General features: G+C 61.5%; 105 protein-coding genes, 1 tRNA gene and 5 pseudogenes (1 of these 111 only partly in view). 57 read left to right on the top strand and 54 right to left on the bottom strand.

All coding sequences use genetic code 11. The features are described from left to right. Both WDN46_11740 and WDN46_11735 read right to left on the bottom strand, forming a co-directional pair. On the bottom strand, positions 1–1,236 hold the 5' portion of the coding sequence (locus WDN46_11740) for a hypothetical protein (GenBank protein ID MEJ0094076.1). The gene continues 24 nt to the left of window position 1, outside the view; the window shows 1,236 of its 1,260 coding nt (coding positions 1–1,236); the start codon lies at positions 1,234–1,236; the stop codon falls past the left edge of the window. Then, positions 1,233–1,988 carry a hypothetical protein gene (locus WDN46_11735; GenBank protein ID MEJ0094075.1) on the bottom strand — a complete coding sequence of 252 codons (756 nt, stop codon included), beginning with the start codon at positions 1,986–1,988 and terminating at the stop codon, positions 1,233–1,235. The genes WDN46_11740 and WDN46_11735 overlap by 4 nt, the downstream gene beginning before the upstream one ends. A 527-nt stretch (positions 1,989–2,515) precedes the next feature. Between WDN46_11735 and WDN46_11730 the strand changes: the two genes are divergently transcribed. From WDN46_11730 to WDN46_11720, 3 genes are all read left to right on the top strand, one after another. Further along, complete coding sequence (locus tag WDN46_11730) at positions 2,516–2,689, top strand: hypothetical protein (GenBank protein MEJ0094074.1); 174 nt, start codon at positions 2,516–2,518, stop codon at positions 2,687–2,689. A 92-nt stretch (positions 2,690–2,781) separates the two neighbouring features. Then, positions 2,782–3,312, top strand: a complete 531-nt coding sequence (locus WDN46_11725) for a hypothetical protein (GenBank protein ID MEJ0094073.1) — start codon at positions 2,782–2,784, stop codon at positions 3,310–3,312. A 543-nt stretch (positions 3,313–3,855) separates the two neighbouring features. Beyond that, positions 3,856–4,179, top strand: coding sequence for a DUF736 domain-containing protein (locus tag WDN46_11720; protein ID MEJ0094072.1), 324 nt, complete (start codon positions 3,856–3,858; stop codon positions 4,177–4,179). Positions 4,180–4,238: 59 nt separating this feature from the next. Here WDN46_11720 and WDN46_11715 read toward each other — a convergent pair whose 3' ends face one another. Next, a complete protein-coding gene (locus tag WDN46_11715) occupies positions 4,239–4,496 on the bottom strand; it encodes a helix-turn-helix transcriptional regulator (protein MEJ0094071.1) in 258 nt (85 codons plus the stop codon). 145 nt (positions 4,497–4,641) lie between these two features. Between WDN46_11715 and WDN46_11710 the strand changes: the two genes are divergently transcribed. The 12 genes from WDN46_11710 (at position 4,642) to WDN46_11655 (ending at position 12,084) form a co-directional block, all read left to right on the top strand. Continuing rightward, positions 4,642–4,911 carry a DUF2285 domain-containing protein gene (locus tag WDN46_11710; protein MEJ0094070.1) on the top strand — a complete coding sequence of 90 codons (270 nt, stop codon included), beginning with the start codon at positions 4,642–4,644 and terminating at the stop codon, positions 4,909–4,911. Positions 4,912–5,011: 100 nt separating this feature from the next. Next, entirely contained in the window at positions 5,012–5,296 is a 285-nt protein-coding gene (locus WDN46_11705; GenBank protein ID MEJ0094069.1) for a DUF6499 domain-containing protein, read from the top strand. After that, on the top strand, positions 5,256–5,864 hold the full coding sequence (locus tag WDN46_11700; protein MEJ0094068.1) for a DUF2285 domain-containing protein: 609 nt from the start codon (positions 5,256–5,258) through the stop codon (positions 5,862–5,864). Before WDN46_11705 ends, WDN46_11700 begins: the two co-directional genes overlap by 41 nt. 152 nt (positions 5,865–6,016) lie before the next feature. Beyond that, on the top strand, positions 6,017–6,301 hold the full coding sequence (locus tag WDN46_11695) for a helix-turn-helix domain-containing protein (protein ID MEJ0094067.1): 285 nt from the start codon (positions 6,017–6,019) through the stop codon (positions 6,299–6,301). A gap of 12 nt (positions 6,302–6,313) precedes the next feature. Then, on the top strand, positions 6,314–7,369 hold the full coding sequence (locus tag WDN46_11690; protein MEJ0094066.1) for a replication initiator protein A: 1,056 nt from the start codon (positions 6,314–6,316) through the stop codon (positions 7,367–7,369). After that, positions 7,366–8,004, top strand: coding sequence for a ParA family partition ATPase (parA, locus tag WDN46_11685; protein MEJ0094065.1), 639 nt, complete (start codon positions 7,366–7,368; stop codon positions 8,002–8,004). Before WDN46_11690 ends, parA begins: the two co-directional genes overlap by 4 nt. Next, the gene (locus tag WDN46_11680) at positions 8,001–8,255 is read left to right on the top strand and encodes a hypothetical protein (protein ID MEJ0094064.1); all 255 of its coding nucleotides are present in this window, start codon (positions 8,001–8,003) and stop codon (positions 8,253–8,255) included. Before parA ends, WDN46_11680 begins: the two co-directional genes overlap by 4 nt. Continuing rightward, complete coding sequence (locus tag WDN46_11675) at positions 8,252–8,728, top strand: DUF2840 domain-containing protein (protein MEJ0094063.1); 477 nt, start codon at positions 8,252–8,254, stop codon at positions 8,726–8,728. Before WDN46_11680 ends, WDN46_11675 begins: the two co-directional genes overlap by 4 nt. Further along, positions 8,725–9,237 (top strand): S26 family signal peptidase, encoded by a 513-nt coding sequence (locus WDN46_11670; protein ID MEJ0094062.1) that lies wholly within the window; start codon positions 8,725–8,727, stop codon positions 9,235–9,237. The genes WDN46_11675 and WDN46_11670 overlap by 4 nt, the downstream gene beginning before the upstream one ends. Next, positions 9,234–10,082, top strand: coding sequence for a lytic transglycosylase domain-containing protein (locus WDN46_11665; GenBank protein ID MEJ0094061.1), 849 nt, complete (start codon positions 9,234–9,236; stop codon positions 10,080–10,082). Before WDN46_11670 ends, WDN46_11665 begins: the two co-directional genes overlap by 4 nt. Continuing rightward, positions 10,079–10,333, top strand: a complete 255-nt coding sequence (locus WDN46_11660; GenBank protein MEJ0094060.1) for a hypothetical protein — start codon at positions 10,079–10,081, stop codon at positions 10,331–10,333. Before WDN46_11665 ends, WDN46_11660 begins: the two co-directional genes overlap by 4 nt. Then, the gene (locus tag WDN46_11655) at positions 10,330–12,084 is read left to right on the top strand and encodes a DUF3363 domain-containing protein (protein ID MEJ0094059.1); all 1,755 of its coding nucleotides are present in this window, start codon (positions 10,330–10,332) and stop codon (positions 12,082–12,084) included. The genes WDN46_11660 and WDN46_11655 overlap by 4 nt, the downstream gene beginning before the upstream one ends. Positions 12,085–12,129: 45 nt before the next feature. On the opposite strand, the gene WDN46_11650 is transcribed toward WDN46_11655, so the two are convergent. Then, entirely contained in the window at positions 12,130–16,215 is a 4,086-nt protein-coding gene (locus WDN46_11650) for a hypothetical protein (GenBank protein ID MEJ0094058.1), read from the bottom strand. A 285-nt stretch (positions 16,216–16,500) separates the two neighbouring features. Between WDN46_11650 and WDN46_11645 the strand changes: the two genes are divergently transcribed. Together WDN46_11645 and WDN46_11640 are read left to right on the top strand one after the other, a co-directional pair. Beyond that, positions 16,501–18,486, top strand: coding sequence for a conjugal transfer protein TraG (locus WDN46_11645; GenBank protein MEJ0094057.1), 1,986 nt, complete (start codon positions 16,501–16,503; stop codon positions 18,484–18,486). A 3-nt stretch (positions 18,487–18,489) separates the two neighbouring features. Continuing rightward, complete coding sequence (locus WDN46_11640; GenBank protein ID MEJ0094056.1) at positions 18,490–18,918, top strand: CopG family transcriptional regulator; 429 nt, start codon at positions 18,490–18,492, stop codon at positions 18,916–18,918. On the opposite strand, the gene WDN46_11635 is transcribed toward WDN46_11640, so the two are convergent. Beyond that, positions 18,915–20,906, bottom strand: a complete 1,992-nt coding sequence (locus WDN46_11635) for a hypothetical protein (GenBank protein ID MEJ0094055.1) — start codon at positions 20,904–20,906, stop codon at positions 18,915–18,917. The genes WDN46_11640 and WDN46_11635 overlap by 4 nt on opposite strands. Further along, on the bottom strand, positions 20,890–22,635 hold the full coding sequence (locus WDN46_11630) for a VPA1262 family N-terminal domain-containing protein (GenBank protein MEJ0094054.1): 1,746 nt from the start codon (positions 22,633–22,635) through the stop codon (positions 20,890–20,892). The genes WDN46_11635 and WDN46_11630 overlap by 17 nt, the downstream gene beginning before the upstream one ends. 272 nt (positions 22,636–22,907) lie before the next feature. Between WDN46_11630 and trbB the strand changes: the two genes are divergently transcribed. From trbB to WDN46_11575, 11 genes are read left to right on the top strand one after another with little or no spacing between them, the layout of a single operon-like run. After that, positions 22,908–23,825 (top strand): P-type conjugative transfer ATPase TrbB, encoded by a 918-nt coding sequence (gene trbB, locus WDN46_11625; protein MEJ0094053.1) that lies wholly within the window; start codon positions 22,908–22,910, stop codon positions 23,823–23,825. Then, positions 23,825–24,148, top strand: coding sequence for a TrbC/VirB2 family protein (locus tag WDN46_11620; protein MEJ0094052.1), 324 nt, complete (start codon positions 23,825–23,827; stop codon positions 24,146–24,148). Before trbB ends, WDN46_11620 begins: the two co-directional genes overlap by 1 nt. Beyond that, on the top strand, positions 24,148–24,417 hold the full coding sequence (locus WDN46_11615; protein MEJ0094051.1) for a VirB3 family type IV secretion system protein: 270 nt from the start codon (positions 24,148–24,150) through the stop codon (positions 24,415–24,417). The genes WDN46_11620 and WDN46_11615 overlap by 1 nt, the downstream gene beginning before the upstream one ends. 9 nt (positions 24,418–24,426) lie before the next feature. Continuing rightward, entirely contained in the window at positions 24,427–26,862 is a 2,436-nt protein-coding gene (gene trbE / locus WDN46_11610) for a conjugal transfer protein TrbE (protein MEJ0094050.1), read from the top strand. Beyond that, entirely contained in the window at positions 26,859–27,602 is a 744-nt protein-coding gene (trbJ, locus tag WDN46_11605; protein ID MEJ0094049.1) for a P-type conjugative transfer protein TrbJ, read from the top strand. Before trbE ends, trbJ begins: the two co-directional genes overlap by 4 nt. Further along, positions 27,602–27,931 carry a putative entry exclusion protein TrbK-alt gene (gene trbK-alt / locus WDN46_11600; protein MEJ0094048.1) on the top strand — a complete coding sequence of 110 codons (330 nt, stop codon included), beginning with the start codon at positions 27,602–27,604 and terminating at the stop codon, positions 27,929–27,931. Before trbJ ends, trbK-alt begins: the two co-directional genes overlap by 1 nt. A 3-nt stretch (positions 27,932–27,934) precedes the next feature. Next, positions 27,935–29,197, top strand: a complete 1,263-nt coding sequence (trbL, locus tag WDN46_11595; protein MEJ0094047.1) for a P-type conjugative transfer protein TrbL — start codon at positions 27,935–27,937, stop codon at positions 29,195–29,197. A 3-nt stretch (positions 29,198–29,200) separates the two neighbouring features. After that, positions 29,201–29,881 (top strand): conjugal transfer protein TrbF, encoded by a 681-nt coding sequence (trbF, locus tag WDN46_11590; protein ID MEJ0094046.1) that lies wholly within the window; start codon positions 29,201–29,203, stop codon positions 29,879–29,881. Then, positions 29,881–30,870, top strand: coding sequence for a P-type conjugative transfer protein TrbG (gene trbG, locus WDN46_11585; protein MEJ0094045.1), 990 nt, complete (start codon positions 29,881–29,883; stop codon positions 30,868–30,870). The genes trbF and trbG overlap by 1 nt, the downstream gene beginning before the upstream one ends. Continuing rightward, complete coding sequence (locus tag WDN46_11580; GenBank protein MEJ0094044.1) at positions 30,867–32,057, top strand: TrbI/VirB10 family protein; 1,191 nt, start codon at positions 30,867–30,869, stop codon at positions 32,055–32,057. The genes trbG and WDN46_11580 overlap by 4 nt, the downstream gene beginning before the upstream one ends. A 10-nt stretch (positions 32,058–32,067) precedes the next feature. After that, a complete protein-coding gene (locus tag WDN46_11575) occupies positions 32,068–32,343 on the top strand; it encodes a DUF2274 domain-containing protein (GenBank protein MEJ0094043.1) in 276 nt (91 codons plus the stop codon). Here the strand turns inward: WDN46_11575 and WDN46_11570 are convergent. From WDN46_11570 to WDN46_11520, 11 genes are all read right to left on the bottom strand, one after another. Then, a complete protein-coding gene (locus WDN46_11570) occupies positions 32,279–33,199 on the bottom strand; it encodes a LysR family transcriptional regulator (GenBank protein ID MEJ0094042.1) in 921 nt (306 codons plus the stop codon). The genes WDN46_11575 and WDN46_11570 overlap by 65 nt on opposite strands. A 170-nt stretch (positions 33,200–33,369) precedes the next feature. Beyond that, the gene (gene brxL / locus WDN46_11565) at positions 33,370–35,412 is read right to left on the bottom strand and encodes a protease Lon-related BREX system protein BrxL (GenBank protein ID MEJ0094041.1); all 2,043 of its coding nucleotides are present in this window, start codon (positions 35,410–35,412) and stop codon (positions 33,370–33,372) included. Positions 35,413–35,414: 2 nt separating this feature from the next. Continuing rightward, positions 35,415–37,967 (bottom strand): PglZ domain-containing protein, encoded by a 2,553-nt coding sequence (locus tag WDN46_11560; protein ID MEJ0094040.1) that lies wholly within the window; start codon positions 37,965–37,967, stop codon positions 35,415–35,417. Continuing rightward, positions 37,967–39,040 (bottom strand): hypothetical protein, encoded by a 1,074-nt coding sequence (locus tag WDN46_11555; GenBank protein ID MEJ0094039.1) that lies wholly within the window; start codon positions 39,038–39,040, stop codon positions 37,967–37,969. Before WDN46_11555 ends, WDN46_11560 begins: the two co-directional genes overlap by 1 nt. Further along, positions 39,037–41,217 carry a hypothetical protein gene (locus WDN46_11550; GenBank protein ID MEJ0094038.1) on the bottom strand — a complete coding sequence of 727 codons (2,181 nt, stop codon included), beginning with the start codon at positions 41,215–41,217 and terminating at the stop codon, positions 39,037–39,039. Before WDN46_11550 ends, WDN46_11555 begins: the two co-directional genes overlap by 4 nt. Then, positions 41,214–43,148, bottom strand: coding sequence for a DNA methyltransferase (locus WDN46_11545; protein ID MEJ0094037.1), 1,935 nt, complete (start codon positions 43,146–43,148; stop codon positions 41,214–41,216). Before WDN46_11545 ends, WDN46_11550 begins: the two co-directional genes overlap by 4 nt. Before the next feature lie 12 nt (positions 43,149–43,160). Next, positions 43,161–46,703, bottom strand: a complete 3,543-nt coding sequence (brxC, locus tag WDN46_11540) for a BREX system P-loop protein BrxC (protein MEJ0094036.1) — start codon at positions 46,701–46,703, stop codon at positions 43,161–43,163. A gap of 13 nt (positions 46,704–46,716) precedes the next feature. Continuing rightward, a complete protein-coding gene (locus tag WDN46_11535; protein ID MEJ0094035.1) occupies positions 46,717–47,292 on the bottom strand; it encodes a BREX protein BrxB domain-containing protein in 576 nt (191 codons plus the stop codon). Continuing rightward, positions 47,289–48,017: a BrxA family protein gene (locus tag WDN46_11530; protein MEJ0094034.1), complete on the bottom strand. Its 729-nt coding sequence runs from the start codon at positions 48,015–48,017 to the stop codon at positions 47,289–47,291. Before WDN46_11530 ends, WDN46_11535 begins: the two co-directional genes overlap by 4 nt. 53 nt (positions 48,018–48,070) lie before the next feature. Continuing rightward, positions 48,071–48,637 carry a BrxE family protein gene (locus WDN46_11525; protein MEJ0094033.1) on the bottom strand — a complete coding sequence of 189 codons (567 nt, stop codon included), beginning with the start codon at positions 48,635–48,637 and terminating at the stop codon, positions 48,071–48,073. A 93-nt stretch (positions 48,638–48,730) separates the two neighbouring features. Beyond that, positions 48,731–48,925: a helix-turn-helix domain-containing protein gene (locus tag WDN46_11520; GenBank protein MEJ0094032.1), complete on the bottom strand. Its 195-nt coding sequence runs from the start codon at positions 48,923–48,925 to the stop codon at positions 48,731–48,733. A 417-nt stretch (positions 48,926–49,342) separates the two neighbouring features. Between WDN46_11520 and WDN46_11515 the strand changes: the two genes are divergently transcribed. After that, entirely contained in the window at positions 49,343–49,729 is a 387-nt protein-coding gene (locus WDN46_11515; protein ID MEJ0094031.1) for an AlpA family phage regulatory protein, read from the top strand. On the opposite strand, the gene WDN46_11510 is transcribed toward WDN46_11515, so the two are convergent. The 6 genes from WDN46_11510 to WDN46_11485 all read right to left on the bottom strand — a co-directional run bounded on the left by WDN46_11510 (position 49,719) and on the right by WDN46_11485 (position 56,684). After that, positions 49,719–50,975, bottom strand: coding sequence for a tyrosine-type recombinase/integrase (locus WDN46_11510; GenBank protein ID MEJ0094030.1), 1,257 nt, complete (start codon positions 50,973–50,975; stop codon positions 49,719–49,721). The two genes, WDN46_11515 and WDN46_11510, sit on opposite strands and share 11 nt — an antisense overlap. 317 nt (positions 50,976–51,292) lie before the next feature. Beyond that, on the bottom strand, positions 51,293–52,891 hold the full coding sequence (guaA, locus tag WDN46_11505) for a glutamine-hydrolyzing GMP synthase (GenBank protein ID MEJ0094029.1): 1,599 nt from the start codon (positions 52,889–52,891) through the stop codon (positions 51,293–51,295). 175 nt (positions 52,892–53,066) lie between these two features. Further along, positions 53,067–54,161: a D-alanyl-D-alanine-carboxypeptidase/endopeptidase AmpH gene (gene ampH, locus WDN46_11500; GenBank protein MEJ0094028.1), complete on the bottom strand. Its 1,095-nt coding sequence runs from the start codon at positions 54,159–54,161 to the stop codon at positions 53,067–53,069. 220 nt (positions 54,162–54,381) lie between these two features. Next, a complete protein-coding gene (locus tag WDN46_11495) occupies positions 54,382–54,798 on the bottom strand; it encodes a heme-binding protein (protein ID MEJ0094027.1) in 417 nt (138 codons plus the stop codon). Positions 54,799–55,014: 216 nt separating this feature from the next. Continuing rightward, entirely contained in the window at positions 55,015–55,812 is a 798-nt protein-coding gene (locus WDN46_11490; protein ID MEJ0094026.1) for an SDR family NAD(P)-dependent oxidoreductase, read from the bottom strand. Continuing rightward, the gene (locus tag WDN46_11485; GenBank protein MEJ0094025.1) at positions 55,809–56,684 is read right to left on the bottom strand and encodes a ChbG/HpnK family deacetylase; all 876 of its coding nucleotides are present in this window, start codon (positions 56,682–56,684) and stop codon (positions 55,809–55,811) included. The genes WDN46_11490 and WDN46_11485 overlap by 4 nt, the downstream gene beginning before the upstream one ends. Before the next feature lie 300 nt (positions 56,685–56,984). On the opposite strand from WDN46_11485, the gene WDN46_11480 reads away from it, so the two are divergent. Together WDN46_11480 and murJ are read left to right on the top strand one after the other, a co-directional pair. Then, positions 56,985–57,986 (top strand): glycosyltransferase family 2 protein, encoded by a 1,002-nt coding sequence (locus WDN46_11480; protein ID MEJ0094024.1) that lies wholly within the window; start codon positions 56,985–56,987, stop codon positions 57,984–57,986. 7 nt (positions 57,987–57,993) lie between these two features. Next, entirely contained in the window at positions 57,994–59,529 is a 1,536-nt protein-coding gene (gene murJ, locus WDN46_11475) for a murein biosynthesis integral membrane protein MurJ (GenBank protein MEJ0094023.1), read from the top strand. A gap of 92 nt (positions 59,530–59,621) precedes the next feature. On the opposite strand, the gene WDN46_11470 is transcribed toward murJ, so the two are convergent. After that, a complete protein-coding gene (locus tag WDN46_11470; protein ID MEJ0094022.1) occupies positions 59,622–61,004 on the bottom strand; it encodes a M20/M25/M40 family metallo-hydrolase in 1,383 nt (460 codons plus the stop codon). A 131-nt stretch (positions 61,005–61,135) separates the two neighbouring features. On the opposite strand from WDN46_11470, the gene WDN46_11465 reads away from it, so the two are divergent. From WDN46_11465 to WDN46_11445, 5 genes are all read left to right on the top strand, one after another. Continuing rightward, entirely contained in the window at positions 61,136–61,474 is a 339-nt protein-coding gene (locus tag WDN46_11465) for a DUF1491 family protein (protein MEJ0094021.1), read from the top strand. 59 nt (positions 61,475–61,533) lie between these two features. Beyond that, positions 61,534–61,953, top strand: coding sequence for a lysozyme inhibitor LprI family protein (locus tag WDN46_11460; GenBank protein MEJ0094020.1), 420 nt, complete (start codon positions 61,534–61,536; stop codon positions 61,951–61,953). After that, positions 61,935–63,791, top strand: coding sequence for a methylmalonyl-CoA mutase family protein (locus WDN46_11455; GenBank protein MEJ0094019.1), 1,857 nt, complete (start codon positions 61,935–61,937; stop codon positions 63,789–63,791). The genes WDN46_11460 and WDN46_11455 overlap by 19 nt, the downstream gene beginning before the upstream one ends. A gap of 121 nt (positions 63,792–63,912) precedes the next feature. Next, positions 63,913–64,314 carry a hypothetical protein gene (locus WDN46_11450; protein MEJ0094018.1) on the top strand — a complete coding sequence of 134 codons (402 nt, stop codon included), beginning with the start codon at positions 63,913–63,915 and terminating at the stop codon, positions 64,312–64,314. Positions 64,315–64,425: 111 nt separating this feature from the next. Beyond that, positions 64,426–64,893: a cupin domain-containing protein gene (locus WDN46_11445; GenBank protein ID MEJ0094017.1), complete on the top strand. Its 468-nt coding sequence runs from the start codon at positions 64,426–64,428 to the stop codon at positions 64,891–64,893. A 75-nt stretch (positions 64,894–64,968) separates the two neighbouring features. On the opposite strand, the gene WDN46_11440 is transcribed toward WDN46_11445, so the two are convergent. The 11 genes from WDN46_11440 to WDN46_11390 all read right to left on the bottom strand — a co-directional run bounded on the left by WDN46_11440 (position 64,969) and on the right by WDN46_11390 (position 79,301). Continuing rightward, on the bottom strand, positions 64,969–65,472 hold the full coding sequence (locus WDN46_11440) for a DUF302 domain-containing protein (GenBank protein ID MEJ0094016.1): 504 nt from the start codon (positions 65,470–65,472) through the stop codon (positions 64,969–64,971). 48 nt (positions 65,473–65,520) lie between these two features. Further along, complete coding sequence (locus WDN46_11435) at positions 65,521–66,711, bottom strand: acetyl-CoA C-acyltransferase (protein MEJ0094015.1); 1,191 nt, start codon at positions 66,709–66,711, stop codon at positions 65,521–65,523. Between the two features lie 180 nt (positions 66,712–66,891). Next, on the bottom strand, positions 66,892–68,538 hold the full coding sequence (locus tag WDN46_11430) for an acyl-CoA dehydrogenase family protein (protein MEJ0094014.1): 1,647 nt from the start codon (positions 68,536–68,538) through the stop codon (positions 66,892–66,894). Between the two features lie 201 nt (positions 68,539–68,739). Next, positions 68,740–69,708: an Hsp33 family molecular chaperone gene (locus tag WDN46_11425; protein MEJ0094013.1), complete on the bottom strand. Its 969-nt coding sequence runs from the start codon at positions 69,706–69,708 to the stop codon at positions 68,740–68,742. A 5-nt stretch (positions 69,709–69,713) separates the two neighbouring features. After that, complete coding sequence (argF, locus tag WDN46_11420; protein ID MEJ0094012.1) at positions 69,714–70,670, bottom strand: ornithine carbamoyltransferase; 957 nt, start codon at positions 70,668–70,670, stop codon at positions 69,714–69,716. Beyond that, entirely contained in the window at positions 70,667–71,872 is a 1,206-nt protein-coding gene (locus tag WDN46_11415) for an aspartate aminotransferase family protein (GenBank protein ID MEJ0094011.1), read from the bottom strand. Before WDN46_11415 ends, argF begins: the two co-directional genes overlap by 4 nt. A gap of 574 nt (positions 71,873–72,446) precedes the next feature. Continuing rightward, entirely contained in the window at positions 72,447–73,349 is a 903-nt protein-coding gene (locus WDN46_11410; protein MEJ0094010.1) for a DUF1289 domain-containing protein, read from the bottom strand. Positions 73,350–73,493: 144 nt separating this feature from the next. After that, positions 73,494–76,607 carry an efflux RND transporter permease subunit gene (locus WDN46_11405; GenBank protein ID MEJ0094009.1) on the bottom strand — a complete coding sequence of 1,038 codons (3,114 nt, stop codon included), beginning with the start codon at positions 76,605–76,607 and terminating at the stop codon, positions 73,494–73,496. Beyond that, positions 76,604–77,773, bottom strand: coding sequence for an efflux RND transporter periplasmic adaptor subunit (locus WDN46_11400; GenBank protein MEJ0094008.1), 1,170 nt, complete (start codon positions 77,771–77,773; stop codon positions 76,604–76,606). The genes WDN46_11405 and WDN46_11400 overlap by 4 nt, the downstream gene beginning before the upstream one ends. 45 nt (positions 77,774–77,818) lie before the next feature. Next, complete coding sequence (locus WDN46_11395) at positions 77,819–78,346, bottom strand: hypothetical protein (GenBank protein ID MEJ0094007.1); 528 nt, start codon at positions 78,344–78,346, stop codon at positions 77,819–77,821. 197 nt (positions 78,347–78,543) lie between these two features. Further along, a protein-coding gene (locus tag WDN46_11390; protein MEJ0094006.1) for an IS5 family transposase occupies positions 78,544–79,301 on the bottom strand; the annotation gives its coding sequence in 2 pieces (ribosomal slippage) (positions 78,544–78,962 and positions 78,962–79,301; 759 coding nt in all). Positions 79,302–79,573: 272 nt separating this feature from the next. Here WDN46_11390 and WDN46_11385 point away from each other — a divergent pair. Together WDN46_11385 and WDN46_11380 are read left to right on the top strand one after the other, a co-directional pair. After that, positions 79,574–79,744: pseudogene (locus WDN46_11385) on the top strand (transposase). Then, positions 79,711–80,334: an IS5 family transposase gene (locus tag WDN46_11380; GenBank protein MEJ0094005.1), complete on the top strand. Its 624-nt coding sequence runs from the start codon at positions 79,711–79,713 to the stop codon at positions 80,332–80,334. Before WDN46_11385 ends, WDN46_11380 begins: the two are co-directional and overlap by 34 nt. Positions 80,335–80,594: 260 nt before the next feature. On the opposite strand, the gene WDN46_11375 is transcribed toward WDN46_11380, so the two are convergent. Together WDN46_11375 and WDN46_11370 are read right to left on the bottom strand one after the other, a co-directional pair. Further along, complete coding sequence (locus WDN46_11375; protein ID MEJ0094004.1) at positions 80,595–81,164, bottom strand: TetR/AcrR family transcriptional regulator; 570 nt, start codon at positions 81,162–81,164, stop codon at positions 80,595–80,597. Beyond that, positions 81,151–81,417 carry a hypothetical protein gene (locus tag WDN46_11370; GenBank protein MEJ0094003.1) on the bottom strand — a complete coding sequence of 89 codons (267 nt, stop codon included), beginning with the start codon at positions 81,415–81,417 and terminating at the stop codon, positions 81,151–81,153. Before WDN46_11370 ends, WDN46_11375 begins: the two co-directional genes overlap by 14 nt. 189 nt (positions 81,418–81,606) lie before the next feature. Between WDN46_11370 and WDN46_11365 the strand changes: the two genes are divergently transcribed. Both WDN46_11365 and WDN46_11360 read left to right on the top strand, forming a co-directional pair. Further along, positions 81,607–82,323, top strand: coding sequence for a flavin reductase family protein (locus WDN46_11365; GenBank protein MEJ0094002.1), 717 nt, complete (start codon positions 81,607–81,609; stop codon positions 82,321–82,323). A gap of 63 nt (positions 82,324–82,386) precedes the next feature. Continuing rightward, positions 82,387–83,259 carry an NmrA family NAD(P)-binding protein gene (locus WDN46_11360; protein MEJ0094001.1) on the top strand — a complete coding sequence of 291 codons (873 nt, stop codon included), beginning with the start codon at positions 82,387–82,389 and terminating at the stop codon, positions 83,257–83,259. Between the two features lie 124 nt (positions 83,260–83,383). On the opposite strand, the gene WDN46_11355 is transcribed toward WDN46_11360, so the two are convergent. Further along, entirely contained in the window at positions 83,384–84,019 is a 636-nt protein-coding gene (locus tag WDN46_11355; GenBank protein ID MEJ0094000.1) for a DNA-3-methyladenine glycosylase, read from the bottom strand. Next, positions 83,998–84,378, bottom strand: coding sequence for a nuclear transport factor 2 family protein (locus WDN46_11350; GenBank protein ID MEJ0093999.1), 381 nt, complete (start codon positions 84,376–84,378; stop codon positions 83,998–84,000). Before WDN46_11350 ends, WDN46_11355 begins: the two co-directional genes overlap by 22 nt. Before the next feature lie 515 nt (positions 84,379–84,893). Here WDN46_11350 and WDN46_11345 point away from each other — a divergent pair. Further along, positions 84,894–85,583: a type 1 glutamine amidotransferase domain-containing protein gene (locus WDN46_11345; protein ID MEJ0093998.1), complete on the top strand. Its 690-nt coding sequence runs from the start codon at positions 84,894–84,896 to the stop codon at positions 85,581–85,583. A 15-nt stretch (positions 85,584–85,598) separates the two neighbouring features. Here WDN46_11345 and WDN46_11340 read toward each other — a convergent pair whose 3' ends face one another. The 6 genes from WDN46_11340 to WDN46_11315 form a co-directional block, all read right to left on the bottom strand. Then, a complete protein-coding gene (locus WDN46_11340) occupies positions 85,599–85,892 on the bottom strand; it encodes a hypothetical protein (GenBank protein MEJ0093997.1) in 294 nt (97 codons plus the stop codon). Next, on the bottom strand, positions 85,889–86,662 hold the full coding sequence (locus tag WDN46_11335; protein ID MEJ0093996.1) for an alpha/beta hydrolase: 774 nt from the start codon (positions 86,660–86,662) through the stop codon (positions 85,889–85,891). The genes WDN46_11340 and WDN46_11335 overlap by 4 nt, the downstream gene beginning before the upstream one ends. A 240-nt stretch (positions 86,663–86,902) precedes the next feature. Then, a complete protein-coding gene (locus WDN46_11330; GenBank protein ID MEJ0093995.1) occupies positions 86,903–87,415 on the bottom strand; it encodes a DUF302 domain-containing protein in 513 nt (170 codons plus the stop codon). Positions 87,416–87,628: 213 nt separating this feature from the next. Next, a complete protein-coding gene (locus WDN46_11325; protein MEJ0093994.1) occupies positions 87,629–88,363 on the bottom strand; it encodes a response regulator in 735 nt (244 codons plus the stop codon). A 249-nt stretch (positions 88,364–88,612) separates the two neighbouring features. Further along, entirely contained in the window at positions 88,613–89,341 is a 729-nt protein-coding gene (locus WDN46_11320) for an alpha/beta hydrolase (protein ID MEJ0093993.1), read from the bottom strand. A 166-nt stretch (positions 89,342–89,507) separates the two neighbouring features. After that, the gene (locus WDN46_11315) at positions 89,508–90,386 is read right to left on the bottom strand and encodes an alpha/beta hydrolase (protein MEJ0093992.1); all 879 of its coding nucleotides are present in this window, start codon (positions 90,384–90,386) and stop codon (positions 89,508–89,510) included. 746 nt (positions 90,387–91,132) lie between these two features. Here WDN46_11315 and WDN46_11310 point away from each other — a divergent pair. Continuing rightward, positions 91,133–92,104: an AraC family transcriptional regulator gene (locus tag WDN46_11310; GenBank protein ID MEJ0093991.1), complete on the top strand. Its 972-nt coding sequence runs from the start codon at positions 91,133–91,135 to the stop codon at positions 92,102–92,104. A gap of 55 nt (positions 92,105–92,159) precedes the next feature. Here the strand turns inward: WDN46_11310 and WDN46_11305 are convergent, their stop codons facing one another. Then, positions 92,160–92,708, bottom strand: coding sequence for a TetR/AcrR family transcriptional regulator (locus WDN46_11305; protein ID MEJ0093990.1), 549 nt, complete (start codon positions 92,706–92,708; stop codon positions 92,160–92,162). Between the two features lie 724 nt (positions 92,709–93,432). Here WDN46_11305 and WDN46_11300 point away from each other — a divergent pair. From WDN46_11300 to WDN46_11265, 8 genes and pseudogenes are all read left to right on the top strand, one after another. Beyond that, positions 93,433–94,200, top strand: a complete 768-nt coding sequence (locus WDN46_11300) for an alpha/beta hydrolase (protein MEJ0093989.1) — start codon at positions 93,433–93,435, stop codon at positions 94,198–94,200. Positions 94,201–94,280: 80 nt separating this feature from the next. Beyond that, entirely contained in the window at positions 94,281–94,715 is a 435-nt protein-coding gene (locus WDN46_11295; GenBank protein ID MEJ0093988.1) for a tautomerase family protein, read from the top strand. Positions 94,716–95,303: 588 nt separating this feature from the next. Beyond that, positions 95,304–95,507, top strand: a complete 204-nt coding sequence (locus WDN46_11290) for a hypothetical protein (protein ID MEJ0093987.1) — start codon at positions 95,304–95,306, stop codon at positions 95,505–95,507. A gap of 315 nt (positions 95,508–95,822) precedes the next feature. Continuing rightward, positions 95,823–97,799 (top strand): alkaline phosphatase family protein, encoded by a 1,977-nt coding sequence (locus tag WDN46_11285; protein MEJ0093986.1) that lies wholly within the window; start codon positions 95,823–95,825, stop codon positions 97,797–97,799. A gap of 72 nt (positions 97,800–97,871) precedes the next feature. Then, the gene (locus WDN46_11280) at positions 97,872–98,060 is read left to right on the top strand and encodes a hypothetical protein (GenBank protein ID MEJ0093985.1); all 189 of its coding nucleotides are present in this window, start codon (positions 97,872–97,874) and stop codon (positions 98,058–98,060) included. Between the two features lie 457 nt (positions 98,061–98,517). After that, positions 98,518–99,072, top strand: coding sequence for a L,D-transpeptidase (locus WDN46_11275; GenBank protein ID MEJ0093984.1), 555 nt, complete (start codon positions 98,518–98,520; stop codon positions 99,070–99,072). Between the two features lie 85 nt (positions 99,073–99,157). Further along, a pseudogene (locus WDN46_11270) lies at positions 99,158–99,275 on the top strand (IS3 family transposase). Between the two features lie 373 nt (positions 99,276–99,648). Beyond that, positions 99,649–99,981: pseudogene (locus tag WDN46_11265) on the top strand (transposase). Here WDN46_11265 and WDN46_11260 read toward each other — a convergent pair. From WDN46_11260 to WDN46_11250, 3 genes and pseudogenes are all read right to left on the bottom strand, one after another. Then, a pseudogene (locus tag WDN46_11260) lies at positions 99,868–100,545 on the bottom strand (TonB-dependent receptor). The pseudogenes WDN46_11265 and WDN46_11260 sit on opposite strands and share 114 nt — an antisense overlap. 21 nt (positions 100,546–100,566) lie before the next feature. Then, positions 100,567–101,268 (bottom strand): TonB-dependent receptor plug domain-containing protein, encoded by a 702-nt coding sequence (locus tag WDN46_11255; GenBank protein MEJ0093983.1) that lies wholly within the window; start codon positions 101,266–101,268, stop codon positions 100,567–100,569. A 608-nt stretch (positions 101,269–101,876) separates the two neighbouring features. Next, the gene (locus WDN46_11250) at positions 101,877–103,892 is read right to left on the bottom strand and encodes a tetratricopeptide repeat protein (protein MEJ0093982.1); all 2,016 of its coding nucleotides are present in this window, start codon (positions 103,890–103,892) and stop codon (positions 101,877–101,879) included. A gap of 172 nt (positions 103,893–104,064) precedes the next feature. Here WDN46_11250 and WDN46_11245 point away from each other — a divergent pair, with 172 nt between their 5' ends. The 5 genes and pseudogenes from WDN46_11245 (at position 104,065) to WDN46_11225 (ending at position 107,112) form a co-directional block, all read left to right on the top strand. Further along, positions 104,065–104,943: an alkaline phosphatase family protein gene (locus WDN46_11245; GenBank protein MEJ0093981.1), complete on the top strand. Its 879-nt coding sequence runs from the start codon at positions 104,065–104,067 to the stop codon at positions 104,941–104,943. Next, complete coding sequence (locus WDN46_11240) at positions 104,865–105,581, top strand: alkaline phosphatase family protein (GenBank protein ID MEJ0093980.1); 717 nt, start codon at positions 104,865–104,867, stop codon at positions 105,579–105,581. Before WDN46_11245 ends, WDN46_11240 begins: the two co-directional genes overlap by 79 nt. 35 nt (positions 105,582–105,616) lie before the next feature. Next, positions 105,617–105,787 (top strand): annotated as a pseudogene (locus tag WDN46_11235) (transposase). Further along, positions 105,754–106,377 (top strand): IS5 family transposase, encoded by a 624-nt coding sequence (locus tag WDN46_11230; GenBank protein MEJ0093979.1) that lies wholly within the window; start codon positions 105,754–105,756, stop codon positions 106,375–106,377. Before WDN46_11235 ends, WDN46_11230 begins: the two are co-directional and overlap by 34 nt. A 102-nt stretch (positions 106,378–106,479) precedes the next feature. Next, on the top strand, positions 106,480–107,112 hold the full coding sequence (locus tag WDN46_11225; GenBank protein ID MEJ0093978.1) for a phospholipase domain-containing protein: 633 nt from the start codon (positions 106,480–106,482) through the stop codon (positions 107,110–107,112). A 321-nt stretch (positions 107,113–107,433) separates the two neighbouring features. Here the strand turns inward: WDN46_11225 and WDN46_11220 are convergent. The 5 genes from WDN46_11220 to WDN46_11200 all read right to left on the bottom strand — a co-directional run bounded on the left by WDN46_11220 (position 107,434) and on the right by WDN46_11200 (position 111,667). Further along, positions 107,434–107,508, bottom strand: a tRNA-Thr gene (locus tag WDN46_11220). A 580-nt stretch (positions 107,509–108,088) separates the two neighbouring features. After that, entirely contained in the window at positions 108,089–108,436 is a 348-nt protein-coding gene (locus WDN46_11215; GenBank protein ID MEJ0093977.1) for a nitrile hydratase, read from the bottom strand. After that, on the bottom strand, positions 108,433–109,074 hold the full coding sequence (locus tag WDN46_11210) for a nitrile hydratase subunit alpha (GenBank protein ID MEJ0093976.1): 642 nt from the start codon (positions 109,072–109,074) through the stop codon (positions 108,433–108,435). The genes WDN46_11215 and WDN46_11210 overlap by 4 nt, the downstream gene beginning before the upstream one ends. A gap of 3 nt (positions 109,075–109,077) precedes the next feature. Next, complete coding sequence (locus WDN46_11205; protein ID MEJ0093975.1) at positions 109,078–109,425, bottom strand: SH3-like domain-containing protein; 348 nt, start codon at positions 109,423–109,425, stop codon at positions 109,078–109,080. Between the two features lie 310 nt (positions 109,426–109,735). After that, positions 109,736–111,667 (bottom strand): GMC oxidoreductase, encoded by a 1,932-nt coding sequence (locus WDN46_11200; GenBank protein ID MEJ0093974.1) that lies wholly within the window; start codon positions 111,665–111,667, stop codon positions 109,736–109,738. A gap of 335 nt (positions 111,668–112,002) precedes the next feature. Between WDN46_11200 and WDN46_11195 the strand changes: the two genes are divergently transcribed. Beyond that, complete coding sequence (locus WDN46_11195; protein ID MEJ0093973.1) at positions 112,003–113,244, top strand: HlyD family secretion protein; 1,242 nt, start codon at positions 112,003–112,005, stop codon at positions 113,242–113,244. Further along, on the top strand, positions 113,241–114,845 hold the full coding sequence (locus WDN46_11190; GenBank protein ID MEJ0093972.1) for an MFS transporter: 1,605 nt from the start codon (positions 113,241–113,243) through the stop codon (positions 114,843–114,845). Before WDN46_11195 ends, WDN46_11190 begins: the two co-directional genes overlap by 4 nt. Positions 114,846–115,014: the final 169 nt, after the last annotated feature.

Below are 115,014 nucleotides of genomic sequence, written 5' to 3'. Positions count from 1 at the left end.
CGGCAACCTAATGAACTCGTCCTCGGTCCCGTCGTGCGGAAGGAATGTCCGGTGTGCCTCGTCCGACATTGGCGTGATCTCGACGAGCTCGCTGTCGCCGGTGTTGACGAGAGAATGCTTGTCAAGGATGCAGTCGCCCGAAATCAACCACCCACTCGCAGCGGTGTGGTCGTAGTGCGCGAAACACCAACGATTCACGTTGTCATGACACTTCCCGACCTCGCCGACGAAGTCGCCAGCCTCGGCCGCCGTAATCGTGCGCACGACTCGATCCTCCCTGCGCCGAAACCGAAGGGTCACGCTTTCGATCAGCTCGTGCAGACGCGCCTCGAGGCGAACATCGCGGATCTGGTAGCCGTCGTCGTGCTCTTTCGCCACGAATTCCTTGTAGGCCCCGAACAGTCCGGTCGGCAGCTTGATGATGGCCAACGGATTGTGGATCGTCGACAGAATCAAATTTTTCTCGTGCATGTCGCGCTGGTGCGCCTGGATCACTGCGCTCACGCCTGCGAAATCCGGGGTAAGAAAAATAGCTGTTTCAATCTCCTTTCCGCTCGCCTTGCGGACGGCAAAGCGAGGCACATTCTGCGCGGGACCATCGATCTTGCCGTCGGGTGTTAGCGGCACCGCCAAAGGGCCGATAGGAAATACGGCTTCCATCGAGAGTGGGTACTGGCTGATGCCGTTGCCGTCGGGGTCCCAATCCGACAGGCGGCAAATGTTCACCGCGATCACCGCGCAATCGTTGGCCCCGATAACGCCTATCGCTCGATACTGGTCCAGCTTGAGTCGCTTGTCAGCAATCACAGACGTGCACCGCAGAACGCGCTCATCGTTGGGCTTCGTTTTCACGCGGATTTCTCCGCCCAGCACCGGGGACTCGAGATAGTTGGCTGGAATACCATGCGGGCCTGGCACAACCGCCTCGATCCAGATAGTCCGGCCTGCATGCTCAACCCGAAAGTCGGGGCCGTGTTGCCCAGTGCGCTTGGTGACACCTACCGGTTCGTAACCCTGCCCTCGCAGGTGTCGATAGAGCATCGCTTCCCAGATGTACGACGACAATTTGCCTTCGTCGCCAGTTTCGAGTTCGGCCACAAGATGTGGTGGCCCGATATCGGCTTCAACGTACTCGATCAGCAGTTGGCCGAAGTGGCTCAGCGCGATCTTGTTGTTCGGAAACCGGCCATTGAGCACGGCAGCAATTCGCGCATGGAGATGGGGCGAAGTGCTCATGTCGCCTGCATCTCCTCAGCATAGCGAAAATCGGACATCGTGATGGCCTTGCTGCCAGCGCTGGGGTGCCAGGCGCCGACGAGGCCGTCGCGTCGCTCACCCGGTACGGCAAACATCACCAAAACCCAGACATGCGGCAGATCGTAAAACCACGAGATGAAAGTAGATCGTCCATCGGCGTTTAGCGGCAAGGCCCACACGTCGGATCTGCCGGCAGTGACTCGGGTGCTGGCTGAGGGGACACCAAATTTCAGGTGCACGAGCGGGTGCGCCCGATCGTTCATAAGAGCGTCTGCGAAACCGCTTATATCGATTGGCAAGGATCCTTCGATCACCAAGCAGCCGAAAGCCTTTACGAAGAACTGGTGGACGTTCAGCATCTGCTGCCGGGTATCATAGGAGAACATGCGATTGAGCCGCACGACGGCGTCGGGCGCGAGCGCAGGCATAGCGGTGCGAAAATATTCTGACAGAGTTTCCCAGGCGCGATCGTAAGGCTGGGTGCGTGTCGAGTTGCAATTCTGGCAGATCCGACCGGGCGACTTGAGTAGCTTCGCGTCGAGACTCCCAACCCGCTGATTTTTGCGAGTTCGATCGTGAAAGAACAGCGGCTGCTGTTGCGTCGGCCGACCGAAAACAGCCTTGAGATCCGAACGCTTCGTTTTGTGCTCGCCGCTGTCGCCGGGGCCGCCGCAGATCCAGCACGGCGGCTGCGCAACCATGATCGAGCTCGCCCCGGCGACCGGGCTCATGGCAGACTCGCTGAAGGCCGTAAAATCCGCATATGCAAGCAATTCCGAAAAATCAGGAGTTCACCTTGGTAGGTGGTGGGCGAGTGTTTTTTGGTCGTTCATATGCTTTGCCTCAAGCCGGATTCAAGCAATGGCTGCCACGCACCAATTCCATCCGAACGCTGCCCATCTGCTGTCGGCCGAACCCGGCCTTGAGCCGAATGTCCGATCAAGACCCATCCTGACCCGCAAGCGAACCGTCACAAAACCGCCCAATGCGGCGGTGAGTGGCGCCAAAATTCGACGTTACCATCAGCACGCGGTCCATTTCCGAGCTGCCCGGACTCGAAGCCTTACACCACCCCGCTCCCAATAGCGCTGATCCTTGGTCCGGCCCAGGGCCTGACGCCATCAACCCGTGAAGGGTCCGCTACGCGAGCGTGCGGCCTCTTCGGCTTCGCCTGCGCGGTGATTGCGGCCCTGGGCCGGACACATCGGGCGCCTGTCGCGCGGGGATGGTCCCCGCCTCCAAGACAGGAGCCGGAACGATGTCTCAAGCCCTTTCGATCGCTCACGCACGTGGTTGGAACCTCGCCACCACCTTGATGGTCTGCATCACCGTCTTTCACGTCGGCAACGGCGAATACGGCGTCATGCCGTCAGCCGAATATGACGGCGACCCAGCCACGATCATTCATGAATTCGACCCCTTCCAACCCTGAAGGGGCACCGGTCGCACCAAGCGGCGGCGGAAATCCCACCCAGATTTCCGCTGCCACCCTACATCACCTTCGGCTATACTCGGCAGTGCGCCATGGTGGTGGTGGTGGGCGCGACCGTTCGACCCTTTGTCACGGAGACATCCACCATGCTCGTCATCGGACTTGTTCTGAGCGTTGCCGCCATCGGCTTCCTCTGCTGGCTGCTGTTCACGCTCGCGGTTTACGCGCTCCCATTCTTCGCGGGCCTGACAGCGGGACTCGCCGCCTTCCACAGCGGCTCGGGCGTCATCGGCGCGCTTGTTGTCGGCGTTCTCGCTGGCGGCGCGACCCTGGCGATCGGGCAGATCGCCTTCGCGACGGTGCGAACGCCGCTCATCCGCGCCGCAATCGCGCTCCTCTTCGCCGTGCCGGCCGCCATCGCAGGCTACCACGCGACGTTTGGGCTCGCCCATATCGGCGTGCCGTCCGAAGGCTGGCGCGAGGCCTTCGCGGTTGTCGGCGCTGTCCTTGTCGGTGGCACGGCCTGGGCGCGCATGTCGCTGTTTGTCCCGCCACATGTCGATCGGCGGGGCGCTGGAGGTCCGGCATCGTTTCCATTGGCGGGAGCGACCCGGGACGGGTGAGCCTGGGCCGTCCTCATCGTCGAAGATGTTGAATTTCGGTGCGGTGAATGGGGCTCGTTCGCGTGACCGGTAACGCCAAGGCCTTCGTTTGAGCGCTCGGGTTGGCCGGCGCCTCGAGGCCGACTGAGACACGTTCCATCGGCAGCGGCGCCGTCCGCACGGATAGCCGCGTCATGAGTTCGTCCTTTCTGAACGCCAGGGCTTCCTTTTCTTCGCCTGGAAAGCCAAGCCTCTTGTGCGGGACGTTCGACGTCCGCCACGTCTTCTCCCGAGGATGCTGTTCGGCGTGCGGACCACACGGCCTCTCCATGGCTTGATCTGGCCGAAGGACGGCTGCGCCTCGATCGCCTGAGACGCAACGGCGGACGGATCGACTTTCTTCCCCTGGCCTTTGGCCATTCCTCGCGAGGCAAGAAAGTCTACCGCCGCCATCCTCCGCTGCGCTCCGGCCCGCGAACGGGTGCGTCGTCGATCGCCTTCGGCTTCCCGATCGCCATCGAGGCCGCGGTGGTCGCGGGCTCGAAACAGCTAAGGAGAAGTGACATGGCCAACATCGGTTCCTTCAAGAAGTCCGGCAGCGAGTTCCAGGGCGAGATCGTCACCCTGAGCGTCCAGACGAAGAATGTCCGCATCGTCCCCGAGACCAACCGAGCCAACGACAACGCCCCCAGCCATCGGATCTATGTCGGCCGTGCCGAGATCGGAGCCGCTTGGTCGAAGCGCTCCAACGAGGGCCGCGACTATCTCTCGGTCAAGCTGGACGATCCGAGCTTCAACGCGCCGATCTACGCCAACCTCTTCGACGATGAGGACGGCGATGGCTACACCCTCATCTGGTCCCGCGGCCGCAAGGCCAACGGCGACTAAGCCGGACCAGCGAGCCCTGCCCGGAACGACCGGGCGGGGCCTTCGGCTTACAAAGGCACCTACGGAGACGACGAGTCTTCAGGCTCGGCAAGGTCGCCGCCAACCTCGAAGTCTTCGTTGAGCAGATCGGCCGGCTTCACCCCAAGCGCCTGCGCCGCGAGCCACATCGTCAACAACGTGACGTTCTGCTGGCCACGCTCCATACTGCTCACGTGAGCGCGATCGACGCCCATACGTACAGCGACGGCCTCTTGGCTGAGGCCGGCTTGCATGCGAAATCGGCGAAAGTTTCCTCCGAACAAATGTCGAATATCCATCCACAGGATGGACACCAATCGCGTATTATGGCGCTACGCATTATAATACGCGGAGCCCTGCCCAACCGGCTTGGCCATCGATGCGTTCCAGGTTCGAGAGCCCAGTTTGGATTGGTCCTCTATCACGGGAAGACACGAGAAGATCATGCCCTCGCCGCCGGCCCCTCCCATCGCCGACATCGCCCCAACACAAGCCCAGCTGACGGACTATGACCGGGCGCATCTGACGACCTATCTTCGGCTGCTTGACGCAGCGTCCGAGGGGGCGCCCTGGGAGGAAGTGGCGCGCATCGTGCTTGAACTCGACCCAGTGCTGGAACCGGACCGCGCGCGCCGCGCCCACGAGACGCATCTGGCGCGCGCCCTTTGGCTCACAGAGCACGGCTATCGCGATCTGCTACGCTCAGCGCACTGACAGCGACGAGCGGCGGATCTGGCGTCAGTCTTCCATCAGACACGGCATCCCGAGTTTACGTCGATCCTGAAAGCCGCCGATCCGATTTCGGCATGGCGCGATGCCGATTCGCGACCTGCAAACTTCGCGACTAAGGACACAGATCAGACGTTTACAACCCCAGACAACCCGTCAATTCCTCAGAGGAGACAGGCCCATGTCGAAGGAGGATTGGCGGTCACGAGCCGCCTACCAATACGCCACTGCCATGGATCCAGCCGGCCTCGCCTGGGAGTTCCTGCGCCGCAACTCTGACTATCGAGTTGCCTTCGACACTGCCCCAGCCCAAGCCGACGACGGGACCGATGGCCCCGCCCGGCGCTGGGGGTTACGAATTCCTGGCTGACCCAAACCGACGCGCCGCTGACTCCCCGGTCTTCTGGCGCGCTGACGAACTGGCGTCGGTCATTGTTCTTACAGCGGCGCCGGCCGTAACGGGAACGCCCTCGATCTTGCTCGCGGATTTGCCGGGCGAACTCATCCGGCGCGATGCCGAGGATGGCGCGCATCTGCTGCTCAGAGACGACGCGACCAGTCACCAGTTGTGGCTGATCGATCCGCCGAGAAGTGCGACGCCGGTGGTAGCGCTCATCGCGCTCGACCTCACGGCGCCGCAGCGCGCCGACGCGACTCTGCGCTTTTGGCGGCACGTCGCGCATGGGCGACCTCGAACACCGCCAAGCCCGCCTAATCGCATCGACCGCTTGGTCTTCGCCCTTCGCGCGCTCGACGCTCGGCTCGCCGGCGCCAGCTACCGCGCCATCGCCGAAGCGCTCTTCGGCCCAGGCCGTCTCGACTCTGAACCCTGGAAGACTTCGTCCCTCCGCGACACGGTCATCCGTTTGGCGCGCACCGGCTTCGCCATGACGCGCGGCGGCTACCGCAATCTACTCGGTCCGCGCCGGCCGGATTGATCCGGCGGCACTCAAGATAGGCGTGACCGTGCGGGGTGGCGAATTCCGCCCTCCCCATCTTCGCCATCCCCCAGCGCCCGCGCGCTTCGCCACCGTGATCCCTGACGGCCGCCGTTATCCGGCTGCCCCCGACAGGACCACGGAGGTTCCCCATGTCTCCAAATCTTGCCGGCTTACCGCCGCGCAACCTACGCACGCCCGAGGCCGCCCGCTTTGTCGGCCTTTCAATCCGCACGCTGGAGAAGCACCGCATCTACGGCACGGGGCCGCGCTATTCGAAGCTCGGCGGTCGCGTCGTCTATCGCGTCGAAGACCTTCAGGCCTGGGTCGATCTCGGAGCCAAGGCATCGACATCCGATCCCGGCGTCGGGACCGTGCTGCCGGCGAAGCGTCAAACGCCCGTCACGCCGGCCCCTGCCAGCCAAGCCCGACGCTGAGCCCCGCCGGTCATGTCCGTGCGCCATCGCACCCGCTCCGAACGCGAGCAACTGGAACTTTTCCGGGCTCTACCTGGCGATCTCGCACCGAGGGACGCGCAGGATCTGATGGCCTATCCGTTCTTCAGCCTCGCCAAGACCCATCGCACGACGCCGATCGATTTCCGCATGAACGAGATCGCCATCCGCGTCGAGGCGGTGCCCGAGCACGGCATGGCGACCATCTGGGACGCCGACGTGCTGATCTGGGCCGCGAGCCAGATCGTCGAAGCGCGCGACGCCGGCTTGCGCACCTCGCGCCTGATGGCGGCGACGCCGCGCGAAATCCTGACCTTCACCGGCCGCGGCACAGGCGCGCGTGACTATCACCGGCTGAAGGCGGCGCTGGATCGATTGCAATCGACGACCGTGGCGACCTCGCTGCGCCAGGTCAGCGAGCGGCGCATGCACCGCTTCTCCTGGATCAACGAATGGACCGAGCGGGCCGATGCACACGGCAATGCCGATGGCATCGATCTCATCGTGCCGGATTGGTTCTATCGTGCGGTCCTCGACGACGCGCTCGTGCTCACCATCGACCCTGCGTATTTCAGCCTGACGGGCGGCCTGGAACGATGGCTCTACCGTCTGGTCCGCAAGCACGCCGGACGCCAGCGGGGTGGCTGGCGGTTCGATTTTCGGCACCTCCACGTCAAGTCGGCGAGCCTGTCGCCGTTCAAGCGCTTCGCGTTCGAACTACGCGACATTGCCCGCCGCCAGCCGCTGCCGGGCTATCGCCTCGTCGTCGAGCGCGAGACCGGCGGACGCGAGTTGCTGGCATTCACGCCGACGAAGTTATCCACAGCCCCCTGTGGACAACCTGTGGAAGCGCACGTGCTATCGGGAACCAATGGGCACGTGCCATCAGGAACCGGACCCACGTGCTATCAGGAACCCAGACAGGCAAATTCACTAGGCCGATCAACCGGTTCCGAGCCGCCTAACTTAGAGTCTAACCTAGAAGAATCTAACTCTTCTGTTGTTGGCCACCGCCGCGATCGGTGGAAAACCGACAGGAGCGCCCGATGATCGTGGCGCTCCTCAACCAGAAAGGCGGCGTCGGCAAGACGACGCTCGCCCTGCATCTCGCCGGCGAATGGGCCCGGAAAGGGAAAAGAGTCACCCTGATCGATGCCGATCCGCAAGGCTCGGCGCTTGACTGGTCGGAGCAGCGGGCAAGGGAGGGGCTACCGAGGCTGTTCGGCGTCATCGGCCTGGCGCGCGACACCTTGCACCGCGAAGCCCCCGAACTGGCCCGCGACGCCGACCACGTCGTCATCGACGGGCCGCCGCGCGTCGCTGGCCTGATGCGTTCGGCGTTGCTTGCCGCCGACGTCGTTTTGGTCCCCGCCCAGCCATCGCCGTTTGATGGCTGGGCATCGGTCGAGATGCTGAAGCTGATCGCCGAGGCGCGCATCTTCCGGCCGCAGATCGTCGCCCGCTTTGTCCTGAACCGCTGCGCCGCGCGCACGATCATCGCCCGCGAGACCGCCGAAGCGCTCGCCGAACACGATCCTCCGGTGCTCGCGGCGAGGATTGGCCAGCGTGTCGTTTTCGCCGACGCCGCGCAGTCCGGTCGCCTCGTCTTCGACATCGACGAGACCAGTCCGGCCGCGCGCGAGATCACCGCTCTCGCCGAAGAAATCGGGAGCCTCGTTCGATGACCGCGCGCGCACCCAGGCGCGGTTTTGCCTCCCGTCCCGGCGACGCCGACAGTTGGGTGAAAGCGCCGGACGTGACCGCGGCGCGCGATCCGGACGCGCAATCCTATACCGCCCGGCTGACCATCGACGTCACACCCGAGTTGCGAGGCCGGATCAAGGTCACTGCTTTCCGGCGGGGCGTGACGGTCGCGGACATGCTGCGCGCCCTGCTGCTGCGCGAGTTCCCCGAAGACGGCGGAGGCGCGGCATGAGCCCAGCGCCTGACCCTTTCACCCATGTCGAACTGACCTGGATCGAGAAGCGCATCGAGCACTGGATCCGGTTCGGCCACGACGTCAGCGAGAAGATTCTCGACCGTCGCCGCCGCGTCCTCAGCTTCGCGCCCGGCAGCATCCTCGCCTATATCCGCTGGGCCTCGAACGATTTCGGCACCGTCGTCTCGCGCATCGACATTCTGCGCGCCGTCCATCCCGGCGAGGCGTTCTCGACCGTGCCGTATGTGCGCCCCGGCGGCGAAATCCTCTTGCGCCTGTCCGGCTGGCCGAAGGTCGAGCGCGTGCTGCACGCGATCGACGCCGTCGAAGCGCTCGGCATCGATCCAACCGACGCCGCTCCCGATCATTGGCGGCATGTCCACAATCGCCTGATCGCCGGCGACGAGCCGCGGCCGTACGCGCGCGATCAACATTCCGCATGGCTCAAGCGTCGGAGGATCGCGTCATGACGCGTTTCGGAGCAGTGATGGTGACGTATTTCGCGACGATGGCGATAGGCGTTTCCGCTTTCGTTCATCCGGCGCCGAAGCTGATCTGGAACGCCAGCGCCAGCGTGCCAATCGGGCTGTATCGCGTGCAACCGGCCGGCGACCTGCAGGTCACCGAACTGGTCGTGGTGCGGCCGCCGGCACCGCTGGCGAACTTCCTCGCCGAGCGCGGCTACCTGCCCAAGAGCGTGCCCCTCCTGAAGCGAATCCTCGCGCTCCCCGGACAAACCGTCTGCCGCTCGGGTCGCACCATCACCGTCGATTCCACCGTCATGGGCGAGGCGCTCGACCACGATCGCCGGGGGCGCGATCTCCCCGCCTGGCAAGGCTGCCGCGTCATTGCCGAGGGTCAGGTCTTCCTCATGAACTGGCAGTCCGAGGACTCCCTCGACGGCCGGTATTTCGGGCCGCTGCCGGCGACAAGCATCGTCGGTGAAGCGGCGCCGCTCTGGACCGACGAGGAGCAATGACCGTGTCTCAGTCCTGCCCGCGCACAGCCCTTCAACGCCACCCATCCCGCCCGATCTCTTCCTCCTTCCCGGCCTTACCGCCCGTCGTCGAGCGCTGCTCGATCGCCAGGCTCACGCGCGGTTGGCGGCAGCTCCTTTGCGGCGGGATCGCGGTCGCGCTGTTGACCGGCGGCGGCGGCGTCGCCTACGCCGAACCAGTCGCCGCGAAGCCTCCGAGCGTCGCCACGACGGTTGATCGTCTTGCAGCCTTCGTGGCCGAAGCCTCACAGCGCTTCGGCATTCCGGCGTCCTGGATACGCGCCGTAATGCGAGCCGAAAGCCTCGGCGACGTGCGGGCTCTGTCGCCCAAAGGCGCCATGGGCTTGATGCAGATCATGCCGGCAACATGGGCCGGTCTGCGTCTTCGCTATGGCCTCGGCGCTAATCCATACGATGCGCACGACAACATCATCGCCGGCGCGGCGTATCTGCGGGAACTGCATGATCGCTACGGCGCGCCCGGTTTTCTTGCCGCCTACAACGCCGGCCCGGCACGCTACAAAGACCACTTGGCGACAGGCCGACCGCTGCCCGCCGAGACGCGCGCCTACGTCGCTCTTCTCGCCCCGCTGATTGGCGGCGGCTCGGTTGATGACGCGATAGTTGTCGCCGTTGTGGCCCGTTCCTGGACACAAGCGCCCCTGTTCGCGGCGCGCGCGGAGAACAGCCCGGCGCGCGCCCAACCATCATCCGCCCCGCCATCGGGACAGCCGTCGATCGGCGGAACAGCGCAGGATTGGACCGCGCTCACCCCGCAATCCGACGGCCTGTTCGTCAGGACGTCCGCGCGGAATCCGCCGCCATGAGCGAGATCGGGCTTCATCGCGGTCTGGCGGGCTTTGGCGTGGGTTTGAGTGTCGGACTGGGGGTGCAGGGGAACACGACCAACGGACGGCAAGGGAAAAGCGCCGCCTCCGGACGGGCGCATGTGGTTGGTTTTGTTGACTATTTCAGGAACTTCGAGAACCTGCCTTGCTGGCGCTCCGGCTGGAATATCCAACGATTTCAATCCCCCGAGCGCCATCGCCTGTCCCCGGAGGGGCCTCCTTCGCCATGACCGGCCGTGACAACGACCTCAACATCCGGCCAGGCCGCATCCGGCACGGGAACCAAGGCGCCAAGCGTCCCAAGAGCTTTGTCGGCGAGGTCATGCGAGCCGCGAAGAAGGCCGGCCATGTCGGTGAGAGCTTCGGCCGCGGGAAGTCCGGCGCCAGCCGTTCGCGCTTTGGCCGAGGCCGGCGCGCGGCGCTCTCCTTGTCGCTGCGTTCGACGTCGCGACGCGTGGTGATGAAGGCGCGCGTCGTACGTCACCACGGGACGCGCTTTCGTTCGGCACCACTCCCCAAGCACATCACCTATCTGAAGCGCGAGGGCGTCACGCGGGACGGCGCCGATGCCCGGATGTTCGATGCAAACTCGGAGGTCGCGGACGAGCGCGCTTTCGCCGAACGGTGCGAGGACGACCGCCATCATTTCCGGTTCATCATTTCGCCGGAAGACGCCGCGGAGCTGGAGAGCCTCCGTGGCTTCACGCGCGAGCTGATGGCCGACGTCGAACGCGACCTCGGCACCAAGCTAGACTGGGTGGCGGTCGATCACTGGAACACCGACAATCCGCACGTCCACGTCCTGATCCGCGGCCGCGCCGACGACGGCCAGGACCTCGTCATCAGCCGCGACTACATCAGCCGGGGCTTCCGTGATCGCGCCGCCGAGCGAGTCACCCTGGAGCTGGGGCCACGCAGCGAGCAAGAGATCCGATCGGCTCTGGAGAAGGAGGTCGAGGCCGAACGCTGGACCAGTCTCGACCGGGCGCTGCGCAACATCGCGGATGACACCGCCGGCGTCGCCGATCTCCGCCCCGGTGCCTCGGACGAAGACCCCGAGCTGCGACGGCTGATGCTCGGCCGCGCCGCGAAGCTCGAACGGCTCGGACTCGCCGAGCAAGTCGGGACGGCACGTTGGACGTTGAAGCCCGGCCTCGAGCAGACGTTGCGCGACCTTTCCATCCGCGGCGACATCATCAAAACCATGCACCGCGCCATGACCGGCGCTGGCCACGAGCCGGATGTGTCCAGCTTCGCCCTGCATGGCGACGACGGCGGAGATCCGGTTCTCGGCCGGCTGGTCGCGCGCGGGCTGCACGACGAGCTAAAAGGATCGGCTTACGCGATCGTTGAGGGCGTCGATGGACGCACCCATCATCTCCGCTTCTCCGACCTGGAGATGACCGGCGACGCCAAGCCCGGCGCGATCGTCGAAGCTCGCGCCTATGAGGAGGCGGACGGACGCAAGCGCCTGTCTCTCGCCACTCGGTCCGACTTCACCATTGAGGCGCAGATCACCGCGTCAGGGGCGACCTGGATCGATCGGCAGCTTCTCGCCCGTGAGCCGGCGACCGGCGGCGGCGGATTCGGCGCCGACGTGCGCGAGGCGATGGACCGCCGTGTCGATCACCTCATCGAGGAAGGTCTGGCGCGGCGGCAGGGCCAGAGGGTCGTCTTCGCGCGCGATCTGCTCGACACGTTGAGGCGGCGCGAGCTTGACGGGGTGTCCTCAAAACTGGTCGCTGAGACTGGCCTCGCGCATCGCCCGTCCGCCGAAGGCGAGCACGTCGCCGGCGTCTATCGCCACCGCGTCACGCTCGCGTCGGGGCGGTTCGCCATGATCGATGATGGTCTCGGCTTCCAGCTTGTTCCGTGGCGGCCGGCGCTGGAGCAGCACCTCGGTCGGCAGGTGAGCGGCGTGGTGGCGCCGGGCGGAAATGTAGATTGGTCCTCCGGACGCCGGCGAGGGCTGGGCATTTAGAGCGGACTGACGGCTGCGATTTCGGTGAAGCTTGTCCGTCCTACTTCATTTCTCCTTCATTTCTCGAAACCTCTCCCGAAATTCGCTTGGAACCGTCGCGGGCACCGCGTCGCATGCAGCGGCCAAGACCTCGCCGATCTTGCGCCAACCCGTCGATGCGCTCGCGCAGGCCTGCAACAGCGCCGGAACGGTCAGCGCCGGCGTGCGCAGCAGGAAGCTCTGCGCGGACAGTCGCTGCCAGCCGCTCGTCACGAGATGCTCGATTTCCGGGAGGACATACGATCCAGTCGCCGCCTGCGCCCGATCATTTGTCCAGTAGTTATGAATCGTCAGAAGCTCTGCGGGCCGGGTGGCGCTGTCGATCGCGACCTTGACTGACGCCGCGCCCTGCCATGGCCAGGACATCGATGCGTCCCGTACAGCCTTCTCGGCATCCACCGTGTTCTTCACGAAGAGATCGCCGACAAATGTTAGCCATGGAGTGACGGCCGCGGACAGGCCGGCACGTGCCGCGCTGGCCGCCCAGAGCGCCAGCATCTGCTCCGTGACAGCCTCTCGCGCTGCCAGGACGAAGATGCCGTTCAGCATTCCGCACAAGATCAGTTCGGCGTCCAGTTGCCCGCGATCAAACGGCGGCGCGCAAGCCGGCAGCGGATCGGCAGCTTCGAGACCGTCCTCCTTGTAGTAGAGGCGGCAAAGGGTGAAGGATTCCGCCCAATCGCCGACCACCTCCACCAGATCGTCGAGCACGGCGCTTCGCAAGCGACGCTGCAGCCGCAACTGGTTGAACGAAAGGCGCACCACGCCGTAGATCGAAGTCTTGAGCCGCGCCTCGTGGGCGTGGAACTGCGCGTCGCCCAGCCCGGCGACGAATTCGAATTCGAGAAGCTCCACCCACATTATGTCGCTGGACGTCGAAGGAAGCCTGGCTGCCTTGACCGGCTCCAAGCTGCTGCAACAGGCTGGCGGCGGCGCTTCAAAACCCACAGGCAGCTTGCCGGCAGTCGTGTTCGCCATCCACATCAACGTGTGGCCGGCGCGCTTGCGCAGCAGATAGATATTGTCGTCGGTTTCATCGGGGGCCAGCCGGTCAATCGCGCAAACGCCTTCGATCAGACATGCCAGCGCGGCGCCATTGTCGCCGCCTTTCCAGCGCGCATAGCCTTCATCGACGAGGAGACCGGCACAATAGATCGCCTGGTTGACGTCGTCCGCCAAGCCGCGGGCGCTTTGTAGCCAGTCTGCCGCCTCTGTCCATCCATCCAGCCGCGCGGCGGCGACGGCCGCCAGGCGATGCGAGAAGGTCTGCTGGAGATCGAACTCGTCTGTGGGCCTCCAGCTCGGAAGCAGCCTGCGCCAAATGGCGAGCGCCTCGGCGGCGTCACCCTTGCCCAGCAATATCGCTGCCCGTCCGTCTTCCTGGCCGGGTGACCATCCGATCTCGGCGGCCATCGCATTCGCCACCCGGAGCGCTTCCACCGGATCCTTCAGATCTTGGTCCGTGATGCGGGCGATCGTGCGTGCGGCCCCCTGGGCCAAGCCGGGCAGGCCGCACCGTCGCCCGAGCGCATAGGCTCGACGGAGAACATCGCGGGCTGCCAACCAGTCCGGGGCTGCGGCCCTGAGTTCGGCCAGCCAGATGCGCTCCAAGACGATCTGCGCCGTGGATTCCTGTCCGCCAACAAACCACAGAAGGCGGCGCACCTCCGGCGCGTCCAGCGGCTCGCACGCATCCATGAGCACCCCGAGCGCATGCCGGTCGACCAGGTGCGGCGTCAAAGTGAATCCGGCGACGGACGCCATGTCCGGCGCGCCGTCCGGCCCCGTCAAAACCTGATCGAACTCCGGTCCGTGAGCTTCGGCGAGCATGTCCGCCAACTCGTCGGTCAGGCGAATATACTCAAGCCCGATCGACACGAGTTGCGCGACGGGGAGAGTGACCTCGGTGCGCAGCAGCACCTGCGCCAGGAAGAAATAGCGCGCCAGCCGCAGTGGTGCGCCCGCCACGTCCGCCGGCAGTTCTTCATCCATGCAGGCGATGATCGCGCGGGCGCCTCTATCATTTTTGGCCGCGGCGGCGAGCCGAAACTGCAGCAGGCGGATCAGGAACAGGGAGAAGCGATCGGTCTCGGGGCGTGCAGCCGTGCCGACGCCGACCAGCACGAACCAGTCAGCGCTCGTTGCCAGCGCGTCCCATGTCTCGTTGTCCGACTGGAGGATGCCGAACGACAGGCGCGCCACGGAGGCCCAGTCCCGGCCCGCAATGCCATGGAACAGGATCGCCGACACGTCGGTCGGCGACAAGGTGCGGAAGCCCAGCATGGCGCGGGCGATCCCACAATGCATCCCCGTCGCCCAGTCCTCGCCCTGGACGTCCTTGCCAACCTCGCGCAGCAGAGGCGAAACCCGGTAGAGTCCCTCCGCCGCGACCTCCACCCACGGTCCGACCAGCCCGTCGAACACAAGACCCGGCTCACCGATGGGCGCCGGCTGGCGCGCGATCGCGAGCACTTGCTGAAGCGGCAGGGCCTGCACTGTAAGGCTCAAGCGGTAAATGAGCTCTCGCGTCGGCCCGTCGAGCGTTGCGATCAACCGACGCGCTTCCGCGCGCGCTTCGACCACATCGGACGGCGTCGCCGCCAGGCTTTCCAGATCAGGCGTCGGGAAACCCTGCGCCTCGAGCGCGGCGATGCGGGCATGCACGAGCTGCGCATGGCCGCTGGTGTGGAGCGCGATGAACGTCGCCCACCATCCTGCGACCTTGGGCGCCGGACAGCCCCGTGCGATCAAGAACTCGGTGATCTCGTCCCGACTGAAAGCCGGAATCGGCAGCATGCCGTCGGCTGGCAAGGCGAGCGCGAGTGCCAGTCGCTGCGACAGCACGGCGGCCGAGGTGATCACCAGATGACCGCCCCGATCGCCCAGGATCGTCTTGATCCGTGTCAGAGGTGTCTCCAACGGCCGCGGATCCGGCGGGAGCTCGATATCATCCAACACCACATGCGTGAGGCCGCTTTCCACGGTCAATTCCGTGACGACGCGATCGAGCAGGCCTGCGAGCACGGCCGAATTGACGCCGCGCAGATCGACCCAGCCCCAGCTTGAGGTGGCCGCCGCCACATGACCGGCGGCAGCGATGGACTTCCCCACGCCTGTACCGCCCTGCAGGACCAGGATTGGATGGACGGCCAACCGCCGTTCGATGTCGCCCAGAACGGCCCCTCTGGCGTAATAGCGTGACGGCAATGGCGGGGCGCGGCCAACCGCCGAACGCGTGCCACCAACGGCCTGGGGAAGCGCGCCATCCGCTCCCAGTGTCGCCAGATGCTGCGGAATGATGGCGAGCAACGCGTTGTAGGTGGCGGCCGGCATCGATACGTGCGTCCGCGCATGGAATACCCGCAGCAGCTCGGCCCGCGTCAGAAATCGGTCCTTTTGGCGCGTCGCCGTCCCATAGGCGATCTCGTAAAGATGCGCCGCGACGTCCTCCGACTTGTCGGGCGTGACCCCCATGGTTTGGCCCAGGACGACGAGCCGGTCCTTGATCTCCCGAATGACCTCCGGCGCTTCCTCGGCCTCGGTGTCCCACTCAACCGTCGCGATAAGTCCTTCCCAGATCGCCGCATCCGATCCTGCCTGCAGGAACGCCCGGACGGGGGCGGAAACCTTCCCCTCTGCCACCAGGAACGTGGCAATCGCCCGCGCGTCCCTGTGGCGCTCCGCCTCGTCGTCCAACAATCGGGCGTTGCGCCACAGGTGCAATCCGCCAACACCGTCGCCGAACGGAGCGCCCTGTTCTACCGTGATGCACGATGTCGTCAGGAACCGAAACCGGATCGACCGTGTCGGATTGCGCTGTCGATGGGCCCAGGCATTGTCGATCGCCTCGATCACGTCCCCGGACCTCAGGGTGATGTTGCCCTGGACGTCCTTGACCTGGATGGTCTCTGCGGCCGAGCCGCTGACGCGGTCGATGTCCTCCGCGCCTTCCAGGTAGAGCCTCTCTGCGTCATCCAGATGGATCCAGGCGAGAACGCTGCGCCATACCTGGGTCCAGTAACCGCGCATCGACGCCGCCGCTTCCCGAGCGGGGTCGTTGACTAGAGGCTGGTTCTCGTCCGAGCTTGCCATACGGCCGATGATCTCGCGTCCACAATCTTACAGCAACTGCAATAGGCAATGCCGGACGGCCGCGGTTGTGGGCGTTTCATAGGATTGAGCGTTGGAGTCTCGGTCCGCTAAGCGTCCGCGCGTCGAACCATAACACCGGTTCGGCTGATCCACATCCAAGGTCGGCGACGGTTCGATATCTGCCACGTGAACTGTCCGATTTCTTCGCTGCCATATCCCAGCACCCCCGTATTGGCTCTTTGAGCTTGAGGTTGCCGACTAAGCGGTTCCTGATCCTCCGTCGTCATGAACGCGACCAAGATCCTCTGGGGCCAAGTGCTCCTCGTCAGCGCCGTCGTGCTCGCCTTCGTCTGGGCGGCGACGGAATGGACCGCGTGGCGGCTCGCCTTCCAGCCCCAGCTCGGCCACCCCTGGTTTGAAGTCCTCGGCTGGCCCGTCTACCAGCCGCCGGCATTCTTCTGGTGGTGGTTCGCCTACGACGCCTATGCACGCGAGATCTTTGTCGAAGGCGCCTATATCGCGGCGTCCGGCGGTATCGCCGCGATCGTCGTGGCTGTCACCATTTCGGTCTGGCGGGCGCGGGAGGCCAAGCGGGTCACGACATATGGTTCCGCTCGATGGGCCGAGGCGCACGAAGTCCGGCAGGCCGGCATGCTTGGCCATGACGGCGTGCTCCTCGGTCGCTGGCACGACGACTACCTGCGCCACGACGGCCCCGAGCATGTGCTTTGCTTCGCGCCGACCCGAAGCGGCAAGGGCGTCGGCCTGGTCGTTCCGACGCTGCTGACCTGGCCAGGCTCGGCGATCGTCCACGACATCAAGGGCGAGAACTGGACGCTCACCGCCGGCTGGCGCGCGCGGTTCGGTCGCGTGCTGCTCTTCGACCCCACCAATACGCAGAGTGCCGCCTATAATCCGCTGCTTGAGGTCCGGCGCGGCGAATGGGAGGTGCGCGACGTCCAGAACATCGCCGACGTGCTGGTCGATCCGGAAGGCGCGCTGGAACGGCGGAACCATTGGGAGAAGACCAGCCATTCGCTTCTGGTCGGCACCATCCTGCATGTCCTCTACGCCGAGCCGGACAAGACGCTCGCCGGCGTCGCCAATTTTCTCTCCGATCCCAAGCGGCCAACCGAGACGACGCTGCGCGCGATGATGACGACGCCGCATCTGGGCGAACGCGGCGTGCATCCCGTCGTCGCGAGCGCCGCGCGCGAGCTGCTGAACAAATCCGAAAACGAACGCTCCGGCGTGCTGTCGACGGCCATGTCGTTCCTCGGTCTGTATCGCGATCCCGTGGTCGCGGCCGTCACGCGCCAATGCGATTGGCGCATCCGCGATCTTGTCGAGAGCGGGCGACCGGCGACGCTCTACCTCGTCGTCCCGCCATCGGACATCAGTCGGACCAAGCCACTTGTCCGCTTGATCCTGAACCAGATCGGCCGGCGACTGACTGAGGAGCTGGAGTCGAAGCGCCAGCGCCATCGCCTGCTGCTGATGCTCGATGAATTCCCGGCGCTGGGTCGGCTCGATTTCTTCGAGAGCGCTTTGGCCTTCATGGCCGGTTATGGCTTGAAGGCATTTCTGATCGCACAGAGCCTGAACCAGATCGAGAAGGCTTATGGCCAGAACAACTCGATCCTCGACAACTGTCATGTCCGCGTGAGCTTCGCCAGCAACGACGAGCGAACCGCCAAACGCGTATCCGACGCGCTCGGCACCGCCACCGAAATCCGCGACGCCAAAAACTATGCGGGTCATCGACTGAGCCCGTGGCTCGGCCACTTGATGGTCTCCCGCCAGGAGACCGCGCGGCCGCTGCTGACGTCTGGCGAGGTGATGCAACTCCCACCCGATGACGAGTTGGTGCTCGTCTCCGGCTGCCATCCGATCCGCGCCAAGAAGGCGCGTTACTACGAGGATCCGCAATTGCGGACGCGAATCCTGCCGCCGCCCAAGCCCACTCGCTCGGCGGAATCCGCCGGCCACTCCCCCACGGCGCGACCGGCGCACAGCGGCGATTGGGCGGAGTTGATCGTCGCGGCACCGCCGGCGCAATCCGACGATCCCGACAACGCCGGTATTCGGCGTGAGCCTGAACTTCCCGAACACGAAGAGATCGCGCCGGAACCCCGCCAGCCGGCGCAGGAATTCGAGTTGGCCGATGACGACGCGGATGACGCCCCCCAGCGTCTCCGCGTCTTGCAGGGCCAGGTCCGCACCATCGCCCGGCAAGTCTCGCTCGATCCGGCCGACGACATGGGGCTGTGACGCATGCGCACCAAGCACACCTTTCGCCTTCCGCCGGATCTCGCCGGCAAGCTGGCCGACTACGCGGCGCGCAAACGCGTGCCGCAGGCGCTGGTGGTGGAGACAGCGCTCGCCTCGCACCTGTCGCCGGATGGCGCCGATCGGTTGGAGGCCGCGCTCGCGCGGCGGCTCGACCGCATGACGCGACAGATCGAGCGCCTCGAACGGCACGTCACCATCTCAAACGAGGCCCTGGCGCTGTTCGTGCGCTTCTGGCTGACCAACACCCCGCCATTGCCGGATACCGCCCAGGCGGCGGCGCAGGCCAAGGGCCGGGAGCGCTATGACGGCTTCGTTGAGGCCCTGGGGCGCCGGCTGGCGCGTGGTCGGACGCTCGCAGACGAGGTGACAACGGATGTGAACCCACCCGTGTCGGCGACCCTTCCCGACTAGATTTCGCTGCGGCCGGTTCGCGCAGGCAAATCTGCGCTTTGACGGTCGCCGGCGATTTCCGCCTCGATTCTTCCGAGCGCCGCGACCCAATCTGGATTCCACGCACGGCGATCGTTCAGGTGGCGAGCTGTCGCCACGAAAAGACGGATCATCCGCAGCAAGTTGTGACCGACGTGATGAACCGCTTCATCCAGCACCAATATAGGGAGCCCTGCCTGCTGCAAGGTGACGGTTACCGCCATGAAGTCGCCGCTGATCTCCGCGTAGGGCGCGAGCGCTCTACCAAGCGCGGTAGGAACAGACGACCCGGCTCCCGAATTATCGGCCTGGTCTTGAATCTCCGTGAAGACCTGCGGCCACCACCAAAAGAGGCGCGCGACAGCTTGGGACCAGAAGTCCCGGCCGAGCCTCGGCTCGACGAGCCGCGCCTCGCGAAACGCACGCTCAACTGCGAGCCACATTCCGGCAGCGTCACCGGGCTGTGCTTCGGCGTTCATCACGAGGGATTCGACCGCGCCAAGTCCCCAAAGTCCCATGATCTCGGCCGGATTTCCACTGCTGTGTCTATTGGCCCGCCACGCTCGTTCGCGCTCGAACCTGAGTGCAGACCAAGTGCTGGTGAACCAAGCGGCGGCGCCTGGGAGTCTCGCCAGAACATCGCCCGGAATGGTTCGCAAAGGCGCGCCGGGTAATTGGATGAGGTCGTTCGCGCGCGTCAACTCGAAGCCATCACCCTTTAGCAGGCCTTTCGCGATGGACCCGACGTCCAGATCTGCGACCGTCGTCGTGAATGCCGCCACGCTCAGCACCGCCACGGCACGAAACTGCCGCTCCAGCGGTTTTGTCTCCCTGATCCATGCGTCTTGTGCACGACGAGGCGTCATGCGACTGCTAAGCGCATGCGCCAAAATCCCGATGCGATTGATCATCTGCTTGCGCGGGCCGCTTCGGCCTGCAGGAGGAACACGGGGCGTCTGGCGCAGAAGGTTTTCAAGCCAGTGCCAAGCGAGTTCGACGCCGTCGGCACGCGCAAAAAGGATGTCGAGAACCCCACCGACAGCGTTGCGAAACTGCGCAATGCCTTTGCTCAGGTCTTCGGTCTCCACCTCGTCGCCGCGCGGCGATAGCAGTTGTTCGCTCGCCGACTGCAGCAACAGGATTGCGGCCATCCCCGAGCGCTGCCAGCGGCCCTCTGCGTCGAAGGCGGTATTCGCCAACCGCAACAGGATCAAGGCATCGTGCGGACTTGTCAGAAGCGCTTTACTACTGAGACACTGCTTCACGAGCGTCGGGTGCGGCAATTGGTCGATCATCGTCACGAAGCGCTCGGCGTCGGCTCTTCGCAGAATCTCGAACGCATCGCTTGACCGGAACAGGATTGGCCACTGGTCCGCTTCCCATACCTCCTGGAAGCTCCCCGCCCGCGCGAATTGCTCGACGATCGACGCCATAGAAGCGCGACGCGGCGGAATCTCGGTCACGGTGTCCGGCGCGTCGTTGGCCTTTGTGACGATCGTGGCGAGGAAATCGACGAACGCCTCCTGCACGTCGGGATTCCTGCCCAACACCTGCGCCGCAGCATCGGCAAAGTCCTCCCACGACGCGCCGTCGATCGACGCGACGAAATGGCCAATCCAATCGAGCTTGCCGGGACCATGGATCGCATAGGCGTGTCCGCTAGCGGCCGCCAGAACATGACCGATCAGAGGCGCTTCGTCAGGCTCCTTGCCTTCCGCGTCTTCGATCTGCCAAGCGAGCGCTGCGGACAGTCCATCAAGTTTTTCCGCGGACAGCCGATCGACAAGACTCAGATCGGCAGGCAGCGAACCAAGGTCTTGCCGGGAATAGAGCGTCAGATCACGCGCCAAGAGATCCACGATCCAGCGCTCGCACACGGCGGTGGCGGTTTCAGCCTCAGTGGGCTGTTCGAGCCAGGAGGCGATCCGGGCGCGCCGATCGCGCAAATGGTCTTCAAGCGTGCGTGGCATCGGGTCCATCGCCGTTCAGCTCTGGGAGACCTGCTTTGGCGATCCAGTCCGCGAGAGGCATGGAGCGGTCAAGCACGCGTTCTATGGCCGCGATAACAATACGGGACTCGTGAACCTGGCTTATTAACCCGATGCGTTCGCCGAGCTCGTTGAACGACGGCCCCGACGCCCAAACGACATCGTCAATCACCAGAAAGCGGTCGTGGAAGACAGGCTTCCTCGAGCCTGGCATCACCAACACCTTCGGCGCCCCCGGTCCGAGCCGGCCCTGCACATGTCGAAGTTGCGCCAGCAGCAGGACGCCGGGCGGCGTGGAGGACGCTGTCTGCCCCTCTGGGGGAGCTTCCTCCGCGCTGTCATCTGGCCGGGCTTTACGCATGTGCGGCGCGCCCGTCAAAATCGTCACCTCCACGCCATCGCGCATGACTCGGAGCGCGTAGTTCTGGAGTTCGCGCATGCCAAAATCCGGATCGACGAAGATGACGCGGCGCTGCGCCCCGGCCACGAGGTTCGCCACATAGGATTCGGCCTCGCCGCGCATGCGGACCAGATCGTCACCCGTCAGATCGTCCTTGTCGGTTTCGTGGACGCCGAACAACCGTTGCGGGGCGGACTGCTTCTGGAGGCGATCCTTGCGCGCCTCCTGCAGCTCAACGATTCGGATCGCGCCAGAGAGAGGCAGCGCCTCTCCCACATGCACGCCGCCGGCCTCCTTCACCCGGCTGGTTTTGTAGCGCGACGCCGGTTTGCGACGACCGCCCGACGGCACCTCGACATCGAGCACCGCATCGACCACACCGAAGCCGACGCTGATCTGCTCCATCCACAATGTCGGTGGGACCATGCGAACGAGCCCGCGGGTGGGACAGGAGATCGCGAAGCCTGTCTCGCTGACCGGCTCTGGGTAGCCCTTGATGGCGAAGCCGTCGTCGTCGAACGAGGCGGGCAAGACCTCCGTCCAGCCGGCGGGCCGCCGCTGGAGTATGACGAGCTTCAGCGCGCCGGCATCTGCTTCGGGGTAATCCTCATAGTGGCGCCGGTGCGCTTGAATGACCACTCGCTCCGAGCCGGTGGCCTTCCGGTCGTACGTGAAATGCCCGACACCAGTGAGCAGCGGGTCGGGAGCAAGCAGGGAGAGGCTTCCAAGCCACTCCTCGTATTCGAAGGGATCGAATCCAGCATTGGTGGCAAGCCACTCGCGGGCGGCGGTGCTCGATCCAAGCTTCTGGATCGCCTCCGCCGGATCTTCCATCGGAACCAATCGGTGAATACGCGGTCCGCCATGCCATTGTGCTGAAAACGGAATCGTCTCGCCCACACAGAACCGGCCTAATGCCGGCTCGACGCCGAAGGGCGGCGCCGCGATCTCAACTGGCGACGCAGTCAGCGGGATCGTCACCCGCCCAAGGGCCGCCGCTTCGTACCAGGCGAGAGCATCGGCGGTGGACATCGGCAGCGCCGATCCCGCAAGAGTCACATCACCGCCGAAGTTGGGAACCGCCCAATTCCTTTCTCCGGCCGTGAAACGCTCCGGAACCGGGATATCGCGGGGAAAGAGCTCCACATAACCGAACAGCAAATATTGCTTACCAGCGGCGCGCATCGTCGCCAGCCTTACCAGCGCGCCGTGATAGTCCGTCGCGACTTTGGGCCATATGGGCACCTGCTGCGCTGAGCCAGCCGTATCGGGGTGCTCGATCGCTGCATCGCCGTCTTCGGGACTGTCCATCTCGCCTCCATTTGGCCAGTTTATCACAGCCGGCAATGAGGGTGATGACCCACAAGAGCGCTCACGCTCTCCCGCGCCCTCATCGCCGACCATCCCAGCCGCATGTCTTTCTATCCCTGAGCCCTATCGCCTCATCACCGCTGTTGCGAAGTCCGATTTCCGGCTCTTTCTAATCAACCCCGATGATCAATCCGCCTCGACGAGGCGAGTTTTCGGGGTTCGCAGTGACGACGATCTCGTTCCGCTCAGAAGCCTTCGCCCGCGGCGCGCGCATGCTGCGCACCGCGCTTGGCCCCGCGATCGCCGGCTATCTCGAAGACCCCAGCATCGTCGAGGTGATGCTCAATCCCGATGGCCGGCTCTGGATCGACCGGCTGTCGGGCGGGCTTGAGGACACCGGTTGCCGGGTCACCCCGGCAGACGCCGAGCGAATTGTGCGGCTCGTCGCCCATCATGTCGGCGTCGAGGTTCATGCCGGCAGTCCGCGCGTCTCGGCCGAGTTGCCGGAAAGCGGGGAGCGGTTCGAGGGCCTGGTGCCGCCTGTCGTGGCGGCGCCGTGCTTCGCCATTCGCCGCCCGGCCGTCGCGGTCTTCACCCTCGGCGACTATGTCGAGGCCGGCATCATGTCCGGCGCGCAAGCCGAGTTGCTTTGCGTGGCGGTCCGGGAACGGAAGAATATCCTCGTCGCCGGCGGCACCTCGACCGGCAAGACGACGCTGGTCAACGCGCTGCTTGCCGAGGTCGCCAAGACTGGCGACCGCGTGGTGCTGATCGAGGATACCCGCGAACTGCAATGCGCCGCGCCCAACCTCGTGGCGCTGCGCACCAAGGACGGCGCGGCCTCGCTGTCCGATCTCGTCCGCTCATCTCTGCGCCTCCGTCCCGACCGCATTCCGATCGGCGAGGTGCGCGGCGCCGAGGCCCTCGATCTCCTGAAGGCGTGGGGCACCGGCCATCCCGGCGGCGTCGGCACCTTGCACGCCGGCTCCGCCATCGGCGCGCTACGCCGCCTCGAACAGCTCATTCAGGAAGCCGTCGTCACCGTCCCGCGCGCGCTGATTGCCGAGACCATCGACCTAATCGCGGTTCTCGCCGGTCGCGGCTCCGCGAGAAGGCTCGCCGAACTCGCCGCGGTGCAGGAACTCGGCCCGACCGGCGACTACGTCCTCACCCCAGCAGGAGAACCGTGATGCTGTTCAACCGTGTCCGCCATCGCTTCGCACTGGCCTACGCATTCGCTTTTGTCGCGCTCGTCTCGTCACCCGCGTACGCGGCGGGCTCCAACATGCCATGGGAGCAGCCGCTGACACAGATCCTGGCGTCGATCCAGGGTCCGGTCGCCAAGGTCGTCTCGGTGATCGTGATCATCATGACCGGCCTGACGCTGGCCTTTGGCGAAAGCTCCGGCGGTTTCCGGCGGCTGATCCAGATCGTCTTTGGCCTGTCGATCGCCTTCGCCGCGTCGAGCTTCTTCCTGTCGTTCTTCTCATTCGGCGGCGGAGCGCTGATCTGATGGACCAGGACGAGCCCATCACCGGCTTCTATGCGCCCGTTCACCGCGCACTCACCGAGCAGATCCTGCTCGGTGGCGCGCCGCGGGCGGTGGCGATCGTCAACGGCACGCTCGCCGCCGCCGTCGGCCTGGGCCTGCGCCTGTGGATCGTCGGCGCCGCCATCTGGCTGATCGGCCATGTGGCGGCGGTGTGGGCCGCTAAGCGCGACCCTGCCTTCGTCGACGTGGTGCGCCGGCATTTGCGCTACCCGCCACACCTGGCCGAGTGAGGTGCTGCCATGATGAACCTTGCTGAATACCGCCGCCGGTCTCACAGCCTCGCCGATTTCCTGCCCTGGGCGGCGTTGGTCGGAAAGGGTGTGATCCTCAACAAGGACGGCTCGTTCCAGCGCACGGCGCGGTTTCGCGGACCCGATCTGGATTCGGCGACACCGGCCGAACTCGTGGCGATCACGTCCCGGCTCAACAATGCCTTGCGCCGCCTCGGTTCCGGCTGGGCGATCTTCATCGAGGCGCAGCGCCAGCCGGCGAACCGCTATCCGAAAGGTGATTTTCCCGACGCCACCTCCGCTCTCGTCGATGCCGAACGCCGGGCGCAGTTCGAGGAGGAAGGCTCCCATTTCGAGAGCCGATATTTCTTCACACTGCTCTGGCTGCCGCCGGCCGAGGACGCCGCGCGCGCCGAGGCCTGGCTCTATGAAGGACGCGCGCAGGACGGTGCCGATTGGCGCGCGGCGCTGGCCGGATTCATCGACCGCACCGATCGGGTGCTGGCGCTGATTGAGGGCTTCATGCCCGAGGCGGAGTGGCTCGACGATCCCGAGACGCTGACCTATCTGCATTCCTGCGTTTCGACCCGCCGCCAGCGTGTGCGCGTGCCGGAAACGCCCATGCACCTCGACGCCATCCTGGTCGATGAGGACCTCTCCGGCGGGCTCGAACCGCGGCTCGGCCGGGCGCATCTGCGCACGCTCACCATCATGGGCTTTCCGTCTCAGACCTGGCCGGGCCTGCTCGACGAACTCAACCGGCTCGCCTTCCCCTATCGCTGGTCGACGCGCGCGATCTGTCTCGACAAGACCGACGCGGCGAAGGTGCTCGGCCGCATCCGCCGGCAATGGTTTGCCAAGCGTAAGTCGATCACGGCGATCCTCAAGGAGGTGATGACCAACGAGGCGTCGGTGCTGATGGACAGCGACGCCGCCAACAAAGCGCTCGACGCCGACATGGCGCTCCAGGAGCTCGGTTCCGATCTTGTCGGCCAGGCCTATGTCACCGCGACCGTCACCGTCTGGGATGACGATCCCCGCATCGCCGAGGATCGGCTGCGTCTGGTCGAGAAGACCGTCCAGGGCCGCGACTTCACCTGCATGCGCGAGAGCGTCAACGCGATCGAGGCCTGGATGGGAAGTCTGCCGGGCCACGTCTACGCCAATGTCCGCCAGCCGCCGATCTCGACCCTGAACCTGGCGCACATGATGCCGTTCTCGGCGGTCTGGGCCGGGCCGGAACGGGACGAGCATTTCCAGGCGCCGCCGCTGTTCTTCGCGCGGACGGAGGGATCGACGCCGTTCCGGTTTTCGCTCCATGTCGGCGATGTCGGCCACACGCTGATCGTGGGGCCGACCGGCGCCGGCAAGTCCGTACTGCTGGCGCTGATGGCGCTGCAGTTTCGCCGCTACGCGGGCGCGCAGGTCTTCGCCTTCGATTTCGGCGGCTCGATCCGTGCGGCAGCACTCGCCATGGGCGGGGACTGGCACGATCTCGGCGGTGCGATCGCCGACGACATCGCCGAGCCTGTCGCTTTACAGCCCCTCGCGCGGATCAACGACGCTGGCGAGCGCGCCTGGGCGGCTGAATGGGTGGCGACATTGCTCGGCCGGGAGGGCGTGACCATCACCCCGGACCTCAAGGAACACCTCTGGTCCGCGCTGACCTCGCTTGCTTCCGCCCCATTGACGGAGAGGACGATCACCGGGCTCTCCGTCCTTCTGCAATCGAACGCTCTGAAACAGGCTTTGCAGCCGTACACCGTCGGCGGTCCCTGGGGACGGTTGCTCGACGCGGAGACTGAGCGCCTCGGCGAGGCCGAAATCCAGGCCTTCGAGACCGAAGGGCTGATCGGCGCGGGCGCCGGGCCGGCGGTCCTGTCCTATCTGTTTCATCGTATCGAGGACCGGTTCGATGGGCGCCCCACACTACTCATCATCGACGAGGGTTGGCTCGCGCTAGATGACCGCGGCTTCGCCGGCCAGCTCCGGGAATGGCTGAAGACGCTGCGAAAGAAGAACGCCAGCGTCATCTTCGCCACCCAATCGCTCGCCGATATCGACGGCAGCGCCATTGCACCCGCGATTATCGAGAGCTGCCCGACGCGCGTGTTCCTGCCAAATGAGCGCGCGCTCGAACCGCAGATCGCAACCATCTATCGCCGCTTCGGGCTGAACGATCGCCAGATCGAGATCCTCAGCCGCGCGACGCCAAAGCGCGACTATTACTGCCAATCCCGCCGCGGCAACCGCCTGTTCGAGTTGGGCCTGAGCGAGGTCGCGCTCGCCTTCGCCGCCGCGTCGTCCAAGACCGATCAGACCGCCATCGCCAAGATTGTCGCCACCCATGGCCGCGACGGGTTCGGCGCGGCGTGGCTGCGCGGCAAGGGCCTCGATTGGGCTGCGGACATGCTCGTCACCCGTATCCAGGAGGTTTCCCGATGACCACGCGTCGTTTCCGCGCGGCGCTCGCCGCCGGCGTCACCGCGCTCACGCTCGTGACCGCCAGCGTTCCCGCCCATGCCCAATGGATCGTCTACGATCCGACCAACTTCTCGCAGAACGTCCTCACGGCGGCGCGCGAGCTGCAGCAGGTCAACAACTCGATCCAGAGCCTGGAGAACCAGGCCAACATGCTGATCAATCAGGCCAAGAACCTGGCGAGCCTGCCATACTCCTCGCTGGCGCAACTTGAGCAGTCGATCAATCAGACCGAGCAGTTGCTCATCCAGGCGCAGGGGATCGCCTACAACGTCACGACCATCAATCAGGCGTTCACGAGCACCTATCCGCAGGCCTATTCCAGCTCGACATCGAGCCAACAGCTCGTCGCCGGCGCACAGACGCGCTGGCAGAACTCGCTCGCCGGATTCCAGGACGCGATGCGCGTTCAGGCCGGCGTGGTGCAGAACCTCGACTCAACGCGCACGCAGATCAGCGCCCTGGTCTCGTCGAGCCAGTCGGCCTCCGGCGCGCTCCAGGCCGCCCAATCTGGAAACCAGCTCGTGGCGCTCCAGACCAAGCAGCTCGCCGATCTTACCGCGGTCATGGCGTCGATCGCGCGCGCCCAGAGCCTGGAAGGCGCACGCACCGTCGCGAACCAGGCCCAGGCCCAGCAGCAGCTCACCAACTTCCTCAACTACGGCTCGGGCTACCAACCCGGCTCCGCACAGATGTTCCACTGATGCGCGGCCGTCCGCTCAATATCGCCATGATCGGCCGCGCCGCCGGGTTCGTCCTGGTCGCCGGGGCGATCGTGGCGACCGCCATCAGTTTCCACCGCGACGACGCACGCCAGAACGCGCCCGTGAACTCACCCGCGATCCAGAGCGATCCGCTCGCGCGCGAACTGGCGCGCTGCCAGGCGATCGGTATGGCCGCGCAGAATGACGGTTCCTGCGAAGCCGCCTGGGCCGAGAACCGGCGTCGCTTCTTCACCTATCGCCCGGCGCCATCCACCGCATCCACGCCACCGGCCAACCCGCGCCTTGCGCCTAAACCCGAGGACCATTGAGCTATGGGCGGCACTGGCGTCATCGACCGCTTCCTGGGGATCTTCACCCAGTACATCGATTCCGGATTCGGGCTCGTGCAGGGCGATGTGCACTGGCTCGCCGGTGTGCTCATCGCGATCGACATCACCCTGGCCGGCCTCTTCTGGGCCCTGGCGCCAGACGAGGACGTGCTCGCGCGCCTCATCAGGAAGACCCTCTATATCGGCGTCTTCGCCTTCATCATCGGCAACTTCAACAATCTCGCGCAGATCATCTACAACTCCTTCGCCGGCCTCGGCATTGAGGCGGGCGGCGGAACGCTGAGCCAAGCGCAGCTCCTTCAGCCAGGCCGTCTTGCGCAGGTCGGCATCGATGCCGGCCAGCCCATCCTTACTTCCATCTCCGGCCTGATGGGCTTCACCAGCTTCTTCGACAACTTCATCCAGATCGCGATCCTGCTGATCGCCTGGCTGATCGTCGTCATCAGCTTCTTCATCATGGCGATCCAGCTCTTCGTCAGCCTGATCGAATTCAAGCTGACCACGCTCGCGGGCTTCGTCCTTGTGCCTTTCGGCCTCTTCGGCCGCACCGCCTTCCTCGCCGAGAAGGTTCTGGGCAACGTGGTGTCGTCCGGCGTGAAGGTTCTGGTGCTTGCCGTGATCGTCGGCATCGGCTCCACAATTTTCAGCCAGTTCACCAGCGGCTTCAACAATCCGCCCACCATCAGTGATGCGCTGACCCTGATCCTCGCGGCTTTGTCGCTGCTCGGCCTCACCATCTTCGCGCCCGGCATCGCCAACGGGCTGATCGCCGGCGGGCCGCAGCTCGGCGCCGGCGCCGCCGTGGGGACCGGACTCGCGGTCGCCGGCATCGGCGCGGCCGGAGCCGCGCTCGCGGCGGGCGGCCTTGGCGCCGCTGGTGGCGCTATCGCCGGGACCGCGCGCGCTGGCGCCAGTGTCGCGGGTGGCGCCACCGCCGCCTACCGGGCGGGCGGCCTCTCTGGTGTCGCTCAGGCCGGGGCCTCAGCCGCAACCAGTCCGCTTCGCCGCGCGGCCGCGAGCCTGCGCGACAGTTTCGCTGCCGGGGGTCAGGCCGTGACGGGAAAAGCGAGCCAAGCGGGGGCGAGCGCGGCAACCCAGGGTGAAGCCTCGGGTCCGCCGGACTGGGCCAGCCGCATGAAGCGCAATCAAACCATCAATCAAGGGGTCTCCGCCGCCGACCACGCCATCCGCTCCGGCGATCATCCCAGCGGTGGCGGCGGCGTCGATCTCTCCGAAGGAGAATAGTTCATGTTCCGGCGACCGACCGTCCGCTACGGCGCGACCCCAGACTCCGAAACGCCTTACCAGAGAGCAGGCCAGATTTGGGACGACCGGATCGGATCGGCCCGCGTCCAGGCGAAGAATTGGCGGCTCGCCTTCTTCGGCATGCTGGCGCTCAGCGGCGGCCTGGCCGCCGGCCTCGTCTGGCAATCGGCGCGCGGCACGATCACGCCGTGGGTCGTGCAGGTCGACAGACTTGGCCAGGCGCAAACGGTGGCGGCGGCCGTGGCCGACTACCGCCCGACCGACCCGCAGATCGCCTGGCATCTCGCCCGCTTCATCGAGGAGGTGCGGGGCATTCCGGCCGACCCGGTTGTGCTGCGGCAGAACTGGCTCGAGGCGTATGACTACGTCACCGACAAAGGCGCGCTGGTGCTGAACGACTACGCCCGCACCAACGATCCCTTCACCAAAATCGGCAAGACGCAAATCTCGATCGACGTGGCGAGCGTGATCCGCGCTTCTGACGACAGCTTCCGCGTCGAATGGGTCGAGCGGCGCTACGTCGATAACGCGCTTGCCGTCACGGAGCGCTGGAGCGCCATCCTCACCATCGTCGTGCAGACGCCGACCGACGCTGATCGGCTCAAGAAAAATCCGCTCGGCGTCTACGTCCACGCCCTCAACTGGTCCAAGGAGCTCGGCTGATGCGCAAGCTGCCCCTCGCAACCCTTTTGCTCGCCTCGATCTCGCTGGGAGCCTGCTCGACGATCTGGAAGCCGCCCGAGATCAGCTACGACGACACGCCGCGGCAAGCCGTGCTGCAGCCCGATCCGCCCAGGCCGGTGCAGATCGTCGAGCTTCCGAAGCTCCTGCCGTTGCCTGGCCAGCTCAAGCCAATCCCCGGCGCCAAGACCGCGCCGCCGGAGGCCGCGGATCCGCACACGCGCGTCGAGCAGGCCAATGGAGCCGCTCGCGTTCAGCCGACACAGGCCGGATATCTCAATGCGATCCAGGTCTATCCATTCTCCGAGGGGGCGCTCTATCAAGTCTACGCGGCGCCCGGCGAGATCACTGATATCGCCCTCGAAGCGGGTGAGCAGCTTGTCGGCTCCGGTCCCGTCGCGGCCGGCGACACCGTGCGCTGGATCGTCGGCGACACAGAAAGCGGCACGGGCCCGACCAAACGCGTCCACATCCTGGTCAAGCCGACCCGCCCGGACCTTGTCACCAATCTCGTCATCAATACCGATCGACGCACCTATCATCTGGAGCTGCGTTCGGCCGACAAGACCTACATGGCGTCGGTCTCCTGGGCCTATGCTCAGGACCAGTTGATCGCGCTGCGCCAGCGGAACGCGACCGCCGATGCGGCGGCGCCGGTCGCCTCCGGCGTCGATATCAACGCGCTGAACTTTCGTTACCGCATCGAGGGCGACACACCCGCCTGGCGGCCGCTACGCGCATTCGATGACGGGCGGCAGGTATTCATCGAGTTCCCGGCCGGCATCAGCAAAGGCGAGATGCCACCGCTCTGGGTCATCGGCGCGGAAGGTGGCGCCGAGCTTGTCAACTACCGCGTCCAGGGTGCCCACATGATCGTCGATCGGCTATTCGCCGCGGCCGAACTGCGGCTCGGCGGTGAGCACCAGAAAAAGGTCCGTATCGTCCGCACCGACGGGAGGCCGCAGTCGTGACCGACGCCCCGCATGAAGAGACGGCGGGGCCTTCGGGAGGCGATCGGCCGCCACAGGAAATGCGGCTGCGATCCAACCGGGCGCCCGTGACACGGCTCTCCCGGAAGGTCCTCCTCGGCCTTGGCGCCGTCGCGGCCATCGGAATCGGCGGCGCGCTGTTCCTGGCCTTGCGACCCCAGCATCAGACCGCCGGGTCCGAACTCTACAACACCAGCAATCGCACGACACCGGATGGCCTCGCCAACCTGCCGCGCGACTATACGGGTCTTCCGCGTGCCGTTCCCCAGCTTGGCCCGCCGCTGCCCGGCGATCTCGGCCGGCCGATCGTCAACGCGGGCGCGCCGGCTCCCGGCATGCCGACGTCGGAGGCGGGGCTTAGTCCGGAGCAGCAGCGTATAGCCCAGGAGCTGGAAGCGGCGCGCACCAGCCATCTCTTCGCGACAACCAGTGTCGGGCAGATCGCCACGGTGACCTCTCCGGCGCTGGCAGCGGCTCAAGCCACCACGGCGTCATTGACCGGTGGGTCGAGCGATCTCGCCTCTCAGGATCACAAGCTCGCTTTCCTGAACGGGAATCCCGACCGCGACACGGTCAGCCCCGATCGCGTGCAGGCGCCCGCCAGTTCGTTCACGCTACAGGCCGGCGCGGTTATCCCGGCGGCGCTGCTCACCGGCCTGCGCTCGGATCTGCCTGGCCCCGTCACGGCGCAGGTGACCGAAGATGTCTATGACAGCCCGACCGGCAAGATCCTCCTGATCCCGCAGGGTGCGCGATTGATTGGTCAGTACGACGCCCAGATTGCCTTTGGCCAGTCGCGGGCGCTGTTGGTCTGGAACCGGCTGATCATGCCGAATGGTCGTTCGATCGTGCTGGAGCGCCAGCCGGGCGCCGATCCCGAGGGTTACGCCGGCCTGGAAGACGAGGTCGACAACCATTGGGGCATGCTGTTCAAGGCCGCGATCCTCTCGACCTTGCTGAGCGTTGGGTCGGAAGCTGGAAACAGCAACAACAACCAGAACTCCCTCGTCCAGGCCCTTCGGCAGGGTTCATCTCAAAGCTTTAGCCAGGTCGGCGAGCAAGTGGTCGGACGATCCTTGAACGTCCAGCCGACCATTACCATCCGACCGGGATTTCCGGTCCGTGTTTTGGTGACCCACGATCTCGTTCTCGAACCCTATCGCGGTTGAGGAGGCGCTCATGGCAAAATTGAAGCTCGACGCTATCCCGGATGACAAGCCGGTAAAGCTTACGATCGAAATTCCCGCGGCGGTGCATCGCGATCTTGTCGCCTATGCCGCGGCACTCGGCCGCGAAACCGGACAGCCGGTCAGTGAGCCGGCCAAGCTGATCGCGCCCATGTTGGCGCGCTTCATCGCCGGCGACCGTGCCTTCGCCAAAATGCGGAGTGTCAGGAAGCCAACTCAGCCGCCAACGGAGCCGGCTGGCGCGAGGACATCGACCGAGCAAGGCTGAGAAAGCGCCGGAACGCTGGATTGTCGTTGCCTGGTAACCACACGGCGCTGTACGGCAACACGTCCTCCGCAGTCGCGAGTGGCCGGAAGACCACCTCGGGATAGCACGCCCCTGTCCCGGCTTCGCTGATGAAGCTGATGCCGATTCCGAGAGCGACCAGATGCATCAATGTCTCACGCCCGACGCCATAGCGCTCGACCGAAGGGCTGTGCCCGAGAGCCGCCACCCGACGGACGACATAGTCATGAATCTCCGGCCCCGGTGCGTCGCGGCTGACGATGAAGTGCTCGTCCTTCAGTGCCTCCCAACCGAGCTTGTCTTCGTCGGCGAGGCGATGCCGCTCCGGCAGGACAGCGAAGACGCGGGCCTCCCACAAGACGGCGGTGTCGCAGTGCGGCACCGTCGGCGTCCCAGTGACGAACGCAATGTCGAGCTGGCGCTCGCTGATACGCGCGAGGTGTTCGCTTGCGGAGCCCTCGACGATATCGATGGCGATCACCGGGTGCGTTTCGCGATAGCTGCGTAGCAACTCACGCACGAAACCGGCCGACAGCGACGACAGTATCCCAATCCGGATTGCGCCCTCCGCACCGCACCCTGCGTTGCCGGCGCCCTTCACGGCGTGATCGATCTCGGCGAGCGCCGAGCGCGCCCGGTCCAGAAACCGGCGCCCAGCCTCCGTCAGCCGAACGCCGCTCGCCTCGCGCTCGAACAGGGAAACGCCCAGCTTGTCCTCCAGCGCCCGCACCCGCCGGCTCACGGCAGATTGCCGGATACCGAGGACCTGCGCCGCACGGCTGAAGCTGAGATGCTCGGCCACCAGGAGCGCCTGAGAGATCGACACAAGTTTGACCATGCACCAGCCTCCAGACAGACTCTTGCGCCCAAGTGCAGTGGGGGTAAGGGTGGCATAGATATTTTGGCAAAACGGTGGCGATGTTTTCCCGGTCAGGAATACCGACTTGGATCATTAACAATTATTAAAATAACATTAATGCCCAAGGGCCGGGCCGCCAACCTCGTTTCCTATAAGCTGCCGAGCACCTTCATGGCGGCGGTCTTGGGATCTCCGTAAAAGATCGGATCGACGTGCTCCATTATGTCGGAGCTAACATCCAAGAAACTTCGCTTGTTTTCGATGGGGATGAGCGCACGCTTTGCCCCATTGTCCTTCGCGACCTGGAGCGGCTCTGTGAGGGATCGCAGTGGTTTGATATTTCCCTGCACACTCATGTCCCCGAGTACGAGCAGCGCTGGACTGACGGGCGCTTTCCGAAGCGCCGAGTAGGCCGCAACAAAAAATGCGATCCCAATCTCGGCCTCCACACGATTGCCCAACAGGTCAATCACCTCGACATGCATGTCCGAAGTCTCAAGGTCGCGTGCAATGCCAAGCTCTGCTTTCTTCGCCTGGACGTAGCTGAAGGCTCGCTGCACCGATTCCTTCATCGCGCCAGAAATGCCCCCCGCCATCTTCAGCTTCCCGGTTCCGCTCGAAACGGAAACTTCCAGGCGATACAGGCCAACCGTCCCATCCGATGTAACGCCCGCCGTATATACGGTTCCGGGTGACAGGGGGTCCGTGGAGATTAAGTCACGCCCTCCTTGTTCCGGTACACCGACGAACCGTTCCTCTCCAGTCTCCTGCAGCGTGTAGCTAAACGATGTCTGGTAATATTCGAAGGAGCCCATTTTCTTGAGCTGTTCCTTCACGCGCCGCCGACCTTCCAACGCCAACTCAAGGATTTCTGCAAGCTCCTCCTGAGTCACCTCGCCGTGCGGGAACAGGATCTTCATCAAGCCAGACACGGTTTTCCGTACCGCTTTGCGATCGCGGGCGTTGAGATGCGCGCCCATCGAGAAGTATCGGTCAATGATCTCTGTGAAGTTGTGTTTGCGCATCTCGCGCAGCGCTTCGGCGAGATAGTCGACGACGAAACCATAGTGATCCGTGAACAGTTCATTCCGCATCTGCGGAATCTCCCAGCCCGGGAGATAGAAGTGCAGGCGATCGATGAACGCCATGTCGTCGCGAATGGTGTCGGGCATCGGCGCGAAGAGGTGGCCGGTCTGAACCATGACGTCGATGGGCTGATTGGTATTGCCGAACATCGCGATGCTGGCATCCCCCGCGACGGCCTCCTGGCCCCGCTGGAACGTGCCGGACTCGCAGTACGTCTTCATCGTCGTAATGACTTCCTTCGGCATCTTCTGGAGATCCGCGACCTCGTCGAAACCGACGACATCCCAGATCTGGACCATGCCCTTTTGGCGCCCGGACATGTGGCCGAATAGATTGGCGACCGTGGTCCCTCCCGTCAGAAGAGCGGTGTATGGCGAGACTTCCTGGACGACGTAACTCTTGCCTGTGCCGCGCGGGCCGAGCTCGACGAGGTTGTAGTTCCGCTCCGCAAGGGGGATGAGCCGGACCAAGAAAAGCAGCTTGAGCCGCCGAGACATCTCGCCGGGCTCATACCCCATGCTCCGGACGATGAGATCGATCCATTCGTCCGTCGTGAACTGCTTGCGGACATTGCGGTATTCATCGAGATCAAAGGTCGCAATCTGAATTGGGACAAGTTTGTCGATCCAGAACGGATTTTTGCCCTTCGATTCCTCGTCGGACTCGAAGCGCATGTCGACTTGCGCCCAAACACCGCCCATGAGCAGGCGCTCGTAGTCACGAACGTATTGGCTCGGGATGTGCAGAAATTTGTTGTTGAAATTGACTCCCTCGGCCCAGTAGTCCGAATCCACCAAGCGGACCTTCACCTTGTCGATGAAGGAATATCTTCCGTTTTCCTTGACCTTGCTTTGCGCCTTCGCAGACTCGTCGGGCCGAATGTAATTGTTTGCCAGCGTGTCGTTGACGACCTGCAATCCCATCTGGATCGCGAGTTCGTCTGACGAGGCGCAGTATTTTCCGAGCAGAAACTCAAGCACAAAGACCGGGACGTTTGCCCCGACCTTGACCTTCCGGACGAGGTCCTTTCGAACGACCTTTCCGGCGAACAGCTGGTTCGCCTTGTTGTCGAGTGCATCGCGGGTCGGCGGTGAACCATTGCTCATGCTTAAACTCCGAGACGAACCGGGATATCGGTGGGTGAGCGGTACAGCTCGGCGTCTGTTGTCGGATCTTGAACGACCACCCGGAGCGACGGTGAACTCTCGTCGCTCAGCAGGAACGCGACCGTGACGGGCTTACCGGCCTGAAGCCTCACGCAACCTGTCGCGCGATCAAAGTCGCCATCGACGGCCATACCCACTCCGCCAACCTGCTTTCCGGCTGAAATCAAGAGCGGTCGGACCACCAGCTCGTTCGAGAAGAGCGAGAGATTTTTCCCGTCGAGTTGGATCGTCACGCTGAATATGCGGTTCGTGACGGCGTCAGGCAGACCCGTCGCCGTCACCGGTCCTGCGGTCGCCTGCTCTGCCTTTCTCGCCTTCATGCGGACGGTCACCACAGGTATGACCATTTCTTGCAGGGAGGGGCCGCCGTGGTGGAAGGCAAGATCCCCGCCCGCTTTGAAAACCCCGCTCCCGACGGGAAACACGAAATCCAGATCGGATTCATACCCGAGCGCCGAGGCAGTGACCCGAACGCAACCAGCCGGGGTTGCGCCGCCACGCCCAATCCAACAGCGACGATGGAGGTCAATCTCGTCGCCCCCCGGCGCGTCGATCCGCATGGACTCGTCGCGGTCCGATGGGAAGAACAGATGCCCATGATCAGCAGTCAGCACGCAATGCTCGACGCCGGCGGCGGCAAGCTTGCGGATGGCCCGGGCCAGATTGTCGATGACGGTATCCATCACCTGGCGAGCCTGGAACGTGAACCCCCGCTCGCCGGCATGATCGATCTCCTGAGACCGCACAATGATGACCTGGGCGCCCTCGATCTTCTTGGCAAGCCGCGAGGGTTGGAGACTGAGCAGTTCGTCCAGAGCAATGTCGGCAAGCCTGGGCACGCGCGAGGCGGCAAATTTCTTCCGCGCGGCTAGGTCGGGAAGGAAAGCGTCGTCGATTTTTGCGCCCAGCGTGCCGGCCTGCTCGACAACGCTGAAGCTTGACGATGCCCCCGGCTGCAGTGCTGCCATACCGATCGGCGTGATGCTCGGTAGCGCACAGACAGCAGGTCGCACGCTGACTTCCACGGACTTTGGAAGCCGCTCGGAGAGTTCGACACCCATTTCGAAACGCATGGCGTCAACGAAGAAGTACGCCACGGGCTTGGGCTGCTCCGAGACGATCTCGCTGTATATCCGTGTTTGGTGCAATGACGGCGAGACCGTCCATTTTGCCGCGACAAGCGCTGTCGTAAAGCCATCGGCCATGGCGCGGCAGGCGTCTTCGTAGACGCCCCGAACCACCCCCAGGGGACGCTCCTCCGGTTCGTCGTCGAGATTCGCGACCCATGCCTCAAGGCGGCGTTGAGCCTGGTCCAATCTGAACCAGCCGTCTTTGGCTGCGTATGCGCCAATCCAGGCATTGGCGTCGCCACCGGCTTTCCCGACCGCGGCCCGCACAGCCACACCGAGGCTCCCCAGCTCGGCCATGCGGCGACACGCCTCCCACTGGGCCTTCCGTCCGACCTCACGATCTAGCCAGAAGCTATGCTCACGCCCCCCGATGATTTCGAGAGCCTGGTCGAACTTCTTCTCCGCGACCAGGTCGCCGCAATGGGCCAGCAGCACGCGTTCCTCAAAGCGGAACGTGTCGATCGACCCGAGAGTCCCGGCGGGGACGACGGCGTCGCGAAGCCCCAGCTCGGCCTCCACGCGATCGGCCATCGCGGGATAGACATCGGAGAACCTCGAGCGAAGCTGATGGGCGAGCTCCCGAACCGCTCCTTCCTCATCCTTGGTCTTCGGCGCTGGGATAGCGTCGAGAACCGAAGGGGGGGTGCCGCTGAGGTCACATCTGAATTCACCTGCAAGGCCATACCGCAAGGTGATGGATCTCAGCTTTGGCAATGTGGCGTCGTCAGGAAGCTCCAGCCCGAGCTTCGAACGCACAAGCTTCACCAGCTCACGGGTCGCCTCCTTTGCCTCGATCTCGGCATCGCGCTCGTCGGTTGCGAGCCATGCCGCGATGATGCCCTCGTTTCCCGACGTGCTGTGGAAGATCGACTTCAAAACCGATGGCGGCTCGGTCGACGACGTGTCCGACGATGCGCGCGCGAGGTCCTCATAGCTAACACGCTCCGGCGCCAGCATCTCATCGATCACGCCGTCGGTGTATCGCTGGCGCAGAACATTGCGCGCGAGCCGCTTCAGTTGAGGCTCATAGCAGTCGCCAGCCTTTTCGAGTTCCATCAGTACCGAGCCGTGGCGATCACGCTCACAGCCAGGCAGGTAAACGATCAAACACTCCGCCGGCGCGTCGCCGCATACGAAGGGCTCCACGACCGAGCGAAGCTCGAACATCGAGCCGGCGTATTCGGTCAGCCGCGCCGCTGTGCCGCTGACGATCACGGGCACCGCCTCGTCGGTCGTCCGCACGCCACCGCGCAATTCAGCGATAAACGACGCGAATTCGCGGCGAACGTCGTACCAAACAACTACCTTTCTGGCTTTGAGCCTCTCGGCGAGTTGCTTTGCGATGTAGTCGTACAAGGGGTGCATCAGCTGAGACCTCCGCTTTCCACCTTGGAGACCTCTTGAAAGCGGGCGGCAAACCAGCGCAGGCGCGCAACACCGTCGGATACCGCTTCGCCGGATGACGACACGATGTAATTGGCAACCTTCGGTAACAGCAGAACGAGCAGGAGATCGGACGAGTCACGGTCCAGCGTGAACCGTCCATCCCCTTTGGCCGCCAGTTTCGTCGAGAATTCGTCCAGCGCGCTCTGCGCCGCCGCCGTCATCGGCTCCAGCAAGGTAATCAGCTTACGGATGCTTTCCGGCGAAACGAGACGGACTGGCTGTAGCGCTTCGTAAAGCGGACCGGCATTTCGCCCAAAATCGATCTCTGGGAACCACCCTCGGACACGAGCGACAAAATCGTAGACGTCGGTGAAGACGCCCCCATGCTCGCGCTGCCGCCGCTCCGTCTCCGCGAACAGATTTCCAATCGTGATATCGCCTTGCCGAACCGCAAAGCCCAGCGACACGAGAAGACTGCGCTCCTGTTCCGAAAGCGAGCCGGTCAGAGGCTTGTAGCCCAGGTCGTGCTCGATCTCGTTCCATACGTGCGACATCATGCTGCAGACTTGGATCTCGCACGGCACGTCAGAGACGTTGGCGTAGGTGCCAATCACGTCCGCCTCCGGCAAAAACGCTTCAACATGCGTTGCCCGATAGAAATTGCTGTTGTCCGCTGCGTTCTTGTCCTTGCGCTCGCTGACGGGCGTTGCACCCTTCAGGTCTACGAACCGCTTGCAAACCAACTGGACGACCTGATCCTCGTGTCGCTGCTCGTAGGTCGCAATGCGGACGGCGGCGAGATCGCGAACCGCGTCAAATACCGACTGCACACTCGGCAGGTCCTTCTTCCCAGAAGCAGCGAAGCGACGGAGCTTTCCCTCAAGGCTCTTGGGGCTTTTTGCGCGAAAGGTGACTTGCGCCCGGATCGCATTGCCTTCGACAATCTCAAACCTGCAGATTTCCGCGACACGCGCAGAGAGCTTTAGGTATCGATCGTACTCTCGGTGGTAGCGAAGAACGGCGTTCTTGATCGTATCTTCGGAGATCGTCACGATGATGACCTCCGTGTTCTTGCCTTCGGACCGTTCGGCACCGATGCTTCCGTCAGTTCCTTCAATGCCGCTTTGACCGCAACCGATGTCAGTTCATGCACGATCTCGTCGGCTGGGCGCGTCGAGGTTAGTCGTGGTTTCCGCTTGCCATCATCGGCCTCTACCCAGAAGACATTCTCTAGGTTGTGTGCGATGGCCAAGCTGCGGTCTTTCGCGCATTTGGAGACGACGCGCTCGGGCCACAGATGCATGGCAACATGCGACCAGTCGTATTTTCCTGCTGCCAGATCATCCCACTTGCTCTTGAGCTCCCGCTGCCAGGGCTTGTGCTGGGGCACGAGCCGCCAGAGTGGCGCCATTGTCAGCACCACGCCGTCGTCGAGCGTTGGGTTCCAAAGCGGAGCCACGCGCTTGACTTCATCAAGGAAAGAACGGAGTTCCTCGACAAAAGCCCCCTGCGCAGCGATCTCTTTGCGCTCTTTTGCCGAAGGATTCGCGCCGAGGCCTTGGACCAGACTGGTGAGCTGCCGCTCCTCGTGCGCAAGCTTTGCGGCCACCACTTCGTTCTGAATCTGGAAGAAGCTGTCAGGGGTGAGGCGGTGTGCGTAGAGCCAAATGCTGTAACGGCCTGAGGGTACGGAGAGTTGCCACAGGATCGGAGCTTTGCGGCGGCTCTTGGAGTAGCATTTGAGGTGATGCTCAAAGAAGCTCGAAGCCACCCAGGCCCCTAGATCGTGGCCCTTCGGGTCAAGCACGGCTCCAACCTCTCGCCACCATTCATCGGCGCTCGCCTTGAAAACCACATCGAACACCAAGTGAACAGCTGTGGTGAGGTCATGTGCATGTCCGCGGTCGTCGACTAGAATGCCGTTCTGAGGGCACGCCACTGGATATCCGGCCGGCGCGCTCGCGAGCGGCAGGCCATCATGACCGGTAAGCATGGCAGGTGAGCACACTGGTAGCGGGTCAAAAGGCTCGGGCTCTGTGGGCAAAGAGCGCGCGTCAGTGGCAAGGCGCACATCGAAGCGGCCGAAGGCCACACCCACTGCCCACGACACCAACTCCGCAGCCAGGCTCACCGTATCGGCATTGCCTCCTGAATCGCCGTTCTCCTCTGTATCCGCATCAGCATCTACATCCGGGTCGTTCTCGGTCTCGGCGGGATTCAGCACGTCGGTACCGAGTCCTCGGGTGATAGAGCCCCGGTCGGATTCGTCGATGCCATAAAGATCGAAGCAACGGTGGTTGATCTCGTCCTGAATCGACATGACTTCAGACTTGATTATGGCGGCTGTCTCGGCATAGGCGCTGGCCCGTTCGGCGATTGCATCACCCTCGACCACCAGCAACGCCGGCAGAATGAACGCCAGAGACATTTCGGTTCGACTGTCCAGGCTGCGTTTGAGTGCCCATGCGCGACGGGCAAGCCGGGCAAGAGTAGACCGATCTGTCGAGTCTAGACGCGGGATAGGCGTGCGTTGGATAAGGCCGACTTCGTAAGACTGCGCCAACTCTGTGCGCGCAAGTTGAAGCGAGACGAGAAGTGCAAATGCGCTGCTGTTAGTAATGGCAGCGAGAGCGAGTAGGTCGTCTGTGTTGTCATTTTTGACGAACGCCGAAGGGCCCTTGTCGGCAAATATGCAGCCTGCTGGCATCGCTCGGAGCGATAGACCATTTGTCCGGCGCGGCCAGGTTAGGCCAGGACGGAAGAAGAAATTCGCGGCAGTATCGCGAAGCATCCAAACGTTCGAGCGAACGACGCCCTGTTCATTGAGATTATTTTTTATCTCCTCACCACCGCAATCCCAATTTGCCATCAAATACACGTCTGCATAAAAAGGTGAGAATTTCCCGCCTTTGGCAAACGGAAACCACCGCTGACTTACGTGCCGGGGCGTCACTGCCCACCAACACCGCACAAAACGGAAATCATCTGCCGTCGCTAGGCCCTGCTTCGTCGTTCGCTCGTCAGTCTCGAATGGCGGGAGCTCCTTGAATGACTGCCGTAATTTCTGGCTCACCCAATAAGCAAAGGGCGAGCTCGGTATTGCGGAAAAGCTTGTGGTTTCCACTTCGAAGCGTTGCTTACCAAAAGCTTCGTCCGGCTTGTCGATCGCCTCGCGCAGTGCGTTCGCCTTGTCTTCGGCTTCCAGGATACGGAGAAATACGGTTTTCATGCCGCCGCCCCGCAACTCTTCTCAAGGCAATAGGCAGCGACTTCGACCATCGCGCCGTCCAGTACCCCATAGCCGAGGTCAGCGAAGACCACAGGCGGCGCTTCCTTGAGCAGAATCTCCTCGCGCCATTTCTGAAAGCTCGATAGGAAGAAACCGGTGCGCGACGTGATGGCGCCGAGCATGCCACGTACGTGCAGAAGTCCGACGCCTCGCTCAACAAAAGCAGCGTAGACGTCATTCTTGGTGCGAGGATAGCTTTTCTCGAATTCCTTCTTCGCGGCGAGACTGCACGCCCCGAAGGGCGGGTTCATCAACACTACGTCGAACTGCGTTCGTACCAGATCGATCAGTGCGACGCCCTGGGCTGCATCGCCCGCGAAGAGCCGCCGACGCACGCTGGCACTGCCAGTTGCAGTCTCCGCGAAGGCGCGCAACGCCTCGACGATACGTGCCTCGGCTTCATGGAAAAAGCCGTCGTCGTCGATGCCAGAGAGATCTAGAGAACCCTTTTTTTCCACGGGTTCCATGCCTGGTAGAAATCCGGTGGTCTGGCGCTGTGTTACGAATTGTTCGCGAGCGCGATGGAGTTCCACGGCGATGCCGTCTTCAACTCGAAGGAGGGTACCAAGATCGCCGGCCAGACGACTTTCGCCGACCATCTTCTTGAACAGGTCGCGTAGCAGTGGAGGATCGAGACGGGCTGCGAATTCGTCAACCAGCACGGCATCGCCGGGCATCGGCTCGGCCACCACAATATGCGTACGCTGAATGCGCGGACGGTCGGATGCGGCGATACCAACGTCCTTCCAGGCACGCTGCGCCCGTAACCACAGCGCCAACGCAGCGATCTGCGCACAGCGTGGGTCGATATCCACACCATGGAGATTGTATTCAACGATCAGTCTAGGCACCGCGGATCGTAGATCGGCGAGGTCTGTGTAGTCCTCGCGCAGAGAATGCCCGGTTGCCTCGCTGCTAGGACTGATTCCCTCGGCTGACCATGCCTCTTCGTAGATAGTCAGCAGGAGGTCGAAGCTATACAACAGGAAGTGCCCCGAGCCGCAAGCGGGGTCGAGAATGCGGAGGTCTCTTGGATCCTTCCGCGGGCGTGAACGAGCCGGCTCGTCAGCGGAGCGCGCAAGATACCCGCAAAGGTCAGTCAGGCGGGTTTGCTCACCATGCATTTCTGACCATAGACGGCCAAGCGTGTTATCCACGAGGAACTGCACGACGTATCGCGGCGTGAAGAACTGGTTGCGCACGGCCAATTCGCGGCTATTACGCGGGGCCTGGCTTTCGTCGCGCATTTTCTTGCGCTCTTCGCCGCTATTGAAGAACTGATAGACCCAGCCAATCGTCTCGTCTTCCGCCCAAACCCCGAACAGATCGGGCGCGTTAAGGATGATCAGAAGCGCCTCGAACGTCCGCCGCTTAGGCCAAAGGACAGTGGCGGCATCGCGCCGGTCGAACAGAACCTTGATCTCGGTCGAGAACTCGTCGAATAGGCTTTCAACATACAGGCGGTATCCTGCGGCATCGGGGAGCAGCGCCACCCCGGGGGCCATTCCGCAGAATTCGCGGTAGCCTCCGGACTGTTCGCCCTTCGTGATGCACTCCTGCACCAGTTGCCGCGCTTCGAGCATCTTGAGCGCGACAAAGCGATTGAGCGTCGTAAAGGCGGCATCCCGCACATAGTCGGTGACCGCCTCCACGGCGGTGGTCCCAGCGGCGCGCTTGTGCTCGATGGCGGCGACCATTTTGTCCCGCTGGAATTGCTGGCGAAGCGACAAATGGGTACCGCCGTTTGGGGCGATGACACCGCTTCGCAGCACGTCGAATGTCCCTTCGAGCTGCGACGAGAAATCCTCATCGAGCAGCTTCCGCGCCTGCTGGGTCGCCCGCTCAATGGCGTTACGCGTCGCCTTATCCATGGTGAAGGCCGATCACTGGACAATCACCTTTTTGCCGGTTCCGATCAGGCGCGAACACTCCTCACGAATGCCAGCCAGAGCGGCATCGAGCTGTTCCTCGGTCTCAATTCCCCCAGAGAAGTAGCCGCCCAGTCTCACCGTCGCGACACGATCGCCGTCGACGATGCGATGAAGCGCCGCGATGGCGTCTTGAAAACGGGTCTCACAGGCATCCAGCTCCGAACGGAGTTGAGGAATCGGCACCCGCTCCTGGTTCCGCATTTTTCCGCGCTCCAGCGGAGCCGCCAGTTTCTGCTGCTGGTCCTGATCGATGCCATCCCAGCCAGGCGCCTGCCCCAGCCGGTCGAGCGCCTGGGTGTAGGCGGCAATCCGCGCTTCCAACGCTTCGTCAAATCGCCGCGCGTACTCGGCGTCGATGGCCGACGCATGTTGGTCAATCGCGGGCAGCTCCCGGTAAAAGGTCTCTCGTTCCAGGAGGTCGTCGAGTTCCGCCGCCTTGGCTCGGAGATCCTCGCTGACATCGGTCTCCCCGCGCAGGAAGGGCCAAGCGGTCTTCAGCGCGTCGCGCGCCCGATCAAGGTCCCGCAAGCGAGGCTCCGATAAGGCTTGGTCAAGCTCGGTCGCGCGTTTGATTGCCTCCTTGATCGACCGATGCGACGCATTGAACGTCGCGATCGCATTGTCCTCTGAACCGCGCAGTACGGCCTTCATCTGACCGATCGCACCCTCGAGGACCGCAGCGCCCGGCAGTCGCGATGCGATGAGCTGGCCGTGCGCTGACGCAACTGGGTCCTCATGCCGCGCGATCTCCTTGCGAAGCTCGGCAACGATGGCACCGGCGTTGAGCTCGCGGACTTCGCTTCCAAACGTGTCCCGGAAGGCCTCCGACGCCTTCACAAGTTCCTCGAACTCGATGCCTTTTTTTGGCCGGAACGAGGCCTGACGGAAAAAATTGTTGTTCGAGAAAGTGTCCCGGGCCTCGATCCCTGTAGCGGAGTCGATCGTCTGACCTTTGCTGGTCGCCTGAATCTTTCCGGCCCGCAGCAACGACAGCACAAGCAACCGAACCACTTCGAAGTCCCAACCGAAGGGCTCTTTCGCCAGCTCATCCGCGAGGAAGCGGCCGCTCGCCGTGTCCCCGTAATTGGCGCGCTCCTCGATCCGCGACAGCACCTCGGCCAAGGCGCCACTTTCAACGCGGAAAACGGTCTTCCCCTTTTCGTCGCGCAAAAGCCCGAGCGTGCCGAACACCGACGGAAGACCTTGGAGGTTCTCCGCGGTAAACAGTGCATCGACGCCCTTCTTCACGTCGGCGGGCTTGGAGGCCGCTTCCTTGAAGCGATCGAATACCTCCGGGAGCACGTCGCTCAGGATGTCCGCCGCGCTCTTGCCCATGTCGACGGCCCGGTCGTCGGGGCTACGGTCATTTCCGCGGAAACTCACGCTGCCGGCCAGGCAGGTGGCCTTTATGAGCCGGCGCAATTCGTCCTGGTGCCGCCTCTGCCGGATTTTCTCTTCGCCGATGAGCGCAGTTTCGTCAGCCGTTTTGGCTTCGCGTTCCTTCCTCGCCAGCATCTCCTTGGAACGGAAGAGTTCTACGGTCTCGCGGTCGATCGCGTCGTTGAGCGCGACGGCCCAAAACACGCTCTTGCGCTCCTGTTGGCTGCGGGCACGCAGTTCCGTCGCGAGCGCCTGGAAGGATGCGCCAACTTCAGCGAGCTGGACGTGGAACATCATGTCGCCATCGACGATCTCTCGACCATGGATGGAGAGGCCAGCCTTAAACGTCTTCGTGTCAAAGAGCGTATGGCTCGGCTGCGGCTGCCAGAACGCGGCCAGCACCTCGGAGTAGATTCGATGTGCGTCGCCGGGCTTCGGGCTGATCCCGTTGCGAATGCGCTCCCAGTCGTCTTCCGCTGGCGTCGGAATCCGATATCCGTCGTCGCCGAGGCGAACCTTGTTGGCGGCCTCAAGCTGACGCAGTGCGTCCTTCACCGCGGCAAGCTGGGAATCGCCGGCGACACCGGGATGGAGCGCCGCTGAGATATTTTCCGCTGTGCGGTGAACGCTCTTCACGTATTGCAGCAGGCAAATCACCTTGGCGACCGGCTGCGCGAGCGGATGTTCGAGTTCCTTCGATATGGCGGAGATCTTCGCTCGGACCTCAGAGCCGATGTTGCCCTCGACGAGGTCGTACACCTGATCGAGTCTCGCCACCGAGCCGATCGGCTGGTCTGCAAGATTGACCGCCGGGTTGATGAGCAACTGCTGGGCCAGCTTGATGATGGTGCGGTTCGCCCCGCCCACGTGCTTGCTCGCGCCACCCTGTGTCCGAAGCCCCGAGACGACCTGGATGATCAGGTCAATCTGATAAGGCAGCAGAGGGTAGAGATCGATGAAACTGTCCCGCGTCAGCTCTGGCAGCTTGATATCGGCGGTAAGGCGGGTGTGTTCCGTGAACCGACCGCGATGCTGGTCGAACAGCTCTCCTAATGTTTTTTGCGCGGGGGCATTTTTCGACAAAACCCGTCGGCTGGTGACCTCGGAGATGTCTGACGGCTCCAGATGGACCTGCAGTGGGAACCGGTCCATCAGGCGGGCAAGCTCGATCTTCTTGTCGTCCAGGCCACTGACGAGCTCGCCAAGCTTTTCTTGCGACGTGACGACGATCCAGTGTTTGCCGCGGCCTTTGACGCCGAGGCTCTGCACGACGGCCTGCAAGTCGAGCATCTTTTGTACGTCACGAGCGACGAACTGGCCGACTTCGTCCACGACGAACATGAGCGCCTGGCCGGGTCGGCGGCGCTTCATCAATTCATTCGCGCGTTCCGCCAGCTTACCCGGTGAGATATCAGCCTTGTTCTTGACCGCCTTCACCCATGAATCGGCCATCGGGTATGTCTCGGGATCAAGGCTGTGCAGAACCCGGCTGGCCTCGCTGAGGGCGAAAGCAACTTTGCCTTTTTCGTAAGACCATTCCTTCTTGAAGAGGCGCCCGTACTCGGCCTCAAACCCTTCAAGCTGCCCCTTCTCTTCAAGAGCGATTTCTAGCTCGGAGAGGTCGAGATCTTTTGCGTAGCCAAGGCTTTGTAGGAAAAGCCCATACATGATCTCGGTGAGAGACTGGTTCCCGCTCCTTATGCCTCGGTCAGTCGAGACGTCGAAGATCACAGCATGTGTCGGAATTTGCTCGTTTATCGCCTTCAGAAGCACCTGAAGCTTGTTGTCACCGGCTCTTTGGGCGAACCGATCACCGGCGGGGATTCCCGCCACAGTGCGGTTTTCGATCGATAGACCCAGCATCTTTGCAAAGCTGGACTTACCCGATCCGAAGAAACCAGACACCCAGATCGCAATACCCTCGTGCGGCTTGTTCGGAGTCTCGCGAAATGCGTCGAAAATACTGGTGTAGTGGGACCGAATGGCGTCGGTCACCACATACTCATTGATTTCGTCGCGTAGGATGTCATCGCTGGTCTGATCGACCTTGATGACTTCCTCTATCCGACGATGGATGTCGTTCGCAAAGAGACTTTTGATCGGTTCGTTGGCCATCACTGAAATCCCGTCAAAAGATTTTTGGGCGATAGTTATGCTCGGCTGCGAGCACGCCCATGAACCGGAGTCCCGCGGCACCGTCGAGATCGCCTGGGTAGAACAAGACCGTCGGCACGGTGACCCTTCCCTTCAGCTGCTCCAACAATGAGAATGTGCGGTAGACGGGGAACAAGGCGCCGGTCCGCATGATGAAGACGATGTCGCGAAGCGGGTCGGGATCATCGGGCATCAGGGCAGCGACGAGATCAACCAGGGGTGCGTACTCAGAAAGGACCGAATGCACTGTCTCGACGATCGTGTCCGTGCCCTGCTCGCGCTCCGCCGCAAACCAATCTTCTAGTGGTCGTTGAGATCGCATTGCCTCGTCCAGACACTGAGCCAACGATATGCGGCTTACGCGCTTTCCCTTTTGAGCAAGCCGGGTCTCGAGCAGGGTGATTTGTTTGCGTAGCTCGAACTCCTCTTCGGGTTCGTACCGGAAAAGTGCGTAAGGCATGTCGTGGTAAGCGCTTATGCGCTCACGCGGGTCGGCCAGATCAAGTATGGGCTCAAGGCTTGTCTTGATGCGGTGTACGAGATCGCTCATGCCACCATCCTTTCCGCATACTCGCGGGCATTGGCGCAGGGCAGCGTGAGCTGGACGATGCTGCCGGCGATCTGATAGTCCAGCTTCCGATATTGGTGAAGCCGAAGAAGCTCCCGCTCGACATCCGAGGGCTGCATCAGGAACATCCGCCAGTCTTCCGACGCGAGGACTTTTCGCGGGCTCTGCATTTTTTCTCGAAGAACATAGAGGAGATAAAGAAAGCTCCGCTCAGGCAAATGATAGCTCGCAAATTCTTTGACAACGCTTCCGCGGAGCAGGCCAAAATCGACCGCCATCTTGAGCAATGCGGCCGCAACGCGGTTCAGCGTCGTCTCGCTCCAAGCATGTTCGGTGGCACCACCTCGAAGACCCACGCTTCGGAGATGCTCGTAGACGTCTTCCGTCCGCACACGATAGGCTCCCGAAAGAAACGCCGGGAAAAGCCAGTTGATTAGAAAGTCGCGAAGCAGGAATTCGTCGCGGGTCATATGCCAAAGCAGAATCGGCTTCCATTCTTCGATGGGGCATCCATTCTTCGCCAAGAGCACCAGCGGGCGATCACGAGCGCTTGGGTCAAATCGGCGATTCAGCACTTTTGCGATGTCGCGAAGCCAAGTGGCCGTACTAGCACCGATGAAATTCTCGCGTTTCAAACGATCAAGATTCTCCTTCTTCGAAGCGCCGAAATCCCATGCCGCGAAAACCGCATACGTTTCATCGATCATGGCTCCCTTAATGAGAGTGAACGACGAAACGACGTGGGACCGGTCCGGCGCCTTCATGCGTTGTCCAGTCGCGCGTATGGGACGGCCAGCGCGCCGGGCTCACCACGCGCAAATCCGAGCGCAAGGGATGCGATGTCCTGGTTTGTAGCGGCAAACGAAGCAGGCAACGGCACTGCGCGCCCTTCAGCCGCGCGACGCAAACGTGAGAACCGCTCGGAATCTTCGTCAGTGATCAGATCAAAAGATTGGAGCGCCGTCTTAAGCTCGGTCTCTTTCAGTGCCTCCAGTTCCAGGAAAAACGGCTTCCACTCGTCAGCCTGATCAAGCCAACGTTCCCAATGCGCCTCGAATTCCTCCTCCACCGCTTCAGGTAGTTGCCAGAGGGTGACGCTTTGCGGCGGATCGAAAACTTCACGACAGCGAAAACTTGCGACCGCGAATACGGACCGCGCCTGCGCAAAATAATGGGTGCGTGGGAATCCCCGCCGGACCGCCGCACTGCCAAGACGACTGAGCTGGCCGCGGGTATTCCACCACTTGGCAAGATCCATCTCGCCAACCCGGGCAACGACCAATCGAAACTTCAACAGCCGATCAAAGTCGAGTTTGCCATTCTTCATTCACCACGCTCCCTGATGTGACGGACAACAGGGCGGCAGCCGAACCCAGCGTCTAGGAGAATGAAGGGGGTCTTACAGCACGGCTGGGCCATTTCAGCTCCTTCCCTCGTCTCGGGAATTCGCCTTCTGCTGCTCGATCCACCGGTCGATATCGACGCGCTGAAAACGCCACTGCCCGCCCACCTTGAACGCGGGCAGCTGGCTCTTCTGAGCCATGGTGTAAACCGTCTTCTCGGCGACCTTGAGCAATTGGGCCACCTCCGGCAGCGTTAATATCTCGTCCGGCATCAACCGGCCCCCTATTCGCAAAGGACGACAGAGACTGCCAGACTTAGGCAAAATGCGCCAGCCCCGCCGTCGCGATAGCCCTGCCGTAGCGGCCGGCAAGAAAATGCACGCACCGGCGGGCTTGCGCGTTTGCGACCGTCGCCGCAGGACGGCCCCCTGACAATCTGCGCGTTAGGGTGAACCGCCTTCCACACCTGACACCCGACCATTTTAGCTAGGCAAAGTACCGGGCCGGTGCAGTGTAAAATTAGCCTGAGAGACCGCACCAATAGCAAACGACGCATATCGATAGAAGCCGTGAGGCGTCCGATTTTTACGCCACGATATCCGGCTCCCCTACGATCCCACGCGCTCTATTCCCTTGCGATGATGCCTGCGCTTCACTGTTTGCAAGACAGTGGATTCAGGAGCGACATCATGGCCGCGAGATCGTCGTCCAGCAGCGACGTTTTTCCTTTGAACCCCGCCGAGGCAATCTCGGATATGGCACGGGGGTCGCCTGAGCGCGAAGAGATCAGCACGCTGCGTTTCCGGACATCCCGAAACGTTATACCGACGAGGCGGACCATCCGTCGTTCTGAGCTGCGCCAAATCGTGCCAGTCGCCGACACGACCATCTATGAGATGGAGCAACGTGGCGAATTTCCGCGGCGGTTCAATCTCACACCGCGCTGCGTCGTCTGGGACCTTGCTGAAGTCGAAGCGTGGATCGACGAGCGCCGCCTCGCATCGGACGCGGCGGTGAACAAACGCGCCCCAGCCCCAGACGTGCGACAACGCAAGACGCGCCCGGTCAGAGCGTAGGCTCCGGCGCGAGCAATTGCATGTTTGGCGGATAGAGAGTCGGCGTATGCTTGCGGCCATCGACCCAGGCATCGACCATATCAGCCCACTCCTGCATCATGTGGCGCCGCTGATGCTCATACTCCGCCTTGTTGTAGATGCCGCGTGACGAACGCCCGTCCTCGTGCGCCAAGCACTTCTCGATCCAATCGCTGTTGAAGCCCAACTCGTTGAGGAGCGTGGAGCCGGTGCGCCGGAGATCGTGAACCGTGAACGGTTCCAGGGGCAGCCCTTCCTTCTTAGCCCGCTCGACCACAGCATAGGTGATGCGGTTGAACGTGGCGCGCGACATCGGCGCGTCGGCGTCGTAGCGAGATGGCAAAAGGTAGCGCGAATTCCCTGCGCAAGTTTTCAGCGCGATCATGATGTCGAGCACTTGCTGCGAGAGATAGACGTTATGAGCTTTGGACCGCTTCATCCGCTCCTTGGGAATCGACCAGACGGTATTCTCGAAATCGACCTCGTCCCAGGTCGCATCCTGCAATTCGCTTTTGCGGACCATCGTCAGCAGGAAGAGCTTCATACCGAGCCTGATTGTCGGGAGCGTCGGCACATAGTCGATCTGCTTGAGCATGACCCGGATCTCGGCGGGCGATAGCGAACGATCTTTCGGGACAAACGTGGCGATCGAAGCTGGTCCGACCTCCTCGGCAGGATTGGGCACCTTCTCCCCGTGCAGGATCGCGAAGCCAAAGACCAGCTTGATGATATCCCGCACATGGACGGCCGTCGCCGGCGCACCCCGGTCCTTCACCTTCGCGCAAAGGACCCTCACGTCGCCCGAGGTAATCTCGGTAAGAAGCCGATTTCGAAATGCGGGCAGGATGTCTCGTTCGAAGATTGCACGACGCATTGAGCGCGTGCTGTCGGCCATCCTGGCCTCCTGAAGCCATCGCTCGCCAAACTCCCCAAAGCTCTTCGCTTCCTTCAGCCGCCGCTTTTCGCGCTGCTTGCCGTGCGCGGGTGAGCTGCCCTCGGCGACCTCCCGCTTGGCATCGATACACTTCTCTCTGGCGCGCGCCAGAGAGAGCCCGGAAGCGCCGTATCGCCCGATCGTCAGCGTCTCGCGCCGTCCGTTGAGACGGTAATCATAGCGGAAGGTGATCAACCCTGTTGGAGAGACGGTGACGTACATACCGTCACGGTCGGCGACTTTGAAGGTTTTTTCTTTTGGCTTCAGTTGTTTAAGCGCGGTGTCGGTCAACATGGATCGGCCATTTCGGGGCAAATTTCGGTGTCTGACGATCAATTTTTACCGTCAGCGGCCCTAGCCGGCAAGGTCATAATTTTTCTTGTTATATTTCAACATGTTATGTGAATATTTTTACCGTCACATCGAAAATTTGGCTGACGGTAAAGGGAATTTCGTGCCAGAAGCCCTTCACGCCTTACCGTCAGGCTTACCGTCAAATCGAGCTGCTGGACACCGATAGTCCGCGATAGATATGGAAACTATTATCGTTATAAATCAGAACACTAACGCCGATTTGCGATAGACCGCGATACCTCCCGGACCCTATTAAATCATTCCCACTCAATCGTGCCCGGCGGCTTTGACGTCACATCGTAGACAACGCGGTTTATGCCTTTGACTTCGTTGATGATTCGCGTTGCGGCGCGCCCGAGAAAACCCATGTCGAATGGAAAGAAATCCGCCGTCATGCCATCAACGGAGGTGACGGCGCGCAACGCGCAGACGAATTCATAGGTTCGCCCATCGCCCATCACCCCGACAGTCTGCACCGGCAAAAGCACGGCGAATGCCTGCCAGATCGCGTCATAGAGCCCAGCCTTGCGGATCTCGTCGAGATAGATGGCGTCGGCCTGACGCAAGATCTCCAGCTTTTCGGGGGTGACCCCGCCGGGGCAGCGAATAGCGAGGCCCGGCCCCGGAAATGGATGCCGGCCGACGAAAGCCTCGGGCAGCCCAAGTTCGCGTCCCAGCGCGCGCACCTCGTCCTTGAACAATTCGCGTAGCGGCTCGACCAGCTTCATGTTCATGCGTTCCGGCAAGCCGCCGACATTATGGTGCGACTTGATCGTGACCGAAGGTCCGCCGCTGAAGGAAACGCTCTCGATCACATCCGGATAGAGCGTGCCTTGCGCCAAAAATTCCGGCGCGCCTCGGCCATCGGCGGCGATCTTCTTCGCCTCGGCCTCAAAAGTCGCGATGAACAGACGCCCGATGATCTTGCGCTTTTCCTCTGGATCGCGAATGCCGGTGAGGGCTCCGAGAAAAATGTCTTTGGCTTCAACGTGAACCAGCGGGATGTTGTAGTGGCCGCGGAACAGGCTGACGACTTCCTCAGCCTCACCCTGGCGCAAAAATCCATGATCTACGAAGACGCAGGTGAGGCGCTCGCCGATAGCCTCAAAGATCAGCACGGCTGCGACCGCCGAATCGACGCCGCCCGAAAGGCCGCAAAGCACGCGGCCGGAGCCGACTTGCGCGCGGATTGAGGCGATCGCCTCTTGCCGGAAGGCGCCCATGGTCCAATCGGCCTTGAGTCCCGCGACTTTATGGACAAAGTTTGAAATCAGTTTCGCGCCGTCCGGCGTATGGGCGACTTCGAGGTGAAATTGCACGCCATAGAGACGGCGTCCTTCGTCAGCAATTGCCGCCATCGGGGCACTCGGCGATGCGGCGATTGGGGCAAATCCCGGCGGCAATTGGCTCACCGCGTCGCCGTGGCTCATCCAGACCTGGTAGGATTTTCCTTTCGCCCAAACGCCATCGAAGAGCGCGCTCTCCCGCACCACTTCAACTTCGGCGCGGCCAAATTCACGCTTGCGGCCCGCGACGACCTCGCCGCCAAGCTGCGCCGCCATCACCTGCTCGCCATAGCAGATGCCAAGAATCGGCACGCCAGCGTCAAACATGGATTTTGGCGCGCGAGGGGAATTATCCTCCAGCACCGAACTCGGGCTGCCCGACAGAATCACGGCTTTTGGCGCCAGCTCCGCAAAGGCCTTCTCCGCTGACTGAAACGGCGCGATCTCGCAATAAACGCCTGCCTCGCGCACCCGGCGCGCGATCAGTTGCGTGACCTGCGAGCCGAAATCAACGATCAAAACCTTGTCGTGATGCCGGACAATTGTATCGTGGAGATCATTCTCCGCCATGCCGCGTCCTTCTCTTCAGCAAAAAGCTCGATTAGGCGATCGCGGTCCACGGCGCAAGCAGCGCATCATCCGAAATTTGATTGGCCCGAAACAGAGAGCAGTCAAGACGCCGCTGCAAAAGCAGGAGCTGCGGCGCTCTCGCTGAGCGATGGCGCCTACGCGCGTTTATTTTGCCTCACCGCGTGGCGAGGTTCGCGATCATCCCGACTGCGGCCCCGGTCAATTTTGAGAACATCCCGAAATCTGCGCGGCTGACGGCGACGAACACGCCGACGCCGCGGCCTGGCGCGAACGCGATATAGCTCATGAAACCGACGCCGCCGCCGCTTTTCTCGATAAGCGCCGGCCGAATTCCGTCGCTATTCATGATGACCCAGCCAAGGCCAAGGCCCGCCATCGGTCCCGCTTCGTCAAAACCGATGGCGGCGGGCAACGCCTGACGCTGGCGATAGATGGCGTGGCTCAACGCCAATGTCTCATTGGCGTCATCGAGATTGTGGCGCAGCCAGCGCGCCACATCATTGCCGGTGCTGTAGAGGCCGCCGCTTCCATCGGTCGCATGAGTATCGACGCAGGGGCCGGCGCCGCCGAGGCCGCGGCCGATCATGAGCCGCTTGCACTGTGCAAAGCCGGTATCGGCCATGCCTAACGGCGCGGTGACGCGCGTGCGCAACAAGTCGGGATAGGGTGCGCCGCCCGACGTTTCGATCGCGTCCGCCAACAGGTCGAAGCCGACATTGGAATAGGCGGCGACCGTGCCCGGCGCCCAGGGCAATTGGAAATGGCTGAGCCACGCCCAGCGATCGGCGCGCGACGGCCATGCGCGAGGCATAACGCCTTCCGGCGCATATCCCATTTCGCGCGGCAGCGCAGCAGAATAGGTGGCGAGATCGAGCAATGTGATCGGCCTGCCGCCAAACTCCGGCGTCTTCACATCGCCGGCGTCGCGCTGCAGCGTATCGGTCAGGCGCAATTTGCCATCCGCGACGAGGGAAGCGAGCACTTCGGTCGTGAAGACTTTCGTGATCGAATTCAGGCGGACCAGGCTGTTTCCATCCGGCTTCTGATTATTTCCTTTTTCGGTCTCGCCGTAGCCGAGGACGACGCTGCTGTCGCCGCGCACGACAACCAAAACCATGCCGGGAGCCCCAGACTCGCCGAACATGACTGCGCCGGCGAGGTCAGTCGCCTCCGCGAGCAAGGGATCATCAGCGCGGGAGGGACTCGCCGCGGCGACCGCCAAGACGAGCGCCAGAAACATGGATCGCATGCATAATCCTCCCGCATTGCTTGGGCGTCGTTTCGCGCTGCGCGCGACGAGCCAAAGCTGAGGATGGCACAAAATCCGAAAGCGCAAAGCAGCGCCTCAAAAGAAATCGACGCCAAATGCGCAGAGCAACAAGCATTGTGCTTTGCGCGCATAAGAGAGGCGGCGGAAACGTCATTTCCAAGCCGCCCCGCTCAGACCTGTCGCAAATGGTCTCGGCGCGTTATTTGTTGAGGATTGCTACGCCCGCCTTGGCGCAGACCTCGTCTTGCGAGGCGGCGGCGCCCGAGACGCCGATGGCGCCGATCAGCTCGCCGTCCTCGACCAGCGGGATTCCGCCGCGCGAACCGATCACTCCGTCAACCGTAATCTGATTGACCAAGCCGCCATATATAGCGGTCTCAAATACCTTGGTCTCCCGGCGGAAATTGGCGGAAGTGCGAGCCTTGTGCTCGGCGACTGAAATCGAGGCCAGCTGGGCATTGTCCATGCGGGCAAAGGCGACGAGGTTGCCGCCCGAATCGACCACCGCAACATTCACCTTCCAGTTGCGCTTCTTCGCCTCAGCGATCGCGCCCGCGATAACGGCCTGCGCGCGATCGAGCGAGATCGGCGGCCCATAAGGGATTTCGAACGGCATCCTGTCGGGCACGACGTCAAGCGGACTGGGCGCCCGCCGGCTGTTGCGCATAACTCTGGCCGGACACCAAGATTGTTGCCGCGATAAGCTTTGCGGCGAAGGCGTATTGTTGCATGGATATTTCCCATTTTGATTTGTTATTTTTGGCTTCGTATCCTGCTCCTGAAACAGGCCCGCAAGGAAGCCGGACCTCGCGGATATGCTTAAATTCCCCGCTTAGACATCGCGCTGAACCCGCTTCGTCGCCCCTCGCATCAGCGGGAAAAACAATGCATAAGGCATCAGGCAAACAGCTTTGAATAGATAAGCCAGCCTTCGCGGAAAAGTGATCTCGAAGCCGCTTCTCTCGAATCCGTCGCAAATGATCTTCGCGGCCGCCTCGGCGGTCATGATGAAAGGCATTTCGAAATCGTCATTATGCGCTGTCATCGCCGTCGCGACGAAGCCGGGATTGACGATTTGGATGGTGAGGCCGGCCGGCTCGTAAGTCAGCTTCAAGGCTTCGGCCATGGTGATCAGCGCCGACTTGCTGGCGCCATAGGCTAGCGAGCCCGGAATCCCGCCATAGCCCGCGAGCGAGGATGTAATCGCGATTTGCCCCCGGCCCCGCCGCTGCATGGCGGCAAGCGTGGGTTCGAGACAATTGGCCGCGCCGCCGACATTGATCTCAAAAGTGCGCCAGAGGATGTCGGCGGAAAACCCCTCCCGCTCGGCCGGGAAATAAACGCCCGCATTGAGGAAGGCGAGCGCGATCGGTCCAAGCGCCGCTTCGATGGCCGCGACCATCATCGCCATTCCCGCCCGGTCGGTAATATCGCCGGGGAAGCTGAAAATATGCTTGGACTCCGCCGCCAAAGCGTCCAATTCCGCAGCTCGCCGGGCGCTGGCGGCGACCGTAAAACCGCGCTTTGCAAGTTCAAGCGCGACCGCCCGGCCAATGCCCGAACTCGCCCCGGTGACCAGGGCGACGCCATCGGCGGGGCGGGCGCGATAGAGCGGCGCGCCTCGGGTCAAACAGCCATCTCTTTCTTGCGTGGAGACAAGCGCGTCAGTTTCGCCGAGGCGCGTTCAAGCATATTTGAAAAGGCGGGCGACAATAGGAAGCTCAGCTCTCTTTCGCGCGTGAGCGTGACCGGATCGGCGAGGACAAGCTCCTCGTCGCAATAGCCCGGATGACACATTATCAGGTGGCACCGTCCGGGAGCGCAAAGATAAGTCGCGAAATCATGGGCATAATCGCGGCAGGGATCAAAGCGCGAAAAGCCCGAAAAACCTTCGTTGGTGGAAAAGTCCCGCGCCGCCGCCTCCCGCGCAAATCCCTTGGCGAGCCAGACGATGCCCAATGCTTTCTTCAGCTCGAGGCCGCGCCGCAGGATGCGCGAGGGCCTATCGGCGCTGTTGCGCAGCCAGATTTTGCCGCGAAGCCCTCGCGCCTCCAATTCGTCAAAGAGCCACTGGCGGATTTGCGGCAGGATCTGGACGTGCTGATGTCCATCGACGAAATCGGGAAGAACCCCAAAATAATCCACAAAACTGTCAAGCTGACGCTCAATCTCGGCCCTGATCTCCTCTTCAGGCAATTCACCCCTCCGCGCCGCCTTCAGCACGCGGGCTACCTCGGGAAAGTTACCCGAGGCGGCAAAGCGCGGCATGGCGCGCAGCGGCGCGCCCAGCGTCAGATTGAGGTGCAAGCCGATGTCGGCAGTGTCCTTGAAGGGACAGAGCGCCAGCGCGTCCCTCGGCCACGATGGCCGCGTCGTCATGACGCTCGTCGCGCTCAAGCGGCCGGCGGCGAGCGCCTCGATGACGCCCCGGCTGACCCCGCGCGATAAGGCGAAATCATCGGCGCATAGGCTGAATGAAAAGGAAGCCTGGTCGCTGCCCATCCGCGTCACTCCTCCCAGGGGTCGCCAGCGTTTTTTAACTGCTCCGGCGCTCTCAGAGCGAATCTTACGCGCTATCTTGCGCATATCAATCTCAAAGCCTAGAGCATTTCAGGGCGCTTCGGCGAACATAAAATACGCCAAAACAAAATCATGGGTTTGAAACACAAGCATCATTCGACTTTCTCTTTTCCAGAAGACGGGCCCGCAGCAAAAGGCGAGGCTCGCACAAAGGCCAGGATGCCGACAACCAAAGCCGAGCCTACGCCTGCCGCAGCTTCCGATGAAAACGAGGCCCCCTCGATGATGAGACCCGACGTGGTCCCGGCGGAAACGGAACTGTCCGTCGTCGCGCCCGTGTATAATGAATCCGAGAATATACGGCCGCTGCTTGAAAGGCTCCTCCCGGTCCTTGAATCCTGCGCGCGCTCGTTTGAAATCATTTTCGTCGATGATGGTTCGACCGATGACACGCTAGAGATCCTGCGCGCCATCCATGATTCCGACCCCCGCATTCGCGCGCTATCGCTGAGCCGGAACTTCGGCAAGGAGATCGCCGTCGCCGCAGGCCTCGATCATGTCCGCAGCGCCGCCACCATCATTATGGACGCCGACCTGCAACATCCACCCGAGATGATCGAAGCCTTCGTCGCGCGCTGGCGGGAGGGTTACAAGAATGTTTTCGGGCAGCGCGTTGATCGATCAACAGATTCGCCGTTACGGCGGATGCTGACGCAGCGTTTTTACACGCTCTTCGGCTCGCTCGGGGAAACCAGCCTGCCTGAAGGCGCCGGCGATTTTCGGCTGCTCGACGCGAAGGCTGTCGCGGCCTTGCGAAGCATGCGCGAGCATGCGCGTTTTTCCAAAGGACTTTATGCCTGGATCGGCTTCAAATCGATCGGCGTGCCTTTTGAGGTCGCTCCCCGCGCGCATGGATCGTCCAAGTTCAGCTACCGGAAATTGACCCATTTCGCGCTCGACGGGCTCATGTCCTTTACGACGATGCCGCTGAAGGTGTGGACCTACATTGGTCTTCTCACTTCGGTTCTGGCGCTGGCGTTGGCGAGCTTTTATGGGATTCGCACGCTGATTTTCGGGGTCGATGTTCCGGGCTATGCTTCATTGATCGTCTCGATCACTTTCTTCGCCGGCATTCAATTGCTCTCTCTTGGCATTATCGGGGAATATATCGGCCGCATCTTCGCCGAAGTGAAGCGGCGCCCGCTCTACCTGATCGAGGAGCGCCTTGGGGTCGCGCCGCCCCTGCCGGACGATCCGCTCGCGCGCCGCCGCGATTGGACCTGAGTCAGCGATGTACAAAAGCCTGCTTTCGGTCGGCGGCTTCACGTTGCTCTCGCGCGCCGCGGGATTTTTACGCGATGTCGTGCTTGGCGCGGTTCTTGGCGTCGGTTTGCTCGCCGATGCTTTCGTCGTGGCGCAGAGGCTGCCCAATCATTTTCGCGCGATTTTTGGCGAAGGCGCATGGAACGCCGCTTTTGTCCCGACCTATTCGCGCGTGCTGCACGGGGAAGGTCTCGAGGGCGCGAAAAAATTCTCCGGCCAGATCTTTATCGGGCTGCTCATCTCGCAGATCGTTCTGCTGCTTCTCGCCTGGGCGTTCACGCCCGCTCTCGTCGATGTTCTTGCGCCAGGCTTTCGCGCGGACCCCTCGAAATTCGCGCTGACGGTTACGCTGACCCGCATAACCTTTCCCTACCTCCTGTTCATCACCCTTGTGACCTTGCAATCGGGAGCCTTGAACGCGCATGGGCGCTTTGCCGCCGCCGCCCTCGCGCCAGTGCTGATGAATGTCGCAATCGTCGCATTCGTCGGCGTCGCCTTCTTGTTTCCCAATGCAGCTGTCGCGGCGAGCTGGGGCCTTGCCGTTTCGGGGCTCCTCCAACTGGCTCTTACTTCGATTGCGGCTTACCGCGCCGGCATTCTGGAGCGCTTTGCGTGGCCAAGGATGAGCGCTGCGGTCAAGCGCTTTCTGGCGATGCTCGGACCGGCGGTGATCGGCTCCGCCGGCGCTCAAATTGCGTTCTTCGCCGACACGATCATCGGTTCTATGCTGCCGACCGGCGGCGTCTCCTCGATTTACTATGCCGACCGAATTTATCAATTGCCGCTCGGCGTCATCGGCATCGCGGCGGGCACCGTGCTCTTGCCCCAGATGAGCCGCCTCCTCGCCGCCGAAAATCCTGGCGGCGCCTTGCACGCGCAAAACCGAACCATCGCGCTTTCGCTGGCCCTTTCGGCGCCATTCTTCATCGCCTTCATCATGATCCCCGAATTCATCATGCGCGGCATTTTTCTCCATGGCGCCTTCACGCCGGAGGCCGCCGACGCTTCGGCGGCAGTGCTCGCGGCCTATGGATTTGGCCTGATCGCCATCGTGCTGGTCCGATCGGCGCTGGCGAGCTTCCAAGCGCATGGCGACACCAAAACGCCAATGATGATCTCGTTGACGGCGGTGGCGTTCAACGTCGCGTTAAAGATCGTCCTGTTCAAACCTTTAGGCGCCGTCGGACTGGCTACGGCGACAGCGGCCGGCGCTTGGATCAATCTTGTCCTTCTGGTGATTTTTGCGATCCGACGCGGGACGATGAAGCCTGATCTCTTCTTGTGGAAGACCGCCGCCTGCGTCTCGGTCGCATCCTGCGCCTTGTCGTTTTTCGCGCTTTCCGCCGCAGCGCCGGTCGAGCGTCTTGCGGCGAAAATCGGACACTTCGTCAATGAATTGGAGCTGCTTTTGCTCGGGAGCGGCGGAGCGCTCATCTATGGACTGGTTTTGATCGCCGGTCTTCGCTTTGCGGGCGTCAGGCTGCGGTCATCGAAATCAGGCTAAATCCGCCGGGGTTCGTCGGGTCTGCCCATTGCGACGACAGCAGGCGTCGCCATGAGGCCAAGGAGGCCTTTGGCGACGGTTAGAATCGCGCTCTAAAGCGCCAGCGCCTGCAAAACCCTCGCCCAGCTTCGCGCGCCCTTGTGGAACGAGGCAAGTTCATATTTCTCGTTCGGCGAATGGACGCGATCATCTTCGAGGCCAAAGCCAATCATCAATGTATCCATCTTGAGGTCGGCCTTGAAATTGCCGACGATCGGGATCGAGCCGCCGCAGCCTGCGAAAACCGGCTCCTTGCCCCACTCCGCCTGCAAAGCCCGAGCCGCCCGAGAGAGAGAGTCTGAGCTGAAAGGCAGTTGCAGCGCCCGCGAACCGCCATGGGAGATGAATTCGGCCCGGCAATCGGCGGGCAGGCTCTTCTTGACATAAGAGCGGAAGCTTTCCGCGATCTTGGCGGGATCCTGATTGCCGACAAGCCGAAACGAGAATTTGGCGCTGGCCTGCGCAGGCAGCACAGTCTTCGATCCCTTGCCGGTATAGCCGCCGATAATGCCGTTGACGTCGAAGGTCGGCCGCGACCAGACCATCTCCAGCACGCCGCGCCCCTCCTCGCCCGCCGGAACGGACAGACCGACATCGCCGAGAAAGTCCTCCTCGCGAAATTTCAGCTTGGCCCATTGCTCGGTGACCGCCTCGGGCAATTCGGCGACGCCGTCATAAAAGCCCGGCAAGGCGATGTGGCCCGCGTCATCGCGCAGCCCGGCGATGATGCCCGCAAGAACATTGATCGGATTGACGGCGGCGCCGCCAAAAATCCCTGAATGCAGATCGCGGTTGGCGCCGTGGATGATGACTTCCTCGAGAACGAGGCCGCGCAGCATCGTCGTAATCGCCGGCGTCTCGCGATCCCACATCCCCGTGTCGCAGACAAGCGCGAGGTCGGCTTCCAGCTCCTGCTTGTTGGCGTCAAGAAAGGCCGGCAACGATGGCGACCCGGTCTCTTCCTCGCCCTCGAGAAGGAAGGTGATCGCGCAGGGCAGATCGCCAGTCTCCTTGAAGGCGCGACAAGCCTCGATGAAGGTCATCAGCTGGCCCTTGTCATCGGCCACGCCGCGTCCAACGATCTGCTTTCCCGTCTCTGCGTCCTTGATGCGAGGTTCGAATGGTGGGGCTTCCCAGAGCTCGAGAGGGTCCGCCGGCTGCACGTCGTAATGGCCATAAAACAGGAGATGAGGCACGTCCGGGCGCGCCGCTTTGCAGTGGGCGACCACTATCGGGTGACCTTTTGTCGGCCGAACGGACGCGTCGAATCCGATAGAGTTCAATTCGTGAACCAGCCAATGCGCCGCGGCTGCGCAATCGCGAGCGAAATCGGGATCAGTCGAAACTGATTTGATCTCAATGAGCTGGAAAAGCCGTCGCAAGGCGGAATCGAGGTTGGCGTCGATCTTTTGCAGAACAGTTTCGAGCGCGGCCATGAGGTCTCCTACGATTCGGCGGGGCGCGCCGGGCGCCAATGGATTATCATCCAGATATCAGGTCATGTGCGGGTCGGGCAAAGGCGATTTTTGCTGGCGCCGGGTGGTTACGCCATTATTGGAGAGAAAATATGCGGCTTCGCGCCGATTTTTGGGTTTCGGCCTATCTGAGGCGCTGCGCGCATGAGGGCGCTGTCGCCGTTCTGCGCCGACGCGGCGCGGCTGAGGCCGGCGCGATTTTCGTCAAGATCGACCGTCTCGACGGCGTCGCCGCGCTCTTTGGCCCCGCCCCCCAAAGCGAGCTACAGGAAAATCAGGACCGTCTGTTCGCGAGGATGCACAGCGATCCGTGGATTGATCCGGCGGAGGCCGAACTCAAGCTAGCCCGACAACTCAAATTCGACCCCGATCTCTGGATCGTCGAGACGGAAGATCGAGCGGGCCGCTGCTTTCTCGATCTCGCGAATTGATGTTCCGCAATGCAATATCTTTGCGCGCGCTCGCGCATGGCTTAATTTCCTGAGCGCCGATGAGAGAAAGAGTTGAGATGCCTTACGTACTTATTATCGTCAGCTTGCTTGCCTCCGGTTGGATTTCATCTGCGCGCGCGGACGATTGCGCCAACGCGCAGACCCAGACCGAAATGAACGGCTGCGCCGATGCAGGCATCAAAAGCACCGACTCGGAGCTGAACCAAATCTACAGGGACATTATCGCGCGCCTGAAGGGGAGCGACGAGACAAAGCAATTGCTGATCGCGTCACAGAGAGATTGGCTGCTGTTTCGCGACGCCGAATGCGCTTTCGCGACCAATGCCGCCAAGGATGGCAGCCTCTATCATACCCTCGTGCAGAATTGCAGAAGCAGCATGACGCAGGACCGCATCAAAGGCTTGAACGCCTATCTCAACTGCCAGGAAGGCGATATGAGTTGCCCCGTCCCGAAATAGACTCAAGCGCCCCATTTCCTCCGACGGACGCCGCGGCCTGGCGCAAGCGCGTCGATGCGGCGCTGAACGGCGAGGCTTTCGAGAAGCTCGCTTCGTCAACGCTCGAAGGGTTGAAGATTGAACCGCTGTACCCCCGCGCCGGAAACTGCGACCGCGCCTTGCGACAGAAGTCGGGGGCCTGGGCGATCTCGCAAAGAATGGATCATCCCGAAGTCGCAGCAGCCAATGACATCGCTCTGGCCGATCTTAAGAGCGGTGCCGGCGCCCTAACGCTCTGCGTATCAAAGGCCGAGAGCGGACGCGGCTTTGGTCTCGACATCGCAAGCGAAAGCGACCTTGACGCCGCGCTGCAAAATATCGAACTTGATCTAGTTTCGTTGCGCCTTGACGCCGGAGACCGCGCCAGCGAGATCGCCGCTTGGTTCGGCCTTTTGGCTCACAAGCGGCGCTTGACCGCCGCAGCGCTCGATGTCGACTTTGGCCTCGATCCGATCGGCATTTTTGCCCGCTCTGGCGCTGACGCTGATGCCCTCGCCGGGATCGGCCGCACGGCGGAAGGCCTGCGCCGGACTCTGCGCGCCAGCGGCTTTTCCGGACGCTTGATGGTCGCCGATGGTCGGCCCTATCATGAAGCCGGCGCGGGTGAAGCGCAGGAACTCGCCGCGGCGCTGGCGACTGGCCTCGCCTATCTGAGGCTTCTCGAAACCAATGGCGCATCGCTCGAGGAAGCCAGAGACGAGATCGCTTTTCTTCTCGTCGCCGACGCCGACGAATTTTTGACCCTCGCCAAATTCCGCGCATTACGGCGGCTCTGGGCGTGCGTAGAGGCAGCTTGCGGCCTGGCGGCGAAGCCGGTCCGGCTGCATGCCGAGACCGCGTTCCGAATGATGACGAGGCAAGACCCCTGGGTCAACATATGCCGGGCGACCACAGCGGCGTTTGCCGCCGGACTTGGGGGAGCAGACGTGATTACCATGCTGCCTTTCACGCTTGCGCTAGGGCTGCCCGACGACTTCGCGCGCCGCATTGCTCGCAATACGCAATTGCTGCTGCTGGAGGAAGCCCATGTTGCGATGGTCGCGGACCCCGCAGCTGGCTCCGGCGGGTTTGAGGCGCTGACGGATCAACTTTGCGAGCGAGCCTGGTCCCTCTTCCAGCGCTTCGAGAAAGCTGGCGGAATGATTGAGAGCCTCAAAGCCGGTCTGCCGCAAGAAGAGATCGCCGCAACTGCCGCAAGGCGGTGCGAGGCGATCGCGCGCCGCGCCATGCCGATCGTCGGCGTCAGCACATTTCCCGACCTTGCCGCAACGCCAGTCCGCGTGCTGGCCATGGCTCCTGCTCCCCCGCGTGAGACGCCAACGCCAGCGCATGGCGGCTGCATTCCGCTGGCCTGGCATCGCGACGCCGAACCCTTTGAGTCGTTGAGGGCGGCGTCCGACGCCGCCCTTATGCGGACCGGCGCAAGGCCCAAGCTTTTTCTCGCAAATCTTGGTCCCTCGGAAACTTTCGCGCCACGCGCGACGTTCGCCATGGACTTTTTCGAGATTGCGGGGATCGAAGTTTTGAGCAGTGACGGTTTCGAGCGCCCGGCGGCGGCGGCAGAGGCTTTCAGGCTCTCGGGATGCAAGATCGCCTGCATTTGCACATCCGGCGGTATGCTTGCCGGAGCCACGGCCGCGGCGAAAGCCCTGCGTGCGGCAGGAGCCGCAGCCATTTATCTCGCGGCCCCACCGGGCGATATGGAGCTGGCGTTACGTGACGCCGGCATCGTCGATTTTGCTTATCCGGGCGCCAATGTTCCGGCGATTCTCAAAGGCGCGCTAGCAGCAACCCTTTGAGCCGTAGCCCAAAGCTCCTGTCGCAATGATCGGCAACGCTTCGGTGCAGGTAATCGCTTTTTGCCTAACCCGTCCAAAAAGTTGTAAACTTACCTAGATGCAGTCAGAAGGAGATGAGAAAATGCGTTTTAATTCCTGCCAGCGTCTTCTCGCGGCTGCGCTCGCGACCGCGAGTTGCTTGATCGGGATCACGGCGTTGGATGCGCAACAAAGGCCGCGTTCCGTCATCGCCAGAGATCACGATGGCGTCTATGCGGTCCACGTCGTCACTCTGCAAGGCATGTGCGATAAGGATTACCATTGGACGATCACCGTCGCCGATGGGCGCGTCACGTCGCCAGCTGATGGATTCATGCAAGCGAGCGGCGAGATCAGCGCGCGCGGCATTGTCTCGCTGGCGTTCCGGCGCGATAATCAAATCGCCAATGTCGCTGGAAAGCTGAAGGGCAAAACTGGCTCCGGCAGTTGGTCCTCGCCGACTATGCAATGCGTCGGATCATGGAGCGCCGAGCGGCAAGGCTAGCGCTTTGATGCAAAAGACCGCACTATCATCGCTTCAGAACAGCAGCGTCCGGCCCTCGCCTGAGAGTCGATAAGATGCGCCGGAAATTCTAGGGCAAAGCGAGTGGAAGCTATGGCGTCGAGCGACATTCCCGAAAATTGGAAACACGACGGCGTGCGCGTGATCCCGGCTGGCTCTCTTGATCCGAACACCGCGCAGACCCCCGGCATGGATCGAAAGGCCGCGATCAACTTCGCTCGCGTCGGCGCGCAAAAGATTTGGGCCGGAACGGTGACGATCCATCCCAATGCAAAAACCGGCGCACATCATCATGGCCACCTCGAGAGCGTTATATATGTGCTGAAGGGCCGCGCGCGGATGCGCTGGGGCGCCGCCCTGGAATTCACCGCCGACGCCGGCCCGGGCGACTTCATCTACATCCCGCCCTACGCGCCGCATCAGGAGATTAACGCTAGCCCGGACGAAGTGCTGGGCGTGCTCGTGCGCTCGGACGGCGAGGCTGTCGCTATCAATCTCGATATCGAACACGCCGAGAAGCCCGAGACCGTGCGCTGGATCGATCCGACGCACCCCGGCTAAAGCACAATCCCGAAAGGTTGCTCTGACCGTCCAGAGACGATCATGCGGCGCCGGTCGCGCCGCAAGCGCCGCGCGTTATGCGTGGGCGCCCGTCGCGAGTTCAGCCAGGGCCGCGAGCTTTTCATCGAGCTTCAGCGCCGCGGCATTGAGTTGATCATTGCCAAGGCGCGCCATCAGCGATGATGGAAGATCATAAACGAGCTTCGCGCGGCGGCTCGAAGGGTCCTCGATAATCAAGATGCGCACCGGCGCATTCAGACCGGCGCCGATATCATGGCGAACCATCGTCGCGGCAATCAAGGGATTGCCGAGGATATAACACTTTGCTCGCCCCGGAATGCCCAACACCTGCATCCAGGCACCGTGATCGATGTCAAGGAATCGCATGAAACCGCTTGGCCCTTCGAAGCCATGTATGCGCTTTTCGAAATCCTCGACGTCGCCCACGGAAGCAACGACAGCTTCCCGAAATTGGTCGCCGTTGACCGGTGCTGTCGCCGCCTCGAAGGCGGCGACAATCTCATCAAAGCTGCGGTCGCCTACATATTCGAGATGGATCAGCGTGCTTTGGTCTTGCATTGCTACCTCCCCTCCTCCGAGGAGCATGGACGCAAGCCGCCTGCCCCGTCAATGCAGGCGCTCGATAGCGATCGCCGTAGCTTCGCCGCCGCCAATGCAAAGCGCCGCTACGCCGCGAGTCAGCCCTTGCCGCGCAAGTGCGTGCAGCAAGGTAACGATGATGCGCGCGCCAGTGGCGCCGATTGGATGGCCGAGCGCGCAGGCGCCGCCGTTCACGTTCAGCTTTTCGCGCGGAATGCCAAGATCGCGCTGCGCCGCCATAGCGACCACGGCGAAGGCCTCGTTGATCTCGAAAAGATCAACATCATCAACCGCCCAGCCTGCCTTATCGAGCAATTTACGGATCGCCGGGATCGGCGCCGTCGTGTACCAGGCGGGCTCCTGACTATGAGTTGCGTGCGCCGTAATCTCGGCAAGGATCGGCAGTCCCTCGCGCTCAGCAAGAGACCTTCTCGTCAGGACCAGCGCCGCTGCGCCGTCAGCGTTGGCGGAGGCGCTCGCCGCCGTAATTGTTCCATCCGGGCGGAAAGCAGGCTTCAGCTTCGGAATTTTTTCCGGCGAGACTTTTAACGGATGCTCGTCATTCTCGATCAGTTGCTCCCCGTTCTTTCCCGTGACCGGAACGGGCGCGATTTCGGCTTTGAAATAGCCCTTCTCGATCGCCGTTCTAGCGCGCGTCAGCGTCTCCACTGCATAGGCGTCCTGATCGCCTCGGGTGAACTGATAGGCTTGCGCGGCCGCCTCGCCGAAATCGCCCATGGAGCGTCCAGCTTCATAAGCGTCCTCGAGTCCATCGAGCAGCATATGGTCAAGGACGCGGTCATGCCCAAACCGGTAGCCGGCGCGCGCCTTGCCAAGCAGATAGGGCGCGTTCGACATTGACTCCATGCCCGCCGCGACAACGATGTTTGCGGAATCCGCCAATATCAGATCGCGCGCGAGCATCGTCGCTTTCATGCCGGACCCGCAGACCTTGTTGATTGTGGTCGCGCCCGTCGCATCCGGCAGTCCAGCGCGACGCGCAGCCTGGCGCGCCGGAGCCTGCCCCTGTCCGGCGGGCAGCACGCAACCAACCAGCGCCTCGTCGACCCGCTCGGACGAAAGCGTCGCGCGATCCAGCGCGGCGCGGATCGCGTGCGCTCCAAGAGCCGAAGCGGAGAGACCGGACAGCTCCCCCATAAACCGGCCAAGCGGCGTACGGACAGCGGAAACAATGACGACTGGATCGACGGTCGGCATGAGATTAGGCCTCATTCAGAGTGCGACAAGCGCGGCTCGTTGGTAAATTATCTGACCAATATCATAATACATGCCGATCGTAATTCAATGGGCGCACAAGCAAACTTCCACCAGAGGGTCGCGGGGTTGCGCCTCGAGCGGGCGGCGCGTCGCTGTAAGATTCTGCGACATTTGGCGAGGTCAGAGCGGATAAGTCCGCTCGAGCAGCGCATCGACGTCGAGCCGCCGCATATCTCCGGCTCCGACGACGCGACCCCATTGCCCATCGAAGCGCGTCGCGAGAAATCCCTCCGCCATCATAGCCGGGGCTTGGCGACGCAGAAGACAGGCCTGAGCAGTCAGCACGAGACGCTGGGCAAATCTCCGGCCTAACGCCTCAAGTTCGTCGCCCGGCAGGGACAAGGCGTCGCGAAGGGCCTTCAGTTGTCCTTTGATGCGCGGCTCATCGCCGCCGTCAGCGGCGAACTCGTCCAATAAAGCGAGCGCCGTCTCGGGTTCGCGGCGAACAGCGCGCATGACGTCGAGGCACATCACATTGCCGGCGCCTTCCCAAATGGAGTTGACCGGCGCTTCGCGAAACAGACGCGCCATCGGTCCCTCCTCCACAAAACCATTGCCGCCAAACACCTCGATGGCCTCGCCGCTGAGTTCAACCGCGCGTTTGCAGATCCAAAATTTGGCAGCCGGAGTCATGATGCGCTTCCAAGCGCGTTGGCTCGGGTCGCCGCTGTCTTCAAAGGCCCTCGCAAGGCGCACCATCAACAGCGCCGCGGCCTCGCTCTCCAGGGCAAGATCGGTCAGCACGGAGCGCATCAAGGGTTGCTCGACAAGACGATGGCCGAAGGTCCGCCGCTGACGCGCGTAGGCTATTGCTTGCACCGCGCATTGACGCAAGATCGCGGCGCTGCCGATGACGCAGCTGAGGCGCGTGTACGTGGCCATCTCAATGATAGTCGGGATGCCTCGTCCCTCCTCGCCCATCATGACGCCCAAAGCGTCGAAGAACTCAACCTCGGCGCTCGCATTGCTGCGATTGCCGATCTTATCCTTCAAGCGCTGAATCTGAACATCATTTTTCGAACCGTCAGGCCGCCAGCGGGGCACGTAAAAACAAGTCGGACCGGCGTCGGTCTGCGCCACGACGAGATGGGCGTCGCACATCGGAGCCGAGAAAAACCATTTGTGGCCGCGCAGCGTATATTCGCCCCGGCGCCCGCCGGCGCCGACTGGCGTCGCGCGCGTCGTATTGGCGCGCACGTCCGAGCCGCCCTGCTTCTCGGTCATGCCCATGCCGATCAGAATGGAGGACTTTTGCTCCATGGGAATATCGCGCGCGTCATATTCTCGAGAATGGAGTTTTTCTCCAAGCTGCGCCCACAGCGCAGTCTCCTTTTGAAGCAGCGGAATGCAGGCCTGGGTCATCGTCGTGGGGCACATCGTGCCGGCCTCGACCTGACCATGCAGATAGAGACCGGCGACGGAGGCCGCCCAACGTCCAGAACGCTGACTGGAAAACGGAAGCGAGATCAGCCCCGGCTCGCGGCATAGCGCCAAGAGAGCGTGCCAACTTGGATGGAATGTCACTTCGTCAAGACGGCGGCCGCGGCGATCAAATGTCTTCAGTTCGGGAGGATGCCGGTTCGCCTCATCGGCCATGCGGAAGCTTTCGGGGCTTCCGATGCGGGCGCCAAACGCGTCGAGCTCGCGCGCGAACCAGTCGGCTCCCTCTCTCTCCACAGACTGACGAAGACACGCGTCGGTGGCAAACAGGTTGTAACCGGTCAATTCGTCAAATTGATTGACAACCTCATGAGTTCGCCAGGTCAAAGTCGCGTCTCCTCTCATGGCGCGTTGAGACCGAAGCGTCTGCGGTCAATGGCGCCAAATGGGCGCCAAAGAGCCTGCGGCGCCCCGCCGATCTTGAGCCGGGGTTGAAATGGAATCAACTCAGTCGCCGTCGCGCCGGAACCAAAAGGCAAGCTATTCGATGAGCCGGCTCGCATGTGCGGAGCCCCGGCCGCATAGGCGCTAATCTTCGAAATCTTTTGGATCGAAGGCGCGGAAGGTCGAGCAGAATTCGCAGGTGACGCCGATCATGCCGTCATCGCCCACCATGTCGGCGCGGTCCTCCGCGGTAAACCCGCGCAGCATGGATCTAACGCCATCATCCGAGCAGCGGCAGGCATCTTGCAAAATTTGCGGCTCAAAGACTTTTACACCGGGCTCGTGAAACAGCCTGTATAGCAGCCGCTCGCTCGACAAGGTCGGATCGACGAGTTCATGATCCTCGATCGTGGCGGCGATGGCCTTGACCTCAGTCCAGGCGTCATCCTCCTGCGGCGCCTCATACGTCAGCCCATCCGGCGCATCGCCAGGATGGAGATCCGCTCGCCTTTGCCGCTCGCTGGATCTTGGCAAGAACTGCGCCAGCAGGCCGCCCGCCCGCCAGCTGACGCCATCGCCAGCGACCCTTTGCGCCACGGCCAGACGGACCAGCGTTGGAATTTGCTCGGACTGACGGAAATATTGATGCGCGGCTTCCTCGAGCCCCTGCCCCTCCAGGGCGACGATCCCTTGATAGCGCGATGCATCGACGCCCTGATCGACGGTGAAGGCGAGATGACCTTTGCCGAGCAGGTCCCCGCCAACCGCAAGCTTTTCTGCATCGAAACGTGCAAAAGCGCGCAGGCGATCAGGCGCATCGAAATCGACAACCAGCATGTCGATTGCGCCGTCGGTGCGCGTTTGCAGTTGGAACCGTCCGCTAAACTTCAACAATGAGCCAAGCAGCGCGGTCAGCGCCAAAGCCTCGCCGACGACTCGCGCCACCGGCGGCGGATAATTGTGTTGCTCGAGGATATGATCGACGCTGGGGCCAAGCCGCACGACGCGGCCGCGCACGTCAAGCTGATCCACGGCGTAAGGAAGCACCGCATCATCAAGGCCCTGATCCGAAACCGGCCGCGAGGCAGGACCCTGAGACGGCGCAGAAGCCATATCCATCATGCTTTCGCAACTCCAAAGCACCAGGACAGGATGCCTTTTTGGGCGTGCAGTCTGTTCTCGGCCTCATCAAAGACGACAGATTGCGAGCCATCGATGACCTCATCGGTGACTTCCTCGCCGCGATGAGCGGGCAGGCAATGCATGAAGATCGCATCCTTGGCGGCGGCGGCCATCAGCTTTCCATTCACCTGGTAAGGCGCGAGCAGATTGTGGCGAGAGGCCTCGTCCTGATCGCCCATCGACACCCAGCAATCCGAGACCACCGCGTCCGCGCCATCAACAGCCTCGAAAGGATCGCGCATAAGATTGAGGCGGGCTCCGAAGCGGCGCGCCCAATCCACGAGATCGCCGGAAAGCTCGAGCTCGGCGGGGGTCGCCACATTCAACGAGAAATCGAACCGTTGCGCGGCATGGACCCAGCTCGCCAGAACATTATTTGAGTCGCCGCTCCATGCCACCGTGCGTCCCTTGATCGGTCCCCGATGCTCCTCGAAGGTCAAAACGTCGGCCATGACCTGACACGGATGCGAACGCTTGGTCAGCCCGTTGATCACCGGCACGGCGGAATAGCGCGCGAGTTCGACGATATCGTCATGCTTCAAAACGCGGATCACCATCGCATCGACGAAACGCGACAGGACGCGCGCGGTGTCGGCGATGGTCTCGCCGCGCCCAAGTTGCATTTCCCTTCCGGTCAGCATGATCGTCTCGCCGCCGAGCTCACGCATGGCGAGATCGAACGACACCCGCGTGCGCGTCGAAGGCTTGTCGAAGATCATCGCCAGAACCTTGCCGGCGAGCGGTTTTTCAGCCGCCGGCTGGCCCTTGCGCCGCAGCGACTTGATCGCAACGGCGGCATCGAGAATGCGGCGAAGATCGACTGCGGGAATCTCCGAAAGATCGAGGAAGTGCCGGGCGATGGCGATCTCTCCCTCTATGCTGGAGGCGGTCATCCGCTCGCCTCGCTCAGGGCTGCGGCTTTGTCGGTTTCGAAGCGCGCGCAAGCGGCGCCGAGGCGCTTGATCCCTTCGGCGATTTCTTCCTCGTTGATGATCAAGGGCGGCAACAGACGCGCAACATTGTCCGCTGCCGGAATAACCAGGATCTTTTCGGCTCGCGCGGCGGCGGCGAACTCGCCGACTGGGACGCGCAGAGCGATGCCCTGCAACAAACCCTCGCCACGAATCTCGGCGATCACGCGGGGATGGGCGTCCTTCAATCCGGCAAGGCCTTGCTTCAGTCTCAAACCCATCAAGGCGACGTGATCGAGAAAACCGGGCGCGAGCACGACGTCCAGCACGGCGTTGCCAATGCTGGTGGCCAGGGGATTGCCGCCATAGGTGCTTCCGTGCGTCCCAACAACCATACCCTTGGCGGCCTCGCGCGTGGCGAGGAACGCGCCGAGCGGAAATCCGCCGCCGATGCCTTTGGCGATCGCCATGATATCGGGCGCGACGCCGGACAATTCATAAGCAAATAGCTTGCCGGTGCGGCCGACGCCGGTTTGGACTTCGTCGAAGACCAACAGAAGACCCTTCTCGTCGCAAAGATCACGCAGCGCGCGCAAGAATCCCGGCGCAGGAACGCGGATGCCCCCCTCGCCTTGGATCGGCTCGACCAGGATCGCCCCAGTCTGCGGACCGATGGCGGCCTTGACCGCTTGAATATCGCCGAAATCGACGGAATCGAAGCCTTCGACCTTGGGACCAAATCCCTCGATATATTTGGGATTGCCAGCCGCCGCGATCGTCGCAAGGGTCCGGCCGTGGAAAGCCCCGTTAAAGGTGATGATGTGGAACTTTTCCGGGTGTCCGCTCGCCGATTGATATTTACGCGCAGTCTTGATCGCGCCCTCTATCGCCTCGGCGCCGGAATTGGTGAAGAACGCGTAATCGGCGAAGCTGACCTCCGCAAGGCGCGCGGCGAGACGCTCCGCCTGCGGAATTTTGAAAAGGTTGGAGGTGTGCCAAAGCTTGCCGCCCTGCTCGATCAGCGTTTCAACGAGATGGGGATGCGAATAGCCGAGCGAGGCTACGGCGATGCCGCCGCCGAAATCGAGAAATCGTTCGCCGGTCGTCGCAGTCAGCCAGACTCCATCTCCCCGCTCAAAGGCGAGATCGGCGCGGGCGTAGGTGGGAAGCAGCGACGATGGCACGTATTGTCTCCGGGGTGGATGCTGAAACTGGATCGCGAATGCTCAAAATCAAATCGCCGCCCGAATAGGGCGGTAGGGATGGTTTAACTCATCATATTTACAAGCAATATCAATGAGCTATGAGAGGATGAAGCCGATTGTCAAAGATTTGTCCAATAAAACCCGCCAAGGTGATGCGGACGCTAGCTGACGACAATCCGCCAACGCGGCCTATGACAAACGCACTGAGGGGTTATGGTTCGAGTGCGGCGCTCTCTTTGCGCACCCTCGCCTCGCCACAATTCTAACGGCGTTCAGCCGAGCGTCAAGGGAATGTCGCCCGCCCACGCTAAAGATAGAAAAAAGACGCAATATCAATACGATGCTGCACATCATCACTCGTGAAGGACAGAAAAGTCTTTTCGCGGCGCGGAAGAAAATCGCTTGCGGGCAATAATTTAAGCGCATCGCCGCTGCGCGCAACGCCGGCGCTTGCTCCCAAATCTTGACCAGCGGCGGGTTGTCGCTCCTCCTAAGAGAACGAGGTCGCCTTCGTCGGGCAGTCCCAAGACGACGTGGATCGTCCGCTGAAACGTCAATCGGACAAGAGCACGGCGGACTTTGCGGGATAGTGAATTGCGCAAGGAATATAGGCGTCGGGAATTTGCAAGGACGGCGGCAGATCTCCGCCGATGGCGAGATGGTCCGGCAAAAAGTGCGTGTGAGGTCCTTGGGGCGATGCGTCGCCCGGAGATGGGATCGGCGTGAACACCTCTATTCTTCCCACCGAGCTTCGAACGACCCGCGTCGGCGAAACGCGAAGCAGTTCGCTGCCGATCGAGGCTAACAGCTCCGGCCATTTCATGCCGACGCATCTACCGAGGCTCGTCACGAGATCGGGCCGCGCAGTGCGGATGCCAAACCCCGCGGCCATCCTGCCGAGTCCGAAGTCATAGAGCGTTTCGCTCCGGCGTTCGCCGTCGATAGCCGCCGCATCTGCTCCAAGGCAAGTCAGGCCAAACAGCGGCAATAGCGTCGCGCGCTCCCGCGACACCGCGAGAATGATGACGTCGTGGGCCGCCGGATCTAAGGAGGAGCCGAACGCAAAGGCTCGGATATGTTCCGACGCCTCGAACGAGATTGCGCCTCGAGACGTGCGGGCGACGACATCCCGCTCTCTGGTATCGAGATCGACATGCTCTCCCTCGTCGATAAAGAACTCCGCGACGGCGCCGTAAATGCCGGATACCCAAGCGCCGCCGCCGAATCGCAGCGTATCCACGATGAACGACTGCAATTCGTCGACGCTCCATCCGAGCCGGTGCAAGCCCAAGCCCAGACGCTCGCGCCGAGCAGGCAATTCAGCCCACACCCGGTTTCGTTCGTCGCGCGACGTCTTTCCCCACGTCGCGATCTCGTCGCGCGTGCGGGCGCAGCCGAGGCACAGGCTCACACTTTCATCAATGCGGCAGAGTCCTATGCAGGGACTAGAAATCATCAGCGTCCCCTACCGGATCAACATATGACTATGAAAGATGATATTCGATGACGCCGGTCTCAAAGAAATTCTTCTCTTTCTTGAGATCCATGGCCTCGGATATCCAGGGAAACGGGTTGAAGCGAACATAACGACAGCCCGGTCTCATGCGCCAGCTCCACCCGCGTCAGGCTTTTTCGGACCGCGCATCAGGCGTTGCGTCCATTTTTCAAGCCGGTCGAGATATAAATAGACGACTGGAGTCGTATAGAGCGTCAGAAGCTGCGACACTAGTAGACCGCCGACGATCGTATATCCGAGCGGCTGGCGCAGTTCCGCTCCGTTGCCCTTGTTAAGCATCAAGGGCACGCCGCCGAGGAGCGCCGCCATGGTTGTCATAAGGATAGGCCGGAAGCGGAGGGTACAGGAGCGGTAGATCGACTCCTCCGGGGACAATCGTTCGTTTCGCTGCACCTCCAGCGCGAAGTCCACCAGCATGATGCCGTTTTTCTTCACAATTCCAATCAACAAAATGATGCCGATGATGGCGATCACGCTGAGATCGAGACGAACGGCCATCAGCAACAACAACGCGCCTATGCCGGCGGATGGCAGCGTCGAAAGGATGGTGATCGGATGGACCATGCTTTCATAGAGCACGCCGAGGATGATGTAGATGACGACCAGCGCCGCCGCTATTAGCACGGGCGTGCCCGCCAGTGCATTTTGGTAGGCGCGGGCGTTGCCTTGGAAGCCCGTCATCAATGATGCTGGTTTGCCGCTCTCTCGATCAAATTGACCGACCGCCGCGACGACATTTCCGAGCGCCACGCCGGGCTTCAAGTTGAATGAGATCGTAACGGAGGGAAACATTCCCTGGTGATTGACCACGATCGGCAACGGCTCAATATTGCTTTTCACCACTGTGGTCAGAGGAACCTGCTGGCCAGTTGAAGAGCTGACATAGATGCCGGCAAGCGCTTCCGGGCCGTACTGAAATTTCGGCGCGACCTCAAGAACGACATGATACTGATTGAGCGCCGTGTACATGGTGGAGACGATGCGCTGGCCGAAGGCGTCGTCAAGAATGTTGTCAATTGTCGAAGGCAGAATTCCAAAACTCGACGCCACCTCCCGATTGACCGTCACATTGAGCAGCGGGCCGCCATTCTCCTGGTCCGTGCTGACGTCGATCATTCCCGGAATCGTCTTGAATTTATCGAGGTAGACCGTCGTCCAGTGATTGAGTTCGTCCAGATCGGGGTCGGAAAGAGTGTATTGATACAGCGTCTTCGAGAGCCGGCCGCCAATGACGATGTCTTGCGTCGCCTGCAAAAAGAGACGGATGCCCTGCACTTTGGCGAGTTGAGGAGCCAACCGATCCATGACCTGCTGCGCGCTGACGCCGCGTTCTTTGAGCGGCTTCAAGACGATGTAGACGCGCCCCTGATTGAGCGTCGGCGTCGAGCCTCCGGGGCCAATGTAGTCGGAGACCGAGTCGACCGCCGGATCCTTCAGGACGACATCCATGAGCGCCTGTTGGCGCTCGACCATGGCGGGGAATGAGATATCCGTCGCCGCCTCGGTGATGCCCTGAAGCAGTCCGGTGTCCTGCTCAGGAAAGAAGCCTTTGGGAATGACGGCATAAAGATAGCCCGTGAAAGCGATCGTCCCCAACATCACGAGCAGCGTCGCAAACTGATGCCGCAGAACGATCTTGAGGCCGCGTTCGTACAACGCCAGCAGACCGTCAAAGCCGCGCTCGAATAGCCGGTAGACCCAACCGTGCTGTTTTCTCGACTGATCCTTGAGCAGACGCGCGCACATCATCGGCGTCAGCGTGAGCGAAATGATAAGCGAGAGAATCAGCGAGACGCTGATGGTTACGGCGAATTCCTGGAATAATTTGCCGACGTAACCGCCCATCAGGAACAACGGGATAAACACCGCGATCAACGACAGCGTAATCGAAACGATCGTGAAGCCGATTTCTCCCGCTCCTTTGAGCGCGGCCTCCATGGGCGTAAGGCCCTCTTCAAGATAGCGAACGATGTTTTCGATCACCACGACCGCATCGTCGACCACGAAGCCGACCGCTATCGAGAGCGCCATAAGCGACAGATTGTCGAGGCTGAAATTAAGTTCGTACAAAACCGCAAACGTGCCGATAAGTGAAAGCGGCACTGTGACGGCGGGAATAACCGTCGCCCAGAAATTGCGCAGGAATATGAATATCACCATCACTACAAGCGCGACGGTCAGCATCAAAGTAAATTGCACATCGGCGACGGAGGCGCGTATAGTCAGCGTGCGGTCCGAGGCGATCGAGACCTTGATGGCGGGCGGGATTGACGCTTGGAGCTGGGGCAATATCGCTTTGATAGTGTCCACTGTCTTTATAACGTTGGCGCCAGGCAAACGTTGAATGACGAGAACGACGGCTTGTTGCTTGTTGTACCAGCCGCCCAGCAAATCATTTTCAGGTCCGTCGATCGCCTTTCCTATGTCGCGAATGCGCACCGGCGAGCCGTTGCGATATGCAATGATCAGATCGTCATAGGCTTCAGGCTTCAGAAGCTGATCATTCGTATTGAGCGTAAACGTCTGACGCGGACTGTTGAGCGTCCCTTTCGGCAGATCGACGTTCGCTTCGCTCAGCACCGCGCGAACATCCTCGAGGCTGATATTTCGCGAAGCGAGCGCTTGCGGATCAACCTGAACGCGGATCGCGGGCTTTTGCTGGCCGCCTATTCCGACGAGACCGACGCCGGATATTGTTGAGATCTTCGGCAGCAGAATATTTTCTGCGTAGGCGTCGACTGTCGTCATCGGCAACGAATCGGAGGTAAGGGCCAGAAGCATTATCGGAGCATCAGCCGGATTGACCTTCCGGATCGTCGGCGGATACGGCAAATCGGTCGGCAGATATGGGGCCGCTGCATTGATTGCGGCCAAAACATCCGTCGCCGCGCCGTCGATTTCGCGACTGAGCTCGAATTGTACTGTGAGCTGCGTGTAGCCAAGCGCGCTCGATGAGGTCAACTGTGTGACGCCGGGAATTTGGCTCAACTGCTGCTCAAGCGGCGTTGCGACCGTGGACGCCATCGTCTGGGGATCGGCGCCCGGAAGCTCCGCGGAAATCGCGATGGTTGGGAAATTGACGTTTGGAAGCGAGGCGACCGGCAGCAGCCGGTAAGTGACCAAGCCGCAGAGCAGCAGCCCCGCCATCAATAGCGCCGTCGCTATTGGCCGCTGAACGAATGGCGCCGAGAGGTTCATGGGATTTCCTGCTCCGAGCTTTGCAGATCGGATTCACGTGCGGCTTCGCCATGCAGCTCGTGAACGCGAGAACCGGGTTGGAGCCTGTATTGGCCGTCGGCGACGACCCTTTCGTTCGCGCTGAGGCCGGAATCGATGAGAGCTTGGCCCTGGCTGATCTGAGCGACAGTCACTGGGCGTATCTGCGCTGTCCCATCGTTCGCAATCACGTAGACGTAGGACCCCTTCTGACCTTGCTGCACGGCTGCAACAGGGATCGTCAATCCGTCTTTTTGAGTTCTGAGAAGCAGCCGCGCGTTGACGAGTTCGCCCGGCCAAAGCATGTGCTGGGCATTTGGAAATGTGGCTCGTAATCTTATCGTTCCGGTCGTTTGAATGATTTGGTTATCGATCAGCAGGAGCTTGCCTTCGTCGAGCTTCGTCTTGTCGTCCTGAGTGTAGGCGAGGACCTTGACCGGCCCCTTGGCCATTTCCTGCTGGATTTCGGTGAAATTTGTCTCAGGCAGCGTGAAGATCAACGATATCGGCTGGATCTGCGTGACGTCGACCAGGCCGTTCGGATCCGAGGGGTGAATGATGTTGCCTTGATCGATCTGCCGGATGCCGGTGACGCCATCGATTGGCGCAGTCAGCTGAGTATATGAAAGATTTACCTTTGCGCTTTCGATGACCGCTTCATCGGACTCCACCTTAGACTGAAGCTCGGCCACCTGCGCCTTTTGCGTGTCGACCAGCTGCGACGTAGCAAAACCCTTTTCCTCCAGCGGCGTATAGCGGCCGAGATTGGCTTGCGCGTTGGCAAGCTGAGCCTGATCGCGGTCGCGATCAGCGGTCGCTTGATCGAGGACCGCTTGATAAGGACGAGGATCGATGACGGCGAGCAAATCGCCTTTCTTCACCGTCTGCCCTTGGTGGAAATTGATCGAGATAAGCGGTCCGGTGATCTGGCTGCGCACCTGGACATTGTTGAAGGCTATGACGGTGCCGACGCCGATCAGATAAATGGGCACGTCGTGGCTTTTGACCGTTGCCGCCACAACCGGAATCGAAGGAGCGGAGGCAGCTGGCGCAGTCGGCTGCGCCTCGTCCTTATGCCGGACCGTCACGCCGACCGCGGCGGCGATGACCAGCAGCGCCGCCCCGAGAATAATAAGCCGTTTCGGCATCGAATGCTCTCCATTCCGATCTTGTTAGCAAGCGCTCCAATCTTATCAGCAGCGGCTCGCTGCGGACATGCCAGGCGCGCCCGACGTCACTGACAGACCGGGACAAGGCGTACCTGGGACGTCGGGAGGCGGGGAGCCTGTCGTTTCCGGACTTTCGCCCGGAACGCCAAGCTCAGTGGCGCCAAGCGGGATGCCGCTGCCCATGGACCCTGGCGCCGACCCTGCGACGCCGGAAGTTCCCGCTCCGCCGAGGGGCAGGCCGGATCCGCCGGAGCCGCAACCGGTCCCCATCGTCGCCGAACCGCCCCCGTCGAACGTGGAGCTTAATCCAGCCGATTCGCCGGCTGTCGCCGCTCCGCTGTTGCAAGGCGTGGCGCCGGCGAGTGGACTCTCCCCGACCGTATTCAATTCAGATGCGCCAAGAGGGATTCCCGTTGGTCCTGACGGCGCGTTGGAATTTATCGAGCCCAACGGGGATGTCGGTCCCATGCCAGGCCTTGGGGCGACCTGCCCGAAAACGACGCCGCCGCCAATAGAAACGGCGATCGCCGCAGCGGCAAGAACTCGTCGCATCGAAGCCTCCGTCTGTTTGCGCGCAAAAAAAAAAGTCGCTCGCGCTGTCATCTTTCCGCCTGGCGCCTTGATCAATCCTTCCACGGACCTTTGCCTAATCGGGAGCACACAAATACGCAAGATAGCCGGTTACGCGGGCTGTTCGCAGATTACTCCCAAAATGGGTTTTGACCGGGGTTTTCGGCTAGGGTCCAGACTCACAACCAGTAGCAAACGGTAGCGGCGATGCAGACTGTGGCGAGGAAGTTTAATGCGTTTCGGTCGTAGCGCGTAGCCACGCGCCTGAAGTCTTTCAGGCGGCAGAACATGCGTTCGATGGCGTTGCGGTTTCGATAGAGGAAGGGCGAGAAGCAGTTCTTCCACCTGCGATTGGCCTTGGGCGGGATATTCGGCATAGCTCCGCGCTCCTCGACCTGCCGACGGATCGCATTTGCGTCGTAGCCCTTGTCGCCATGGAGGATTTCGCAAGGAGGAAGTCGCGCGATAAGCTCCGCGCCCGCCGAGCAATCGGCGATTTGGCCGCCGGTGAGCATGAAAGACAGCGGGCGGCAGTCCGCATCGGTCAATGCGTGGATTTTGGTTGTGCGCCCGCCGCGCGAACGGCCGATGGCCTGATTCTTCTCCCCCCTTTGCCGCCACTGGCCGAGCAATGCGCCTTGACCGCCGAGGAGTCGATGAGGACCTGCGCCGGCGGCCCGCCTGCTTGCGCAAGCGCGTGGAACAGATCGATCCAAACGCCCTTAGCAGCCCAGCGAACGTAGCGATTGTAGAGAGTCTTCTTTGGCCCGTACTCCAGCGGCGCGTCAATCCAGCGTCCGCCAGATTTCAGCACATGAATGATCCCGCTGACCACCCGGCGATCATCGACGCGCGCCTTGCCGCGCGTGTCCGTGGGAAGATGCGGCGCGATCTTCGCGAACTGCGCGTCCGTCAGCCAGAATTGATCCCGATTCATAGTCGCTTCCTTTCGGAAGCTGTGAATCACAATCCGCCTGTCACGCCAACCATTTTATGGGTCTGGGCCCTAAGACGAGGGCTAAACCGTCAGACTTCAGTCGAGGTCTTTCAGCTGACTATAGGAAAACCGAACAAGCTTATATTCGCACGCAAAATCATTTTACCGGAAAAGATTGTCGTCGAACATGTCGTTCGGGATGATGCGCTAGGCTCAGGACCTATTAAATTTGCCTGAGATGTGATTCCTGGTCTCCGCATGGGGAGGCTGGGATGAGTGATTTGTTTTTGTTGGGCGAGCGGCAGATGGCGCGGCTTGCGCCGCATTTTCCTCTGTCGCATGGCGTTCCGCGGGTTGACGACCGTCGGGTGGTCAGCGGAATCGTCTATGTGATCCGCAACGGCCTGCAATGGAAAGATGCGCCCAAGGATTACGGGCCGCACAAGACGCTTTACAATCGCTTCATCCGCTGGAGCCGGCTCGGCGTCTTCGACCGCATATTCGCCGCGCTCGCTGGCGAAGGTCCAAAGCCCGAGCGCATCATGATCGACGCCACGCATCTGAAGGCGCATCGCACAGCGGCGAGCCTGCTCAAAAAGGGGCTCTTCCCCGCCGTATCGGGCGCACGAAAGGCGGACTGAACTCGAAGCTCCACGTCGTTTGCGACGGCGCCGGCAAGCCCCTCGTCATGTTGCTCTCGGAGGGCCAGATGAGCGACCACAAGGGCGCGCGGCTGATGCTCAAGGCTTTACCGCCCGCTTCAATGTTGATCGCCGACAGGGGCTACGACAGCAACTGGTTCCGCGCCGCGCTGAAGGCCAGGGGCGTCGAGCCCTGCATCCCGCCAACCAGAAGCCGCAAGCTTCCCATTGCCTATGACAAGACGCTCTACCGCCAGCGTCACAAAATCGAGAACATGTTCGCCAAGCTCAAGGACTGGCGGCGCATCGCAACCCGCTATGATCGATGCGCCCACACCTTCTTCTCCGCCATCTGCATCGCAGCCGCCGTCCTCTTCTATCTCAATCAATGAGTCCTGAGCCTAGGCGTGGTAAGTTTCGTCGTTCGACTTCAGCTCCAATTCTGCTCTGGAGCCATGGCGCGCAAAATCAATTCGGCGAGATCTACCGGTGCAATCCGGAGAATGCTGAGGAACAATGCGCGATGTTCTGGTCGAGTCTGAGACCAATCACTTTAACTTTATGCGGGCCCACATCGCGTCATGTAACGATCGCGCGGGCCTACCTCAGATTTTCCGCGGCCGCATACCGTCGAGGCTAAATAAGTAAAGCGTTAGGCAGGCACGGACAAGAGGAGCCGCAGCTGGTCGCCAACGGCCCGCAGAATGTCGGCAGAGCCCGGTTCATCAACATTCCGGACGGCGCGGGACAAGGCAACGCCGCCAACCATCGCAGCGAACATAAGAATGGCGCGGTCATGGCCATGTTCCGCGCCGACCGCTTCGAGGCTTTCGCCCGCCAAAGCGACGAAGTCCTCGATCCCGTTCCGGAAGGTCGCCTGCGACTTGGTCGGCAGCCGCGGAATCTCCGACGCCAGCGCCGCCGTCGGGCAACCCTCTTCCGGATCGTCCCGGTGCTCCGTCGAGAGATATTGCTGCAGGAACTCCGAGGCGGTTAGGCCGGTGAAATCGCGAAGGCAATCGTCGAAGGCGCGCTTCGTGGCCTCCACCGCGAGCGCATCCTTCGACGGGAAATGGCTGTAGAGCGCGCCGTGGGTCAGGCCGGCTGCTCGAGCGACTTCGGCGACGCTCAGCTGATCGAATCCGCGGCCCCGAATCTGAGCGGAAGCCGCCTGGACGATCGCGTCGCGATTGACCGACGCTCTGGCCTTAGAAACCTTCATCTTCTCGATCCGCCGCGCGTTTCGGCTTGACTCTAATCATTGCTATCGCCATTAATACAATCATTATGATTGCAATCATAACGTTCCGGGGTGCGGAAAGCAACTGCGAGAGGCGTTTTCCCGTTTTCGAGAGGTCGTTATGAGGATTGAAGGTTCCGTAGCCCTGGTCCCCGGCGCAGGCGGGATTGGGGCCGCGGAAGGCGGCGGTCGCAAAGGAGTTGACTACTTCAGCTGCGATGCCCCACGAAATCATCGACGCCGCCGTCATCCGCAACCTGATCTCACCTGACCAAGTTTCGGCCGATCAAACGCCCGCGGTCATTTGGCGACGGCGAGCGTCGATGCGGACCAACCCGACATCGGAGCGCTCCACTTCGTCGTGCATTTACGGCGGTGGTCGTGACCGTATTCGATCTGCCTGAAACTCTCGCGGAGCTGCACGATGATCTTCGACCCCGAAACCATGGACGCAACGGCCTGTTACAGACTGTTGATCGGAAGCGTCGTGCCAAGGCCCATCGGCTGGGCATCCACACTGTCCGCAGACGGCGTCCCGAACTTGGCGCCGTTCTCGTTCTTCACCGTCGTCTCACGCAAGCCGCCGATGGTTAGCCTCTCGATTCAGCCGAGGTCGGATCGGCTGCGGTTGAAAGACACCCTCGTCAACATCCAAGCGACCGGAGAATTCGTCGTCAACATCGTTTCGCTGTTGCAGGCGAATGCGATGCACGCGTCCTCTGTCGAGTTCGCGCCTGAGGTGGACGAATTCGAGGCGGCCGGGCTGCGTAAGGCCCCCAGCCATTTGGTGAAGCCTTCGCGCGTGGCGGATGCGCCGATTTCGATGGAGTGCCGCCTGGAAAGGATCCTCCCTATGGGAGAGGTCGGCGACCATCTGGTCATCGGCAAGATCGTCCGCTTCCACGTCGCTGACGCCCTGGCGCTGGAAAATGGCCGCATCGACACGGCCGCGCTGCAGCCGGTTGGACGTCTCGAGGGCGAATATGTGCTCAGTGAAAATGTCTTCGCGTGTCCGGTGGCTGATGAGGTCCTTCAGGATCGGGCCGGATCTCGTATGCGGCGCCTTGACGGCAAGGACGCTCACTGGTCGCCGCTGACGGAAAAGAGCTGGTCGCCGGCCGGCGACGGCAAGGTTTCCTGATAGGCGCCACTGCGATTGACGCCTTCAGACAGACCTCTCAGGGATGCGGCAATGACGACGATCTTGGTTTCCGGCGCGACCGGCGACACTGGCAGGCCGACGGTAAAGCTCTTGTTGGAGCGCGGCTTTCAGGTCAAAGCGCTCGCGCACCGGGACGACGAGCGCGCTCAGCGGCTTCGGAATCTCGGCGCGCATGTGGCGCTCGGCGATCTGTCGAGCCTGCGCGACGTCCGCATAGCCATGGAGGGCGTCCAGCGTGCGTATTTCTGCTACCCCCTCGCCAGGGGGCTGGTGGAGGCGGCTGTTATCTTCGCCCAAGCGGCCAAAGAGCAAGGCGTCGAGCTTCTCGTGAACATGTCGCATAAGCAGTCGCGCCCATTCGCAAGAAGCAAAGCGACCCAGAACCATTGGCTCTCGGAACAGATCTTCAATTGGTCGGGCGTGCCCTCTACCCATCTGCGGATCACCTTCTTCGCGGAATGGCTGCTCTACATCGCGCCCCAGATCCGTTATGGCCGCTACGTGATGCCCTTTGGCAAGGAGAGCCGCTTTGCTCCGCTCGCCGCGGCCGACAGTGCGCGGATTATCGTCGGCATCCTCGAAAAGCCGGAAAGCCACGCGGGCAACGCCTATGCGCTGCACGGACCGGTTGAATATAGCCATGAGGAGCTCGCAGCGGAGGTGGGTCGCGTCCTCGGCAAGGACCTGCCCTACGAGCATGCCACCGTATCGACGTTTCTTGAACTGCTCGGCCTTCAGGATGCGTCGGCGATGCGCAAGCACTTCGAGGCCGTGACGATCGATCAGCAGGAGGGACTCCTCGCAGGCATCGACAGCATTGGTGCGAAGATCATTGGTCAGCCGTTGATGACGATCGAGGATTTTATCAACGCGAACAGGGCGGCTTTCGAGTTGCACTATCCCCTGGCATCCTGAGCGGCCACCGCATTCGTATGCGGCGGAGGAGTTCGTGCAGTAGGACGGGGGCGTCTGCGTAGGAAACGGGCTCCGGGTCCTCACTCTCCTCCAAAAAAAGGACGAGGGCGACTGTAACAGTCTCTTATTCCTTGAGCGATCTTGGACCGCTGACGAACGGACTGTTCCGAAGATAAAATCGCAGGAGTCGGTTTGCATCCCGCGAAATGCCGATCCTGATGCTTTGCCCGATTTCGCCGGGTTCGTGATCATCGCGTCCCAGCCACAGCGGACCGGCCTGACAAAGATCGAGCCCGTCAAGCCGACGATCAACCCGCAACGCGGCAGCGAGCCTTCCTGGTCCTCGCGCCAAGTCTCGCAAGCGCTCGATGCCGCGATTTAGCTGCATGATCGGAATGCCTTCGAGCGGCTCGAGCGCCCTGATCAGGACGCCGGCTCCGATCCCGGGCGTCTCGCTCGAAACATTCACCATGTATGAGCTGCCATAGGCGAAATAAATATAGGCGTGTCCGCGCTCGAGAAACAGCGAGTGATTACGCTGTGTCATCCCCCGGTAGGCGTGCCCGGCGGCGTCGCCGACGACATAAGCCTCGGTCTCAACAATGCGACCGCTGACGATGCCTTCAGGCAACTCCCGCACCAACGTCTTGCCAATGAGATAGCGGGCGAGGGACGCCGTATCGATCGGCAGATCGGAGCGAGCGAGCGGCAGATGGCCATCATTACGGCGCCGAGGCTTCAAAGCATCCGCTCGACCCATTGCGCGCGCGAAGGCCCCGGTTCGAACGGATCGCCGAAATACTGGGTCTCGCGGGCGACCTTCCCATCGAGGAACTCCATGATGCTCACGGTGTAAGACGGCCGCCCATCATAGGTTAGAATATATTCAGTGACCCAAAGGTCGCCCGCGCCGATTATCCGCCTCACTGTGAAGCGCTTCCGGTTCGGCTGCGCTGCGCGAGACGACTGTATTTTCCGCCGCCCGCGGATGCGCTCGCCCGATTGAGGATATTCGAGCACCGCATCCTCTCGGTAAATCTGATGCTCCTCTTCGAAGTCGTTCGCGTCGGAGGCGGCCCAGTGGCGGTCCAGATCCGCTCGAATCTCTCGATCTTCCATATCAGATCTCCTTGACCATCGCCGTCAATGTTGTAGCTGCCGAGAGGCCAAAATTGGGAAATGGCCGCTTTTCACCTTAGGCCGCTTCGCGCCTGTAGCTATCATCGCAGCACCAAATTGCGCTGCCGGAAAGCAGATAATTCGCACAGGTTCGACCGCCGCCGCACGAAACGTAGTCAGCTTCGTCAAAAGCGACGGCGACGTCAAAGATCCCGCCCGAGCCAAATGCGCCGCCGCAATTGGAGCCGCTCGACCTTGATATCGTCTGGGGAGGGCCCTAGAAATGAAGCCCTGAGCGAAGAGCCCATCTCGCCGGCCGCACTCGGGGATCGGGTCCAAGGCCACGAGGCCGTTGGCCGAGAAGACACGCATCATTGTGACGGCAACAGCTCGGGCGAGGCCGGAAACGCGGCTCCCAAATCAAATCGAGCGTCTGCGCCTTCCGACCACGACCCTACAGGCGACTAGCATAATCACCCGAGTCACTCTGCAACGACTACGGAAAGGAGCGCATTATGAAGGTCCTGATGGTTCTTACCTCCCATGACCAGCTCGGCAATACGGGGCGCAAGACCGGTTTCTGGCTGGAGGAATTGGCGGCGCCTTACTATGTCTTCAAGGATGCCGGCGCCCAGATCACCCTTGCATCGCCCAAGGGCGGCCGTCCGCCGCTAGATCCCAAGAGCAACGAGCCGAATTTCCAGACCGACATCACCCGCCGGTTCGAGAAGGACGCCGACGCCGAAGCCCAGCTCGACAGAACAGTGCGCCTCGATAGCGTCAAGCAGGAGGACTACGATACCGTCTTCTACCCTGGCGGTCATGGGCCGATGTGGGATCTCGCCGAAGACAAAAACTCAATCAAGCTGCTCGAATCCTTCCTGGCCGCGGGCAAGACCTTCGCGGTGGTCTGCCACTCTTCCGGCGCGCTGCGTCATGTCAAGACCCCGGACGGCAAGCTGCTCGTCGCGGGCAAGACCGTGACCGGCTTCACCAATGGCGAGGAAGACGAGGTAGCATTGACGAAAGTTGTGCCCTTCCTTGTCGAGGACGAACTGATGAGGCTCGGCGCCACTTTTTCCAAGGTCAAGAACTGGGGCGTTCACACAGCCGCCGACGGCCAGCTGATCACTGGCCAGAATCCGGCCTCGTCCGGCCCGGCCGCGAAGCTTCTGATTGATGCGCTGAAAAAGAACGGGAAATAGTCAGGCCCAATGACGTCAGGGAGGCGCGACATGCGCGCCTCCCTCGCCTTTGTCTCTGTCAAAAAAGCCGCCCGCGTGCAACAGGCCGAGGATTTCCTCAAAGTCCTGATATTGAACCGATCCGTCACCCGCTTGCTTCGCGAGATCATTGGTCGCATTGGCTAGATCTTCGATCCCTCGCGCCGCGCCCCAACGTTGCGCCGCCGTGTTTATGTGGGCTAGACGGCGAGCATCGTTGAGGAGATTGATTCCGGCCGGCGCGCCATACCTGCGCGCCTTTGTGGTCCCCGGCCGCGTCGCTAGTTTCAATGTCCGGCGGCTTCCAGGATCAGCTGGGTAATCTCGTCGGGATGTGAGATCAGCGAGAGATGGCTTGATTTCAGTTCGATGGTCTTGGCTCCCATGCGTTTGGCCATGAAGCGTTCGAGATCGGGATTGATCGTCCGGTCTTCCGTCGAAACGGCATAGAAACTTGGCTTCGACCGCCAGGCCGCCTGCGTGGTCCTGCCTGTGAGCAGAGCCTTTTGGAACGGTTCCTGGACGGCATAGAGCACCTTCGCCTTCGCTTCCGGCAGGTCGCCGGCGAAATCGCGCAAAAAGGCGGCCTCGCTGAGGCGCCCCTCGTCACCGTCGAAGATGACGCCGGCGGATGCAGGCGGCGTCGGAAATGTCTTGGCCAACGCCCCGTAGTCCTCGCCCGCATCCGGCGCCCTCGCCGCCACATAGACAAGAGCCGAGACGTTTGGATGCATGCCGGCCTCCGTCACGATCATTCCCGAGAAGGAATGTCCGACCAAAACCGTCGGGCCGTCCTGTCGCGCCAGCACGCGCTCCGCGGATGCTACCGCTTCAGGCAGCGTCGTCAGAGGGTTTTGCACGGCCGTGGCATTAAGGCCTGCCGCCTGCAATCGCGCGATCACCTCGGCCCAGCTGGATCCATCGGCGAACAGTCCATGCACGAGGACGACGTTGCGCGCCTTCGGCGGAGCGGGGATTTCGGCCATGCCCCGGGTAGAAATCAGCGAGGCGGCGGCGCCGGCCATCATCGCGGCCAAAAAAATACGTCTATTCATCATCATCATCATCTATCTTCTTTCGATCGTGAGGGTGTGCGGCAGAATCTGCCCGGCGCAAACACAAACGGCGCACCGAATGTCGATGTTGAAGTCCCCTTCCCCTTCACCGCCTCTCGGCGGCCGGCGCGCAGCGAACCGTGGCGCCGCGAACGCCGCGCTTGTTGGCGTCGAAGGGAGAAGAAATTTGCGATTAGTTTTGTTCAACATAACCGATGTGATCCCGCGCTCAAGATTGGAAACGCCTCACGCGCTCACCTTCTTGATCAGACGCAGCATATGGTCATCGAGGCTCTGGGCGACCTTGTCGATATCGGCATTGTGAAACTGCCCAAACCGCATTGAGGGCTTATCGTATTCAAAGGTCGTCCCGCCATGCGCGTTTTCATATACATTAAGCCGCAGAGGAGCGTAGAGCGCGGCGCTAAAATTCAGCTTCGTCATTTGGGCGGCGGCGACGACGTTGCCGAGATAGTAGACGTTCCCCTGTTGCCGTCCTCCTTCCAGCGCCAGCAAACCGCCCTGTTCCGCTACGAAGTGGATCATGAAACCATCTGGCTCGAGGCCCTCCGTCAGCTTCGCGCGAAGCTCGTCAATCTTGTTTTCCTTGAGGAGTTCACGATAGCTGTTGTAGAAGCGCCTGACCTCGGCATTGAGCCGAGATGTCACGAGTCGATAGGGCGTGGACGTTTCAATTGTAATATGATCCATCACGACGGGAGCGGTCGAGACCCCAAGGTCCTCCGGTGCGCCACTCATGGCGGCGCCTCCCAACGCCACACTCGCGCAAAGCAGAGCGACTGCGCCAAAGACTCTTCCCGACATCATCACTCTCCATGATTCTGAACGCGGCTTAAAACCTGCCCCCACCAATCCTTTGGTCTAAGTGATAGCCCGTCATCCAACAAGCCTACAATGATTGAGGAGCCGGCGGCGAGCAAGGTCACGCGCCGCCAATTATTTTCGAGCGGATCAGAGCCATTCAACCTCCGGCGTAAAAACAGAGCCGACTCCGCGCTGGGTCTGAATGACGGCAGGTGAGCTTGGATCGATCTCCAATTTGCGCCGCAGCCGCTGGACACGCACGTCAATCGTCCGGTCGAAGACATCGTCATGCATGCGCGTCGCGTGGAGGAGATACTCGCGGGAGAGCGGTCGCTGCGGCGCGTGGAGGAACGCGTCGAGCAAGGAATACTCAGCCTTTGTAAGCGAGACTGGAACATCGTTGGGATCAACCAGCTGTCGCGTGCGCAAATCGAGTCGCCAGCCGCAAAATCGGCAGCGCCCTCGAGCCCGATCCTCGTCAGGCGTCGTTTGCTCGATTGGCCCACGGCGCAGCACGGCGCGGATGCGCGCCAAAAGTTCGCGAAGACTGAAAGGCTTGGTTAGATAATCGTCGGCGCCCAGCTCCAATCCGACTGCCGGATCAATTGCGCTCGAGCGTTGACCGGTAACGATGATCACGGGGATCTTGGAGTTAGATTTAATCTCGCGCAGCAACTCGAGTCCGTCCTCTCGACCGAGCACTAAATTAAGGATCACTAAGCTCGGTTCCTTCCGCGCGAATTGACGAACCATATCCCCCCGTCCCGAGCACGGAACGGCATTCATATAATTCTCTTCGAGATAAGTGACGATCATCTGGCGCATAGCGGCATCGTCATCGATAACAAGAATATGCCTCGACTGCTCGCTTTCTTCGTTCATGTCCTGATCCCGTCCGTCCAACCTGACGGCCGTTTACGACCACAAGGGCCGAGAGATCCTGTCAGAGGCTTCGGCGCGTACGACCAATATGATGATGGAATTAAGCGACGCCTGCTCTGCGCCAACGGCTCTGAATTTCTCATTTCTTGCTGCGCGAATCCCCAAAAGCAGGCCTGTATGCGCACTCGATAGCGAGGGCGGAGCGGCGAGGCCGCCCTGCCCTTGCGTCTTAGACCGATCGTGAACCGTTTATTTCGCGGCAGCCTCGATCGCGTTGGCCAGACCGTCTGGGTCGGTGAGGAACGGCGTGTGGCCGGTCGGTAGGGTGTACTCTATCGCGGTGTGCACGTAGACCTTGTCCACACGGCCGAAGCGAGCGGCGGTCACGTGCACTGGGGTAGCCAGCGGGGCAAGAGGCTCATCCAGAATCAGATCCGGGATCGCCTTTCGCAACGCGTCGGGACCGCCATTGGCGAATAGATCGGCGCGGGCCGAGTATTCGATGGAGGCGATGCCCTTTTCCTTCTCGATCTGCAGGTGGGGGCCGATCTTGGCGTCTGCATCCTTGTTGGCCATCGACACGAGGGAGTCGCCATCCTGCGGCAAGTAGGCGGCGACGAACACCAGGGTCTTCACCTTGCTTGGGTCCTTTTGCGCAACGTCAGCGATGACGATGCCGCCGAAGCTGTGGCCGACCACGACGGCGGGACGATGGAACTTGCGCAGCGCCTTGATCACGGTGTCGCGGTAGAGGTCGAGGCTGACCTTGTCCGGCGCCGCGGGCGCGCCCGGACGGCCCGGAAGATCGACGGCCACGACCTTATAGCCATCAGCTTGAAGCTTGGCGGCGACGTGACCCCAAACCTGGGCGTTTTCGAAGGCGCCATGGACCAGGACGATGGGAGGCTTTTCTGCGGCCATCGCGCTGGCGCCGAATGCAAAGACGGAAGCGGCGACCGCGGAGAGAAGAAGTTTCATTTTGGGGGGTCCTTGAGTTGGAAAGGCATCAACGCCGATGCCACGAGTTAAAAATAGACTTTGGAGAGCATTGGCGGCCGCGGCCTTCCGATTCTGATGGATCGTCCGGCTAATCCTTTGTTCGAGGGGGTTTAACCGCGCCGGGCGACCGCGGCGCCGCGGCCGCCTACGCGTCCAAGAAGGTCCGGACATGGCTGACGAAAGCCTCGTGGTGCTGAAAGAGAGCGCCGTGCCCGGAGTCGGGATAGAGGATGAGCTGAGCGTTGCTCAGAGCTTTGAACATCGCGTAGGCGTTATCCGCCGGCAGCATGGTGTCGTTGCTGCCGCTGGCCACAAGGACGGGCTGCGTGATCGCGCGCAGAATGGCGTGCTCGGGATCGGGCGTGGCGCACCAGGTGATCAGCGCCTTGGCCTGCGGATCGGTCACGGCCTTGCCGCTGTCGGCGTCGCGATCTTCGGTGCGGGCCTTCGCCCGCTTCAGGAACGCTAGACCCGCCGCTTGGCTGGCGGAAGATCTTGTGAAGAACAGCGGCAGCCGGATATCCGGCGCCTCAGTGTGTGAGAAAGCCTCCTGGAGCACCGCCAGCAGATGCTCTTCGCCGCCTCTCGGAGCAGTGCCGACGAGGATCACCTTGCGGACCAGAGGTCCGTGCTCGGCGGCAATGATCTGAGCGACGAAGCCGCCGAGGGAAAACCCCAGCAGGTCGACTTTGGAGAGGCCGAGCAGATTGATAAAGGTGACTGCATCGCGGGCCATCGCGGCGACATTGTCGGGGGTTTGGCCTGTCGAGCGGCCGACGCCGGCGTTGTCGAAAACGATCATAGGACGATCGGCGGCCAGGGCGTTCACGACGGCGGGGTCCCACGCATCGATGTTGCCCGAGAAGTGCTGCAGCAGAACCAGCGGCGTTCCGGTCGATGGCCCGAGTTGGCGATAGGCGAAGCGGATCCCGCCGCCTTCGACGTAACGGGTGGGCGTTGTTTCAAGCGCGGCGCGCTCGCCTCCCATGGTTCCGAGCTCAGATATTTTAGTTATTTGCGTCATCTGCGCCTTCCCGTCGTTAAGTAAAGCTTCGTCTTCGTGGTTTGTTTAGATTTTATTGGCGTCAATGCTGATGCTGTGAGCTGAAAATTAGCGTTGACGAGCGTTGGCTGCCGCGGCCTCCGGATTACATGATGCCCCGTCCGATTCTTTCTTTCGTTTGAAGGGGAGGACCTAACGGCGATGGGATAGCGAACCATCTGTCGCCAGCGCCGATCGCTTCCGCGCTGTCTCGCGTTAGATCGATCATGCGGCCGGCCCGGCCTGTCGAACGCAATGATGGCGACGACTGCAAGATCCCATGCGTCGACGTCGCCGGAGAAATGCCGCAGCGGCGCCAGAAGCGTTCCGTTCCGCGGCCCCAACCGTTGGCAGTCGAGTCGGATCCCGTCATCGTCGAGCGTCGCACTGTTTCCAGCTGCGCGCTCTCATCTTTTGTCTCTATCGGTGAAGTCACTTAGATCGCGACCGGATCGCAATGACGCTTAGCATCTTGGAGTTAGGCTCGAACATTTCGGATAATCGCCAGCAATTGGTCATATACGCGCGGCAGCGCCGCAAGTCCCCAGCACTTCGGTCCCGAGACCCAGCTCATGACTGACGGAAATCGCCTTGCCGTTCAGCGTTGCTCCAAAGCCCCTTCTAAGCGGCGTTGCGATATGGTTTGGGTGGGGGTATTCCTAATTTAAATCCGGCACAGAATGGGTAGGCGCCGGAATTGCCCGAGCCGGAAACTAATGGATGTCGCTTTGAAAACCCATGACAGCAACGACGAAGTTCGTGCTCCCACGTCCGATTTTCAACCATCGAACGATCTGCTGTCAGACATACTCAGGTTTGTGCAGCTAAGTGGGGAACGGGTTTTCACGACCGAACTTGGGACAGATTTCAATGTGCGGTTTCAACCTAGCTCCGCCTGCATCCATGTGATTCAGGAAGGCGTGATTGACATCGAAGTCGAGGGACGATCACCGCTAAGCCTTTCGGCGGGAGATGTCGCGGTTTTGCCGCACCCGGCAAGATACGCGCTCACCGACGGAGTTAACCGCAAGTCGGAAACGGAGACAGCGCTCGAAGTCGACTCCTTTGGAGTGCAGGCGTCTATTCTCAGACACGGCAGCGGAGCGATAACCGCGCGCACAATCAGCGCCACATTCAAGTTCGAGAATAAAGGCGGGGTGGCGCCGCTGCTCAACCTTTTGCCGGAAATTATCCACATAGCCAGGGACGCCGATCAGTCTGCTCTCCTCATCAGGGACGTTGCCCATTTTCTTCTTGTAGAAGCTACGATGCAGGAGCCCGGAGTGGCTTTGATGGTTTCCCGCCTCATCGATATCTTGATCATCCGCTGCATTCGGACATGGGCGAAATCGCTCGGAACCAGACAAGGCTGGGTCGGCGCGCTTGCAGACGCACGCGTGAGCCGAGCCGTAGCGGCGCTTCACCGCGACCCCACAAGGAACTGGTCAGTCGAGGAGCTGGCGTCTATTGCCGGCATGTCCCGTTCCCGGTTCGCCGAACTCTTTATGGAGACTGTCGGCGAAACGCCGCTGCGCTATCTGCATCGTTTGCGCCTTGCAACGGCCTCGGATCGGTTGCGAAGCTCAAACCTCACGGTGAAGGAGATTGCCCATTCTATCGGCTACAGATCCGAGGCGGCATTCAGTCGAGCTTTCAAAGCGATGTTTGGAACGGCGCCTCGAGAAGCGCGCAATAGTTAGTTAAATCGCTGGGTCTCGTTTGGCTCAAGCGAGTTCGAAGCCGTCGAGAGCAATCTCATTGGGCTGCGCTCTCAACAACGCCCTGTTCCAGATACCCTAGGATTGCGCGGAAAATCCGTCCCTCGAGGTCAGCGTCCGCCGGCTCGCCGCGTGCGCCGGCGCCATCTGTCATTCCCCTGGTAATTGCCATAATGTCGAGAGCCGCCGTGCTAACGACGTCCGGCGACACAAGCCCCGAACGGCCAAGCACGTCAATTACGGCCGGGAACACGATATCGGCCACACGTTTGTCGCGGGCGGGATTGGGCAACCGCCGCTCCTCGATATCGAGCAGTCGCGCCAATTTGGGGCGCCGGAGCTGCTGAGTAACGGCCACACGTATCATCGTTGCAAGGGCCTGGCGCCAGTCGGGATCAGCAGCGGCCTGCTCAATGCTCGCCAAAACGCCGGCCGTTTCTCGCTCGATCAGAGCAATGGTGATGGCGTCCTTTCCTGGGAAATATTGGTACAGCGATCCTATGCTGACGCCAGCCCGCCTTGCGATGGCATTCGTCGTATATCCCTCGAATCCGGCGTCCTCCAATATGCGAGCTGCCGCTTCCACAATGACATCGACAGTGGAGACCGCGCGCGCCTGAGTCGCCTGTTTTCTTGGGCTTAGCTGGGTTCGAGGGGGTTTTTGCGACATCGGGAAAATGCGAGTTTCAGATATAAGCAAGAGCGCATATCATCATTTTATGATGATGAACATCAATATGTTAAAGCGCTCATGTCCGCCATTGATCCTGACATCGCAGCCTCGCGGCTTTGCGCCGACACTGAAAAGATAGCAGCCTGCATAGATCATCCAGATCCTGCCAGCGACCTTGTCGCGGTCATAAAATGGGTGCGGGGCATGAGCCGCTGCGCAAGCGAAGAATTACGCGCTGCGCTCATAGAAGAATATTCAACGGTAGGATGGGTTGCAAAGGAAGAAGGGCCGGAAGCAATAGAGGGATCATATTGGATCCACGGTGCGATCGACGGCGCGTATTGCTTTCCGCAAGGGCTCCCACTCTGCTCAAATTCGCTGACCTCGGTCAACGGTCGCGCGATGCTCGGCCCAATTCACGATCCATTCCCACGCGCGCCCTTCCGACTGCACATGAATTGCGAGCTTGCCGCAACGTCAGATGCGGTTCTGTTTCGCTCGCTACGATCCGCTATGCATTCGCGCAACGCGGAACCTTTCTAGACATCTTGGACCACGCCGTTCCGCCACCCTCTGGGGCGTCGCTTCACAGGATTGGTTTTGGCGACGATCAGTTGAATCAACAGGAGAATACCAAATGCAAAATCTTATGCTCTCAGCCATCGCTCTTCTTGCCGGCGCAGCCTTCTCCGCCTCGGCCCGCGCAGCCGAACTCCCCAAGGGGGCGGCCCACAACATCGTGTTGGTCCATGGAGCGTTCGTCGACCAGACGAGCTGGAAGCCGGTGGCCGACATCCTGACCAAGAAGGGTTACAACGTGACTCTCGTTGAGAACCCGTTGACGTCGCTGGCCGCCGACGTTGACGCCACCAAGAAGGCGCTCGCCGCTCAAACGGGACGGACCGTACTCGTAGGCCATTCGTGGGCCGGCGTCGTGATCACCGAAGCGGGAAACGATCCCAAGGTCTCGGCGCTTGTCTACGTTTCCGCTTTTGCTCCAGACGTCGGAGAGTCGCTCGCATCGCTTTCAAAGGCCGGTCCCGCTACTGAGGGCACGAGCGCCATCCACCCGGACGAAAAGGGTAATCTCTATATCGACCCCAAAGTCTTTCCATCGGCCGTCGCAGCAGATCTTCCGATCAATATCGCTGAGGCTCTGGCAAACTCCCAGCTGCCGCTGAACCATACCGCCTTTGAGGCCCCGGTCGACGTGGCTGCGTGGCGCGACAAGCCGACGTTCTATGTTCTTACCACCAAGGACAAGGTGATCGCGCCCGAGGCTCAAAAGATGTTCGCCGCCCGCATGAAGGCGAAGGTCACGGATGTGAACGGCAGCCACGCGTCGCTCGTTGTTCACGCAGGGGAAGTCGCCGCAGTGATTGAGAAGGCCGCCTTGGTGGATTGAGCGATGGGCCTCCCGGCGATCAATTCCGGGAGGCTATCTCATGGGTCGCTGGGCCGTTTTAAAAGTGTGAGGTAAATGGAATGCCTGTCTATCATGTCGAAGGGGTTGCCGGGATGCTCACTGCGTCCCAACGCGCTGAGATTGCTGAAGCGATCACCGTCCATCATATCGAAGCTACAGGTGCTCCCCGCGAATTCGTCCACGTTATATTCTTGGATATTCCCGCGGGCCGCCATTTCACGGCGGGTAAAGAGGATATCGAAAGGGTGCTGATCACCGGCCTGATCAGATCCGGGCGATCAATCGATATTAAGCAAATCCTGCTTCGGAAAATTAGCGCGAGCTTTTCGCGCATCACAGGAAAAGCGGAAATTGAACTCGTGCTCGGCGTGACTGAAATAGATCCGAACACGGCCATGGAATACGGCCTCATCCTGCCTAAGCCCGGCGCCGAAGCCGAATGGTTCTCCACTAACAAAAAGGCTCTGGGCGGCATCGAAGGAAAAGGCATCTAGCTTCGCTGTTGCAATTGACCGAGACGTTAGTCGTCGGCTATTGCCCCGCATGTCGCCTTTAGGCGACCGCCGCCATGTCCTGTCGCCACTGTCTAAGGCGGCCCATCCCCTCGATCGAGCATAGAATATCCGAGGCAAGACATGCACCCCGCCGGTCGCGCGCGTCAGAGACGCTAGCATCCCCCAGCGCACGACCATCAGCCTTGTGTGCCAGGGGCTCGGAAAGGCGGCGAAGGCTTTCGAAAGCCTAACGGGTGCCCCTGCGGACCAACCCTTGCAGGTTTTGGCCGAGGCAATCGAACTTCGCGGCGGCAGCATCGACCCTCAGACCGACTAGGCTGGACCCGGAGCGCCTCAATAGAGAAGCGGAAGCCGCGGGCGGCGTAAGTCGGGTGCTGATGCGGTAACCGAGCCCCGGCGCTTGGTTGGCGAAGACGTCCTGAAGGACTCCAACAAAGGGGGTCTCGGCATGACCTCAAATGCCGATATCCAACAGGAACGCTACCGGGTTTTTGAACCCGAGACTGCACGACAGCGCGCCAGCCTCTATATTCAGAACCATGCTCACCGATCGCGACGCCAAGCTGTATGATAACGCATGGCGGTGAGGCACGTGGCAATATCGTCAAGGCCGACCTCGGCGCCAACGTGAAGAATCTAAGTGATTCCTTCACGAGCTTCTTGCAGGCTTTTGGCGCTCCGCTGGTTCCGGTGGCGATTTCGGCGCTGCAATCGGTCTCTGGGCCACAAATTAAATATGACCGACGTAGTTATCCATCCCTCCGCGTTTAAGCTCGTGGGCGAGGCGCCGCCCGGGCGCCCACGCCGCCAAATCCCCAACCACGGCGATGGCCCCGATGGCGCTCGGGGCCAATCGCAACGCCCAGCAGCCTGACGGCGGCTGGCGCGATTGGCATTAGGTCGGCGATCATCGGATTGGCGGCCCTGAACTGTAATTCCGTTTCAGCGGGGTTGGCCGGCGTTCGCAAGTCGCGCCGGCTTCAGCCAGTCTTACAAAATAGTTGCTTCCGCAATAATATTGTCACGTATGTATCCTAATGGTTCACCGCCTGGGGGTAAGCGGAAGTAGACATTTTTGGAGTAGTTATGCAGTCTAACCCTCATGCCGGCAGAACGTGGCGGTTCACCGCTGCGTTGTGCGCGCTGTCGACGTTCGCGTCGAGCACCACCGGCTATGCGGCCGGCACAGACGCCGCGGCCTCGTTGGAAACCAAAAGCCCGATTAAACACGTCGTCATCCTGATCGGCGAAAATCGCGGTCTTGATCATACATTCGGCGTCTACAAGCCGAAGGGCAAAGGCCAGACGATTTCGAACCTTCTATCCAAGGGCATCGTCAAGGAAAACGGCCAACCGGGGCCTAATTTCGCCTTGGCTCAGCAGTTCTCGGTTCGGCCACAGAATGTTTACTACATCGGCGCGCCGACGGCCTCTAAGACCCCTTACGGCGCGTCCAATCTGATGCCTCAACCGAACACCCGTTCGGCGCCGACTGCGCAGACGACCACTGCGCAGCAAGACGGACCGTTCAACTCAATCGCCTTAGCCGCCGTTGAGGCGGATGTCGAAAAGGACGATCTTAGTCTGCTGACGACAGGCGCGACGGGTCTCCCGAACGGTGTGTTGGATACGCGCATTCCCGGAGCCGGCACGTTGAATGGACCCTACGTGCTGCTTGGGGCCAACATTAGCGACGATGATTACACCGGCGACACGAAGCACGAGTTCTTTCCGAACCGGCAACAGCAGGATTGCAAACTCTCCTCGGTGACCAAGGACAATACGTCGGGCTGCCTCAACGATCTGTTCCCCTTCGTGATGGCGACCTTTTCCGCGACGGATAAGAGCGAAGGCAATTCAATGGGATTCCTCGACGCCGAGGAAGAACAGGCTTCGCTGCTGAAGGCTCTCGCGGACCGGTTCACCCTCCTTGATAACATGCATCAATCGATGCCCGGCGGCACCGCCATCAATCACGAAATGCTTGGCACCGGCGATGACGTCTTCTGGACCGATGGCAAAGGCAATCCGACCACGCCGCCAGCGTCGCTCATCGCCAACCCTAATCCTGTCCGGGGGACCGTCAATCAATACATTTCTGATCAACGGTTCGCCAATTGTTCGGACGTAACCCAGCCGGGCATCAAGCCGATTATCGATTACCTCAATGTTCTTCCCTACGACGCCGAGCCAAATTGTCAGGAAAATCACTATTATATGGTGAACAACACCAACCCTGGCTTTCTCCCGAATGGCGCGCTGTCCGGCGGCAACAACCTTCCGCCTTCGCCACTCAGAACTATTGGCGATGAGCTGAACGAAAAGAAGATTTCCTGGGGTTATTTCGGGGGGTCTTTCAATGACGCGGTCATCCTCTCAAACGACGCTGTCGCCGCTAATCCGACGAACCCCGATTTCGCTGCCGCCGCCATCGCGGACCCCGCGCATGCAGTTGGCGCCACATACTGCCTGATCTGCAATCCATTCTTGTATGCAACATCGATCATGGTTAATCCCGCGGTCAGGATGGAGCATATCAAAGACACCGTTGATCTGATCGCCGACATCAATAACGATACGCTGCCGTCGGTCTCGTTTGGCAAGCCAGACAGCATTCTTGACGGTCATCCGGAGACCTCCAAGATCGATCTCTTCGAGGCCTATACCCAGAAAATTCTCGATGCTCTCGACGCCAATCCGAAGCTGAAGGCCACGACAGCCGTGTTCATCACTTGGGATGAAGCTGGCGGATATTGGGACTCCGGCTTCATCCAGACGATAGACTTCTTCGGCGACGGACCTCGCATTCCGCTGCTGATCCTCTCGCCCTATACAACCGGCGGCATGGTCAACCACACCTATTCCGACCATGTATCGATCCTGAAGTTCATTGAGCGCAACTGGAAGCTCCAGCCGCTGACGGATCGCAGCCGCGACAACCTGCCCAATCCGACGGCCACGAAGGGAAATCCTTACGTTCCGACCAATAGCCCGGCGATTGGCGATTTGTTCGACGCTTTCGACTTCACCGCCGCGCCGAACAATCAGCCTTACACCGAATAAGGCGCGCGATTTAAATCTGATGTGATGGCACCCTTAAACCGTCCGGTTTGAGGGCGTCTTTTTTTGCGAAGCTTGAGCTTCTGCCACGTCGATTTGTCGGCGAAGCGTCGGATCTCCCTCTCTTATGAGATCGTCCGGCGCTGGGTGAATAATTTTGGGCCGAAGATGGCGGCGGATTTGCGCCGAGGCCGGCCAAAGCGCCCTGCGACCTCGCATCTCGACAAGGTCTATCTCAGGATCATACGCCTTTGCACCGCATAGGCCGGTCACGCCGATCTGCGGTCTTACGCTGCCGCATTACGTGATCTTAGCCTTGCAGGGCGCCATGATCGCTGACGAGAGCGCAACTACGCGCGGCGAACTTGCCCGTCATTTTTTTCAATTTCAGGTTCGGTCGTCATGGTCGCGGGGGACAGAATAGTCGTAATGGAGTCCCGCTCGTTCCGAACTCATGATATTTTGATTCGGACCGTGGTTGGTCCCGGCGTAGGCGACGGCCTGGCCGAACTCACGGCCTGAAACGCGGCCGATGGAGCGTTCGAGGCAGCCGGTCCCGCGCAATGGCTCGTTCGGACAATTTGGCCTCTTCCGAGCCGCACCAAGCCAGAGCGGGGCGGCGCGAAAAAAATATGCGCGGACGTTTGCGTTTGCCGGGGTTGGGCCTATCCTCATTTTCGCAGCCTTGGAGCCGCATATGTGCACATCCTCGAATCAATCGATGAGAATTGCGCTTTTGTTGACAGCCATCGCCATGGCGTCGGCCCTATTTCCGGCGTCGGTTTATGCGGGCTCCGGCCACGCCCGCGTTAATCACTCTGACGAAGCGGGAGTTGCCGTCCTCGTCAACATCGACAAAACAAATCAAAAAATGACAGTTTTTTTGGATGGGGCGGAAGCATATGAATGGCCGGTTTCAACTGGCCGAGAGGGATATTCAACTCCATCAGGAACCTATACCGCCACCTCTATGAACGAAATTTGGCATAGCAAAGAGTGGGACAACGCCGCGATGCCCCATTCCATTTTCTTTATGAAAGACGGTCATGCCATCCACGGCAGCTTAGACGTAAAGAATCTTGGCAAACCGGTCTCGCATGGCTGCGTGCGCATCTCGCCCAGGGATGCCGCCACACTTTATGCGCTGGTGAAGGCGAATGGCCTAGGGAATACGCAGGTGGTGGTCACCGGCGTTAGCCCGGGCGGCGAGTATGGCGTCTCCGCGGGTCAGGCAAATCCGCGCCCGGGCTTTTTCGGGTTTCTCTTTACGCCGTAAGGAGCCGAGCGAGCATAAGCAAAGTTAGCGTTTATACCTCTCCTCAGCGGGAATGGCTTTCCCCTGAAAAGTGATCCTCCGTGAAGGCCTAACGGAGGTTGCGTATTATCGGCGGCGCAAGGAATATGGCGGACTGAAGCGCGGCCAGCCTCAAGCGGCTCAAGGAGCTTGCGGCTGAGAACGCCCGGCTTCGCAAGGCGGTCTCGGTCGCCGCGTCTGCGTCGAGCAGGCCATTAGCTGCGCTCGTTTCGCCGGGAAGCGGATCGGCGAAGTAAGCCAGGATGACGCCTGCATCGTCGATGCGAACGACCTCGGCACTTGGCTGCCTTTCACCGCCGCGCCGGACATAACCGAATCGGAGAATCCGTTCATCGCTTCCTCGCAGCGGACGACCCGTTGTGAGACGACAGGCGACGCAACGCCCTAGCCCAGCGCTTGCGCAACGCACTGAGTTCGAAGCCTTCGTATGTCACCCCGCTGGGGCGACGAGGACCTGTTGACGGATAGGATTCCCATCGTGGCAAGGATCTGATTCAAGGTCGCTTTGGCAAGGAGGCGGGCTTGATTCGGGGATTGATGAGCGATGAGGAATGGGCCTGTTTTGAGCCCTTCGTGACGGTTCGCGGTGCACATAGCGGGCGACGGCCGAAGGACCACCGTCTTGTTCTCGATGGAATTTTCTGGATCGCCCGCACCGGGGCGCAGCGGCGGAATCTGCACGAACATTTCGGCAAGTGGTCGTCGGTCTACCGGCAGTTCCGGCGCTGGACGCTCGCCGGATTATGGGAACTCTTTCTAGACGCCCTGAACGAGACCGAGGGCGTCGGCGAGAGCGTTCAGATGATCGACTCGACCGTTGTCCGGGCGCATCACTGCGCAGCCGGCGCTAAAGGGGGACTCCGCCGGGAAGGGATGGACGCCCTTGATAAGCGTCTCGGTTATGGAAGGCGCGCGATAACCTTCCGCATAGAGCCCGTAGATCTCAAAGCCTTGGATTGGCGTGATGCCGATGGTGAGCTTCGGCGACAGATGCGACCCGCCGGTATGTAGGCTTCCGCCTTGCAGACTATAGTCGTCATAGCGCAGGGCGCCGATGATCCTTAGCCAGCCATTGTAGCCCGCCTGATCCTGAACGAAGGCGCCCGAGAGCCGCCTCGATCCAGACGGCGTGAGCGCCGAGATAAATCCTCCCGCATCGTCGAACGTGCTAACGTGATCCCACGCGCTGTCGCCGCCATAGGTCAGTTCGTGGCTGAACGGTCCCGTCAAGAAGCGGGACGTATGGTGAACGTCGAAACCGACCGTCGACATGGAATCCGCGAGCGGATCGCCGGGGACCACTCCTAAGGCGCTGTAGGTCGCGTCCGGGGTGATTGACGTTTGTCTGTTCTCGGTGGTTGTGTAATAGACCTTGGCGCTTAAATCGACCAATGGCAGATCGGGCCTGCTGAATGTGGCGCCCAGCGTGAAATTATTGGTCGTAACGTAGTCGCCTCAGCGGGCGCCTACATCGCTCGTCCCGTTGTTGGCGAAATTATAATCCTGCGTCATTGCGGTGAAGATGATCTGCTGGCCGTCGATGGGACGGAAGTTGAGTTTGAACAGACCGCCCGCGAGCGTGCTTCCGGTGTCCGCGATCTTCGTATCGAGGCCGTCATAATAGGAAGCGATGCCGCGATAGACGAATTGCCCATAGAGATCGGCGATGGTCCCGAGCCGGGCGGCGCCTGACGTGCTGGTCAGAATTTCCTGGCCGTTCGAGCCTAGGCCCGTCGTCTGCGACGCGCCATAATTCTGAGCGGGGCTGAGGACGTCATCGACCCCTCTCGTCGTGTAATAAACAACTCCGCCGATCGCGCCTGACCCATAGACGTTCGACACCGGTCCGCGGGTGACGTCGGCCCGGCCAACGAAAGCCGGATCGAGATAATAGGTTCCGTTAGCGTTATGGCCTGAGATCTGATAGTCTTGCCGCGCGCCGTCGAGCAGAATGTTGACGCGCCCAAAATCTTGCAACCCGCGAATGTTGACCGATTGCCCCGGATCGTTTTGACTTTCCCGCGTGGTGACGCCCGGAATGTCCTGCAACACTCCGGACATTTTCGAGGGCTGCAAAATATCGATCTGCGATGTGTCGACAACGCTAGATGCGGCGAGAGCGTTGATCACCTCTTCGTTTGTTTTCGTCGACGTCACCGTTATCTGATCGAGAGAAATTACGCTGCTCAGACCCGGATTCTGCGTCGCCGCCTGCGACGCAGAATCGGGCGCCGAAGCTGCGGGTTCAGGGGGATTTGATCCTTGAGGCGAGCTCGGCACCGTTTGTCCTCGAACCGGCGCTATGGCGAAAAAAGTCGCGACGGTCACCACGGCCGCGCTCGTGCGACTGACATGATCCAGCCTCTTGAAAGTGTGAGACGCTGGCTGGCTTGCGACGAGGTTGTTTTCGCTGGCTGGCTTGCTTATGTATTGAATCGATAATAGGAAACAATAATCATGTAAATCGAAAATTTGTTCAATGTAGTTATTCTAATTACAATCTGAGATCGCCTAACGCTAGTTAATTAGACTTGGGCACGGAATAAAACGGGGATGTCTTCCAACCCATTCGTTGGAAAAGCGATTATCGCCTGACGGCTCCATGGCGGCCTCCTTCAGCTTGTTCTTTACGGATCGCCGGTAACGGCTCAAACTCAGATTTTCGGGTAAGCTTGCACTGCTTTTTTTGCGATGACTTTCTCTTGCTTGCGGGTGACTATGTCGCTCCGCCGCAAGACGACGTGATAAGCAATTCCGCCGCTGCGCTAATCGCGGTAGCGAACGATTGCGTCGCCCAGCGCCTTCCTTAACGGATCTAGCCAGGGATCATAGTTCCGCCACTGGGAGATTCCCTCACGGAAGAGCGGCTGGCGCACCTGTTCTGAGCTGGGGGTGTTTATCGCGCGCTGGCTGCGGTGAAACGCCAGACATGCCGGGTCGTATTCGAGTCCGCAATAGGCAAGAATCCGGCGCACGCTGGCGCCGAGGTCCTCGACCAGGTCCTCGTAGCTGACCCGAAGCACCCGCCCCGGCAGGACGCGATCCCAGTGACGCATCAACTCCAGATACGTCCGGTAATACCGTGCGATCTCCTCGATTCCGTAGCAGAACTCCTGTCCTCTCGCATAGAGCTGCTTTAGGTTGCTGACGCAGCAGGCCATCGGCTCGCGTCGAATATCGATGATCGTTGCATTCGGCAGCATCAGGTGGATCAAGCCGATGTGCCGGAAGTTGTTCGGCATCTTGTCGATGAAACGCGGCCGCCCGCGTCGATAGACACGGGTCTCGTCCAGGTAGCGGTCCCCGAGGCGCTCGAATAGGAGTGGATCGAGGTCCCGCAGCAGGTCCGGGTAGCGCGCACCGCGGCCGTTTGATCCCTGTCCTTGGAATTCCGAAATGATGCGAGGGATGTCGTGCAATTCCTGCGTGCCGTCGACGTCCGGGTGCGAGGCCAGGATCTGTTCGAGCAGCGTCGAGCCCGAACGTGGTAGCCCAACGATGAAGATCGGGTCGCGAGCCGCTGCGCCGGCGCCGGTGCGGGCGGCGAAGAATTCCTCGCTGCATACCTCGAGAAGGCGGCGGGCGGCGCCTTCAATCGCCTCAGGACGGTAGCCGCTCTTCGCCCGCATCAGCGAATTGCCGCGCTCGTAAAATGCCCAGGACCCACCGTAGTCGCCTCGATCTTCCAGCGCCTTTCCGAGCGCGAAGCAAAGGTGTGCGCGATCCGGTAGTCCCGGGCGAGATAGCGCCTCAAGGCCCCGCATGCGCGCGACTTCGTCGTCGCTGAAACGATAGGTCTTCAGGTTGGCGAGGCTCCAGTAAGCATCGCCGATGTCGGCCTGGCCGCTGGTTGCGTCTCGGTAGGCCTGCACGGCCTCATTGTTCCGGCCCAGCGCTTTCAGCGAGTGGCCCAACACGATCCGCAGGTGATTGCGCTGCGGCGTCTGCGAGAGCAGCTCGCTGAAGATTGGGATCGCCTCGTCGTGGCGTCCGAGGCCCGCGAGTATGGTGGCGCGAAAAAATCGGGCCTCGGGGTCAGACGGCGCGGTCCGCAGCCGGTGCTCGACTTGCTCCAGCGCCGCCGGATATTTCTGGCGCTCTATTAGAATGCTGACGTAATCGAACCGCGCGTCAGCGTAACCCGGCGCAGCGTCGACCACCTCGCGAAAAAGCTCCTCGGCCCGATCCGCCGCGCCGCGCCGTTGCGCGACCCGCCCAAGCAGGCGCAGCGCCTCGACATGCCTTCCCTCTCTGATGATGTGACTTGTCAGAAGATTTTCCACCGCAGCAAGCTCGCCGTCGCAGAATTGGCCGCCCGCCTCGACGATCGCGGGCGGCAGCTCCTGCAGCTTCGCTAGGCGCTGCTCCGCGACGCTCGCCCTCTGCGGCTCGCCGGCCGCGCTCAGCAGTCGCTCCAGCATCCCCCAACTCGGCGCCAGGGCCGGATTGAGCGCGACCGCGCGTTCGAAAGACGCGATGGCGGACGAGGGGTCGCCCAGCGCCGCGAGGCAATGACCCCGCTCTTGAAAAAGGAGGCTGTAGTTCGGATGCGCCCGCTCAAACGCGTCTAGCGTCGCGAGCGCATCCTTCGCCTGACCGAGCAGCCGCTGGTTTAGCGCCGTCCAATACAGCGCGGCCCGTTGCGACGGGGCGCGCTGCAGCAGCGCGCTGGCGGCCGCCAGCGCCTCGGCGTGCCGACGACCCCGCGTGAGTTCGTCGATGCGGCGCAACTCGCTGGCGGCGGGGTCCGCCTCGGATTCGCAATGATGAAGCTCAATCACAGTTCCTTAGCTTTAGCTTCATCACTCCGCAATGACAAATTTCTATGCAGATCACGCAATATTGCACCTGGGGGACTTAATCCGATGAACAGTACCGATCGCCGTCAATTCCTGCAAATGCTGGGAACCGGCGCCATGGCCAGCACGCTCGACTCCAGCGTCGCGAAGGCGCTTGCGATCCCGGCCAACAACCCGCACGGGCACCATCAAGGACGTCGAGCATATCGTGATCTTGATGCAAGAGAACCGTCCGTTCGACCATCACTTCGGCACGCTGCGCGGGGTGCGCGGCTTTGCCGATCCGCGCGCGGTCCAGATCAATCTGCCGCTTCAGTCGGGCGGCGCCGTCAAGGCCTCGGTGTTCCTGCAGCCGGCGGGCGCCGGCTTCGGCGTGCCGGCCAATTCCGGCAATCTCGGCGGCCCGGCGAATAGCGTTCCCGTGATCCCGCCCTTCCGTATCGATCCCTCGAAAATCAGCCCCGGGCTCACGACCCTCGGCTTCACCTACATCGGCGGAACCGACCACAGTTGGGAAGGCACGCACCTCGCCTGGAACCTTGGGCAATATGACAACTGGGCGATCCAGAAGGGCCCGCTGGCGATGGGCTATTTCACGCGCGACGACATTCCCTATCACTACGCGCTGGCCGACGCCTTCACTGTGCTCGACAACTACTATAGCTCGATCATGGGCCCGACCAATCCCAATCGCTATTACCTGTGGACCGGCTCCGTCGGAAACGTCAACTATCTCGGCGCGAAGGGCACGGACGGCTTCGGCTCGGGCCCGATCACCGACAACGGCCTTAGCCCCCTCGGCCATTATCTGGCGTGGGAGACGTTGCCCGAGGTGCTGGACAAGGCGGGCGTGACCTGGCGGATCTATCAGGACTCGAAGGCGCCACCTTCGCGCCGGACTTCGGCGACGGGTCGCCCGCCAACAATTTCGACGGCAACTTCACGGACAATTCGCTGCTCTATTTCGCCCAATACGCGGCGGCGCGCACCGGAACCTCGCTCTTCGACAACGCCTGCACCGGGACGCAGATAACCTCCACCCAACCTCCAGCGAGCGCGCCGGCCCCGGCGTGGGAGGCTTGGGCCGAAAGCCTGCTCCAACCTTTCAAGGAAGACGTGAAGAAGGGCACGCTGCCCCAGGTCACCTGGTTGGTCGCGCCGGCCGGATACAGCGAGCACGCCTCCTTCCCCAACAATTATGGCGCCTGGTACATCTCTCAGGTGCTCAACATCCTAGTGTCGAAGCCCGACTTGTTCAGCAAGACGGTCTTCATCGTCAACTATGACGAAGCCGACGGCAGCTTCGACCACCTCGTTCAGCCCTCGCCGCCGGCGACGTCCTCGTTCCCCGCTGCGCCCGACCTCGGCGCGTCGACGGTCGACTACAGCCTCGAAATCGTCACGACCTCGACGCCGAACGGCCCGATCGGTCTCGGCAGCCGCGTGCCGTGCCTCGTGATCTCGCCTTGGAGCAAGGGCGGCTATGTGAACTCGCAGGTCTTCGATCATACCTCGGTGATCCAGTTCATCGAGAAGCGTTTCGGGGTCCACGAGCGCAACCTCTCGCCCTGGCGCCGCGCCGTCTGCGGCGACCTGACGTCCGTGTTCAACTTCAAGAACCCGAACGACAAGACGGTCGATCTAGGCTCAGGACCTATTAAATTTGCCTGAGATGTGATTCCTGGTCTCCGCATGGGGAGGCTGGGATGAGTGATTTGTTTTTGTTGGGCGAGCGGCAGATGGCGCGGCTTGCGCCGCATTTTCCTCTGTCGCATGGCGTTCCGCGGGTTGACGACCGTCGGGTGGTCAGCGGAATCGTCTATGTGATCCGCAACGGCCTGCAATGGAAAGATGCGCCCAAGGATTACGGGCCGCACAAGACGCTTTACAATCGCTTCATCCGCTGGAGCCGGCTCGGCGTCTTCGACCGCATATTCGCCGCGCTCGCTGGCGAAGGTCCAAAGCCCGAGCGCATCATGATCGACGCCACGCATCTGAAGGCGCATCGCACAGCGGCGAGCCTGCTCAAAAAGGGGCTCTTCCCCGCCGTATCGGGCGCACGAAAGGCGGACTGAACTCGAAGCTCCACGTCGTTTGCGACGGCGCCGGCAAGCCCCTCGTCATGTTGCTCTCGGAGGGCCAGATGAGCGACCACAAGGGCGCGCGGCTGATGCTCAAGGCTTTACCGCCCGCTTCAATGTTGATCGCCGACAGGGGCTACGACAGCAACTGGTTCCGCGCCGCGCTGAAGGCCAGGGGCGTCGAGCCCTGCATCCCGCCAACCAGAAGCCGCAAGCTTCCCATTGCCTATGACAAGACGCTCTACCGCCAGCGTCACAAAATCGAGAACATGTTCGCCAAGCTCAAGGACTGGCGGCGCATCGCAACCCGCTATGATCGATGCGCCCACACCTTCTTCTCCGCCATCTGCATCGCAGCCGCCGTCCTCTTCTATCTCAATCAATGAGTCCTGAGCCTAGATCTACCGTCCACCACGCACTTCCTGCCTTCGATCGGAGAGCTTTCCGGCGCCGTCAATCCGCCGAACGTCAATCTTACGGCGAACAACGTGATCATCGGCGTTCCGCCGCAGGAAAAGGGCGTCCGCCCGGCGCGCGCCTTGCCCTACGAGCTGGACGTCTACAGCGCGGTCCGGGCTTTCACCAACACGGTCGAACTGCGCTTCGTCAACAGCGGCAGCGCGGGTGCAGTGTTCCAAGTGCGCTCTGGCAAAACCACCGATCCGGTCCGGACCTACACGGTCGAGGCCGGCAAGCAGCTGTCGGGAAGCTGGACGGTCTCTGGCTCATACGACCTGACCGTCTACGGCCCGAACGGGTTCACGCGCCACTTTAAGGGCAGCGTTGGCTCGGGCGCCGTGGCGGTCGATGCCCATTCCGAACGCGAACACGGATTCGACGACAACGGCTCGTTCTCACTGTCGGTCCGGAATGCTGGCGCGCGGATCGCTAGCGTGACCTTGCTTGATGCGTACACGGGCGAGAAGGCCCACCGCGTGCTTCCTCCGGAGGGGCATGGCGACTTCCAGCTGCCGCTTGACCGTTTCGAAGGCTGGTACGACGTGGTCGTCACGGTCGCGGAGGACCCGAGCTTCCAGCGTCGCCTGGCCGGCCATGTCGAGACCGGACGCGACAGCATGTCGGATCCGGCGATGGGCGGTCTGGTGACCCTGAAGGCCTGAGAACAGGCGCTTCGTCGCGCAAGCCCTTGAGAAGAGAGGAACGGCCGTGCCTGTAGGCACGGCCGTCCTTGAGATGCTGCACAACAAGCGCTAAGCGAATTCAAGCCGCGCTAATTAAATGGACTTGGGGTGGTTGAACTCGATAAGCGCAAGTAAATCACGCCAGCAGCCGCTCTAGCTTGGTATCGTAGCCGGGGAAGTCCAGTTCCCGACGCTGCTACGTCTGGAGCCGCAGGAGGTTCTGCATTCCAGCCAGAACGACGATGACTTGGCAGCCCGAACTATCCTGCTGACGTCGGGCTCGGCCCGAAGGAAGGTAGATGGTGCCGGCGGAGAGGATCGAACTCCCGACCTTCGGTTTACAAAACCGCTGCACTACCGCTGTGCTACGCCGGCCCTATGAACACCGATTCCGGTGCCCGTTCGGTATTTGATCGGATCGCGCGAACCTTAAGCGCATGATCCAACTCGCTTTTTTACCCCAGACCCTCCGATTGCAAATGAGTTGCTCTAAATCGGCTATGCGCTCGTCAATTGCTCGCTGAGCTACCAGCGTCAAAAGGGTTTTGCAACTGCCGCGACGCATTTCTGGGCGGCTTCTTGTTTCTTTCGCCGCAGCGCAGGTTTTTGCGTCGCGATGCCGCGGCGGTTTTCGCGGTTTTCGCGGTTTTGCTGCGATGCTGTCCGCCGCCTGCAGGGCTGCACACGGTCCCGTAAGCCAGATCGACGCCAACGCCATGGCCGCAGACGCAAGAAGCCCGCCGGCGGCCCGGACGCTCAAGGCCTGGAGAATTTGCGAGTCTGGTCGATCGTGACGCTAATGGCCGTGGCCCATCTCAGGGCGAATCCTTAGCGGCACGAGCACGCAGGCCCCCAAGAGTTGCGCTTTGGCGAACAATGACCGGCCTCCGACCGCGACCTCTAGGCCCCCTTCCCCCGGGCAACGACGCCAGTGCGCCATCGCTCTGGAAATCATTCAACCATGAGCGCCATGCGCGTGACCCAAATGACGATCCTCTACTTCCGCCATCTTTTTTGACAGCTCCTCGGGCGTGAGTATCTGCTTCTGAAACAGGATGTTGGCAAAGGCGACTATCCATCGTTCGTAGTAAGTCAGCTTACCAATAATTTCGGACCCGAGACTCTCGACCCCGCGGCGCTTTTCTTCAGTGCTGATGATCTTGTGAATGTCGAGAAGAACGGATAACGCGTGACAGCGCTTTTCCCAGGGCGCATATTCGTGCTCCACACGTTGGATAGGGCCGCCCTCCAGGCCGCCCATTTCGGTCGGAAGCCATTTCAGCAGGTTTTCTGAGTCGGTCATTTGGATTTGTGCTCCGTCTCCGGAATGCTGGCTTTCACGACGCCGATCATGGCGTCGCGCGTGACTAAGGCGGCGAGCCTCTCCTCGCTCCAACCGTCGGTTCCCTCCGGCCGCTGCGGCAACACCAGAAAACGCACCATGGCTGTCGAATCGCTAACGCGGATTTCTACGTCGTCTGGAATTATCGTGCCGAACTCGGCCAAGACAGCACGAGGCTCGAAAACCGCTCTCGCACGATATGGTTTCAGCTTGTACCAGTCCGGCGGCAGTTCGAGAATTTCCCGCGGGTAGCAAGAGCAGAGCGTGCAAACAACCATGTTGTGCACCTTGTCCGTATTCTCGAGCACCATGAGTTGAGTGTCCTCAAAAAAGTCGATGCCGAGCGCTTCGCAGGCCGCGCGGCCATCTGCGAGCAAAAGCGCGCGAAATTCCAGATCAACCCAAGCGCGCGCCACTATTTTCGCGCCAAGCGCCGGCGCACGGGAGTCCATTACTTCGAGCATTCGCCGGATCTCCCCCGGTCCAATCACTTGCTTATCTACAAGCAATTCCCGAATGGCGGTCTCCATGATCTCATAGTAGTTTAGTGAATCGCTTGCATCCGGGGCCGGCGTATGGTCATGCTCGTGGGCCTTCATCTTTCAGTTCCTTTCCAACCAAGTCTCGAAGACTTCAATACGCAACCCGTCCTTCGGGGAGCCGATATATTTCGGCCATAGGTCCTTTAGCGGGATGGCGATACGGTAGTAGTGGCGTTTGACTCCTGCGTTTAGGCCGAAGCCTTCATCCTCGTTATTTACAGCGGCCGGTTTGATTACAGATTCCACAAAGCCGCGCTTGCCTCGAATATAGTTCGGCACGCGGAAATGGCCGATGGGAAACCGCACCGAGACTTTGACCGCATCGCCCGCTTTAAAAAGCGGCTCGTTACCTTCCGCGTTCACAACGCTCGGCGGCGGCTTTTGCGCGCGACCTAATCCTTCTGACATGAGCCTTCCTCCGTCGCTGCATCCCGCATGGGGCGATGCAAATCCAATTCTGGTCCAATCTGGATCCAAGCGACTCCCCTGGCAAGCTGGGCCCATCGCCATTGGCGAAAGATAGACGCGTCCATAGTCGCCTCCTTCGCTCGCTAAAAAAGGCGATTGTTCTCCCGCAAGCAACAGTCCCTGCCGCAGGACCCTGCGCGGTTTATCCACAAATCGGTTTGCTGGACCGCCCTTCGCCCCGCCAGATAACATCGCCTAGATCGAACCGGTCGCCGTTGGCGCCTATAAGAAGCGACCGCTGACTTGCGATCTAAAGGTTTTGCGTACCGCCCGATCTTTTCGGATGACGCATTCCGCCGCGCGAACGGGCATCCGCCAATATTACGTCGCTGGCCTTTTCGCTGATCATGAAAATCGGGATCGTAATAAAATAGCCGGGAATTCGCGGAAACACCGAAGCATCCACCACGCGCAGATTGCGCGTGCCGAAAACCTTGAACTCGCTGTCGACCACCGCCATGCGGTCCGCGCTCGTCCCCATCCGGTTGCTGCATGACGCATGATGGCCCCACGCTTCATTCTTCACAAAAGTGGCGATTTCGTCTGCGCTTTGCACCGCCGGTCCCGGCGCCAGCTCAGATGAGGCATAATCCGGGATCTCGGCATTTAGCCGCCTGATCAGTTGAATTGCATTCACGACCGACGCAAGGTCCTCACCGGACTGATCGCTGCCTTCCTGGAAATAATGGAAATCGATCTGCGGCGCGTCGCGCGGATCGTTCGATCGAAGCATTACGGTCCCGGCGCGGTTCTGAGTATGAGCTTTAAGCACTGCCCAGCTGAGCCGTGCGGGGTTGAACAAGTCCTTCTGCCACCCCGGATAGTAGCCGCGGAACTGTCCACCCGCGAGGAAGATCACTAGATCGCGATCCAGCCGGGAAGGGTCGGATTTACGAATGCCAGCAAGCGGCACTCCGTTGGTCGTATAGATCCCCTTGCCTTGTTGCAAGGCCGCCAAACAGGGGTCCGCGGCAGACCTGGGGACGCATTTGTCAAACACCGTGAGCGGATCTTTAAGTTGCGTCACCACCGAGGCTTCGTAACGATCCATCATGCCCGTCCCCACTCCCGGGAGTTCGATCCGCGTCGGAATGCCAAAGTTGGACAACTCCTCGGCGGAGCCAATTCCAGATAACTTCAGGATTTGCGGACTGTTGAAGACGCCCGCCGCAATGATGACCTCACGGGCAGCCCGGACTTCGTTTGTCTGCGGCATCGGCACGGTCGGGTCGGCCAGCGGAGAGGCGCGATACAAGTGGGCCCCCTGCATGTATTCGACTCCGGTCGCCGTCTCGTCATTCATGAGAATGCGCGTCGCCAGGCAATTGGTCATGATGGTAAGATTGGGATACGCCGCCGCCGTTTTTAGAATGTGATCCTGGATGCTCCACCGCACTCCATTCTTCCTGGACATCGGTAAACTATAAAGCCCCTCCCGGTCGCTCTGCGTCGCGGCGTAATCATTGGGATCCAGCTTGTTATGAAGAAAACCATTCACGTCTCCGGATTTGCCCATCACGCGCTCTGCTGCATGCAGCATCGCCTTAAACTGCGGGTCGTCATAGAATATCCGAGGATCAGGCAGTTCGGTTGGTTGCCAGCCGTTAAACCCATGACGCGTGGCATCCGCCGTCCCGAAGTGCGGCGCCGCGTAACGACATTGTTCCAGGCGCTGGAAATAGTTGCGCATCAAATCAGGCGACCAGCTTTTATCGCCTGTGAGCTCAACGATGTGCTGCCAGTCTGAGTTGCTGGGATACATCATGAACAGCACATTGTGTATTGCGCAACCGCCGATTGCGCTCGCGCGCGGATATAGAACTCCTCCTCTAGCGGCGACGTATTTGCTGTCCTTTTGTTGTTGCGCGTCATCCGAGTAATGGCGGACGAAGTACTCCCAAGCGACCTTCGGCGCCGCCGTCACATCCGCATTAAACGCGGGAACCTCTATCAGCTTCTGGACGTCGGGATCGCGGGGCGAGCCGCCGGCTTCCATCAAGCAGACGCTATATCCGGCCTTGGCCAGATTGCAGGCCAAAGGGCCGCCCCCGGGACCCGAACCAACCACAATATAATCGAATGTTTTAGTCTTAGCCTCAGCCAAGAACGCATTAGAGGATAACGCCGCAACGCCCGCGCTCGCCGCTGTCAACCCTTTTAATAACTCCCGCCTTGTCGTCATGGCGACGCGCCTCGTTTTTCATATTCGGGCGGCCGGGCTTGGCCGTCGCCGTTCACTTTCGCCGCCGCGGTAAAATGCCGTAAGCGCTCGTAGTTCATTTATGCAGGTTTCTATCGGCCGATCCAGGCTTACTCTCAAGCTGCTGAGGCATCGAAGGGTCATAGCCACGCAAGGCAACCGCCTCGCCGCAGAATTGTCGCCAAGCCTCCGAAAGAGCGCGCGCCAGCCCCAAAATGCTGACCCCGCTCGGGCATTGCGCGGAATATTGAGCTAAGATACCGATGGATTAACGCTTACGGGCGAGTACCCGCTGAGCGAACCGGGAGCCCTCGAGAATGCCTGACGCGACCAACGACGCTGCCAAACCCGCGCCGCCGGCCTCGAACGGCGCGCAAGGGTCGGCACAAGGGTCAGCGCATGGGTCCGCGCGGGCGTGGATTTATCCTTTGTTGCGCGTCGGATTGGTCGCCGCCGCGGGATTTCTGGTCTGGTACGTCGCCACGCGCTGGAACCGATGGACCGGCGCCGCCCGCTACGAGACGACCGACGACGCCTATATGACGGGCGACATCACGCCGCTTTCCACGAAGGTCTCCGGCTACATCGATAAGGTGGCGGTGCGCGACTATCAGACCGTCCGCAAAGGCGACCTCATCGTGGAAATCGAGCCGTCCGACTATCGCGCCGCGCTGACGCAAGCCGAAGCGAACCGCGCCGCAGCGCAGGCGACGCTCGCCAATATCGCCAACCAAAAGGATGTCCAGCGCGCGCTGATCCGTCAAGCGGAGGCGACCATCGAGGCGACCCAGGCCGATCTGTTGCGCTATCAGCTAGAGTTCAATCGGCAAAAAGACCTGCTGCAAACAAGGATCGCCGGATTGCCGCAGCTCGTCGAGCAGGCTCAGGACAACGTGACGCGCACTTCCGCCCAGGTTCAGTTGAACAAGGCGCAGCTCGATCAGCAAAAGGCTCTCCTCGCCAGTCTAGACGTACAGGAGAGACAGCTGCAGGCGCAAGTGCTCGGAGCCGAGGCGCAGGAGACGCTGGCGCGCAATAATCTCGATTACACGCGGATTGTTTCGCCAGCTGACGGAATGGTCGGCCAGCGGCAAGTCCGCCCCGGCCAGTTCATCAACGCCGGCGCGCAGGTGATTGCGGCCGTGCCTCTGCCCAACATATGGGTCATCGCAAATTACAAAGAAACGCAGATGACCAATGTGCGCCTCGGGCAGCCGGCGCAGGTCGTGGTCGATGCTTTCCCCGATCTCGCCTTGACCGGCCACGTCGACAGTTGGGCTCCCGGCACCGGAAGCGCCTTTGCGTTGCTGCCTCCCGACAATGCGACCGGCAATTTCACCAAAGTCGTGCAGCGCGTCCCGGTGAAGATCGTGCTCGACCCAAACCCCGCGCTGGGCGCGCTGGTGCGGCCGGGGATGTCGGTCGAGGCGACGATCGACACCGGAACCGCAAGCGAGCGCTCTGCGGACCAAGGCTCCGCAGGTAAGCGCTCTGACGGCGCCGCCTCAACTCAAAAAGACGACCCGGCGCAACCCGCCAACTCGTCCGCGTTAAAATGAAACTTCACCTGTTCCCAGTGACATCAGCCGGCGTGGCGCTTCAAGCCGCCGGCCATGCGCCGCCGCGTCTTAGCGCCGACTCGCTGCGCCCCTATGTCGGCATGCTGGGAGTGATGCTCGGCGCGATTATAAGCAACCTCGGAAACCGCGTCACGAACTTCGGACTCGCCGATCTGCGCGGCGGCATGCACGCCAGCTTTGACGAAGGCGCCTGGATCACGACGAGCTTCGGCGTCGGCCAGATGGTGATGGCCGTAGCCTCGCCCTATGTTGGCGCGATGTTCGGCGTGCGGCGCGTTCTGCTGTTGGCGATCGTGCTCTTCTTCATGACGTGTCTGCTCGGCCCCTTATCGCCAAACCTTACCGCTTTTATCACTATGCAGTTTCTCGGCGGCCTCAGCTCGGGAACATTCATTCCATTTACCATCAGCTTCACCCTGCGCAGCCTGCCCCCACGCCTCGTCCTCTATGGCATCGCGCTATACTCAATGAATACCGAACTATCGCAGAACATCGCAGCATCGCTTGAAGGTTGGTATACGGATCATTGGTCTTGGGCCTGGATCGATTGGCAATATTGCCTCGTGCTCCCTGTGATGTTCGCTTGCATCTGGTATGGCGTGCCGCGCGAGAAAGGCCGGGTCGAGGTGCTGCGCGATCTCGACTGGCCTGGCCTCGCCTACGCCGGGATAGGTTTTGCGCTGCTCTACGCCGGCCTCGATCAGGGCAATCGGCTCGATTGGACCAACAACGGACTCGTTAACGGTCTGTTGCTGTCTGGCGCGCTGCTAACGACCACATTTGTCGTCCGCGAGCTGGTGACGCCGCGTCCTTTTCTAAATATCAGGGTGATCGTGCGCGAGAACCTGCCGATACTCCTCGCGTTGCTCGCTGGCTATCGGTTCATTATTCTTTCCACCGCCTACATCATCCCGACCTATTTGCAAACAGTGCAGAATTTTCGTGAGCTGCAGGTTGGCGCCGTGCTGCTCTGGATCGCACTGCCCCAGATCGTCATCGTACTGCCCATGGCCGCTTTGCTGCGGCGGGTCGACGCACGTTGGGTTCTGGCTCTTGGCTCCATCTTGGTCGGCGTTGCTTGCCTGATGGCGACGAACCTGACCAGCGAATGGGCGACGGACGATTTTCTTCCCTCCCAGATCGTACAGGCCGTCGGCCAATCCTTCGCTCTGACGGCGCTTCTCATGCTGATCGTCCGTTCGGTCAACCCCGCCGATATTTTGACGATCGGCGCCCTTTTGCAGATCGCGCGCCAGTTTGGCGGCGAGATCGGCACAGCCTTCATGCAGACCTTTGTGCGCATGCGAGAACAGATTCATTCGAATTTGATCGGCGCGCATGTCGACGGCCTTTCCTCGTACACGATCGACCGGCTTGCGACGTATCGCGGAGCCATCAGCGAGCGCACGGCCAATGCCGGCGAGGCCGCCGCCCGCGCGACCCAGTTGCTAGCGCAAACCGTCGCGCGGCAAGCGTCGGTGCTCGCCTATATCGATGGCTTTCTCGCCGCTGCTGTCGGCGCGTTCGTCTGTCTGCTGCTGGTCGCCCTGATCCGCAAGCCGCCGCCTTCGCAGTTTTGACGCGGGGCAATTATCCTATTCGTAAATAGGAGTCAGGCCTAACAAGACCCTACGAAGCCGAACGTCTCCGTCGATCAATCCATTATTTTTGCCGCGAACGGTTTAAAATTCAGACTCCGTTATGACGCAATGCGCGCGCTCCACGTTCGGCCCTTAAGGCGCATAACGA

This window comes from Methylocella sp., assembly GCA_037200525.1.
Classification (GTDB): domain Bacteria; phylum Pseudomonadota; class Alphaproteobacteria; order Rhizobiales; family Beijerinckiaceae; genus Methylocapsa.
This window is presented reverse-complemented; position numbering and strand designations above follow the sequence as displayed.

Excerpts from the sequence above, each read along its gene's own strand:
- WDN46_11495 (MEJ0094027.1), bottom strand. The coding sequence starts at position 54,798 with ATGCCGTTCGAAATCCCTTATGGGCCGCCGATCTCGCTCGATCGCGCG.
- WDN46_11215 (MEJ0093977.1), bottom strand. The coding sequence starts at position 108,436 with ATGACCGACTCAGAAAACCTGCTGAAATGGCTTCCGACCGAAATGGGC.
- WDN46_11670 (MEJ0094062.1), top strand. The coding sequence starts at position 8,725 with ATGACGCGTTTCGGAGCAGTGATGGTGACGTATTTCGCGACGATGGCG.
- WDN46_11725 (MEJ0094073.1), top strand. The coding sequence starts at position 2,782 with ATGGTGGTGGTGGTGGGCGCGACCGTTCGACCCTTTGTCACGGAGACA.
- WDN46_11210 (MEJ0093976.1), bottom strand. The coding sequence starts at position 109,074 with ATGAAGGCCCACGAGCATGACCATACGCCGGCCCCGGATGCAAGCGAT.
- WDN46_11380 (MEJ0094005.1), top strand. The coding sequence starts at position 79,711 with ATGGAAAGATGCGCCCAAGGATTACGGGCCGCACAAGACGCTTTACAA.
- WDN46_11375 (MEJ0094004.1), bottom strand. The coding sequence starts at position 81,164 with ATGAAGGTTTCTAAGGCCAGAGCGTCGGTCAATCGCGACGCGATCGTC.
- WDN46_11395 (MEJ0094007.1), bottom strand. The coding sequence starts at position 78,346 with ATGCGACGAGTTCTTGCCGCTGCGGCGATCGCCGTTTCTATTGGCGGC.
- WDN46_11320 (MEJ0093993.1), bottom strand. The coding sequence starts at position 89,341 with ATGAAACTTCTTCTCTCCGCGGTCGCCGCTTCCGTCTTTGCATTCGGC.
- WDN46_11405 (MEJ0094009.1), bottom strand. The coding sequence starts at position 76,607 with ATGAACCTCTCGGCGCCATTCGTTCAGCGGCCAATAGCGACGGCGCTA.
- WDN46_11520 (MEJ0094032.1), bottom strand. The coding sequence starts at position 48,925 with ATGCCGGACGAGATATTAACGCTGCCGGAGGTGGCCCAATTGCTCAAG.
- trbL (MEJ0094047.1), top strand. The coding sequence starts at position 27,935 with ATGGGCGGCACTGGCGTCATCGACCGCTTCCTGGGGATCTTCACCCAG.
- WDN46_11425 (MEJ0094013.1), bottom strand. The coding sequence starts at position 69,708 with ATGGCTTCTGCGCCGTCTCAGGGTCCTGCCTCGCGGCCGGTTTCGGAT.
- WDN46_11410 (MEJ0094010.1), bottom strand. The coding sequence starts at position 73,349 with ATGATTTCTAGTCCCTGCATAGGACTCTGCCGCATTGATGAAAGTGTG.
- WDN46_11530 (MEJ0094034.1), bottom strand. The coding sequence starts at position 48,017 with ATGATCGATGAAACGTATGCGGTTTTCGCGGCATGGGATTTCGGCGCT.
- WDN46_11435 (MEJ0094015.1), bottom strand. The coding sequence starts at position 66,711 with ATGCCGACCGTCGATCCAGTCGTCATTGTTTCCGCTGTCCGTACGCCG.
- WDN46_11330 (MEJ0093995.1), bottom strand. The coding sequence starts at position 87,415 with ATGAGTGGCGCACCGGAGGACCTTGGGGTCTCGACCGCTCCCGTCGTG.
- parA (MEJ0094065.1), top strand. The coding sequence starts at position 7,366 with ATGATCGTGGCGCTCCTCAACCAGAAAGGCGGCGTCGGCAAGACGACG.
- WDN46_11730 (MEJ0094074.1), top strand. The coding sequence starts at position 2,516 with ATGTCTCAAGCCCTTTCGATCGCTCACGCACGTGGTTGGAACCTCGCC.
- WDN46_11620 (MEJ0094052.1), top strand. The coding sequence starts at position 23,825 with ATGCTGTTCAACCGTGTCCGCCATCGCTTCGCACTGGCCTACGCATTC.
- trbE (MEJ0094050.1), top strand. The coding sequence starts at position 24,427 with ATGATGAACCTTGCTGAATACCGCCGCCGGTCTCACAGCCTCGCCGAT.
- murJ (MEJ0094023.1), top strand. The coding sequence starts at position 57,994 with ATGTACAAAAGCCTGCTTTCGGTCGGCGGCTTCACGTTGCTCTCGCGC.
- WDN46_11720 (MEJ0094072.1), top strand. The coding sequence starts at position 3,856 with ATGGCCAACATCGGTTCCTTCAAGAAGTCCGGCAGCGAGTTCCAGGGC.
- WDN46_11445 (MEJ0094017.1), top strand. The coding sequence starts at position 64,426 with ATGGCGTCGAGCGACATTCCCGAAAATTGGAAACACGACGGCGTGCGC.
- WDN46_11680 (MEJ0094064.1), top strand. The coding sequence starts at position 8,001 with ATGACCGCGCGCGCACCCAGGCGCGGTTTTGCCTCCCGTCCCGGCGAC.
- WDN46_11345 (MEJ0093998.1), top strand. The coding sequence starts at position 84,894 with ATGAAGGTCCTGATGGTTCTTACCTCCCATGACCAGCTCGGCAATACG.
- brxL (MEJ0094041.1), bottom strand. The coding sequence starts at position 35,412 with ATGAGCAATGGTTCACCGCCGACCCGCGATGCACTCGACAACAAGGCG.
- WDN46_11715 (MEJ0094071.1), bottom strand. The coding sequence starts at position 4,496 with ATGGATATTCGACATTTGTTCGGAGGAAACTTTCGCCGATTTCGCATG.
- WDN46_11545 (MEJ0094037.1), bottom strand. The coding sequence starts at position 43,148 with ATGGATAAGGCGACGCGTAACGCCATTGAGCGGGCGACCCAGCAGGCG.
- WDN46_11335 (MEJ0093996.1), bottom strand. The coding sequence starts at position 86,662 with ATGATGATGAATAGACGTATTTTTTTGGCCGCGATGATGGCCGGCGCC.
- trbK-alt (MEJ0094048.1), top strand. The coding sequence starts at position 27,602 with ATGCGCGGCCGTCCGCTCAATATCGCCATGATCGGCCGCGCCGCCGGG.
- brxC (MEJ0094036.1), bottom strand. The coding sequence starts at position 46,703 with ATGGCCAACGAACCGATCAAAAGTCTCTTTGCGAACGACATCCATCGT.
- WDN46_11200 (MEJ0093974.1), bottom strand. The coding sequence starts at position 111,667 with ATGACGACAAGGCGGGAGTTATTAAAAGGGTTGACAGCGGCGAGCGCG.
- WDN46_11645 (MEJ0094057.1), top strand. The coding sequence starts at position 16,501 with ATGAACGCGACCAAGATCCTCTGGGGCCAAGTGCTCCTCGTCAGCGCC.
- WDN46_11355 (MEJ0094000.1), bottom strand. The coding sequence starts at position 84,019 with ATGGGTCGAGCGGATGCTTTGAAGCCTCGGCGCCGTAATGATGGCCAT.
- trbF (MEJ0094046.1), top strand. The coding sequence starts at position 29,201 with ATGTTCCGGCGACCGACCGTCCGCTACGGCGCGACCCCAGACTCCGAA.
- WDN46_11510 (MEJ0094030.1), bottom strand. The coding sequence starts at position 50,975 with ATGTTGACCGACACCGCGCTTAAACAACTGAAGCCAAAAGAAAAAACC.
- WDN46_11480 (MEJ0094024.1), top strand. The coding sequence starts at position 56,985 with ATGATGAGACCCGACGTGGTCCCGGCGGAAACGGAACTGTCCGTCGTC.
- WDN46_11635 (MEJ0094055.1), bottom strand. The coding sequence starts at position 20,906 with ATGCCACGCACGCTTGAAGACCATTTGCGCGATCGGCGCGCCCGGATC.
- WDN46_11485 (MEJ0094025.1), bottom strand. The coding sequence starts at position 56,684 with ATGGGCAGCGACCAGGCTTCCTTTTCATTCAGCCTATGCGCCGATGAT.
- ampH (MEJ0094028.1), bottom strand. The coding sequence starts at position 54,161 with ATGCGATCCATGTTTCTGGCGCTCGTCTTGGCGGTCGCCGCGGCGAGT.
- trbB (MEJ0094053.1), top strand. The coding sequence starts at position 22,908 with ATGCTGCGCACCGCGCTTGGCCCCGCGATCGCCGGCTATCTCGAAGAC.
- WDN46_11560 (MEJ0094040.1), bottom strand. The coding sequence starts at position 37,967 with ATGCACCCCTTGTACGACTACATCGCAAAGCAACTCGCCGAGAGGCTC.
- WDN46_11460 (MEJ0094020.1), top strand. The coding sequence starts at position 61,534 with ATGAGAGAAAGAGTTGAGATGCCTTACGTACTTATTATCGTCAGCTTG.
- WDN46_11300 (MEJ0093989.1), top strand. The coding sequence starts at position 93,433 with ATGCAAAATCTTATGCTCTCAGCCATCGCTCTTCTTGCCGGCGCAGCC.
- WDN46_11290 (MEJ0093987.1), top strand. The coding sequence starts at position 95,304 with ATGATAACGCATGGCGGTGAGGCACGTGGCAATATCGTCAAGGCCGAC.
- WDN46_11705 (MEJ0094069.1), top strand. The coding sequence starts at position 5,012 with ATGCCGATTCGCGACCTGCAAACTTCGCGACTAAGGACACAGATCAGA.
- WDN46_11465 (MEJ0094021.1), top strand. The coding sequence starts at position 61,136 with ATGCGGCTTCGCGCCGATTTTTGGGTTTCGGCCTATCTGAGGCGCTGC.
- WDN46_11205 (MEJ0093975.1), bottom strand. The coding sequence starts at position 109,425 with ATGTCAGAAGGATTAGGTCGCGCGCAAAAGCCGCCGCCGAGCGTTGTG.
- WDN46_11575 (MEJ0094043.1), top strand. The coding sequence starts at position 32,068 with ATGGCAAAATTGAAGCTCGACGCTATCCCGGATGACAAGCCGGTAAAG.
- WDN46_11295 (MEJ0093988.1), top strand. The coding sequence starts at position 94,281 with ATGCCTGTCTATCATGTCGAAGGGGTTGCCGGGATGCTCACTGCGTCC.
- WDN46_11400 (MEJ0094008.1), bottom strand. The coding sequence starts at position 77,773 with ATGCCGAAACGGCTTATTATTCTCGGGGCGGCGCTGCTGGTCATCGCC.
- WDN46_11535 (MEJ0094035.1), bottom strand. The coding sequence starts at position 47,292 with ATGAGCGATCTCGTACACCGCATCAAGACAAGCCTTGAGCCCATACTT.
- WDN46_11450 (MEJ0094018.1), top strand. The coding sequence starts at position 63,913 with ATGCGTTTTAATTCCTGCCAGCGTCTTCTCGCGGCTGCGCTCGCGACC.
- WDN46_11675 (MEJ0094063.1), top strand. The coding sequence starts at position 8,252 with ATGAGCCCAGCGCCTGACCCTTTCACCCATGTCGAACTGACCTGGATC.
- WDN46_11440 (MEJ0094016.1), bottom strand. The coding sequence starts at position 65,472 with ATGCAAGACCAAAGCACGCTGATCCATCTCGAATATGTAGGCGACCGC.
- WDN46_11710 (MEJ0094070.1), top strand. The coding sequence starts at position 4,642 with ATGCCCTCGCCGCCGGCCCCTCCCATCGCCGACATCGCCCCAACACAA.
- WDN46_11315 (MEJ0093992.1), bottom strand. The coding sequence starts at position 90,386 with ATGACGCAAATAACTAAAATATCTGAGCTCGGAACCATGGGAGGCGAG.
- WDN46_11690 (MEJ0094066.1), top strand. The coding sequence starts at position 6,314 with ATGTCCGTGCGCCATCGCACCCGCTCCGAACGCGAGCAACTGGAACTT.
- WDN46_11190 (MEJ0093972.1), top strand. The coding sequence starts at position 113,241 with ATGAAACTTCACCTGTTCCCAGTGACATCAGCCGGCGTGGCGCTTCAA.
- WDN46_11370 (MEJ0094003.1), bottom strand. The coding sequence starts at position 81,417 with ATGATTTCGTGGGGCATCGCAGCTGAAGTAGTCAACTCCTTTGCGACC.
- WDN46_11660 (MEJ0094060.1), top strand. The coding sequence starts at position 10,079 with ATGAGCGAGATCGGGCTTCATCGCGGTCTGGCGGGCTTTGGCGTGGGT.
- WDN46_11695 (MEJ0094067.1), top strand. The coding sequence starts at position 6,017 with ATGTCTCCAAATCTTGCCGGCTTACCGCCGCGCAACCTACGCACGCCC.
- WDN46_11195 (MEJ0093973.1), top strand. The coding sequence starts at position 112,003 with ATGCCTGACGCGACCAACGACGCTGCCAAACCCGCGCCGCCGGCCTCG.
- WDN46_11640 (MEJ0094056.1), top strand. The coding sequence starts at position 18,490 with ATGCGCACCAAGCACACCTTTCGCCTTCCGCCGGATCTCGCCGGCAAG.
- WDN46_11630 (MEJ0094054.1), bottom strand. The coding sequence starts at position 22,635 with ATGGACAGTCCCGAAGACGGCGATGCAGCGATCGAGCACCCCGATACG.
- trbJ (MEJ0094049.1), top strand. The coding sequence starts at position 26,859 with ATGACCACGCGTCGTTTCCGCGCGGCGCTCGCCGCCGGCGTCACCGCG.
- WDN46_11700 (MEJ0094068.1), top strand. The coding sequence starts at position 5,256 with ATGGCCCCGCCCGGCGCTGGGGGTTACGAATTCCTGGCTGACCCAAAC.
- WDN46_11735 (MEJ0094075.1), bottom strand. The coding sequence starts at position 1,988 with ATGAGCCCGGTCGCCGGGGCGAGCTCGATCATGGTTGCGCAGCCGCCG.
- trbG (MEJ0094045.1), top strand. The coding sequence starts at position 29,881 with ATGCGCAAGCTGCCCCTCGCAACCCTTTTGCTCGCCTCGATCTCGCTG.
- WDN46_11275 (MEJ0093984.1), top strand. The coding sequence starts at position 98,518 with ATGAGAATTGCGCTTTTGTTGACAGCCATCGCCATGGCGTCGGCCCTA.
- WDN46_11615 (MEJ0094051.1), top strand. The coding sequence starts at position 24,148 with ATGGACCAGGACGAGCCCATCACCGGCTTCTATGCGCCCGTTCACCGC.
- WDN46_11665 (MEJ0094061.1), top strand. The coding sequence starts at position 9,234 with ATGACCGTGTCTCAGTCCTGCCCGCGCACAGCCCTTCAACGCCACCCA.
- WDN46_11365 (MEJ0094002.1), top strand. The coding sequence starts at position 81,607 with ATGATCTTCGACCCCGAAACCATGGACGCAACGGCCTGTTACAGACTG.
- WDN46_11230 (MEJ0093979.1), top strand. The coding sequence starts at position 105,754 with ATGGAAAGATGCGCCCAAGGATTACGGGCCGCACAAGACGCTTTACAA.
- argF (MEJ0094012.1), bottom strand. The coding sequence starts at position 70,670 with ATGACCGCCTCCAGCATAGAGGGAGAGATCGCCATCGCCCGGCACTTC.
- WDN46_11655 (MEJ0094059.1), top strand. The coding sequence starts at position 10,330 with ATGACCGGCCGTGACAACGACCTCAACATCCGGCCAGGCCGCATCCGG.
- WDN46_11550 (MEJ0094038.1), bottom strand. The coding sequence starts at position 41,217 with ATGAAAACCGTATTTCTCCGTATCCTGGAAGCCGAAGACAAGGCGAAC.
- guaA (MEJ0094029.1), bottom strand. The coding sequence starts at position 52,891 with ATGGCGGAGAATGATCTCCACGATACAATTGTCCGGCATCACGACAAG.
- WDN46_11525 (MEJ0094033.1), bottom strand. The coding sequence starts at position 48,637 with ATGAAGAATGGCAAACTCGACTTTGATCGGCTGTTGAAGTTTCGATTG.
- WDN46_11570 (MEJ0094042.1), bottom strand. The coding sequence starts at position 33,199 with ATGGTCAAACTTGTGTCGATCTCTCAGGCGCTCCTGGTGGCCGAGCAT.
- WDN46_11325 (MEJ0093994.1), bottom strand. The coding sequence starts at position 88,363 with ATGAACGAAGAAAGCGAGCAGTCGAGGCATATTCTTGTTATCGATGAC.
- WDN46_11350 (MEJ0093999.1), bottom strand. The coding sequence starts at position 84,378 with ATGGAAGATCGAGAGATTCGAGCGGATCTGGACCGCCACTGGGCCGCC.
- WDN46_11650 (MEJ0094058.1), bottom strand. The coding sequence starts at position 16,215 with ATGGCAAGCTCGGACGAGAACCAGCCTCTAGTCAACGACCCCGCTCGG.
- WDN46_11285 (MEJ0093986.1), top strand. The coding sequence starts at position 95,823 with ATGCAGTCTAACCCTCATGCCGGCAGAACGTGGCGGTTCACCGCTGCG.
- WDN46_11515 (MEJ0094031.1), top strand. The coding sequence starts at position 49,343 with ATGGCCGCGAGATCGTCGTCCAGCAGCGACGTTTTTCCTTTGAACCCC.
- WDN46_11470 (MEJ0094022.1), bottom strand. The coding sequence starts at position 61,004 with ATGGCCGCGCTCGAAACTGTTCTGCAAAAGATCGACGCCAACCTCGAT.